108 protein-coding genes and 2 pseudogenes (2 of these 110 running past the window's edge) are annotated in these 111,837 nt (G+C 67.4%); 52 read left to right on the top strand and 58 right to left on the bottom strand.

Translation table 11 applies throughout. From position 1 onward, the window contains the following. Positions 1–473, bottom strand: the 5' portion of a protein-coding gene (locus tag ACQPYM_RS23925) for a TetR/AcrR family transcriptional regulator (RefSeq protein WP_433003813.1). The gene continues 109 nt to the left of window position 1, outside the view; only the first 473 of its 582 coding nucleotides appear in the window; its start codon is at positions 471–473; its stop codon lies off the left edge, out of view. Between the two features lie 81 nt (positions 474–554). Between ACQPYM_RS23925 and ACQPYM_RS23920 the strand changes: the two genes are divergently transcribed. Further along, entirely contained in the window at positions 555–1,316 is a 762-nt protein-coding gene (locus ACQPYM_RS23920; protein ID WP_433003810.1) for an SDR family NAD(P)-dependent oxidoreductase, read from the top strand. Positions 1,317–1,372: 56 nt separating this feature from the next. Here ACQPYM_RS23920 and ACQPYM_RS23915 read toward each other — a convergent pair whose 3' ends face one another. Then, entirely contained in the window at positions 1,373–1,894 is a 522-nt protein-coding gene (locus ACQPYM_RS23915; RefSeq protein ID WP_433003807.1) for a nuclear transport factor 2 family protein, read from the bottom strand. A 26-nt stretch (positions 1,895–1,920) separates the two neighbouring features. Between ACQPYM_RS23915 and ACQPYM_RS23910 the strand changes: the two are divergent. Beyond that, a pseudogene (locus ACQPYM_RS23910) lies at positions 1,921–2,139 on the top strand (helix-turn-helix domain-containing protein); the annotation flags it as partial. Here ACQPYM_RS23910 and ACQPYM_RS23905 read toward each other — a convergent pair. Next, entirely contained in the window at positions 2,124–2,333 is a 210-nt protein-coding gene (locus tag ACQPYM_RS23905) for a hypothetical protein (protein WP_433003804.1), read from the bottom strand. The pseudogene ACQPYM_RS23910 and the gene ACQPYM_RS23905 sit on opposite strands and share 16 nt — an antisense overlap. Positions 2,334–2,516: 183 nt before the next feature. Between ACQPYM_RS23905 and ACQPYM_RS23900 the strand changes: the two genes are divergently transcribed. Then, on the top strand, positions 2,517–2,930 hold the full coding sequence (locus tag ACQPYM_RS23900; RefSeq protein WP_433003801.1) for a LysR substrate-binding domain-containing protein: 414 nt from the start codon (positions 2,517–2,519) through the stop codon (positions 2,928–2,930). On the opposite strand, the gene ACQPYM_RS23895 is transcribed toward ACQPYM_RS23900, so the two are convergent. The 7 genes from ACQPYM_RS23895 to ACQPYM_RS23865 all read right to left on the bottom strand — a co-directional run bounded on the left by ACQPYM_RS23895 (position 2,915) and on the right by ACQPYM_RS23865 (position 12,652). Beyond that, a complete protein-coding gene (locus ACQPYM_RS23895; protein WP_433003798.1) occupies positions 2,915–3,796 on the bottom strand; it encodes an SDR family NAD(P)-dependent oxidoreductase in 882 nt (293 codons plus the stop codon). The two genes, ACQPYM_RS23900 and ACQPYM_RS23895, sit on opposite strands and share 16 nt — an antisense overlap. 106 nt (positions 3,797–3,902) lie before the next feature. Further along, positions 3,903–5,357, bottom strand: a complete 1,455-nt coding sequence (locus ACQPYM_RS23890) for a family 43 glycosylhydrolase (RefSeq protein WP_433003795.1) — start codon at positions 5,355–5,357, stop codon at positions 3,903–3,905. 8 nt (positions 5,358–5,365) lie between these two features. After that, positions 5,366–6,787, bottom strand: a complete 1,422-nt coding sequence (locus ACQPYM_RS23885) for a family 43 glycosylhydrolase (RefSeq protein WP_433003792.1) — start codon at positions 6,785–6,787, stop codon at positions 5,366–5,368. 11 nt (positions 6,788–6,798) lie between these two features. Further along, on the bottom strand, positions 6,799–8,151 hold the full coding sequence (locus ACQPYM_RS23880) for a glycoside hydrolase family 43 protein (RefSeq protein ID WP_433003790.1): 1,353 nt from the start codon (positions 8,149–8,151) through the stop codon (positions 6,799–6,801). A gap of 114 nt (positions 8,152–8,265) precedes the next feature. Then, positions 8,266–10,191 (bottom strand): S41 family peptidase, encoded by a 1,926-nt coding sequence (locus ACQPYM_RS23875; protein WP_433003787.1) that lies wholly within the window; start codon positions 10,189–10,191, stop codon positions 8,266–8,268. A gap of 31 nt (positions 10,192–10,222) precedes the next feature. After that, positions 10,223–11,047, bottom strand: a complete 825-nt coding sequence (locus ACQPYM_RS23870) for a hypothetical protein (RefSeq protein WP_433003784.1) — start codon at positions 11,045–11,047, stop codon at positions 10,223–10,225. A 66-nt stretch (positions 11,048–11,113) separates the two neighbouring features. Continuing rightward, positions 11,114–12,652 (bottom strand): amidohydrolase family protein, encoded by a 1,539-nt coding sequence (locus ACQPYM_RS23865; protein ID WP_433003782.1) that lies wholly within the window; start codon positions 12,650–12,652, stop codon positions 11,114–11,116. Positions 12,653–12,708: 56 nt separating this feature from the next. Here ACQPYM_RS23865 and ACQPYM_RS23860 point away from each other — a divergent pair, with 56 nt between their 5' ends. Together ACQPYM_RS23860 and ACQPYM_RS23855 are read left to right on the top strand one after the other, a co-directional pair. Next, positions 12,709–13,638: an ABC transporter ATP-binding protein gene (locus tag ACQPYM_RS23860; protein ID WP_433003779.1), complete on the top strand. Its 930-nt coding sequence runs from the start codon at positions 12,709–12,711 to the stop codon at positions 13,636–13,638. Next, entirely contained in the window at positions 13,635–14,432 is a 798-nt protein-coding gene (locus tag ACQPYM_RS23855) for a hypothetical protein (protein ID WP_433003776.1), read from the top strand. The genes ACQPYM_RS23860 and ACQPYM_RS23855 overlap by 4 nt, the downstream gene beginning before the upstream one ends. Here ACQPYM_RS23855 and ACQPYM_RS23850 read toward each other — a convergent pair. The 8 genes from ACQPYM_RS23850 to ACQPYM_RS23815 all read right to left on the bottom strand — a co-directional run bounded on the left by ACQPYM_RS23850 (position 14,429) and on the right by ACQPYM_RS23815 (position 18,750). Further along, complete coding sequence (locus ACQPYM_RS23850) at positions 14,429–14,770, bottom strand: hypothetical protein (RefSeq protein WP_433003773.1); 342 nt, start codon at positions 14,768–14,770, stop codon at positions 14,429–14,431. The two genes, ACQPYM_RS23855 and ACQPYM_RS23850, sit on opposite strands and share 4 nt — an antisense overlap. After that, positions 14,770–15,678 (bottom strand): RNA polymerase sigma-70 factor, encoded by a 909-nt coding sequence (locus tag ACQPYM_RS23845; RefSeq protein WP_433003770.1) that lies wholly within the window; start codon positions 15,676–15,678, stop codon positions 14,770–14,772. Before ACQPYM_RS23845 ends, ACQPYM_RS23850 begins: the two co-directional genes overlap by 1 nt. A gap of 15 nt (positions 15,679–15,693) precedes the next feature. Continuing rightward, positions 15,694–15,939 (bottom strand): hypothetical protein, encoded by a 246-nt coding sequence (locus tag ACQPYM_RS23840; RefSeq protein ID WP_433003767.1) that lies wholly within the window; start codon positions 15,937–15,939, stop codon positions 15,694–15,696. Next, positions 15,936–16,322: a hypothetical protein gene (locus ACQPYM_RS23835; protein WP_433003764.1), complete on the bottom strand. Its 387-nt coding sequence runs from the start codon at positions 16,320–16,322 to the stop codon at positions 15,936–15,938. The genes ACQPYM_RS23840 and ACQPYM_RS23835 overlap by 4 nt, the downstream gene beginning before the upstream one ends. A gap of 14 nt (positions 16,323–16,336) precedes the next feature. Next, positions 16,337–16,648: an NAD-dependent epimerase/dehydratase family protein gene (locus ACQPYM_RS23830; protein ID WP_433003761.1), complete on the bottom strand. Its 312-nt coding sequence runs from the start codon at positions 16,646–16,648 to the stop codon at positions 16,337–16,339. Between the two features lie 94 nt (positions 16,649–16,742). Next, complete coding sequence (locus ACQPYM_RS23825) at positions 16,743–16,901, bottom strand: hypothetical protein (RefSeq protein ID WP_433003758.1); 159 nt, start codon at positions 16,899–16,901, stop codon at positions 16,743–16,745. 278 nt (positions 16,902–17,179) lie between these two features. Beyond that, the gene (locus ACQPYM_RS23820) at positions 17,180–17,947 is read right to left on the bottom strand and encodes an SDR family oxidoreductase (RefSeq protein ID WP_433003755.1); all 768 of its coding nucleotides are present in this window, start codon (positions 17,945–17,947) and stop codon (positions 17,180–17,182) included. Further along, the gene (locus ACQPYM_RS23815; RefSeq protein ID WP_433003752.1) at positions 17,944–18,750 is read right to left on the bottom strand and encodes an alpha/beta fold hydrolase; all 807 of its coding nucleotides are present in this window, start codon (positions 18,748–18,750) and stop codon (positions 17,944–17,946) included. Before ACQPYM_RS23815 ends, ACQPYM_RS23820 begins: the two co-directional genes overlap by 4 nt. Positions 18,751–18,856: 106 nt before the next feature. Here ACQPYM_RS23815 and ACQPYM_RS23810 point away from each other — a divergent pair, with 106 nt between their 5' ends. Then, positions 18,857–20,182, top strand: a complete 1,326-nt coding sequence (locus ACQPYM_RS23810) for a PLP-dependent aminotransferase family protein (RefSeq protein WP_433003749.1) — start codon at positions 18,857–18,859, stop codon at positions 20,180–20,182. A 116-nt stretch (positions 20,183–20,298) separates the two neighbouring features. On the opposite strand, the gene ACQPYM_RS23805 is transcribed toward ACQPYM_RS23810, so the two are convergent. The 3 genes and pseudogenes from ACQPYM_RS23805 to ACQPYM_RS23795 all read right to left on the bottom strand — a co-directional run. Then, positions 20,299–21,234: a hypothetical protein gene (locus ACQPYM_RS23805; RefSeq protein WP_433023515.1), complete on the bottom strand. Its 936-nt coding sequence runs from the start codon at positions 21,232–21,234 to the stop codon at positions 20,299–20,301. 135 nt (positions 21,235–21,369) lie between these two features. Further along, entirely contained in the window at positions 21,370–21,483 is a 114-nt protein-coding gene (locus ACQPYM_RS23800) for a CGNR zinc finger domain-containing protein (protein ID WP_433023369.1), read from the bottom strand. A gap of 126 nt (positions 21,484–21,609) precedes the next feature. Then, positions 21,610–21,888 (bottom strand): annotated as a pseudogene (locus ACQPYM_RS23795) (ABATE domain-containing protein); the annotation flags it as partial. Positions 21,889–22,019: 131 nt separating this feature from the next. Between ACQPYM_RS23795 and ACQPYM_RS23790 the strand changes: the two are divergent. The 7 genes from ACQPYM_RS23790 to ACQPYM_RS23760 are packed head-to-tail and all read left to right on the top strand — an operon-like array spanning position 22,020 to position 26,431. After that, positions 22,020–22,499 carry a VOC family protein gene (locus ACQPYM_RS23790; protein ID WP_433003746.1) on the top strand — a complete coding sequence of 160 codons (480 nt, stop codon included), beginning with the start codon at positions 22,020–22,022 and terminating at the stop codon, positions 22,497–22,499. A gap of 13 nt (positions 22,500–22,512) precedes the next feature. Next, a complete protein-coding gene (locus ACQPYM_RS23785; protein ID WP_433003743.1) occupies positions 22,513–23,424 on the top strand; it encodes a pyridoxamine 5'-phosphate oxidase family protein in 912 nt (303 codons plus the stop codon). Next, positions 23,424–23,615: a ferredoxin gene (locus ACQPYM_RS23780; RefSeq protein ID WP_433003740.1), complete on the top strand. Its 192-nt coding sequence runs from the start codon at positions 23,424–23,426 to the stop codon at positions 23,613–23,615. The genes ACQPYM_RS23785 and ACQPYM_RS23780 overlap by 1 nt, the downstream gene beginning before the upstream one ends. Beyond that, complete coding sequence (locus ACQPYM_RS23775) at positions 23,615–24,790, top strand: NAD(P)/FAD-dependent oxidoreductase (RefSeq protein WP_433003737.1); 1,176 nt, start codon at positions 23,615–23,617, stop codon at positions 24,788–24,790. Before ACQPYM_RS23780 ends, ACQPYM_RS23775 begins: the two co-directional genes overlap by 1 nt. A 5-nt stretch (positions 24,791–24,795) precedes the next feature. Continuing rightward, complete coding sequence (locus tag ACQPYM_RS23770) at positions 24,796–25,380, top strand: TetR/AcrR family transcriptional regulator (protein ID WP_433003734.1); 585 nt, start codon at positions 24,796–24,798, stop codon at positions 25,378–25,380. 38 nt (positions 25,381–25,418) lie between these two features. Then, a complete protein-coding gene (locus ACQPYM_RS23765) occupies positions 25,419–25,964 on the top strand; it encodes a carboxymuconolactone decarboxylase family protein (protein ID WP_433003731.1) in 546 nt (181 codons plus the stop codon). After that, a complete protein-coding gene (locus tag ACQPYM_RS23760; protein ID WP_433003728.1) occupies positions 25,961–26,431 on the top strand; it encodes an HPP family protein in 471 nt (156 codons plus the stop codon). Before ACQPYM_RS23765 ends, ACQPYM_RS23760 begins: the two co-directional genes overlap by 4 nt. Positions 26,432–26,478: 47 nt before the next feature. Here ACQPYM_RS23760 and ACQPYM_RS23755 read toward each other — a convergent pair whose 3' ends face one another. Genes ACQPYM_RS23755 through ACQPYM_RS23745 form a run of 3 tightly spaced genes read right to left on the bottom strand, consistent with a single transcriptional unit; the run spans position 26,479 to position 28,618 of the window. Then, positions 26,479–27,672 carry an MFS transporter gene (locus tag ACQPYM_RS23755; protein ID WP_433003725.1) on the bottom strand — a complete coding sequence of 398 codons (1,194 nt, stop codon included), beginning with the start codon at positions 27,670–27,672 and terminating at the stop codon, positions 26,479–26,481. Continuing rightward, complete coding sequence (locus ACQPYM_RS23750; protein WP_433003722.1) at positions 27,669–28,199, bottom strand: FAD-dependent oxidoreductase; 531 nt, start codon at positions 28,197–28,199, stop codon at positions 27,669–27,671. Before ACQPYM_RS23750 ends, ACQPYM_RS23755 begins: the two co-directional genes overlap by 4 nt. Continuing rightward, positions 28,175–28,618 carry an FAD-dependent oxidoreductase gene (locus tag ACQPYM_RS23745; RefSeq protein ID WP_433003719.1) on the bottom strand — a complete coding sequence of 148 codons (444 nt, stop codon included), beginning with the start codon at positions 28,616–28,618 and terminating at the stop codon, positions 28,175–28,177. The genes ACQPYM_RS23750 and ACQPYM_RS23745 overlap by 25 nt, the downstream gene beginning before the upstream one ends. 93 nt (positions 28,619–28,711) lie before the next feature. Here ACQPYM_RS23745 and ACQPYM_RS23740 point away from each other — a divergent pair, with 93 nt between their 5' ends. The 3 genes from ACQPYM_RS23740 (at position 28,712) to ACQPYM_RS23730 (ending at position 31,256) form a co-directional block, all read left to right on the top strand. Beyond that, a complete protein-coding gene (locus ACQPYM_RS23740; RefSeq protein ID WP_433003716.1) occupies positions 28,712–29,326 on the top strand; it encodes a helix-turn-helix domain-containing protein in 615 nt (204 codons plus the stop codon). A gap of 210 nt (positions 29,327–29,536) precedes the next feature. Then, on the top strand, positions 29,537–30,043 hold the full coding sequence (locus ACQPYM_RS23735; RefSeq protein ID WP_433003714.1) for an RNA polymerase sigma factor: 507 nt from the start codon (positions 29,537–29,539) through the stop codon (positions 30,041–30,043). Further along, on the top strand, positions 30,036–31,256 hold the full coding sequence (locus tag ACQPYM_RS23730; protein ID WP_433003711.1) for a WD40/YVTN/BNR-like repeat-containing protein: 1,221 nt from the start codon (positions 30,036–30,038) through the stop codon (positions 31,254–31,256). The genes ACQPYM_RS23735 and ACQPYM_RS23730 overlap by 8 nt, the downstream gene beginning before the upstream one ends. A 27-nt stretch (positions 31,257–31,283) precedes the next feature. Here the strand turns inward: ACQPYM_RS23730 and ACQPYM_RS23725 are convergent, their stop codons facing one another. Then, positions 31,284–31,943: a hypothetical protein gene (locus ACQPYM_RS23725; RefSeq protein ID WP_433003708.1), complete on the bottom strand. Its 660-nt coding sequence runs from the start codon at positions 31,941–31,943 to the stop codon at positions 31,284–31,286. 137 nt (positions 31,944–32,080) lie between these two features. On the opposite strand from ACQPYM_RS23725, the gene ACQPYM_RS23720 reads away from it, so the two are divergent. Beyond that, complete coding sequence (locus ACQPYM_RS23720; RefSeq protein WP_433003706.1) at positions 32,081–34,144, top strand: sensor histidine kinase; 2,064 nt, start codon at positions 32,081–32,083, stop codon at positions 34,142–34,144. Further along, complete coding sequence (locus tag ACQPYM_RS23715) at positions 34,141–34,791, top strand: response regulator transcription factor (RefSeq protein WP_433003703.1); 651 nt, start codon at positions 34,141–34,143, stop codon at positions 34,789–34,791. The genes ACQPYM_RS23720 and ACQPYM_RS23715 overlap by 4 nt, the downstream gene beginning before the upstream one ends. Here ACQPYM_RS23715 and ACQPYM_RS23710 read toward each other — a convergent pair. The 3 genes from ACQPYM_RS23710 to ACQPYM_RS23700 all read right to left on the bottom strand — a co-directional run bounded on the left by ACQPYM_RS23710 (position 34,778) and on the right by ACQPYM_RS23700 (position 39,127). Beyond that, complete coding sequence (locus ACQPYM_RS23710) at positions 34,778–37,225, bottom strand: YfhO family protein (protein ID WP_433003700.1); 2,448 nt, start codon at positions 37,223–37,225, stop codon at positions 34,778–34,780. The genes ACQPYM_RS23715 and ACQPYM_RS23710 overlap by 14 nt on opposite strands. Next, complete coding sequence (locus ACQPYM_RS23705) at positions 37,222–38,184, bottom strand: glycosyltransferase family 2 protein (protein ID WP_433003697.1); 963 nt, start codon at positions 38,182–38,184, stop codon at positions 37,222–37,224. Before ACQPYM_RS23705 ends, ACQPYM_RS23710 begins: the two co-directional genes overlap by 4 nt. A 214-nt stretch (positions 38,185–38,398) precedes the next feature. Beyond that, positions 38,399–39,127: a hypothetical protein gene (locus ACQPYM_RS23700; protein WP_433003694.1), complete on the bottom strand. Its 729-nt coding sequence runs from the start codon at positions 39,125–39,127 to the stop codon at positions 38,399–38,401. Positions 39,128–39,263: 136 nt separating this feature from the next. Between ACQPYM_RS23700 and ACQPYM_RS23695 the strand changes: the two genes are divergently transcribed. The 5 genes from ACQPYM_RS23695 (at position 39,264) to fusA (ending at position 45,349) form a co-directional block, all read left to right on the top strand. Further along, positions 39,264–39,953, top strand: a complete 690-nt coding sequence (locus tag ACQPYM_RS23695; protein WP_433003691.1) for a hypothetical protein — start codon at positions 39,264–39,266, stop codon at positions 39,951–39,953. Between the two features lie 143 nt (positions 39,954–40,096). Next, complete coding sequence (locus ACQPYM_RS23690; protein WP_433003688.1) at positions 40,097–41,071, top strand: trypsin-like serine peptidase; 975 nt, start codon at positions 40,097–40,099, stop codon at positions 41,069–41,071. Between the two features lie 231 nt (positions 41,072–41,302). Continuing rightward, on the top strand, positions 41,303–41,812 hold the full coding sequence (locus ACQPYM_RS23685; protein WP_433003685.1) for a SigE family RNA polymerase sigma factor: 510 nt from the start codon (positions 41,303–41,305) through the stop codon (positions 41,810–41,812). An 11-nt stretch (positions 41,813–41,823) separates the two neighbouring features. Further along, entirely contained in the window at positions 41,824–42,837 is a 1,014-nt protein-coding gene (locus ACQPYM_RS23680; RefSeq protein WP_433003682.1) for a hypothetical protein, read from the top strand. Positions 42,838–43,285: 448 nt separating this feature from the next. Then, entirely contained in the window at positions 43,286–45,349 is a 2,064-nt protein-coding gene (gene fusA / locus ACQPYM_RS23675) for an elongation factor G (protein ID WP_433003679.1), read from the top strand. Between the two features lie 48 nt (positions 45,350–45,397). Here fusA and ACQPYM_RS23670 read toward each other — a convergent pair whose 3' ends face one another. Continuing rightward, entirely contained in the window at positions 45,398–46,183 is a 786-nt protein-coding gene (locus tag ACQPYM_RS23670; RefSeq protein ID WP_433003676.1) for a TIM barrel protein, read from the bottom strand. 222 nt (positions 46,184–46,405) lie between these two features. On the opposite strand from ACQPYM_RS23670, the gene ACQPYM_RS23665 reads away from it, so the two are divergent. Then, complete coding sequence (locus ACQPYM_RS23665) at positions 46,406–46,534, top strand: hypothetical protein (protein WP_433003673.1); 129 nt, start codon at positions 46,406–46,408, stop codon at positions 46,532–46,534. Here ACQPYM_RS23665 and ACQPYM_RS23660 read toward each other — a convergent pair. After that, entirely contained in the window at positions 46,485–47,294 is an 810-nt protein-coding gene (locus ACQPYM_RS23660) for a phosphatase PAP2 family protein (protein ID WP_433003670.1), read from the bottom strand. The genes ACQPYM_RS23665 and ACQPYM_RS23660 overlap by 50 nt on opposite strands. A 184-nt stretch (positions 47,295–47,478) precedes the next feature. On the opposite strand from ACQPYM_RS23660, the gene ACQPYM_RS23655 reads away from it, so the two are divergent. Together ACQPYM_RS23655 and ACQPYM_RS23650 are read left to right on the top strand one after the other, a co-directional pair. After that, positions 47,479–48,414 (top strand): lysylphosphatidylglycerol synthase domain-containing protein, encoded by a 936-nt coding sequence (locus tag ACQPYM_RS23655; RefSeq protein WP_433003667.1) that lies wholly within the window; start codon positions 47,479–47,481, stop codon positions 48,412–48,414. Continuing rightward, complete coding sequence (locus ACQPYM_RS23650) at positions 48,411–49,043, top strand: glycerophosphodiester phosphodiesterase (protein ID WP_433003664.1); 633 nt, start codon at positions 48,411–48,413, stop codon at positions 49,041–49,043. The genes ACQPYM_RS23655 and ACQPYM_RS23650 overlap by 4 nt, the downstream gene beginning before the upstream one ends. 10 nt (positions 49,044–49,053) lie before the next feature. Here ACQPYM_RS23650 and ACQPYM_RS23645 read toward each other — a convergent pair whose 3' ends face one another. Next, complete coding sequence (locus ACQPYM_RS23645) at positions 49,054–49,293, bottom strand: DUF6343 family protein (RefSeq protein ID WP_433003661.1); 240 nt, start codon at positions 49,291–49,293, stop codon at positions 49,054–49,056. 191 nt (positions 49,294–49,484) lie between these two features. Between ACQPYM_RS23645 and ACQPYM_RS23640 the strand changes: the two genes are divergently transcribed. Beyond that, positions 49,485–50,153 (top strand): protein-L-isoaspartate(D-aspartate) O-methyltransferase, encoded by a 669-nt coding sequence (locus ACQPYM_RS23640; RefSeq protein WP_433003658.1) that lies wholly within the window; start codon positions 49,485–49,487, stop codon positions 50,151–50,153. A 13-nt stretch (positions 50,154–50,166) separates the two neighbouring features. Here the strand turns inward: ACQPYM_RS23640 and ACQPYM_RS23635 are convergent, their stop codons facing one another. After that, complete coding sequence (locus ACQPYM_RS23635) at positions 50,167–51,252, bottom strand: LuxR C-terminal-related transcriptional regulator (RefSeq protein ID WP_433003655.1); 1,086 nt, start codon at positions 51,250–51,252, stop codon at positions 50,167–50,169. Positions 51,253–51,339: 87 nt separating this feature from the next. Between ACQPYM_RS23635 and ACQPYM_RS23630 the strand changes: the two genes are divergently transcribed. The 4 genes from ACQPYM_RS23630 to ACQPYM_RS23615 all read left to right on the top strand — a co-directional run bounded on the left by ACQPYM_RS23630 (position 51,340) and on the right by ACQPYM_RS23615 (position 54,484). After that, on the top strand, positions 51,340–52,710 hold the full coding sequence (locus ACQPYM_RS23630) for an FAD/NAD(P)-binding protein (RefSeq protein WP_433003652.1): 1,371 nt from the start codon (positions 51,340–51,342) through the stop codon (positions 52,708–52,710). A 45-nt stretch (positions 52,711–52,755) separates the two neighbouring features. Then, positions 52,756–53,406 (top strand): hypothetical protein, encoded by a 651-nt coding sequence (locus ACQPYM_RS23625; RefSeq protein ID WP_433003649.1) that lies wholly within the window; start codon positions 52,756–52,758, stop codon positions 53,404–53,406. After that, entirely contained in the window at positions 53,403–53,672 is a 270-nt protein-coding gene (locus ACQPYM_RS23620) for a hypothetical protein (protein ID WP_433003646.1), read from the top strand. The genes ACQPYM_RS23625 and ACQPYM_RS23620 overlap by 4 nt, the downstream gene beginning before the upstream one ends. Before the next feature lie 71 nt (positions 53,673–53,743). Further along, the gene (locus tag ACQPYM_RS23615) at positions 53,744–54,484 is read left to right on the top strand and encodes a hypothetical protein (protein WP_433003643.1); all 741 of its coding nucleotides are present in this window, start codon (positions 53,744–53,746) and stop codon (positions 54,482–54,484) included. Positions 54,485–54,564: 80 nt separating this feature from the next. Here ACQPYM_RS23615 and ACQPYM_RS23610 read toward each other — a convergent pair whose 3' ends face one another. The 3 genes from ACQPYM_RS23610 to ACQPYM_RS23600 are packed head-to-tail and all read right to left on the bottom strand — an operon-like array spanning position 54,565 to position 56,929. After that, the gene (locus ACQPYM_RS23610; protein ID WP_433003640.1) at positions 54,565–55,167 is read right to left on the bottom strand and encodes a hypothetical protein; all 603 of its coding nucleotides are present in this window, start codon (positions 55,165–55,167) and stop codon (positions 54,565–54,567) included. Further along, on the bottom strand, positions 55,164–55,970 hold the full coding sequence (locus tag ACQPYM_RS23605; RefSeq protein ID WP_433003637.1) for an ABC transporter permease: 807 nt from the start codon (positions 55,968–55,970) through the stop codon (positions 55,164–55,166). The genes ACQPYM_RS23610 and ACQPYM_RS23605 overlap by 4 nt, the downstream gene beginning before the upstream one ends. Further along, the gene (locus ACQPYM_RS23600) at positions 55,970–56,929 is read right to left on the bottom strand and encodes an ABC transporter ATP-binding protein (protein WP_433003634.1); all 960 of its coding nucleotides are present in this window, start codon (positions 56,927–56,929) and stop codon (positions 55,970–55,972) included. The genes ACQPYM_RS23605 and ACQPYM_RS23600 overlap by 1 nt, the downstream gene beginning before the upstream one ends. Positions 56,930–57,218: 289 nt before the next feature. On the opposite strand from ACQPYM_RS23600, the gene ACQPYM_RS23595 reads away from it, so the two are divergent. The 6 genes from ACQPYM_RS23595 (at position 57,219) to ACQPYM_RS23570 (ending at position 67,385) form a co-directional block, all read left to right on the top strand. After that, the gene (locus ACQPYM_RS23595) at positions 57,219–58,223 is read left to right on the top strand and encodes a hypothetical protein (RefSeq protein ID WP_433003631.1); all 1,005 of its coding nucleotides are present in this window, start codon (positions 57,219–57,221) and stop codon (positions 58,221–58,223) included. Positions 58,224–58,252: 29 nt separating this feature from the next. After that, the gene (locus ACQPYM_RS23590) at positions 58,253–58,933 is read left to right on the top strand and encodes a response regulator transcription factor (protein WP_433003628.1); all 681 of its coding nucleotides are present in this window, start codon (positions 58,253–58,255) and stop codon (positions 58,931–58,933) included. Then, positions 58,926–60,398: an ATP-binding protein gene (locus ACQPYM_RS23585; RefSeq protein ID WP_433003625.1), complete on the top strand. Its 1,473-nt coding sequence runs from the start codon at positions 58,926–58,928 to the stop codon at positions 60,396–60,398. Before ACQPYM_RS23590 ends, ACQPYM_RS23585 begins: the two co-directional genes overlap by 8 nt. A 182-nt stretch (positions 60,399–60,580) precedes the next feature. After that, positions 60,581–63,790: an efflux RND transporter permease subunit gene (locus ACQPYM_RS23580; RefSeq protein ID WP_433003622.1), complete on the top strand. Its 3,210-nt coding sequence runs from the start codon at positions 60,581–60,583 to the stop codon at positions 63,788–63,790. Beyond that, entirely contained in the window at positions 63,783–64,214 is a 432-nt protein-coding gene (locus ACQPYM_RS23575; RefSeq protein ID WP_433003619.1) for a hypothetical protein, read from the top strand. Before ACQPYM_RS23580 ends, ACQPYM_RS23575 begins: the two co-directional genes overlap by 8 nt. A 39-nt stretch (positions 64,215–64,253) precedes the next feature. Then, positions 64,254–67,385, top strand: a complete 3,132-nt coding sequence (locus ACQPYM_RS23570; RefSeq protein WP_433003616.1) for an efflux RND transporter permease subunit — start codon at positions 64,254–64,256, stop codon at positions 67,383–67,385. A gap of 295 nt (positions 67,386–67,680) precedes the next feature. On the opposite strand, the gene ACQPYM_RS23565 is transcribed toward ACQPYM_RS23570, so the two are convergent. Further along, entirely contained in the window at positions 67,681–68,406 is a 726-nt protein-coding gene (locus ACQPYM_RS23565; protein WP_433003613.1) for an AfsR/SARP family transcriptional regulator, read from the bottom strand. A 206-nt stretch (positions 68,407–68,612) separates the two neighbouring features. Here ACQPYM_RS23565 and lanKC point away from each other — a divergent pair, with 206 nt between their 5' ends. From lanKC to ACQPYM_RS23520, 9 genes are all read left to right on the top strand, one after another. After that, positions 68,613–71,231 carry a class III lanthionine synthetase LanKC gene (lanKC, locus tag ACQPYM_RS23560; RefSeq protein ID WP_433003610.1) on the top strand — a complete coding sequence of 873 codons (2,619 nt, stop codon included), beginning with the start codon at positions 68,613–68,615 and terminating at the stop codon, positions 71,229–71,231. Between the two features lie 6 nt (positions 71,232–71,237). Continuing rightward, positions 71,238–71,357 (top strand): SapB/AmfS family lanthipeptide, encoded by a 120-nt coding sequence (locus ACQPYM_RS23555; RefSeq protein ID WP_433003607.1) that lies wholly within the window; start codon positions 71,238–71,240, stop codon positions 71,355–71,357. A gap of 84 nt (positions 71,358–71,441) precedes the next feature. Continuing rightward, positions 71,442–73,088: an ABC transporter ATP-binding protein gene (locus ACQPYM_RS23550; RefSeq protein WP_433003604.1), complete on the top strand. Its 1,647-nt coding sequence runs from the start codon at positions 71,442–71,444 to the stop codon at positions 73,086–73,088. 71 nt (positions 73,089–73,159) lie between these two features. Then, the gene (locus ACQPYM_RS23545) at positions 73,160–74,833 is read left to right on the top strand and encodes an ATP-binding cassette domain-containing protein (RefSeq protein ID WP_433003601.1); all 1,674 of its coding nucleotides are present in this window, start codon (positions 73,160–73,162) and stop codon (positions 74,831–74,833) included. 4 nt (positions 74,834–74,837) lie between these two features. Next, the gene (locus ACQPYM_RS23540) at positions 74,838–75,350 is read left to right on the top strand and encodes a MauE/DoxX family redox-associated membrane protein (RefSeq protein WP_433003598.1); all 513 of its coding nucleotides are present in this window, start codon (positions 74,838–74,840) and stop codon (positions 75,348–75,350) included. After that, complete coding sequence (locus ACQPYM_RS23535) at positions 75,347–75,898, top strand: hypothetical protein (RefSeq protein ID WP_433003595.1); 552 nt, start codon at positions 75,347–75,349, stop codon at positions 75,896–75,898. The genes ACQPYM_RS23540 and ACQPYM_RS23535 overlap by 4 nt, the downstream gene beginning before the upstream one ends. 101 nt (positions 75,899–75,999) lie before the next feature. After that, the gene (locus ACQPYM_RS23530) at positions 76,000–77,574 is read left to right on the top strand and encodes a hypothetical protein (protein ID WP_433003592.1); all 1,575 of its coding nucleotides are present in this window, start codon (positions 76,000–76,002) and stop codon (positions 77,572–77,574) included. Between the two features lie 2 nt (positions 77,575–77,576). Next, complete coding sequence (locus ACQPYM_RS23525; RefSeq protein WP_433003589.1) at positions 77,577–78,296, top strand: CehA/McbA family metallohydrolase; 720 nt, start codon at positions 77,577–77,579, stop codon at positions 78,294–78,296. Further along, positions 78,296–78,709 carry a hypothetical protein gene (locus ACQPYM_RS23520; protein WP_433003586.1) on the top strand — a complete coding sequence of 138 codons (414 nt, stop codon included), beginning with the start codon at positions 78,296–78,298 and terminating at the stop codon, positions 78,707–78,709. Before ACQPYM_RS23525 ends, ACQPYM_RS23520 begins: the two co-directional genes overlap by 1 nt. 182 nt (positions 78,710–78,891) lie before the next feature. Here the strand turns inward: ACQPYM_RS23520 and ACQPYM_RS23515 are convergent, their stop codons facing one another. Further along, positions 78,892–79,749, bottom strand: a complete 858-nt coding sequence (locus ACQPYM_RS23515; protein WP_433003584.1) for an aminoglycoside phosphotransferase family protein — start codon at positions 79,747–79,749, stop codon at positions 78,892–78,894. Positions 79,750–79,900: 151 nt separating this feature from the next. On the opposite strand from ACQPYM_RS23515, the gene ACQPYM_RS23510 reads away from it, so the two are divergent. Both ACQPYM_RS23510 and ACQPYM_RS23505 read left to right on the top strand, forming a co-directional pair. Further along, positions 79,901–80,512 carry a hypothetical protein gene (locus tag ACQPYM_RS23510; protein ID WP_433003581.1) on the top strand — a complete coding sequence of 204 codons (612 nt, stop codon included), beginning with the start codon at positions 79,901–79,903 and terminating at the stop codon, positions 80,510–80,512. Beyond that, complete coding sequence (locus tag ACQPYM_RS23505) at positions 80,461–80,709, top strand: hypothetical protein (protein ID WP_433003579.1); 249 nt, start codon at positions 80,461–80,463, stop codon at positions 80,707–80,709. The genes ACQPYM_RS23510 and ACQPYM_RS23505 overlap by 52 nt, the downstream gene beginning before the upstream one ends. A gap of 83 nt (positions 80,710–80,792) precedes the next feature. On the opposite strand, the gene ACQPYM_RS23500 is transcribed toward ACQPYM_RS23505, so the two are convergent. The 12 genes from ACQPYM_RS23500 to ACQPYM_RS23445 all read right to left on the bottom strand — a co-directional run bounded on the left by ACQPYM_RS23500 (position 80,793) and on the right by ACQPYM_RS23445 (position 97,934). Further along, positions 80,793–82,049, bottom strand: coding sequence for a glucuronoxylanase (locus ACQPYM_RS23500; RefSeq protein ID WP_433003576.1), 1,257 nt, complete (start codon positions 82,047–82,049; stop codon positions 80,793–80,795). Positions 82,050–82,071: 22 nt separating this feature from the next. Next, a complete protein-coding gene (locus ACQPYM_RS23495; protein ID WP_433003573.1) occupies positions 82,072–82,944 on the bottom strand; it encodes a hypothetical protein in 873 nt (290 codons plus the stop codon). A gap of 68 nt (positions 82,945–83,012) precedes the next feature. Continuing rightward, positions 83,013–84,545 (bottom strand): family 43 glycosylhydrolase, encoded by a 1,533-nt coding sequence (locus ACQPYM_RS23490; protein WP_433003570.1) that lies wholly within the window; start codon positions 84,543–84,545, stop codon positions 83,013–83,015. 50 nt (positions 84,546–84,595) lie between these two features. Continuing rightward, complete coding sequence (locus tag ACQPYM_RS23485) at positions 84,596–86,530, bottom strand: Ig domain-containing protein (protein ID WP_433003567.1); 1,935 nt, start codon at positions 86,528–86,530, stop codon at positions 84,596–84,598. Positions 86,531–86,539: 9 nt separating this feature from the next. Beyond that, positions 86,540–87,367 carry a carbohydrate ABC transporter permease gene (locus ACQPYM_RS23480; protein ID WP_433003564.1) on the bottom strand — a complete coding sequence of 276 codons (828 nt, stop codon included), beginning with the start codon at positions 87,365–87,367 and terminating at the stop codon, positions 86,540–86,542. Continuing rightward, on the bottom strand, positions 87,364–88,263 hold the full coding sequence (locus tag ACQPYM_RS23475; RefSeq protein ID WP_433003561.1) for a carbohydrate ABC transporter permease: 900 nt from the start codon (positions 88,261–88,263) through the stop codon (positions 87,364–87,366). Before ACQPYM_RS23475 ends, ACQPYM_RS23480 begins: the two co-directional genes overlap by 4 nt. Before the next feature lie 4 nt (positions 88,264–88,267). Beyond that, positions 88,268–89,617, bottom strand: a complete 1,350-nt coding sequence (locus ACQPYM_RS23470; RefSeq protein ID WP_433003558.1) for an ABC transporter substrate-binding protein — start codon at positions 89,615–89,617, stop codon at positions 88,268–88,270. Next, entirely contained in the window at positions 89,614–92,913 is a 3,300-nt protein-coding gene (locus ACQPYM_RS23465; protein WP_433003555.1) for a discoidin domain-containing protein, read from the bottom strand. The genes ACQPYM_RS23470 and ACQPYM_RS23465 overlap by 4 nt, the downstream gene beginning before the upstream one ends. A gap of 8 nt (positions 92,914–92,921) precedes the next feature. After that, on the bottom strand, positions 92,922–93,722 hold the full coding sequence (locus tag ACQPYM_RS23460) for a carbohydrate ABC transporter permease (protein WP_433003552.1): 801 nt from the start codon (positions 93,720–93,722) through the stop codon (positions 92,922–92,924). Positions 93,723–93,734: 12 nt separating this feature from the next. Further along, positions 93,735–94,694, bottom strand: coding sequence for a carbohydrate ABC transporter permease (locus ACQPYM_RS23455; RefSeq protein WP_433003549.1), 960 nt, complete (start codon positions 94,692–94,694; stop codon positions 93,735–93,737). 34 nt (positions 94,695–94,728) lie between these two features. Then, positions 94,729–96,009 (bottom strand): ABC transporter substrate-binding protein, encoded by a 1,281-nt coding sequence (locus ACQPYM_RS23450; protein WP_433003546.1) that lies wholly within the window; start codon positions 96,007–96,009, stop codon positions 94,729–94,731. Next, a complete protein-coding gene (locus tag ACQPYM_RS23445) occupies positions 96,006–97,934 on the bottom strand; it encodes a glycoside hydrolase family 127 protein (RefSeq protein ID WP_433003543.1) in 1,929 nt (642 codons plus the stop codon). Before ACQPYM_RS23445 ends, ACQPYM_RS23450 begins: the two co-directional genes overlap by 4 nt. 36 nt (positions 97,935–97,970) lie before the next feature. Here ACQPYM_RS23445 and ACQPYM_RS23440 point away from each other — a divergent pair, with 36 nt between their 5' ends. Continuing rightward, positions 97,971–98,126, top strand: coding sequence for a hypothetical protein (locus ACQPYM_RS23440; protein ID WP_433003540.1), 156 nt, complete (start codon positions 97,971–97,973; stop codon positions 98,124–98,126). Further along, positions 98,123–99,124, top strand: a complete 1,002-nt coding sequence (locus ACQPYM_RS23435; protein ID WP_433003537.1) for a LacI family DNA-binding transcriptional regulator — start codon at positions 98,123–98,125, stop codon at positions 99,122–99,124. The genes ACQPYM_RS23440 and ACQPYM_RS23435 overlap by 4 nt, the downstream gene beginning before the upstream one ends. A 28-nt stretch (positions 99,125–99,152) precedes the next feature. Here the strand turns inward: ACQPYM_RS23435 and ACQPYM_RS23430 are convergent, their stop codons facing one another. The 6 genes from ACQPYM_RS23430 to ACQPYM_RS23405 are packed head-to-tail and all read right to left on the bottom strand — an operon-like array spanning position 99,153 to position 108,377. Further along, positions 99,153–101,495 (bottom strand): right-handed parallel beta-helix repeat-containing protein, encoded by a 2,343-nt coding sequence (locus tag ACQPYM_RS23430; protein WP_433003534.1) that lies wholly within the window; start codon positions 101,493–101,495, stop codon positions 99,153–99,155. Continuing rightward, on the bottom strand, positions 101,495–104,179 hold the full coding sequence (locus tag ACQPYM_RS23425) for an RICIN domain-containing protein (RefSeq protein ID WP_433003531.1): 2,685 nt from the start codon (positions 104,177–104,179) through the stop codon (positions 101,495–101,497). Before ACQPYM_RS23425 ends, ACQPYM_RS23430 begins: the two co-directional genes overlap by 1 nt. 29 nt (positions 104,180–104,208) lie before the next feature. Beyond that, positions 104,209–105,393: a mandelate racemase/muconate lactonizing enzyme family protein gene (locus tag ACQPYM_RS23420; RefSeq protein ID WP_433003528.1), complete on the bottom strand. Its 1,185-nt coding sequence runs from the start codon at positions 105,391–105,393 to the stop codon at positions 104,209–104,211. Position 105,394: 1 nt separating this feature from the next. Further along, the gene (locus tag ACQPYM_RS23415; protein WP_433003526.1) at positions 105,395–106,222 is read right to left on the bottom strand and encodes a carbohydrate ABC transporter permease; all 828 of its coding nucleotides are present in this window, start codon (positions 106,220–106,222) and stop codon (positions 105,395–105,397) included. Then, complete coding sequence (locus ACQPYM_RS23410; protein WP_433003523.1) at positions 106,222–107,103, bottom strand: carbohydrate ABC transporter permease; 882 nt, start codon at positions 107,101–107,103, stop codon at positions 106,222–106,224. Before ACQPYM_RS23410 ends, ACQPYM_RS23415 begins: the two co-directional genes overlap by 1 nt. Before the next feature lie 5 nt (positions 107,104–107,108). Continuing rightward, positions 107,109–108,377 (bottom strand): ABC transporter substrate-binding protein, encoded by a 1,269-nt coding sequence (locus tag ACQPYM_RS23405; protein ID WP_433003520.1) that lies wholly within the window; start codon positions 108,375–108,377, stop codon positions 107,109–107,111. Positions 108,378–108,529: 152 nt separating this feature from the next. Between ACQPYM_RS23405 and ACQPYM_RS23400 the strand changes: the two genes are divergently transcribed. Continuing rightward, positions 108,530–109,303, top strand: coding sequence for a FadR/GntR family transcriptional regulator (locus ACQPYM_RS23400; protein WP_433003517.1), 774 nt, complete (start codon positions 108,530–108,532; stop codon positions 109,301–109,303). On the opposite strand, the gene ACQPYM_RS23395 is transcribed toward ACQPYM_RS23400, so the two are convergent. Genes ACQPYM_RS23395 through ACQPYM_RS23385 form a run of 3 tightly spaced genes read right to left on the bottom strand, consistent with a single transcriptional unit; the run spans position 109,300 to position 111,583 of the window. Further along, positions 109,300–109,458 carry a hypothetical protein gene (locus ACQPYM_RS23395; protein WP_433003514.1) on the bottom strand — a complete coding sequence of 53 codons (159 nt, stop codon included), beginning with the start codon at positions 109,456–109,458 and terminating at the stop codon, positions 109,300–109,302. The genes ACQPYM_RS23400 and ACQPYM_RS23395 overlap by 4 nt on opposite strands. A 32-nt stretch (positions 109,459–109,490) precedes the next feature. Continuing rightward, positions 109,491–110,276: an SDR family oxidoreductase gene (locus ACQPYM_RS23390; RefSeq protein ID WP_433003510.1), complete on the bottom strand. Its 786-nt coding sequence runs from the start codon at positions 110,274–110,276 to the stop codon at positions 109,491–109,493. 29 nt (positions 110,277–110,305) lie between these two features. Further along, positions 110,306–111,583, bottom strand: a complete 1,278-nt coding sequence (locus ACQPYM_RS23385; protein ID WP_433003507.1) for an MFS transporter — start codon at positions 111,581–111,583, stop codon at positions 110,306–110,308. Between the two features lie 76 nt (positions 111,584–111,659). On the opposite strand from ACQPYM_RS23385, the gene ACQPYM_RS23380 reads away from it, so the two are divergent. Continuing rightward, positions 111,660–111,837: the beginning of a CGNR zinc finger domain-containing protein gene (locus ACQPYM_RS23380; RefSeq protein WP_433003504.1), read on the top strand. It continues 479 nt past the right edge of the window; 178 of the gene's 657 nt are visible here — the first part of the coding sequence; the start codon lies at positions 111,660–111,662; its stop codon lies beyond the right edge, outside the window.

Raw genomic sequence — 111,837 nt, 5'->3', positions numbered from 1 at the left:
AGGTGGTCGGCCAGGGCGGATGGGTCCGCCACGTCCAGGGCTGCGGTCAGGTTGGCGAACTGGGTGCGGACCCAGCGCTTCATGGTGACGGCTTCCTGGTGGCTGGGGAGGGTTTCGTCGGGGAACTCCGTGAGGACCATCAGGAAGGGGCAGCCGCGGCAGATGTCCGGCTGGAGCATGACGGTCTGGGCTTCGAAGAGCGCGAGGATCCGGGCTTGCGGGTCGTCGCCGGCGCTCTCGAGTGCGGTCCGGAACCAGTCGCGGTAGGCGACGTGGGCGCGTTCGACGTACGCGGCGATCAGGTCGTCCTTCGAGGCGAAGAGCCGGTACAGGGTGGTCGGGGCGATGCCGGCTTCCGCGGCGATCTTGTCGACGCCGACCGCGCGGATGCCCTGCCAGTAGAAGAGTTCGTGCGCGACCTCGAGCACGTGCTCGCGCGTCTCAGCGGAACTGCGCCGGTGTGAGCCTGCCATGAGACCAGTCTAGCGATGTTAGGAATCGTTCCCTATCATCGAGTTTGTTAGGGATCGTTCCATCTTCGAGAAGGACCAGATATGAGCTTGAACGGCAAGACGGCACTGGTGACGGGCGGCTCCCGCGGGATCGGCAGGGCGGCGGCTGTGCGACTGGCGGCCGAGGGTGCGCGGGTCGCAGTCCACTACGGCACGAACGAAGCGGCAGCGAAGGAGACCGTCGAAACCATCGTGGCCGCCGGCGGAGAGGCGTTCGCGGTTGGCGCCGAGCTCGGTGTGGACGGCGACGTCGACACCCTCTTCGAGGGACTGAGAGCGGGCCTAGGTGGCGCCGACCTGGACATCCTGGTCAACAACGCCGCCGTCATCGACTACGCCGACAACATCCACGACGTGACCCGGGAGTCCTATGACCGGGTCATGGCGATCAACGTGCGCGCGCCGTTGTTCATCACCCAGCGGGCATTGCCGCTGATGCCCGACGGCGGACGGATCGTGAACGTGTCCTCCGGCGTGACCTGGTTCGCGCAGCCGGAGATCGTGTACGCCATGACGAAGGGCGCCTTGAACGTGTTCACCCGCTCGCTGGCCAAGACGCTCGGCCCGCGACAGATCACGGTCAACACGGTGTCGCCGGGCATCACCGAGACCGACATGAACGGCTGGCTGCAGGACCCCGACTCGGCCGCAAAGGTCGCCGCGATCGCGGCCCTCGGACGCCACGGTCGGGCACCGGACATCGGCGACGTCATCGCCTTCTTCGCCTCGGACGACGCCCGCTGGATCACCGGCCAGGTCCTGGAAGTCAACGGCGGCCTCTGGCTCGGCCCGAACGACCGCTGAGCTTCACGGCAACGTGGGTGGCCTCCGGCGAGAGACCACCCACGGGCGGCTCGGAACTACTGGGCGAGGCGGGTGGGGATGGGCGCCAGGGGATAGGTGTTCCAGAAGTAGGCGTCGGCGGCGTGTTGGTCGCCGGGGTAGTTGATTGCCTCGGCGATGCGGCCTGACTTGATCCGGAACGCCAGTGCCCAGGTGAGGTCGAGGCCGGCCGGGGTGGTGCTCCAGCCGCGGTGCAGGTCGACCACCCAGTCTCCGTCGGCAGCCAGGAAGATGGGGTCGGCGCGGAAGCCTGCCTTGGCCAGTTGGGCGAAGAACGCCAGTACTTCGTCCGCGCCGCGCTTGGTGCCGGCCAGGGGGTGATGGCCGGGGATCGTCCAGCGGATGTCGGGAGCGAAGTACTTGGTGCGCATGGCTGCGAGATCGTTGGCGGCGTAGGCCTCGTAGTAGCCGCGGATCAACCGGACGTTGGGATGTTCGCGACCTTGGGAGCTCGCGGACGCCGTACCGGGGACAGCCAGGGCGGCGACCGTGGTGACGGCCGCTCCGCGCAGGAGGGCGTTGCGGGAGATCTCAGGCATCGGGAAGGCTCCTTGTATCACAGGGGATGGACAACTTCTTGCTCATCAGCAGACCGCGGCACCGCGGAGGGCGTCCAATACCTGTGGTCATGCCGTCAGGGCATGATGGGGTGATGGATGTGGACACCCGGCTGTTGCGGTACTTCGTTGCTGTCGCCGAGGAGCTCAGCTTCACTCGTGCGGCCGAGCGGTTGTTCGTCTCCCAGCCGACGCTGAGCAAGCAGATTCGTCAACTGGAGAACGAGTTGCGGACGCCGGTCTTCGTCCGGACCAAGCGCGAGGTGTCGCTGACGCCGGCCGGTCGTGCGTTGTTGCCGGTGGCCCGCGAAATGCTCGAGGTCTGGCAGGCAGGACTGCGGGACACCCGGACGGCGGCGTCCACCGCGGCCAAGGTGGTGCGGGTCGGCTTCCAGGCGACGGCGGCTGGACCACTGACCACCGTCGCGCGGACGGAGTTCGCACGCCTCCACCCTGACGTCGTGGTGGAACCCAAGCGGTTCGACTGGGGTGGCGAGGCAGCTGCCCTCCGGGAGGGCCTTGCCGACGTCGCGTTCGTCTGGTTGCCGGCCGACACCAGCGGGCTGGATCTCGAGGTGGTGCGAGTCGAACAGCGCATGGTGGGATGGCCGCGGCCCACCGCCTCGCCGCCCAGAGCACGGTCTCCATCATGGATCTCGCCCCCGAACCGATCATGTGGACGTCGCTCGCCCCGCGCCCCTGGGTCGACTGGTGGGCGGTCAATCCACGGCCGGACGGTTCCGAACCTGTCTGGGGACCGCAGAACGCGAACGTCGAGGAGATGCTGGAAGACGTCGCCTCCGGCCTCGGCATCTGCATCGCCCCACAGTCGATGGCCGTGTACTACGGACGGCCCGACCTCGTCTGGCGGCCGATCCCCGACATCGAGCCACTCCGCATCGCACTGGCCTGGCCGGAGACGTCCAGCAGCCCACTGGTGGCTGCCTACGTCGAAGTCGTCCGCCAGTTGGCCGAGGGGATGGCGGCGGATGGTGAGGAGGCTCAGCCGGTCAGGTAGCCACCCGACGCGTCGACGTCGGTACCGGTGACTGCGCTGGACCGGTCGGAGCTGAGCCACATGACCACGGTCGCCATCTCCTCCGGGCGAACGATCCGCTTGATCGGGTAGTCCTGGGCGATCTGCTCGTACGTCACACCGAAGGCTTCGGCGGCTCTGCGCAGCATCGGGGTGTCGACGGCACCGGGCGCGAAGGCGTTGATCCGGATGTTGTCGGCGGCGTACTCGAGCGCGGCGACCTTGGTCAGTGATGCGACCGCGTGCTTGCTCGAGTTGTACGGCGCGATGGTGGCGAAGCCGACCTCGGACGAGATCGACGCGGTGTTGACGATGACACCACCACCCTGCTTGAGCATCTGGGCGAGCTCGTACTTCATCCCGAGGAAGACACCGCCGGCGTTGGTGCGCCAGACCGACTCCATGTCGGCCATCGACTGCTCGTGCAGCCGGGCAGCCCGTGGGCTCTCGATCCCCGCGTTGTTCACCGCCACATCGATGCGTCCGTAGCGTTTCAGGCAGGCGTTGACCAGGTCCCGTACTTCGTTCTCGTTGCGGACGTCGGCTCGCCGGTAGGTCGCCTCGCCGCCGGTGGAACGAATGCTCGCTTCGACCTTGCGCCCCAGCTGAACCCGGCGGCCGCAGAAGAACACCCGGGCGCCGGCTGCTGCCATCGCCCGGGCGGTCGCTTCACCGATCCCCGAGGTCGCTCCGGTGATGAGGACGGTCTTACCTGCGAACTCCTTTGATTGGGGGTTCCGGGCGGCCGAGGCGGTCTGGGGTGCAGTGGGGAGAAGACCGGCTGCTATTCCTGACGCTCCGATCGCCAGCGCTTGCCGCCGGGAACGACGGGGGGCTTGTGAAGACACGATGATGTACCTCTCGGCTGAGACGGGCGAGCAAGATGCTCGATCGCCTCAACGAAATCAGCGGCACGATCCACCGTCCAATACCTCCCGTCATTCCAGTCAGGCATCAGCCGATCGGCTCGCCGGAGGGGGCAGCGAGTTGGGTGCCCAGGCGGACCGGCGTACCGAAGTTGGGGGTTCCGTCGGCGTTCCAGGTGAACTTCTGCGCGCGGGTGGAGCGGTTCATGTCGCAACCGCCCGAGGCACTGTCGTTGGCGTGGTAGACGATCCAGTCCTCGGTGCCGTCAGGCGACTTGAAGAAGCCGTTGTGGCCGGGGGCAAAGACTCCGTTGCCGTCGCTGCGCTGGAACACCGGGTTCGGCGACTTGGTCCAGTGCGACCGGTTGAGCGGGTCGGACCCGGTCAGGGTGAGCAGGCCGAGCTTGTAGTCCGGGCCCCAGCAGGCGCTGGCGGAGTACACGATCATCACGCGGCCGTTGCGGTACAGCGGTTCCGCGCCCTCGTTGACCGGCGCGGTCTGCCGTTCCCACGCCAGTGTGGGTTGCGAGATGGTACGTCGTGCGCCGCTGATCGTGTACGGGTTGGACAGCGGGGTGATGGTCAGACTCTGGGTCCCGTCGATCGCACTGCCCATCAGGTACAGCTTGCCGTTGTGTTGCAGGATGCTCGGGTCCAGCTCCCAGGTGCTACCCAGATCGGCCTTGAACGTGTACGGGCCCAATGGGTCGGTGCCGGCGCTTTCCAGCACGTGCAGGCGCTGAGTCGGGTTGTAGTCCGACACGTTCTGCCCGGCCACGTAGTACAGGTACCAGCGGCCGTTGAGCAGATGGAACTCCGGTGCCCACATGTTGCAGCAGCCGTTGGGCCGGCCGGACAGGTTGAACACCACGGTGTCCGCCGCGCTCGACAGGCCCGCCAGCGTGCGGGACCGGCGCATGGTGATCGTGGAGTTCCAGGTGGTCGTGGCCAGGTAGTAGTAGCCGTTGTAGTACTGAAGCCACGGGTCGGGCCCGTTGCGCTTGATCGGGTTGGTGAACATGCCAGGCGAGCTCACCTTGACCAGCTGCCACTGCTGGTTGGTCGCGCCGGTGTCGGGCCACTGGATGAGCTGCGCGCCGTCGGCGGTGGAGAAGTCCAGTACGTCGACGGCCTTGCCGCTGGCTCGGTTGACAAGGCGGACCCGGCCGCCGTCGGAATCGGCCAGCCGGAACTGCTGGCCGGTGCGGTTGGCATCGGTCGTTTGGACGAGCCCGGCCCGGTCTGCGGTGGACTGGAAGTCCAGCACTTTGCCACTGTGCCGGGACTTCAGGCGGTAGTAGCCGCCACCCGAGTCAACGAACTGCCACTGTTGCCAGGCGCCGTCGTTGCGCGACCACTGCACGATCGGAGCGCCGTCGTTCGTGGCCAGGTTGTACACGTCCAAGGCCTTGCCGCTGTTCTGGTTGACCAGGACATAGGAGGCGTTGGTGTCCACAGTGGCCGCAACCGCGGTCTGTGGAGCGGCCACCGCTGCGGCGACGAGCACCACAGCGGTGGTGAACAAGGCGGTTATACGCTTCATAGTGACTCTCATTCCAGTACGAACGTGGCGTCGGAGCGGCCCTGGGCATCGGCTATCGCTTGCAGGTAAAGCAATCCGTTGCTGTGCCGGAGGTAGCGGCCGGGGAAGTTCAGGGACTCGTACGACGCGGCCGAGCTCGCGGCGAGGCCGGCGCGTTGGGTGAAGCTGGCGTCGTTGCCGAACAGGGTGCTGCCGTCGCTGCGCTCGACCCAGCCTTCGTTGTTGCGGTGCCGCAGGTAGTAGCCGGGGAAGTTGGTCGACTCGAACGACACTGTCCCCGGCCCGGCCAGACCTGTCACCGGCTTGAACTGCGAATCGGCCAGCGGAGCCACGTTGGCTTCGAGCTTCGCGCGGTACTCCCAGTGCCGTACGAAGCGGTCAGAGTTGTACGACTTGAGCCGGACCGGCGTCGGGCCATCCGCTACCGGGATGCCGAAGTCCGGTGAGCCGTCGGCCTTGTAGTAGACCTTCTGCACCCGCGTACGCCGGTTCGGGTCGTTGAGCGGGTCGCCGACGATGTCGCGGTAGTTGCGGTCGTGGTAGACCATGATGTCGCTCTGGCCGTCCTCGGACACCGTGAACGAGTTGTGGCCCGGCCCGTACTGACTTGTCGCGGCGTTGCTGGCGAACACGGGGTTCGGGCTCTTGGTCCAGGATGCCGCGTTGAGCGGGTCCGCCGTGGCCGACGCGGTCAGCATGCCGAGGCAGTAGTTCGCGTCGGTGGCACTCGCGGAGTACGTCAGGAAGAGTTTTCCGTTGCGCTGCAGGACTGTGGGCCCTTCGGCGACCTTGTGCCCACGCGTCTCCCAGGCGAGCGTCGGCACCGTCAGCCGGGTCACCGAGCCGGTGATCGTCCACGGGTTCGCGCCAATCCGGGCGACGTACAGGTTGGAGCCGGTGGAGATCCCCGGTTCCTGCTGAGCCCAGGTCAGGTAGCGCACGCCGTTGGTGACGAACGTGGAGGCGTCCAGCGAGAACGTGTCCCACGGTGTGGTGATGCGGCCGCGTTCGGTCCAGGCTCCGGTCACCGGGTTGGCGCTCGAACTCTCCAGCACGTACATCCGGATCCGCCAGACGTCGTCGGCGCGACCGGCCGCGAAGTACACGTACCACTTGCCGTTGATGAAGTGGATCTCCGGCGCCCAGATGTGGGCGCCCATCTCACCGCTGGAGTGCTTGCGCCAGATCACCGTCTCCGCCGCCGTGGCCAGACCTTGGATCGTGGTCGCGCGGCGCAGGACGATCCGGTCGTACTCCGGGACGGTGGCCGTGAAGTAGTAGAAGCCGTCGGTGTGTTTGAAGATGTGCGGGTCGGCCCGTCGCTCCGCGATCGGGTTGGTGTTCCGCACCGCCGGTGTCGCGCTCGCCGGTGGGGCGGGCAGCACGGCAGCACAGGTGATCATCAGCAGTACCAGCAAACGACGGATCATCGACTGTCCTCTCAAGCTAGCGGCGTGGAAAGGGTGAACGACGCGTCCCGGGCGAACGCCGCGTCGGAGGTGCGCCAGTCGACCCGCACCTCGTAGTTGTAGTGGCGCAGGTACCGGCCGGGATGGGCATACGACTCGAACGACGTACCACCGGCCAGACCGGCCCGGCCGCAGAACGTGGCGTCGCGGGCGAACACCGAATCACCAGGGTTGGTGTCCAGCCGGACGCGGAAGGCGTAGTGCCGCAGGTAGCGGCCCGGGAAGTTCACCGAGCGGAACGAGTAGCAGTTGCTGTTCGCCAGTCCGGGCACGATGGTGAACGTCGCGTCCTGGCGAGTGGTGAGGCTGCTGGACGCACTGACCGGCTCGACGTAGGCCAGGTTGTCGCGGTGCCGGACGTAGCGGGTGGAATCGCTGACCGCGCGCAGGGACCGGTTGCCCGTCGGTACTACGGTGCTGTCGCCGGAGTCCTCTCGCAGTACGGTGAAATGCCGGGCGACGCCGGACAGGCCGGGCATCTCGACCTTGCCGCCGAAGGAGTTCAGGTTCGAGCTGTCGGCGTAGAAGTAGCGCTTCTGGCCGTACTGGTCGAAGTAGAGCCGCCAGCGGCCGTCGGGCAGCCGCACGACCGCGGGTCCTTCCAGCCCCGCACCCCAGCCCGCCCAGTTGCCGGTGCCAACAAACGTCCAGGGACCGTTCAACGACGTGGCAGTGGCGTGCTCGATGTACTTCGTCGTCTCGTTCTTGAGGAAGTTGTGGTAGGTACTGCCGATCTTGACCACGAAGCTGTCGATGAAGTTGGCCTGGATGCCGAGGGCAACGGGGCTGGCCCACGCGGACAGGTCGGAGTTGGTCGCGGTGATCCGGTACGGCCGGAACTGGCCCGCCGTTCCTGCCGTGGACGCGGAGAAGATCACGTGCACGCTGCCGTCGGAGTCCTTGAACCATTCCGGCGCCCAGGTGCTGCCGGTGGCTCCGTTGAGGCCGACCCGGACGTTGCGAAGGAACGTCCAGCTGACGTAGTCGGCGCTGCGGGCGAAGCCGATCGTGTCGCCGGTCCAGTTGGTCGTGTAGACGATGTAGTAGTAGCCGTCGGTATGCCTGATCACGCTGGGATCGCGGATCAGACCCGACGGCGGGGTGTACGCGTTCGCCCGGACCCGGGTGAAGTTGGTCGCGTTCGCCGAGTCGTAGACGTACATGTTCGACTCGCTGCTGTTGGTGAACGCCGTCATCAGGTAGTGCGGCGCGGGGCCGGCGGCCGCAGCGACCGGGGGAAAGACGAGGATGCTCGCCACGGCGGCCAGGACGGTCGCGACCGCGGTCAGCGCGAACCGGGCATGACGGGGTAGGGACGGGTGCATGGGACGGGATCCTTACGTTGGGGCGGCACGTAAAGCGGGGCAGTAAAGTTAGCGCTAACATTGTGTTGCACGAAGATGTCTTCTGGCAATGGCCCCGTTGTGACAGACGCTGAGTTACAGGCGTTGCTGGGTGGCCGCGACCAGGGTGCCGGCCGGGTCGTAGCCTTCGATCCGGATGAGGTTGCCGCCGGCGGCGGGGACGGTGAGCTGGGTGGTGCCGTCGTCGGTGGCGGTGGTCGCGACCGGCCGGCCGTTGACGTAGACGTCGATGCCGGCGACCGCTGCCGTGGTGATGGTGAGCTTGCGTTTCTTGGTGCCGGCCGCGGCCGCGGTGAAGCGCAGTACTCGCGGCTGTCCTTGGGCGAGCAGGGCGCCGGCGGCAGCCATGAGATCCGCGTTCTCCTCCAGGAGATCGCGCTTGGTCAGATCGTGCCGTGCGTCCGGTACTACGCCGAGGTCTTCCACCGGCTGGCCCATCCGGGTGCCGACCCGCAGGCAGCGGCGCAGCGCGACGCGCATCTGCACGCCTTTGGGGAGCGGCTTGAGTTCGCCGTCGGTCCACTCCGTGCGCAGCTCCTCGTGCGTGACAACGTTCGCTCCGCCCGCGCCGGTGTTGGCCTCGACGCCCAGTACCGGGCCGATCTGGTGGTCCTGGAAGCCCGCGGCGAAGATGTCGCAGGCGCTGTAGCACTGCGCATCGGTCACCAGCACGACCGGACCTTGGTAGAGCTGCCCGACACTGTTGACCACGTCGATCGGATAGAGCGGAAAGGCCGTCGAGTACGCCGATCCGGTGGTGACCGCTTCCTGCAGGGAGGCCTTCCATTCCTGGTAGTCGGCGACGGTCGTGGCGAGACCCGTAGTACCGGGGGTGCTCACGAACTGGAAGGGCTCCGGCGTGACCCGGTGCGGGCTGAAGAACTGGAGCAGGAACTCCGCCGCGATCACGTAGCCGCCACCGTTGCCGCGGACATCGAGTACCAGGCCTTCGGAGGGGAGGACGGACAGCAGCCGCGCGACCTCGTTGAGGAAGGCGTTGATGTCCTGGTCCTGCATGTGGAAGGTGAAGATCCGGAGATGTCCGAAGGTGCCGCTCGGGGTTTCGACGATCCGGGCCTTGAGCTCGTCGGGCCGGCTGCTCGGGACCGGCCCGGCCGCGAGCGGTTGCGCAGTACGGGATCTGGCGGCGCGGCCCTTGGGGCTGGTGGCGATGGGCGTTTCGGTCAGGGTGGCCGGCGCGAACAGCCGGCGTTTCATCCGCCGGGTCAGTTCGGTGCGAAGATCCATGCCGACCAGGTGATTCGCCGCGGTCGCGACGCCGGTCGGCAGTGACGGCAGGCTTCCAGGGGTGGTCACCTCGCCGGCGGACTCGAAGACCCGCCACGGCGTCCGGGTCTCGTGGGTGGTTCCGTCGACCTTGTAGGTGACGTCGACCCAGTCCTCGTCGGGAGGCAGCGACATGTTGATCGAGCGCAACGTCATGTTCTGCAGGCCTTGCGCGAGCTGGGCCGCCTTGTTGCTGCCGGCCTCACGGGCGGCGTTCGCCTCGACGGCAAGGTGGATCGGCGTACCGTTCCAGTGGGTGACTTCGACTCCTGGCTTGAGCTGTGGGTCACCGGTGATGTGGTCGAAGGTCTTGGTCACCAGGTAGGCCGTGCGGCCGTTGTCGACACAGCGCTCGAGGAAGATGCCGAGGAACGCGAATCCGGCGTACCGCGAGGGCAGGATGTAGTTGGTGTGCAGGTCGTGCAGGCCGAGGAAGATCCGCTGCAACTGCCCGTGGAACTCGGTTTCGGTGAGGTCGGCGAGCCGGTGCCGCAGGAGGCGGAGCGCCTGCAGCGGGTCGATCGCGTGCATGGCGCGCTTCAGCGGCAGGTGCGCGTAGACCTCGCCGATCAGGATCTCGGCCTGGCCCAGTACGACGCGGCGCTGCGCGTCGGTGAGCGGACCCTGCGCGATGTGACGACGGAACTGCGGCATGGTGCGGACGGTGCCAAGGTCATGGTCCGCTGTCAGGACGACGGTATCGGGGTGGGACATGGGTGACCCTTTCGTGAGTGGCCCGCGGGCTCTAGGACTTGGGTGCTTGCCAGATCATCGTGTGGTCGCGGTCGGCGGGGGAGCGCTCGATGGTGTTGTTGTGCCGGGGCGTGGCAGTGCGTCCCCAGCGGTCGTCGCCGATCCAGATCGGCTGGCCGTAGGGGAGGTCGGCGTGGGGGATCCGGGCGTAGTCGCTTTCGGTAATCTTGGGGCCGTAGTTGGGACCGGTCTGGTCACCGCCTGGATCCGGGGTGACAGCGGCGCGGACGGCGGGGATCGCGGCGGCCCACCGGGCGGCGAGATCAGCGGCGTCATGGGCGGACGGGTGAGGAATCCTGAAGGTCGGAACGTCGGGTGCGGTGTCCCACAGCTTGAGAGCGGCCTGGGCGTTGACGCCGAAGGCAACGATCGCTTCCAGCCTCGAGTCGGTGACGAGGTCGTAGAAGCGGTTGCGCCAGGCAAGTTGGTCCGGATCGGACAACAGCGGACGGGCTCGGCCGCCCTTACTGGGATGGACGGCGAAGGGGAACGCGTTGACCAGCGCGTAGCTGGTGGTCAATCCCAGCTTGGCCAGGAATCCCTGCACCCGCTGGCCGGCGTCGCCGACCAGGGTGCGGCCGACGAGACGCTCGGTGGGTCCTGGGTCGGAGGCGATCCCGAGCACCTTGGCGGCGCCGTTGAGGCGGCCGCGGTAGAAGACCGGACCCCAGTCGTACCAGAAGATGTCCCGGTCCTCGGGGGCGATCGGTGGCAGCGCGGCGAAGTGCCGGGCGATCGCGGTGGGCGGACCTTTGTCGAACTCGGTACTCGGTGGAGCGCCTGGGTCGAAGTCGAGCATCGTGGCCCCCTCGGTCACTGCGGTGGATGTCGAGCTGGGTGACCCACCAAGGGGGGCGGTCGAGCAGGTGGGTGGTTCGGGTGGTCAGGCGAAGATCGGGCCGACGGCGGGGTAGCGCGCGATCAGCTTGGCGCGCATCTCCTTGAGCCGGCGTGGCGGTCCGTCGGTACCGGCGTCCTCCGGGGAGCCGAAGCGGGTGTCGAGCAGCATCGGGCGTCCCCAGGCGGTGACCGGCTCGTAGGGGACCGGGGTGGAGATCTCGGCGATCCAGTCCGGCCGCCCGTAGATGATGTCCCCGCCGATCATCACCAGGTCCACCCAGGACGGGTACGCCGCGACCACGCTGTCGTACGGGTCGTCGAGGCGCTTCTGAATGATCGTCAGGTCGGCCGAGCGTCCTGCCTCGAGGGTTCCGAGTTTGTCCGCGAGCCCGGCGATCCTGGCGGCGTCGCTGGTGACCATCCGCACCAGGTCGTCAGGTTTCACCGTGACCCCGGGGGACTGCTGGAGGACCTGCCAGGCCACCTTCATCTCGTGCAGCAGACTCGGGCTGCCGGAGGGCATCCAGTCCGCGCCCAACGCGACCGGTACGCCGGCCGCCAGTACCGCGCCGAGGTCGGTCGTCTCGTTGTACAGGCGCAGATTGGACTGCGGCGACCACACCAGCTTCCCACCAGCGGCGGCGAGCTGCTCGAAATGCACCCGGGTCAGGGCGGTCCCGTGAATGACCACCGTCGCGGGCCCGAACAACGGGGCGGCGGTGAACTTGAGGAACTCGTTCACCGAGGTCTGGTTGGTCTTCTGCCCTTCGGCAAGGTGGACGTAGTGCGCCTTGACCGTGCCGGTGTCGAAGATGCCCTTGCGGATGCTTTCGATGTCAGCCTCGTCGAGACGGTCGAAATCCACCGTACTGCGAGCGATCTGGGTGCCGAAGACCCGCAGGTCGACGTTGCGCACCAGCGCCTCGGCCTTGTTCGGGTAGTCCTGCGAAGCACCCTGGATGGCGGTCACCCCACCGACCACCGCCCGGACCTCCGCATAGCGGGTCATCGCGGTCTTGACCGACATCGACTTCCCGCCGGCGGTCAGCGCGGCCCAGGGCTTCTTGATGAGCTGGTCGTACTCGTCGCTGTCCCGCCAGCTGCCGCGGTTGATGTAGACGTTCGGTGGCTCCCAGGCCGCGAACACGTTGTACTCCGGGTGTCCGTGCAGATCGATCAGCCCCGGCAGGATCACGCCGCCGGTGTTGATCGCGTGCTGGACGTCGCGCGGTTTGGTCGAGCGAACGGAAACGATCTTCCCGTTCTCCACCACCACCCAGCCACGGGCCAGCGATCCGTCGCTCTTCAGGACCGAACCGCCGAGAGCCGTTTGTTCGTTCGGTCTGAGTTCGGCCCCCTCGATGGCGCCGGGCAGCGCGGCATCCAAGGGATCCCGGATCCGCTGCCGGGTCGTTGGCCGGACAGGTCCTCGCACGGCGCGTGGCACCCCACGCCCGTACGCCTCGTCGAATGCGTCTCGCCCCGCCACAGCGTCCACCCCCCGGAAGATTCCCTTCAGCATGCTCCCGTGCCGGGCGGGGGGCAACCACCAAGCCTCGACCAGGTGGCTTGCGATCTGCACAGAACCTTCGCAAATCGTCCGCACAATCTGACCAGCCGGGCTCTTAGGGTCGCCGCATGATCCAGGTACGCGGGCTGACCAAGCGGTACGGCGAAGTACTGGCCGTCGACGAGTTGAGCTTCGAGGTGGAGCCGGGCAAGGTGACCGGGTTCCTCGGACCGAACGGGGCCGGGAAGTCGACGACGATGCGGATGATGCTCGGACTCGACCGGCCGACCGCGGGGGAGGTGCTGGTCAACGGGCGGCCGTTCTCGGCGTACGCCGAACCGCTCCGTGAGGTGGGGGCGCTCCTCGACCCGGGCTCGGTCCATCCCGGCCGTACCGGGCGCAGTCATCTCCGGGTCGCGGCGCAGACGATCGGTCTGCCGATGAGCCGGGTCGAGGAGGTGATCGAGCAGGTCGGTATCGAAGGGGCGGCGCGCCGGCGGATCAAGGGGTACTCGCTGGGCATGCGGCAGCGTCTCGGCATCGCGGCGGCGCTGCTGGGTGATCCCCGGGTGCTGCTCTTCGACGAACCGATCAACGGGCTGGATCTCGACGGTGTCCGCTGGATCCGCGAACTGCTCCGCCGCCTCGCCGACGAGGGCCGCACGGTGCTGGTGTCGAGCCACCTGATGAGCGAGATGCAGCAGACGGCGGACCGGCTGGTCGTCATCGGACGCGGTCGGTTGATCGCCGACGCGACCACTGAGGAGATCCTGCGCGGACTGGGACGGCGGCTGGTACGGGTACGCAGCCCGCAGTCCGGCAAGTTGCTCGAACGACTGCAGGAGCGCGGTGTCCAGGTTGAGCGTCGCGGTGACCAGGAGTTGGAGGTCGAAAATCTGGCCGCCGAAGAACTGGGCGAATTCGCTTGTCTGGAAGGCATTCCGCTCCACCACCTGTCCGATGCCGAGCAGTCGCTCGAGCAGGCATTCCTCGAACTCACGGACGACAGCGTGGAGTACCACGGTCGCCACGCCGAGGCCACGGAGGTAGCGTCATGACAACCTTGGAAGCTTCGACCAACCGCGTGTCGGCCGGGCAGATCTTTCTCCGCACCTGCAGAGCCGAGTGGACCCGCCTGTGGACGGTGAAGGCCACCTGGTGGTTCCTGGCCGCGGCGGCCGCGATCATGATCGGCTTCGGGGCCATCGCCGGTTTCGAAGCGGGCGGCGATCCCACCCCCACCCCGGATGCGTCAGCCTGGCAAGCCGCGCACTTCACCGGCTTCCCAGCCCAATTCGCGTTCCTCGCCCTGGTCCTCATCGCGGTGACCGCGGACTACGCGACCGGTGGAATCATCCCCACGCTGCAGTGGACGCCACGCCGTACGGTCCTCTTCTTCGCTCGCACCGTCGTCACAGTAGGAACCGTCACGCTGGCCGGCGTGCTGCTGGCGGTGGCGTCCGCTCTGGCGGCTTTCATCGCCGCAGGCCACGTGCTCACTCTGCCAGTGGACGACGGCGTCGACACCCTCGCAACCGTGGCCTTCGTCTTCGCAGCCGGAACGGGTCTGGCAGCAGGCCTGGGCTTCGTACTGCGCAACACGGCCGGCGGCCTGGTGGCGGTCTTCCTGCTGATCCTGTTGCTCCCGCTGATCCTGCCCCAGTTCGGCTACGACTGGTTGACGACCGTCGCCGACCTCCTCCCAGGCTCTCGCTCCATCTTCCTTCTGACCGGCGAACCCAACGACCGAGGATTCACCACCACGTCCTCCGTCATCACCATGCTGACCTGGGCGACTACTCTCCTCCTCGTCGGCTTCCTACGCCTCCACCGCACCGACGCCAACCGCTAGCCCTGCAGTTGTTGGTTCCAGGTGGCGAGTTTGGCTGGGTTGAGGATCAGCCAGAGATGGGTGACTCGGAGGTCGGTGCCGTCGGCGCAGAGCACGGCCTGGGTCAGGCCGGCACGGCGTACGACGATCGCTTGGTTGCTGTTGGCATCTTCCACGGACAGGTCGGCCCAGGGGGCGGTGCAATGCAGGGTCAGCAGCCGGGCGATCTCCGCGGCGTCGCGGACCGGATGGAGGGGAGCGGCTACGTGCCCACCGCCGTCGCAGACCAGTACTGCGTCCGGAGCGAGCAGAGGTTCCACCTGTCCGGACCGCAGGGCGGTGAGGAGCTGGTCGATCATCAGCTCACACCGGCGAGCTTGGTCGGGTTCATCTGCCAGTAGATCCGGTTGATGCCCTCGGGTGATCCGACCACGGTGACCGCGGCGAAGACCGCTCCGTCCATGCTGAGCAGGCCCATCGCCTCACCGTTGACGGTGGTGATCTCCACCTCGACACCAGCCCAGAAGCGGCTGGCGAAGGCCCGGTAGTACTTCGCGACCCGCTCCACACCATGCACGGGAATCCTGGATGCCCGGACGATCCCGCCGCCGTCGGAGTAGCTCGACACGTCCGCCGCGAACAGGTTCTCCAGTGCGGTCAGATCGCCAGACCGGGCCGCGCTGATGAAGGCGGTGAGCAGCTCGCGTTGCTCGGCCCCGCTGACCGGCGTACGACGATCGCCGGTGACCCGTTTGCGGGCGCGGCTGACGAGTTGCCGGACAGCGGGTTCGTTGAGTTGGAGGATCTCGGCGATCTGCGGGTACGGGTAGTCGAAGGCCTCTCGCAGTACGTACGCCGCCCGCTCGTTCGGCTTCAGCCGTTCCAGCAGGATCAGTACTGCGAACTCCAGCGCCTCGCCGCGTTCCGCTCCGAGGTACGGGTCGGCGCTGGTGTCGACCGGCTCGGGCAACCAGGGCCCGACGTACGTCTCCCGCCGGACCCGTGCCGACTGGACCGCGTTGATGGCCAGCCGGGTCGTGGTGGTCGCCAGGTACGCCGCTGGGTTCGTCACGGCACTCCGGTCGCAAGCCTGCCAGCGCAGCCACACCTCCTGCACCAGATCCTCGGCCTCGGTGGCACTGGACAGCATCCGATAGGCAATCCCGAACAAGCGCGGCCGCACCTCACCAAAGACCCGCGCAGCCTCATCGAGATCCGGGGTGGCCCCTGACTGGTCCACCTCGGCGCCGTCCGCCTGTTCGGGCATCGCCGTCTCCATCCCTTAGAAATCCTCCGAGTGAGGCGTTTCGCCTTCCAACGCCTCGACGGCGCCGAGCAGGCTTCGCAGTGCCACCTGGTCGCGCTCCACCTCGGCCGGGTCGACCAGCCACTCGCTGACCGGCAAGACGTGGTCCGGCTCGCTCGCAGCAATCATCGCCAGGTCGACCTCGACCTCGTGGTGCAACTCGTGCAGCATCTCCGGCCCGTGCATGCTCCCAGGGTGGGGCACGTCGCCCGGTGTACTCATCGGCGTTCGTCTCCCTTGGCCCAATCGGCGTACCGGATGTGCCCGAGCTGGGCCTCGCCCTCGGGGACCAAACTACCGTCGAGCAACTCCGAGCCGAAGTACGTGGCGTGCGGGTCGGCAACCACCTCGCGGGGGTCGCCGTGCAGCGCGAGCGCCTCGCGGATGAACTCGTCCATCTGGTACTGCTCCGGCCCGGCGATCTCGAGCCGGCCGTTCAGCGGCGTACCGACCGCCACCTTGGCCACCGCGTCGGCCACGTCGTCGCCGGCCATCGGCTGGAACCTGACCGGCGCGATCCGGACCTCGGAGCCGGTGGTCGCCGCGTCCGCGATCCCGATCGCGAACTCGAAGAACTGAGTCGCGTGCACCAGCGAGTACGGCACTCCCGACTTCTCGATCAGCTGCTCCTGGGCGATCTTGGCCGCGAAGTACCCGTTGTCGGGCAGCCGCTCGGTACCGACGATCGGGCGAGCACGTTCCCGGTCGAGGTGGTGAAGAACTCCATCACCGCCGCGGGCTCGAACGACGGCGAGTTCGACACGTCAACCACCACCTCAGCCCCGACCAGCACCTCAGCCAGCCCTTCGCCGGTCAACGTGTTCACCCCGGTATTCGGAGCCGCCGCAACCGCCTCATGCCCGTGCGCCGTGAACCGCCGAATCAACTTGGACCCGATCAGCCCGGTCCCACCAACAACCACGATCTTCATCCCAGCCTCCAATCCCACCCAGCGGCCCACCGCCACCCGGTCACCAGCAAAGACAGGACAGCCGCGCCCCCTGTGACAGTTTTCGGAAGTCTTTTCACTCCAGTCCTGTTACCCGACCCCTCGGGCGGGCGAATTCGACGAGGACGATGAGGCCTCCGTCGGGGTTGGGGGTGGTGGTGAGGGTTGCGTCGTGGGCGGTGGTGATCGCGGCAACGATGGCCAGGCCGAGGCCCAGGCCGTGCTGGTTCTGCATCCGGGTGGTGTCGAGGCGGCGGAAGGGTTGGAGGAGGCAGCAGCACGCAAGTGCACGTCAAACCTTCCAACCGGTACTACGCTGCCGGCCGAACCGTCGGCGCCGACAGCCCCGGCACCGCTGAACCTCAACTGCACCGGAACAGCCTGCCCAGCACCCCCACCCGCCCCCAAGCCCCCAACCCTCCCGAGCTAACCCCGCAACTCTGCCGAGTTAGCCCTCTCGACCGGCCGGGTGCGCCAACCTGGTGCACCCGGCCGCCGCCCTGACCGAGCTGCTCACTCGCGGTGGATCTGGAACGGCGCGAAGCTCTGCGCGACCGGCATCAGTTCGATGGCGTTCACGTTGACGTGCCGGGGCTGCGAGGTGGCCCAGTGAACGGTTTCGGCGATGTCTTCGGGAGTGAGTGGCTGCACGCCGTCGTAGACGTTCGCGGCCTTCTCCTGGTCACCTCCGAAGCGAACCACCGAGAACTCGGTGCCACCACACAGACCAGGCTCGACCGAGGTCACCCGGACGCCGGTGCCGTGCAGATCGCTGCGCAGGTTGAGGCTGAACTGGTGCACGAATGCCTTCGTCGCGCCGTACACGTTGCCGCCCGGGTACGGGTAGGTGCCGGCGACGGAGCCGAGGTTCACCACATGTCCGGTTCCTCGCTCCACCATCCCGGGCAGCAGGGCGCGCGTGCAGCGTACGAGTCCGGTGCAGTTGGTCGCGATCATCTGCTCCCACTGGTCGAGGTCGGCTTCCTGGGCCGGTCCCAGTCCGAGAGCAAGGCCGGCGTTGTTCACCAGTACGTCGACGGCGGCGAAGTCGGACGGCAGATTCGCCATGGTTTCCACCACGGCCGCGTCGTCGCGCACGTCGAGGGCGACCGGTAGTACGGCCGGTCCGAGCTGGGCGGCGAGGTCGTCCAGCTTCTCGATCCGGCGCGCGGCGGCGATGACGCGGTGCCCATCGGCGGCGAACCGGCGAGCGATGGCGGCTCCGAATCCGCTGCTGGCACCGGTGACGAAGACGGTCTTGCGCGGATCCGTGCTGCTCATCGCTGCTCCAGAGAAATCAGAAAGGCGTCCAGCGCCTCGTTGAACTCGTCTTCGCGCTCGAGGTTCGGCATGTGCGCAGCATCCTTGATGATGGCCAGCGTCGAGTCCGGGAGCGTTCTGTGCATCAGCTCGGCGTCCGCGATCGGGGTGAAGGCGTCGTCGCTGCCGACGACGACCAGCGCGGGAACGGTGCAGCGTTTCAGCGTCTCGAGGTAGTCCGGCCGATCGGCCCGACCGCGCATCGCGGCGGCCGCTCCGGCGGGCGACGTCTGCTGCATCATCAGCATGACCTTCTGAGCCACCTCGGGCAACCGCGCAATGTTGCTAGGCGCAACCATTTTGGTCAGCACCTCCTCGGCGTACGGGCCCATGCCCTCGGCCAGCAGCCGGTCGGCCAGCTGGCGCCGGATCGTGCGGCCGGCCGGCGTCTCGGCCTGCGCTGAGGTGTCGGCCAGGATCAGGCCGGTGATGCGCTCGGGAAAGAGCCGGTACGTCTCCATCACGATCTGGCCGCCCATCGACAGGCCGCCGAGCGCGAAGGTACCGAGGTTCAGGTGATCGGCGAGGCCGATCACGTCGCGGGCGAACGTCTCGAATGTCGTCGTCCCCGGAACCACCGAGCTGGCCCCGTAGCCGCGGAGGTCGGCGGCGACCACGCGACGGCCCGGCCGGCCGAATCGCTCGAGCTGGGGCTGCCACATGCTCCGGTCGAAGGGGTGTCCGTGCACCAGGACAAGCGCCTGGTCGCCATCACCCGCGTCCTCGTAGGCCACGGTGATGTCGCCGATCGATGCTGTCGGCATCGTTTGCTCCTTGCTTCTGAGGGGACCGGCCACCCACAATATGCACCGAGAAGCGTCGGATCAATGATAACTTTGACCTCGGTACAATCTGGTGCAAGGAGCTGGCATGACACAGGCGTATGGGGACATCGCGGACTCGGTCGCCGCGGACATCACCGCCGGGCGGCTGCGGCCGGGGCAACAGCTGCCGACCCAGCGCCGCTTCGCACGGGACCACGGGATCGCGGTCTCCACGGCCAGCCGGGTGTACAGCGAGCTCGTACGCCGAGGCCTGGTGGTCGGCGAGGTCGGCCGAGGGACCTTCGTGCGCACCGCCGAACCGGCGACCGATGCGCTTGCGGAGCCGGCGCGAGCCAACGTCGACCTGGAGCTCAACTTCCCGACCCTGCCCGGCCAGGCGGAGCTGCTGGCGCCAGGAATCGAAGCACTGCTCCGGCCGGACGCCCTCGCAACCTCGTTGCGTCCGGCAACAGTGAGGGGAACGAGTGAAGCGCGAGAGGCGACAGCGGCGCTGCTGGCCCGGCCGCACTGGGTGCCGGCCTCAGAGGACATCCTCTTCGCGGGGAATGGGCGCCAAGCGCTCGCAGCGGCCATCGCGGCGCTGGCAGGGCCGGGGGAGCGGCTCGGCGTCGAGGCCCTGACCTACCCGGTCATGAAGGGCATCGCCGGCCGGCTTGGCGTCACGCTGGTGCCGCTGGCGATGGATGCCCACGGGGTCGAGCCCGCCGCCGTACGGTCCGCGGGTGTTCGCGCCGTCTACCTGCAGCCCACCCTGCACAATCCACTGGGCATCACCATGCCCCAAGGCCGTCGCGCCGAGCTGGCCGCCCTACTCACTGAGCTGGACATCGTGGCGATCGAGGACATGGTCAACGGATTCCTCGATCCCACCGTGACTCCGATCGCCGCCATGGCGCCGGACCACACGGTCCTGATGGACAGCTTGACCAAACGACTGGCCCCCGGCCTGACCGCCGGCTTCCTGGTGGCGCCCCGTCGGCTCGCGAGTGGCTTGTCGTCAGCGTTGCGCTCCGGCGGCTGGACAGCTCCCGCCTTCGCGCTGGCGGCCGCCACGCGGTGGATCAACGGCGGCGCAGTGGCAACCATCGTGCAGGCGAAGGTGAACGACGCGCAGGTGCGACAGCGGCTCGCCGCCGACCGGCTTGCCGGCCTGACTGTGACGGCCAACCCGCGCGCCTACCATCTGTGGTGGTCGCTTCCGGCACCGTGGCGCGCCGAGACCTTCGTCAGCGCCGCCGCGAGGCGCGGCATCGCCGTCACACCGGCGGCAGCCTTCACCGTAGGCCCGGGCCAAGCGCCGAACGCGATCCGGCTGGCGCTCGCCTCGCCCCCGATCGAGATTCTCGATCAGGCCCTGCAAGCCCTGGTAGAGCTGGCCAAATCCAATCCGGACGAAACCGACCACGAGTAGCCCAGGATCGGTACGGCGTACTGACCGCGGGCGGTGTGCAGGTGGGGGCTCCGTGGCCCCCCGAACCGACCCGTGCCCCCACCACCGGTGAAGTGCGCCGGTGGTGGGGTGGGTGCCTACTCCCCGACGTGGGGGTCGTTGAGTGGGGCGAAGCGGAAGTAGGTGGGGTCGTTGAAGATGCCGGGGACCTTGCCGAGGCCTTGGATGACGGTGGCGGTGCCGTTGGCGTGGCCGACGGCGTACAGGTGGGCCGTCTGGGTGTCTTTGTCGATGCCGAGGAGCAGCGTGCCGTGGTTGCCGCACTTGCTGGCCTTCAGGAACTCGAAGTTCTGCCAGGTGCGGTCACGGACGCGCTTGACCACCGGATTCATCGGTGACGTCCTCGGGATGTGAATGGTGTAGAGCGCGCCGCGCTGGGTGTTCGCGAGGAACGTGTCGTAGAACGGGGCCTTGCTGATCAACGTCATCGCCTTCACCGGCGCGAAGCCCGGGGAAGCGCCGGTGACCTGCCAGGTCTCGGGGACGGACATCCATCTGAGCAGCACGCCGTCGCTGCGCAGCCCGTAGAGCGATCCGACCGGGGCGGAGAGTCCCTCTCGGTAGTAGGACCTGTCGAACGCGACGATGTCGCTGTAGTCGCCGGTGTAGGTCTCCCGGCGGATCGAGCCCGGGTCGAATTTGTTGCCCCCGACAAGCGTGTAGCCGGTGTAGCCCATGGTGGCGCCACTGATCGCAATGCCGGCAACGTAAACCCCTCTCGGATCCGGGGAGCTGAAAGTCGAAGTGCTGAGTCGTACCGGATCGGGGTACAGGCCGGGCGCCACCACATGGTCGTTCGTTCTCGTCGGTGGCGCGCCGGCGGTGATGCGTTGCGACCGGTGAGCACCTCCAGCCGTGACGGATCCCAGCTCCATCGTGCACCAGCCGGCGCTTGCGTCGCCGGTGGTTGTCGTTACCGCGTCCGCGGCGCCGGGAACCAAGCCGACGGCCAGCAGTGCGGCCGCGCTCAGTGCTACCGAGCCTCTCCGGACGTGCTTTTGCTTACCGCGCATGTCGCAACCTCTCGTGACCTTCCCCCCAGGTTGCGGGCACCATGCCAGCAGCAGATCGTCATCCAGCTTGATGCGCCTGACTCGACGAATGTTGCGCAGCGTTGGCCAGAGATGACAGGTCGAGAGCGGACTCGGTCAGTCGGCGTCCTTCGATCGGGCGTAGTGGCGCGCGGCCTTGGCGCGGTTGCCGCAGCCGGCCATCGAGCACCACCGTCGATTGGCCTTGCGGCTCGAGTCGTAGAAGTGCAGGACGCAGTCCGGATGCGCACAGGCGCGAATGCGGGTCGGGTCCTGCTCGAGGAGACTCAGGTAGTTGTCGGCGGCGATCCAGGCGAGTAGATCCGCCGGGTCGTCGACCTCGGGTCTGACTTCAGGACCGCTCGGGCCGAGTCGCCGTACGAGACGTCCTCGGTCGAGCAGCAGGTTCAGCTGTGCTTCGGCCGCAGCATCCGGTTGCCCAGCGACGTGAGCTTCGACGACGGCTCGCAAGGCCTCCCGTGCTTCAACGAGCCGGCGGCGCGCGGCCTCCGTCGTCGGGTAGTGCTGACCGTCGCCGAGGGCAGGGCTCGTCAGCCAGGTCTTGAAGCCGTCGATGGTCCCCAGTAGGTCGTGGCGCTCCCCGCCTTCCACCCAGACGGTGTTGAGCAGATCCATGCTCACCGGTTCACCGGTCAGGGGGCGCGGGTCCATGGCCCAGATTCTAACCCATGGACTGGGGTTGACAAGTTAGAGATGTTCTATCCAGTATTGAGCTCAATATCGGTTAGAACTTGGAGGAACTTCGCATGACTACGACCACCGCCGTACCGACCGCCGTACCGACCGCGCTGAAGACCGGGCACATCGGTCTGAACGTGACAGATCTGGACCGGTCGCTCGCGTTCTACCAGCGGGTGCTGGGCTTCGATGTTCAGGCTCAGGGGACCGAGGCGGACCGCCGTTGGGCGTTTCTGGGCCGGGACGGCAAGTTGCTGGTGACCTTGTGGCAGCAGGCCGACGGCGAGTTCGCCACTGGGCAAGCCGGCCTGCATCACCTGTCGTTCCAGGTGGAGACGATCGAGGAGGTGCAGGGCGTGCAGGCCGTTCTCGAAGAGCTCGGGGCCGGTTTCCTGTACGACGGTGTGGTGCCGCACGGTGAAGGAGTGTCCTCGGGCGGCATCTTCTTCACCGATCCCGATGGGATTCGGCTCGAGGTGTACGCGCCGAGCGGTGCGGACTCCGCCCCGGCGCCCTCCGGTGCGGCACCGACCTGCGGCTTCTTCTGAGCCGGACGACGAAATGACCATTCAGTACCACGCAGGGGAGCGGCGGGCGCAGGAGCTCGCCGGTCTCCGCGACCGGGCCGAGCACGCACGTCCCGCGATCGGCACGAGCATCCCGGCCGTCGCTGCACGATTCGTTGCCGAACAGCCGTTCCTCGTCCTCGGAGCGGCCGACGCCGAGGGGCTTATGTGGGCCTCACTGCTGGTCGGCGAGCCTGGTTTCGCGGTGGCTCCCGATGAGTACACGCTGGCGATCGCGGCTGTCCCGGCCGCGGGGGATCCGCTCCGATCGGTGCTGGCGCAATCCGCTTCCGTGGGGATGATCCTGATCGACCCCGCGACTCGCCGTCGGATGCGGGTCAATGGGGACGCCGAGCCGACCTCGACCGGCCAGCGCGTCGCAGTACGGCAGGTTTATGCCAATTGCCCGAAGTACATTCAGCAACGCCGAATCGAACGCACCGAGCCGGTTGGATCCGGATCGGTGCGGGTCTCGGAAGCGTTGGACGGCGCGCAGCAACGGTTGATCACGTCGGCGGACACGTTCTTCGTCGCGACCAGATCAGCGAGCGGCGAGGCGGACGCGTCGCATCGCGGTGGGAACAGCGGTTTCGTCGAGGTGCTGGATGACCGTTTGTTGCGCTGGCCGGACTATCTCGGCAACGCGATGATGATGACGCTCGGCAATCTGCAGGAGGACCCGTCGGCCGGTCTGCTGTTCATCGACTGGCAGAACGGTACGACGCTCCAGGTGTCCGGCCGGGCGAAGGTCGAGTGGCACGCCGACCCGGCGATGCCTGGAGCGCAACGTCAGGTGACCTTCGCCATCGACCGAGTGGTCCAGCTCGATCGTGGAAGTCCGCTGGCCTGGTCCGAGCCCGTGCTGTCCCGCTTCAATCCACCGCTGGTCGAAGGAACTCAGAACTGATGCGCATCGAGGTCGACCTGGTTACCTGTGAAAACCATGGTCAGTGTGTGTTCGCGGCGCCAGAAGTCTTCGCCTTCGACGACGACGAACAGCTGATGTACGAAACCCATCCCGCGACCGGGCTTGCCGAAGCGGTGCGCGCCGCCGCCGCGGCCTGCCCGGTTCGTGCCATCGCCCTTGTCGAGCACTGATGCGTCATGTTGTCGTCGTCGGTGCTTCTCTGGCGGGTCTTCGAACCTCCGAGGCGCTCCGCCGGCACGGGCATCGGGGCCGGATCACCATCGTCGGCGCCGAACCGCAACTGCCGTACGATCGTCCGCCGCTGTCCAAGGCCCTGCTCACCGGCCGAACCACCGCCGATCGCCTCCAGTTGCCACGAGCAACGGAACTGGAAGCTGACTTCGTCCTGGGTGTCCGGGCTGTGAGCCTTGACCGCGACGGGCGCGAGATCGGACTCGCGAACGGACGGAAGATCCCGTACGACGGTCTCGTGATCGCCACCGGTGCACGGGCCGCCGTCAATGGCGCCCGGGCGGGAACCGAGCCGCGGCCGTGGACCCTCCGCTCGCTCGCTGATGCGGTGGCTCTGCGGGACCGCCTCGTGCCGCGGCAGCGGATCAGAGTTGTCGGCGGCGGCTTTCTAGGCAACGAGATCGCGGCCGCCGCCCGCCAGCGCGGTTGCGAAGTCGAACTGGTGACGCGAGGAAAGCTGCCCCTGCTCGCAGCAGCCGGTGAGCCGGTCGCGACCTTGGTCGCCGAGCTACACCGCCGCGCCGGCGTCACCCTGCACATGAAGAATCCGCAAAGCCCCGCGGATGTCACCATCGCGGCCATCGGCGCAAAGCCGAACGTCGAATGGCTGTCCGGCGCGGGACTCCAACTGGACAACGGCCTGCTGTGCGATCGGTGCTTGCGCCCTATCACCCAGGACGGGGAGCCGGTCTCGAACATCGTTGCCGCAGGCGACGTAGTCCGCTGGCCCCACAGTCTGGCTGGAGGCAGCCCCATCACCGTAGGCCACTGGAGCAACGCAGTGGACCAAGCAGAAATCGCCGCCCGAAACCTGTTGTTCCCGGACCGGCCGCTCCCGTTCACCGCAGTACCGTCGTACTGGTCCGACCTGTACGACGCCCGCCTGCGAGCCATCGGGTTACCCCACCTCGGCTCACCCGTCGTTGAGGAACACGACCCCACCGCAATGCGCCTCGTCGTCACCTACTGGCAAGACTCCGAATTGGTCGGAGCAATCACTATCAATCGAACCAGTCGCCTCGCTCCCTACCGCACGGCACTCGCAAAGCACCACCAGGTTGGAGGGTCCGAGACAGATCTGTCTTGTGGGGGGACAGGTCTGTCTGTAAGGTGATGGGTGTGAGCGAGCTTGTGGGAGTGCCTGGGGATCAGTTGTCGCCGCGGCAGCGGTTGGTGGAGACGGCTTTTCGGTTGTTTTATGAGCACGGGATCAATGCGGTGGGCATTGACCGGGTGCTGGCCGAGGCCGGGGTGTCGAAGGCGACGCTGTATCGGCACTTCGCGACCAAGGATGGTCTGATCGTCGAGTTCGTGCGACTGCGGGACGCGCGGTACCGCGTCTGGTTGAGGGAGCGCGTCGACGCATTGGGGAGTGATCCTGAGAGTCGTATCCTGGCTGTCTTCGGGGCTATCAAGGAGCGCTGCCAAGCTGGTGACTTTCGCGGTTGCGCGTTCGGCAATACCGTCGCGGAGCTGGCGGATCCCGACCATCCGGCCCATCAGGCCGCGCGTGAGCACAAAGAGGCGATCCGTGCCTATCTGGCTGAGCTGCTGACGCAGGCCGGAGTACGGGAGCCGGAGCAACTGGCCGGCCGGTTCCTGCTGCTGATCGACGGAGCCGTCACGACCGCCGTACGCGATGGTTCCGCGGATGCCGCCGACGAGGCTCGCGCGATCGCTTCCACCTTGCTGCGGGCCGGCTGAACAGCAGCCGGTTCAACCGACTACCGAAGGTTTCGAACATGCCCAGAATCACCCAGGTGACCGACGAGACCGCGACGCCCCGGGCGGCCGAGTTGCTCGCCGACACCCGCCGCCAGCTCGGCCGGACGCCGAACCTGTACCGGACCCTGGTCAACTCGCCCGCCGCCTTGCGCGGCTACCTCGACTTCCGCGAGGCACTGACTGCGGGTGTTCTTCAGCCCGCCACCCGCGAGAAGCTCGCCCTGCTGGTTGCCCAACGCAACAACTGCGACTATTGCATCGCGGCTCACAACGCTCGCGGGAAGGCGCTCGGCCTGACTGCCGAGGAGCTACAGCGAGTACGGCGTGCCGACGATGCCGACCCTCACACGGCGGCGCTGCTGACCCTTGCCGCGCACCTCGTCGACCGGCGCGGCGCAGTCGATGACGCGGACCTGCAGGCGGCCCGCGCGGCCGGCGTCACCGATGAACAGATCGCCGAGACCGTCGCCCATGTAGCCCTGAACACGTACTCGAACATGGTCAACCACCTGGCCGAGCCCGACCTGGACTTCCCAGCGGCCGAGCCTTTGACCCGGGAATGAGTGACCCCGGTACTGCGCAGGACGCCCGAGGTGGATGGCGGCAGGACCTGGCCACTGCCGCCATCCTGCTGGCGCTGGCCGCGATCGGCCTGGCGACGAATCAACCAGTCCTGCTGGCTCCTTTTGCCGCGAGTGCCGTATCGATAGCCATGACGCCGCTGGCGGCGGGCGCAGCGCCGCGGACCGTGTTGCTGGCGTACCTGATTGCCGCGGCGTCCGGCGTAGTCGTCCTGGTGCCGAAATGGGACGCGGTCGAAGGGCATTGGCTGGCCGCGACTGCGGCAACTGTGCTGGCTCTGCGAGTGATGCGTTTGTCCAAGGCCGTTCATCTGCCCGCGACCGCGATGCCAGTGCTGATCGGTGCAAGCAGTGCGCCCGCCCTCACCATGATGCTGCCCGTTGCCTTAGGCACCGTTGTGCTCGTAGCCCTCTCCGGAGTTGCCAGAAGGCTCGCAGCCTCCAGTTGATATGAGCCGGCCCCGCCGCTCACTCGATGCTGGGGAGGAACGGCGGGTTAACGCCGTCGCTGGTTCAGGGTGCGCTCGGCGAGCACGACGGGGATGGTCAGTGCGGCCAACCCAGCGCCGATCCAGGACACGGCGGTGAGTGGTGTACCGGAGTTGAGAGCGACGCCGGCCAGAACCGGTACAAGACTGATGCCCAGTTGGAAAGCCGAGACGGTCGTGGCTCCCGCCAGCGTGGGTGCGTCGGAGGCGATAGTGAACACGCGACCGTAGATTGCTGGGTTCAGAACAAACCCTGCCACCCCCAGGAGCAGCACGAGCGGAACAACGGCCAGTGCGTGCTCGGCCGCGGTGGCGATCAGGACGGAGCAGATGACGATTCCCACCGCGCCGACCACGAGTGCGTAGTACGGGCGTTGGTCAGAGATGCGCCCACCCATCGCCAGGCCGGCGAAGGCGCCGACACCGAAGAGGACCAGGATCGGGCCGACCCAAACGTCTGCGATCCCAGTGACGCCGGTCAGCAATGCGGCGAGGTAATTGAAGGTGATCATGTACGCCGCTGTGCTGAGCAACGTCGCCGCGTAGACCAGCCATAGTTGCGGCCGCCGCATCGCGCCGAGCTCACGCCTGACGCTGGGGTCTTCCGTCGTTGCCGTCTTGGGCATCGCGACGACCACGGCGGCGGCCCCGGCGAGGGTGAGAGCGACGACCAGCCAGAATCCGCCTTCCCAGGCGGTGAGGTAGCCGATCAGCGTTCCGGCGGGTCCGCCGAAGATCATGGCCAGGCTGAGTCCGCTGACCACGACGCCCGAGGCGCGCGCCTTCCGGTCGGGCGTGACCAGGCTGACCGCGGTGACGGCCGCGACTGCCCAGAATCCGGCGTACGCGACACCTGCGACGAATCGGGTGATGAGCAAGGGGCCGTAGCTGTCGAGGATCAGGCCGACTGCGATGGATGCGGCGAACGCGACCTGGGTCAGCGCCAACGCCGTACGGCGCGGCCAGCGCAGGCCGATGACAGCGAGGGGTGGGCCGCCGATGACGACCCCGACCGCAAACGCCGAGATGAGTCCGCCCGCCGTCGCCAGACTGACGTCGAGATCGGCGGCGACCGCGGGCAGAACCCCGGCGAGGAGGAACTCGGCGCTGCCCATCGAGAACAAGCTGAACGCCAGCAGATACACCCCGAGGGGGAGTCGGCGACTGGCGACCGGGGTCTGGGATGTGACTTGGGAGGTCATTGGGCGGCCTCCGAATCTTTGCTCTGGGCAAGTGCTGCGGTCAGGTCGTTCTCGAGCAGCCAGGCCGTGATGGCGATAGCAGGCGCAGATCCTTCGCCCGCGGCGGTGATGACCTGGGCACGCGGATTCACCACGTTGCCGGCCGCCCAGACTCCCGGTACGCCGGTCGCTCCGCTGCCCGTGGTCGACACCAATCCCGTGGTCACATCGGTCTCGCAGCCGAGGGCCCGCAGTACTGCGTCGTTCGGCGAGGGCCTTGGCGCGATGAATACAGTCTCACAGGCGATGACGTTGCCGTCGGCAAGCTCCGCGCCGGTCAGCGACCCTTTGTCGTGGACGAGGCGAGCAACGGTGCCCTCGACAACGCGGACGCCGAATGCAGTCAGCCGAGCGGCCTCGATGTCCGTGATCGGCATCCCGTTGGGGCACAGTGTCACCCGGTCGCTGTAGCGGCGCAGCAAGGCCGCATGGTGCAAGGAGACAGCGGGCATCGCCCCGCCGATCACGAGGATGTCATCGCCGCGCACCTCGTACCCATGACAGTGCGGGCAATGGTGGACCGTGATCCCCACAGCTCGCGGACACCGGGAATCTCCGGCAGTTCATCGGTCAGCCCTGTCGCGACCAACACGGCCCGAGAGCGCACCAAGTTCCCGTCGACCAGAGTGAAGGCAAAGCTGCCCTCCGGGTCTCGTGTCGCTTCGATGACGCGGGCTTGCGTGAACTCGCCTCCATAGCGGTCGACCTCCTGCCGCCCAGTTGCCAGGAGCTCCGAGGGCACGGCACCGTCGCGGGAGACGAACCCGTGCAGGTGCGCCGCGGCCGCGTTCCTCGGTTTGCCGTCGTCGATCACCAAGACGTCTGCCTGAGCTCTGGTGAGGACGATTCCCGCCGTCAGGCCGGCCGCCCCGGCGCCGATGATCACTACGTCACGATGGTCTTTCATCGATTACCACCTCCGATCCCGAAGATGGCTCGCGGCATCCAGGTCCGGCAACTTTCGTTGCCGAAACTGGAACCGTTTGGTCTGATGTTTTGCATGGAGTCATTTCCCGCGATCGCTGCCACCCTCGAGCAGATCTCACCGCGCCTGCGCCGACTCCGCGAGAAGAAGAACATCTCGCTGGCGGAGCTGAGCGCAACGACCGGTATCTCCAAGAGCACCCTGTCGCGACTCGAGTCCGGCCAACGCAAGCCGAGCCTGGAGCTGCTCCTGCCGATCGCGGCCGCACTCGCCGTACCGCTGGACGAGATCGTCGCCGCGCCCCAGATCATCGATCCCCGGATGCCGCAGGAGCCGTCGCGTTCCAACGGCCGCGTCATCGTCCCGCTCTCCCGAAGCCAGGGTGAGCCGAAGGCGTTCAAGTTGATCATCCCTGCCACCGAGACTGAACCTGTCCCACGGACCCACGCCGGGTACGAGTGGCTCTACGTCTTGAGCGGCAGCCTTCGGCTGATCCTGGGCGACTACGACGTCATTCTCGGTCCGGGCGAGGTCGCCGAATTCGATACCCAGCACTCGCATTGGTTCGGTTCCAGCGGACGTGGCCCTGTCGAGGTACTCAGCCTGTTCGGCAAGCAGGGCGAGCGAATCCACGTCCGCGCCCGATCGAAGCAGGCCGCCCTCGATCAGCACGCGAAGCGCGACACCTGAGTGGACCACCCCCGGTCGATACTGGCGGCGTGACTCGGATGAGGCGTGTCACGCAACAGGGGTTCGGCGTACTGGTCACCGCAAAATCTGCGCAGGATGAATAGAACCTCCAGCCGGCGGACTTGTTGCCCTGGGCATGGGCGGAGATCTGATGCAACCGATTCCGTCCGCCGATTGTCGTGAGGGTGACAAGACGAACTCGGAGGGCTGATGGACGACGAGCGGCTGCGGGAGCTGTACGAGGGCTGTTACGGGCGCCTGATCGGGCAGATGTTCGCCGTCTGCGGTGATCTGGCCGAGGCGGAGGACGTTGTCCAGGAGGCCTTCGTGGTGGCGCTGACGAGACGGCGGCAGCTCGGGCAGGTGGACAACCCGGAGGCTTGGTTGCGCACGATCGCGCTGAACATCGCCCGGAACAGGTTCCGCCGGTCGGTACGGTTCCGGCAGTTGCTGCGGCTGCAGCCGCAACCGGTGAGCCTGCCCGACCTGTCGCCGGACCGGATCGCGCTGGTCGACGCTCTGCGGGAGTTGCCGCTGGAGCAGCGGGAGACGATCGCGCTTCGGTACGTCGCGGACCTGTCGATCCGGGAGATCGCCGAAACCCTCGGCGTCGCGGAGGGGACCGTGAAGGCCAGGCTGAGCCGGGGCCGGCAGCGGCTGGCTCCCCTCGTCCACGAGTTCGCCGACGAGCCGCAGACGGAGGAGCACCGTGTCTGAACTGAAGGATCTCGCCTGGCAGGCCCAAAGCCAGTCGCCGGCGCCAGAACTCGAAACCCTGGTCAAGCGCAGCCGTACCCGCCTCCGGCGCCGCCGCGCCCTGGCGATCGCGGCGAGCCTGGTAGCGATCGCCGTACCGGCCGTGGTGGTGATCAATCAAGCTACCGATGCCGCCCCCGACCCTGCCGCCACGGAAGTCCGGCCGCGGACCGGGCGGGAGCTCGCGCACTCCGCGGACGCGGAGCTGACCAAGTTCTACCCGCTTCCCGGCGGGAACTGGGTGGCCAGCTGGATCCGGTGTCGGCAACCGGCGCCGGACCAGCCGACGGTTTGCTGGTCCACCCTGGCCTCGAAGTCCGCGGCAGGGATCGAGTTCACCGAGCCGGTCGACGACTACCCCTACCTGGAGCTGTACGGCGACCTGGTCTACGGCTCCCGGAATGTCCAGTATGACCCGGCGAAACCTCGCCTGACCACGATCGAGAACGGCCGGCCGGTAGAGCGTCCGCTGACCGTTTCGGGAACCACCAGCACGATCGGGAACGGTCTCCTCCTCAGAACGAGCGGACCCCTACTCGTGGTCGACCAGCGCACTGGGCAGGGCCGGGTTCTGCAGTTGCCCGCTGATCTGCGGAACCCGCACCGCTTCTTCCGGGATCAGAGCGGACGCTGGTGGTTGGCCAAGAGCGGCCTGCTGGCGTGGACTGCGGACGGTGGCCGGACCTGGACCCGCCAGCCGACGTCGGGGAAGTATGTGGAGGTCGGTATCAGCCCGGACGGCCGGACGATCATGCTTCAGGAGCAGGTGAGCGAGGCCGAAGGGCCGGGGGAGTACCTGCGGTCCCGGGACGGTGGGCGGACCTGGACAACGATCCCGGATCCTGACAAGCGGGTCCTCGGGATTGAAGCAGTGTTCGACGACGGGACCGGGCTGGTCACCGACAAGACCCTCCGAGCCACGGTGATGACCTCGCTGCTACGGATCGCCCCGGACGGAACCATCGGTACCGAACTCCAGACCCCGTACTCCCTGAGCTCGATCGAAGCCCTCGGAGACCAGGTCATCGGCTTGGTCGAAGGCCCCGCGATCACCTCACCGAGCCCGGTCCCAACCACCACCCCAACCCCCCTGCCGCCACCCAAGCAGCCGGTCCACGAAGTTGCCATCAGCAACAACCGCGGAGCCGACTGGCAGGTGTTCGACCCACGGTGATGAAGCATGCGAAGGCTCGCCCGTAGGTCAGGATCGCCGTAGTAGTGCGATTGCGCCTACTGCGGCGGCCCAGGCGCCGATCAGGGAGCTGATGGGGAACAGGGGGTCGAAGAGGTCGGTGAAGGCGATGGTTGCTGTGGCGATGGCGAAGGCGAGGCCGCCGACTAGGCCTAGGACGAGGGTGATCCGGTTGCCGAGGGTGTGGGTCAGGCCGCCGGCTACGGCGAGGGTGGCGATTGCCAGGGCCCAGAGGGGGTTCACGATTGTTTCGTTCCAGGTGTGGAAGTCGATCAGCGTGGTCGAGTGTCCGTGTTCGATCGCCTCTGCTTCGGTTGCGGCGAAGAGGTGGACCAGCATCGCCACGGTGGCGAGCACCGAGATCGCCGCCACCACGCTCATCAGCCGGGCCATCCGGCCGGGTAGGTCACCGCGTCGGCGGATCACGATCAGCCCGGCCGTGATGAGCGCGATTGCGGCCAGGGAGAACAGATGGGACGGGTACCACAGCGGATCGACGAGCATGTCGTGGAGTTGCTCGAGCTTGGTGCCGCCCGTGCTGCTGTCCTTGGGATGAAGGGCGCCGCCGGCGAAGAACGCGAGGCCGCCGAGGAGAAGGAAGACGGCCGCGGTGCGGTCGAGGCGGTGGGAGCGGTGAGGAGTACTGGCGAGCGCGGTGGTTTTGGACATCGGAAGCTCCTGGGTCGGGCCGGTTGAACATCCTCACGGTCCCGCCATCCAAGGGCTGTCCGCAGGAGTGCAGCCCCTTCGCTCATCCAAGGGTTAACCCTGGTACGCCGCCGCGGGCGATCTGCGACGATGGCTGCATGTCTGGGCTGCGCTCGGCCCGTGCTGTCGAGCAGTATGACGAGAATCCGGCCCCCGCACGTGAGGCGCTGGTAGGTCTCGTGGGGCTCGGCACGGCGCTGCTCGTCGGGTACGGCCTGACGCTGGGGTTCCATCTCGACAACCTGCACAACGGCCTCCTCGCGGCGGCGTTCACGGCCGTTGGGCTCTACGTACTGCGAGTCCGCCCGGGCCATCGCGAGGCCCGGTTGTTCGTGGCCACCGGGATCGCGTCCGCGATCATGTTCTTCGGTCGCCAGTACGGTCTCCACGATGAGCCGCTTCCCGGTGCGGCGTGGCTCGGCTGGATCGGCGTCTGGCCGCTGCCGTTGGTGATCGCGTTGACCGGCGTCACGGTGATGGCCTTTCCCGACGGCCGGTTTCTCTCCCGCCGGTGGCGCATTGCGGCGCTCGCGATGCTCGTGGTCGCAGGGGCGCTCGCCGTGCCGTCAGCCCTGTGGCCGGTGGAGTACGACCGAGTGGGCATGGTCGCGCCTCACCCTTTCGACATTCCTGGCGGGGACGTCGCCGAGAGCCTGCTGACGCCGGCCCGCTCGGTGTCCTACGCGCTGTTCCAGTTGTTGTTCACAGTCGCTGTGGTGGCCCGGATGCTGCATGCCAAGGGCGACGAGGCGCGGCAGCTGCGGTGGTTCGTGTTCGCTGTCGGATTGGATCTCCTGGTTCTACTGGGCGGCGTCCTGGTCTTCAGCTCTCCTGTCCCCGGCCTGCTCGGTACGCCGCTCGTCGCCATCGCCGCGGGGGCGGCGATCCTGAAGTACCGCCTCTACGACATCGACCCCGTCATCAACAAAACCCTCGTTGTCGGCTTGATGGCCGCAGTCATCACCGCCGGCTACCTGGTCGTTGTGGTCGGCATCGGTGCCCTCGTCCCCTTCCCGGAGGGCGTGATGACGCTGGTAGCGACCGCCCTGGTGGCATGTGTGTTCGAGCCGGCGCGGCGACGCGTCCAGCGGCTCGCGGACCAACTGGTCTACGGTCACCGGGCGACGCCGTACGAGGCCTTGTCCAGTCTCTCGGCACAGCTGCTCACTCCCCGAGGCGAGCTGCTGGACGGCCTCGCGGCGACCGTCGCGAACGCGGTCGGCGCCACCGAGGTCGTCGTGTGGGTAGGGGACGACCGGGTACTGCGCGCAGTCGCGGCCTGGCCTGATCCGTGCGATCGCCCACCGACGTCGCTGGCCCAGCTGGGTGAGGAGCGCCAGATCGTCCGCCAGGTCGTGCACGATCGGGTACTCCGGGGCGCGGTGACGGTTCGCAAGCGTGCGGGGGAGCCGTTGACCGAGTCAGAGGAGCGGCTGCTCATCGATCTGGTCGCCCAGGCCGGTCTGGTGATCGACCATCAGGCGAAGGTGCAGCAGGTCGCCGACCAGGCCGCCGAGCTGCAGGCCGCGGCACGCCGGATCGTCACCGCACAGGACGCCGCTCGGCGCCGGATCGAGCGCAATCTCCACGACGGTGCCCAGCAGCGGCTCGTGACGCTTGGTCTCGAGCTCGGTGCGCTCGCGGGACGGGCCGCCGAGTCCGGCCACCCCGATCTCGCGGAGCGAGCGGAGTACGCACGTCAGCAGCTTCTCGACGCCACGGCAGCACTGCGCGAGCTGGCCCGCGGGCTGCACCCGTCGGTACTCACCCACGATGGGCTGGGGCCGGCGCTGGCCGATCTCGCCGACAGCTCTGCGATCCCCGTGCAGCTCCGCGTCGACGTCACCGGGCGGCAACCGGTCGAGGTGGAGGCGACGGCGTACTTCTTCGTCAGCGAGGCGATCACCAACGCCTGCAGGCATTCCGGCGCCGCTGTCGTGGAGGTTGTCGCACGGGACGACGGAGAGGGGCTGTGGATCCAGGTGTCCGACGACGGCGCCGGTGGCGCCGATGTCGCGGCCGGCAGCGGACTGCAGGGCCTCGCGGACAGGCTCGGTGCGCTCGGCGCGCGGCTGGAGATCGACAGCCCGTCTGGGGCAGGAACCCGCCTGCGGGCACTCATCCCGGTCGAGCGGCCGGCGCCGTCCTGGGAGGGTCCGTGAGAGTGGTGCTCGCCGACGACGCTGTCCTCTTCCGGGAGGGCATGGCGCGAATCCTGGCCGAGGCCGGATTCGAGGTCGTAGGTCAGGTGGGTGGGGGCGCGGAGCTTGTCGAGCTGGTCCGGCGCGACCCACCCGACGTGGCGGTGATCGACCTGCGGATGCCACCCGGCTACAGCGCAGAGGGGATCGACGCAGCCGCGGAGATCCGGAGGACTGTGCCCACCGTCGGGTTGATGCTGCTGTCGCAGTACGTCGAAGTCCATCACGCGTTGCGGTTGATGACCGACTTCGACGGAGGAGTCGGCTACCTGCTCAAGGACCGGGTCTCGGACCTCACGACGTTCAGCATCGACGTACAGCGGGTCGCCCGGGGCGAGGTGGTGATCGACGCCGAACTGGTCGGCAGGCTGGTCGGACGCCGCCGGCAACGTGATCCGCTGGCTGACCTCACCGACCGCGAGCGTCAGGTGCTGGACCTGATGGCGCAGGGCCTGTCCAACACCGCGCTGGCCGACAAGATGCACCTCAGGCTGAAGACCATCGAGGGACACGTCAGCAGCATCTTCACCAAGCTCGACCTCGCTCCTGGCGAACGTGATCACCACAGACGAGTCCTCGCGGTCCTGCGCTTCCTCAGGCAGGAGTGAGCCGGCGGCGTCTCCAGAAAGCTCCGACGAGGGCCAGGGCAAGTGTGACCAGTACGGCGCCGCCGCCGACTGACAGGCCGAGGTCGAGGCCTGGTGGGCGATAGGAGCAGCTGACTTTCCGGGTGGGGCCGGGGAGCTCCACCGCGAGGAGTCCGCCGTAGTTCGCCGATTCCTTCCACGGTCCGTCATCGGTGGAGCAGCGCCAGCCAGGTTGCTGAAGGGTGCCGATGACAACAATCCCGGTAGTGCCGGGGCGGAGCGTGGCGTAAACGGAATGCCCGCCGGCTTGTACTTTGGTCGCTCCGGTGGCGTTGAGTGTGGCGATGGCCTTGGCGAGCCGTGCTGGGTCGAGGCAGCCCAGTGCGCGCTTGCTGAAGTTGGAGCCAGGCGTGGCCTTGAGTTTGAGGTCGGCCGCGACCACACCGGACGCCGGGACCTGGCCGAGCTTGATCATTGCGCTGCTGGTGTTGATCCCCGGCCGACGTGCTGCCGTGAGCGGGAACCATTCGTCTCCGCCCTCCAACCGTGCTTCACCCCAGACCTTCGGCAGGTGCAGGTACACGATGGACCCCGGCTGACAGGTTGCGGTCAAGCGCAGCACATTGTCGTCGTCGGTCTTGGTTGCCTTGTACTTCGGTACGTCGTACACCGCTGCGCCGAGGAGCCGCTCCTGATTGGTGAAAGCCGAGCTGTCCTCGGGGGCGTCCGGGAGGACCTTGGGTCGGACCGTGACCAGGGGCGGTACCTCGGCGTGGGTGGCGGTGTTGTTGTCGGCGTCCAGTCTGCTCGCGATCGAGAAGATGGCATCGGTGACCGGATTGCTCATGCTGTAAGAGGCGCGGCCGTAGCTCGACCAGCCGAAGCCGAGCTCGGTGAGCGTCTGGCTGAGGGTTTGGGGGAGCAGGCTGCTGTAGTAGCCAGACCCTTGACCGCCGAGCAGGAGCGGATCGTTGGGAGTGGTGGGGGTGGCGGGATCGATGCGGGACTTGGGCCAGTTGTCCGTGGAGGTGATGGTGTCGCGAAAGGCTTGTTGCCGGGTGCCCCAAGGGGAGGTTGAGGCGATCAGCACTTTGTTGCGTTGGGCATCGACCACCACGGCGCTGTAGGTGAGTTCGGCACCGATGACCGCGATCAGACCGATTCCGGCCAGCAAGGTGGCTGCCCGGTGGCGAGGGAGATGGCGGATGGTGAGCATGGTGGCAATGACGGCCGCGGCGCACAGGGCCAGCACCAGTACGGAGTACTGATTGAGCAGCGGGCTGTCTCGGGTGGAGAGAGCGAGTGCGACGAGCAGGGCGCTGGCAGCGGAGAGGGCGATCCAACTGGGAGCACGCTCAGCGGCGGACAGCCAAGCGCAGATGACGAGGATGGCGCACAGGGTGAAGGCTTGGCGGTACTGCGAGCCGTTGGGGCTGTCGAAACCGTGCCAGAGGACGTGGGTAGGTTCCCAGAGGAACGACGCGCCGACCGCGACGGCCAGCACCGTCCAGACTGCGCGGGTGCGGGTGGTGACCGATCCGTTGAACGGAAGCGACAGGGCGAGTAGCAGGGCGGCGGTACCGACGTACAGGCTGGGCGAGCGACCGACGCCTTCCGAGAGGGGGAGGAGGCGGGCGAGGAGGTTCTCGACCGGAACGGGGGTGAAGACGCCCGGTGGTGACGGTGCGGCCAGGCCGTTGGCTTTGAGGATCGGCAGCAGAACCGGCGCCGAAGCTGCGACGCCCAGGATCACGGACAGGACGTGGCGCACGATGGCGCGGAAGCGATCCAGCCACGGCAGGTCGCTGGTGAGGACGCGGGCGAGCAGGATGAGTCCGCCGGCCAGGGTGGCCATGTAGGCGGTGTAGAAGTTCGAGATCCAGAAGACGGCGATGACGGCGACACTGAGGATGCGGTGCTGGCGGCGTAGCGACCATTCCGCGACCAGGCAGAACATGGGCAGTGCGATGAGGCCGTCGAGCCACATCGGCACGTACGCGCCGTCGTCTATAGCCCAGCCACACAGGGCGTACGACGCGCCGAGCAGGGCGGCCAGCCAGCGGGGGCCGGGGCGGATCCGGATCAGGTAGGCGGCCATCGCGGCTGCGGCGAGGGCCAGTTTGAGGATCGTGATGACGAATACCGCCAGGTCGATGCGCTCGCGGGGGAAGACCGCGACGAGCAGGGAGAGTGGACTGCCCAGGTCAACGCCGTAGTCGGCCCAGAAGCCGACACCGAAGGCGCTTTGCCAGTTGAAGAACATGTCGCCTTGCGCCTGGCCGTGCAGCACGTCCCAGAGATGGGCGAAGAACGGCAGGTACTGCGTGCCCAGGTCATTGGTGTTCCGCGAGGCCGATCCGAACGGGAACGTGCCCCGCACCATCCCCGCCACCGAGAACGCCGCTGCCGCCAACACGCCGGCCAACCAGAGCTCCAGCCCGCGACGCCCCTTCACAGCGAACGACCGGCAGCACTACCCGGTACGACGTGGGTCTGGCTGAGGTTGGTCTCCTTGATCAGGTAGTGCGGGCGGTGCTTGCTCTCGAAATAGATCCGGCCGATGTACTCACCGATGACCCCGAGCATCACCAGCTGTAACCCGCCCAGACCGGCGATCGCGGCGATCAAGGTGGCATAGCCCGGCATCTGCACGCCCTGAGTGGCAGCCACCACGACCACCCAGATCGCATAGGCAATCGCGACCAGGCTGAGCAACAGGCCGATGTAGATCGCCGCGCGCAGTGGCTTGTTGTTGAACGACAGCAAGCCGTCCAGCCCGTATTCGAACAGTTTGCGGAACGACCAGCTGCTCCGGCCGCCTTCGCGCTGCACGTTCTCGTACTCGAAGACGATCGACTCGAACCCGATCCAGGCGAACAACCCCTTGGAGAACCGGTTGTACTCCTGCAACTCCAGCAATGCCTCCAACGCCCGGCGCGAGATCAGCCGGAAGTCGCCGACCCCGTCCACCAGTTCCACGTCGGACCACTTGTTGATCAACCAGTAGTAGGCCCGCGCGGACAATGTCCGGGTCGCCGGATCGCCCACCCGGGTTCGCCGCGCGATCACCTGATCGAATCCGCGCGCCCGCAAGGCCAGCATTCGCCCGATCAACTCCGGCGGATGCTGCAGATCGGCGTCCATCAGGATCACCGCGTCGCCGGCGGCATGCCGCAGCCCGGCGAGCATCGCCGACTCCTTGCCGAAGTTGCGGCTGAACGACAGGTACCGCACCGACGGATCCCCGCCGGCGATCTCGACCAGCACCTCCAGGGTGCCGTCCGTGCTCCCGTCGTCGACGTAGATGATCTCGTACGACTCGCCGGTGGCCGCCAGCTCGTGACTGACCGCTGCGTGGAACCGGCCGATCACGTCGATTTCGTTGAAACAGGGAACCACCAGCGTCAACCGCATTGCACTCCTCGCGCACGTCTCCTGCAACCGGCCGGCAGCCGGCTGGGGAAAGAGTCCCCGGTAAGAGATGTGTCCAGAGGGGGTAAAAAGTTGCATCCGGTGCGGGATTCGCTGGAAATCGCGTCAGTTCGCCTGGCGAATTCCCGAATTCGGGATGGTGCGGCGACTGTGCGTCACCTCACCGCCCCTATCTGTTGGTCGTATTCAGACCGATTCAGCCCACTCGATCGGTCGCGGTGAAATACGCATGATCGACGACCTGCACCCGGCCGACGTAGTTGTCGACCACATCCATCTGTACGACGAGGCAATAGCTGCGGCCGGCCTGAGCGCGGGACGTGAACTGGGTGATGGTGGGCCCGATGATGGCGCGAGTCGCGCCGAGACAGCCGAAGGTCCGGCAGCCGGCGAGCAGGACCAGCCGGGCATCCGGGTTGTACGGATTCGCCGTGATGACGATGAGCCCGTAGTCGATCTTGGCGACGCCGTCGGCCGAACTGACCGGCGCGAAGACCTTGCCGTCCTTCACTCTGACCAGGTCGCGGTCCTGGAACTCGTAGGGGAGTTCCAGCCGTTCGAGCATCAGCCGGTGCACCTGGTTGTGGATCGGTCCGCCGATCAGGATCAGGTTCCCCTCGAGCGCCTCGTCGAGCGGGAAGTTGATCGAGGCCCGGACCCGGGTGACGTTGATGCGCAGTGAGTGCGCGAGATAGCCGGACAGCTCGGTGGCCGCGGCGAACTCGGCAGGATGGATGGTGGGCCGGTTCTTCTCGCTCAGCGGTCCGTCCGCGACCACGATCGAGAAGTCACTGCCGGCCGCCGCCCGCCACATCCGCACCGCCGGGCGGATGTCCCGCACGTACTTGTACAGGGCACGTAAGGTCCAACCCGCCACGAAGGCGATCACGGCCGCCAGCAAGTTGATGGCGAGATCTTCCGTCATGCGTTCTCCCGGATTCGTTGGAGATCCAGCATGGCGGAACGGAGCCGATCTCGGCGTACACGGGTGTGGCGACTCGCCCGTGGCGTCGGGTGTGGCGACTTGTCCGCGGGGTCGCTCGTGGGAGAGTTGCCGGACGATGACGATCTTCACGTTTCACCTCGCGGAACTCCGGCCGGCGACGACAGCGAGGGCGTTGTGGACGGCGCCTGCCATGCCTGGGTTGCGGTACGCCGAGTGTCTGGCGCTGATGCGTCTTGGTGCGCCGACCGTCTCGCCGTCCCGGATGCAGCTGCGTCGGATGGCGATGTTCGCGCGGTGGGAGGACGAGGCGGCGCTCGAGACGTTCTTGGCAGAGCACACCCTGGGCAGGGAGTTGGCGGGTGGCTGGCACGTGCGCATGCAGTTCCTGCGCCGCTGGTCGCGGCTTGCGGCGTTACCCGACCTCCCGGCGCGAGCAGGCGAGTGGGACGCTGACGAACCCGTCGTGGCGGTCACGCTGGCCCGGATGCGCCTCCTGGAGGTGCCGAGGTTCCTCAAGTGGGGCAAGCCCGTGGAACGGCTGGTGCGCGACCATCCGGGGACCACGCTGGCACTGGCCGCGATGCGTCCGCCCCGGACGATCTCCACCTTCTCGGTCTGGCGGTCCGTCCGGGAGATGGAAGAGATGGTGCACGGCCGCAGTACTGTCCCCGAACCCGACCGTCATGCCGTCGCCATGACGGAGCGCCGGCGCAGGGACTTCCACCACGAGTTCGCCACCCTGCGGTTTCGTCCGCTGTCGGAACACGGCTCCTGGCAAGGGCGGAGCGGAATCGTTCCTCGGTAGCTCCAACTGCTTCCACTTCGGCGGTTCGGCGTCTAGGGTTCTGCACCAGCAGTAGTTGACTGGTGACAGTACGCACCGGTTGTTCGAACCTGTTTCCGTGAGGACGGCCGGTCCGCCACCGGCCGGGAAAGAGTGGCTGCATCATGAAGCGATTCCGCCTTCGTACCGCCCTGCTCGCATCCACCTGTGCCGTAGGGCTCGCCGTACCCCTTGCCGGAGCGGCCACCGCCGCGCCGGCGCCCGGCCCCACCCATCGCGCTGCGGTGACGGCCGCCGAACAAGCCGCCGTCACCGGCTTCTGGACTCCCGAGCGGATGCGCTCGGCGGTCCCGATGGAGCAGTTGCTGAAGCCGAAACAACGCTCCGCCGGTGAGGTCGCGGCCGGCAAACCGACCACGCTCCAGCCCACCGGACCGGACTCGGTCATCGGCCCGATGGCCTTCCCGAACGGTGGGTCCGTCTGGACCGGCGGCGGCAAGATCGTGCCGACCGAGGGCCGGGTGTTCTTCACCTACCAGGGCCGGACCGCATCCTGCAGCGGTACCGCCGTCACCAGTACGAACAAGAGCACGGTGATCACCGCCGGGCACTGCGTGAAGCTCGACGGCGCGTTCCACACCAACTGGGCGTTCGTCCCGGCGTACAACAGTGGCAGTACGCCGCACGGTACGTGGACGGCGCGGAGGCTGCTCGCGACGCCGCAGTGGGTGGCCAGCGAGGACATCAACTACGACATCGGCGCAGCGGTCGTCAACCCGCTCAACGGCGCCAGCCTCACCGACGTGGTCGGTGGCCAAGGCATCGCGTTCAACCAGCCACGGGCCCAGCGCATGTACGCCTTCGGCTACCCCGCGGCCGCGCCGTACGACGGCTCGAAGCTGATCTACTGCAGCGGCAACACCTTCAACGCCTTCCTCTCCAACGGCATCGGCATGACCTGCAACATGACCGGCGGCTCGAGCGGCGGCGGCTGGTTCCAGCAGTTCAGCGAGACCACCGGCGCCGGCATCGTCAACTCGGTCAACAGCTACAAGATCAACTTCATCCCCACCTGGATGTTCGGCCCGTACTTCGGCGCCGACGCCCAAACCCTCTACAACACCGCCCAAACCGCCTAACCAATCCCCCAAAGGGTGGCTCCACCTCAGGTGGCGGAGCCACCCTTTGGCATGTGTACGACGCTGCTGGGGCCGGGAAGAAGGGCGCTTGGGGTGGGTTGGTGGCCCTCGCCGTCGAGGATGCTCGCCACAGGCGGCGCGTGGGGAGTGCACGACGGTGGGGAATTGGGATGCAACCTGGGTGGGCCGGTTTCCGTCTTGAGGGGGACTTGGAGAGCTGGAGGCGGAAATATGGCGGATCTGGACCGGGAATATGTGGAGTTCGTCGGGGCGGCGAGTGCGTCGCTGCGGCGGACGGCCTTCCTGGTTTGCGGGGATCGGCACAAGGCGGACGACATCGTCCAGGACACGCTGTGCAAGTTGTACGTGTCCTGGCCGAAGGTGCGCCGGGTCGAGAATCCGTTCTCGTACGTTCGCCGGATGGTCGTCAACGCGGCCTATGACCGGGGCCGGTTGCGCTCGCGGCGGGAAGTCACCGTCGCGGAGGTGCCGGATTCGGCGTACCGGCACGACTTCGCGAACGGGCATGCCGATCGCGACGAAGTACTGGCGGCACTACGCAGTCTGGGGCCGCGCCAACGGGCCTGCGTGGTGCTCCGGTACTACGAGGATCTGACCGTCGAGCAGACCGCGGAAATCCTCGGCTGCAGCGAAGGCACGGTGAAGAGCCAGGCGTCACGCGGCCTCGACACTCTCCGGCAGGCCATCGATAGGGCGCGGCGAACCAGCCGGGCGTTGTGAAGGAGGACGGGATGGAAGACGTACGCGATGTGGGCGCGGAACTGCACCGGCTGGCGGAGGCCGAGGCGCAGGATCCGTTCGACCCGGTGGAGCTGCTCCAGAAGGGCCGGCGCAGGAAACGGCGCCGCAAGATTCTCAGCGCGGGCGGTGCGGTGGCCGGTGTGGCCGCGGTCGCGCTCGCTGCCACCTTGCTGCCCAACCTCGGGCCGGCCGGGAACCAGGCGCAGGTGGCCGGTGGCGAGTCTCAGGAGTCGCTGTTCGAACCGGTGCCGGGTGTTCCCCGGGGCGAGGAAGGCGCTGACCAGCCGCTGACCAAAGCGGAAGCCATCCGGCGCTGCGCGCTGCGGTACCCAGAGGGCAAGCAGTTGCTCGTCGGCTCGGACACCAGGTCCGGGCGAACGCTGCTCTACGACGCCAAGGACAGGAACAAGCACTTCTGCAAGGTCCCCGGCGGTGACAAGCCGTCGGCGGCGCTGGTCGCTGTCGCGGCCAAGGATCCGTTGCCCGACACAACGGCCGGTCAGCTGCGCAACTGTTCGGTGCAGCTGTGGGTCGATCTGACCGGGTGGCGGGTGATGGCGTCCGAGCGCCACCAGTCCAAGCGTTTGGCGAGCGTGGCCCTGGTTGCGGTCTCGCCGTCCGGGCGGAAGGCGGTGGCCTGCACCATGTCGCCTCCTCCGGCGGGACAGTCAGAGCCGGGACTCGAGGGAGCCAACTCGCGCTTCTTCACCCTGGACTCGCTGGACAAGAACGACCCGATCCTCCCGCCGGTCAAGGGTTCCGAGCGCGCCGACTTGTTCGCCGCGACCGGTAGCAAGTCGACCCTCACCGGGTGGGGCCGCGTGGCGTCGAACGCCACCCTGGTCCGGCTGCAACTGGGCTCCGGCCCGGCCCACGAGGTCAAGGTCAAGGACGGCTGGTTCGCCATCGCCTGGGCGAAGCCGGCCGAGGCGGGCGGCGACTTCGGCGTCCTGAAGGCCTACGACAGGAACGGAAAGCTCGTCAGAGTCATCAGCCAAAGCTGAACGCAACCGCAACCCGAAGGCCGCGACCCTCCACCAGGAGAGCCGCGGCCTTCGGTGTTCCCGACCCACCGCCGTCGTTGCCATCGGCATCTTCGGTGCGTCGAGCGGCTGAAATCCGGTGGTCCGGCGCCGCCGGTCGCCTTACGCTGGGATCGAACGGAGCGTCGCCGTCCAGATCGCGGCCGGCGCATCGACGAGTGAGGGGAGCCCGGCCGTGCGTCACCGCAGCGCTGTGTGCGTTCCCCGGTCACGGTACGACGTGATCCTGGTGTCTTCGTGCGTCAGGTGCCGGCTGCGCGGCCGTCCCCTGTCCGTGACGAACTGACCCGCCCTGTCCTGCGGGCGGCTGCATTCTGAGCAGCCGCCGCCACAGGTGTACGGCCTCACAGGCCGCTCCGTCCGCGAATCGCGCTGTCCCGATCCGGATCACTCCGAAAGGCCATCGGCCATGCGTACCAACTTCGATCCCCGTCAACAGAACCGACCGCTGTCCGTCCTGCGCAATGTCGGCATCCTCGCCCACGTCGATGCGGGCAAGACCACCGTCACCGAACGGATCTTGTATCTCACCGGTACCACGCACAAGCGCGGTGAGGTCCACGACGGCACGACCGTCACCGACTTCGACTCGCAGGAACGCGATCGTGGCATCACCATCTTCGCCGCGGCCGTCAGTTGCGACTGGGACGGGCACTCGATCAACCTGATCGACACCCCGGGCCACGTCGACTTCTCCGACGAGGTGGAGCGGTCGCTGCGGGTGCTCGACGGTGCCGTCGCACTGTTCGACGCCGTGGCGGGAGTGGAACCGCAGAGCGAGTCGGTCTGGCGTCAGGCCGACCGGCACGGCGTACCGCGGATCGCGTTCGTCAACAAGCTGGACCGTCCCGGCGCCGACCTCGACGCTGCGGTGGCGTCGATCCGCGAACGGTTGCACGTGACCCCGCTGGTCGTCCAGTTGCCGATCGGGAAGGAGGCCGAGTTCAGCGGAGTGATCGATCTCGTCAGGATGCGGTCGTACCTCTGGAGCGGCGACACCTTTGCGGAGGGCCCGGTGCCCGATGCCCTGCTGGAACAGGCGAAACGAAGGCGCCGCTTGCTCGAGGAGACGGTCGCCGAGCTCCACCCGGTCGCGCTGGACGAGTTCTACGCGCGGTCAACGGTCTCTGCGGAAACGCTGGCTGCTGCACTGCGAGACCTGACCCGGTCCGGTGCCGGCGTGGTGGTGTTGTGCGGGTCGGCGTACCGGAACCGCGGGATCGAGCCGCTGCTGGACGCCGTCGTCGCCTATCTGCCGTCGCCCCAGGAGGTACCGGCGGTGCGCGGTCTGTCGGACGGCGTCGTACAGGAGCGGGAAGCCGACCCGGCGGCGCCGTTCGCGGCGCTCGTGTTCAAGGTCAACTCGACCGCCACCGGGCGGCTGACATACCTGCGGGTGTATTCGGGAACGATTCGGAAAGGAGAAACGGTGATGGACGCAGGCATCGGCCGCACTGAGCGGATCAGCCGGATCCTGCGGGTGCAGGCCGATGAGCACGCCGAGGTCCAGCAGGCTGTCGCCGGCGACATCGTCGCGGTCATCGGGCCGAAGTCCGCACGCAGCGGCGCCACCCTCTGTACGCCGGCCGCGCCGTTGGTTCTCGAACCGCCGGTCGTGGCTGACCCGGTCGTTGCCGTGGCGGTCGAGGCTCGCAGGAGCACCGACACCGACCGGCTCGCGTCGGCACTGACACGGCTGGTCGAGGAGGATCCCTCGCTGACGGTTCGGACCGATTCGGAGACCGGTCAGACGCTGTTGTCGGGGATGGGTGAGCTGCACCTCGAGGTCGCGGTGGAGAAGATACGCCGTACGCACGGGCTGGAAGTCGGGGTGGGTCGCCCACAGGTGACCTACCGCGAGACGGTCGCGCGCGGCGTTTCCGGGTTCGTTTACCGGCATGTCAAGCAGGACGGCGGGGCCGGTCAGTTCGCCCACATCACCCTCGACGTGGAACCGCTGGAGGCAGCTGATGACGACTTCGCGTTCCGGTCGGTCGTCGTTGGTGGGCGGGTGCCGCAGGAGTATGTCCGCGCAGTCGAGGCCGGCTGCCGGGATGCTCTGGCCGATGGGCCGCTAGGCGGGCACCCGGTGACCGGAGTACGGGTAACGCTCACGGATGGAGCAACGCATCCGAAGGACTCCTCCGAGATGGCGTTCCGTACTGCGGGCCGACTGGGACTCCGGGATGCGCTGCGTGCCAGTGCGATGGTGTTGCTGGAACCGGTCGCCGAGGTCACGGCGACGGTGCCTGAGGATGCCGTCGGCGGCGTACTGGGTGACCTGGCGGCTCGGCGCGGCCAGATCTCGGGTACGACGGCACGGCCGGGCACGATGGTGATCGTCGCCACCGTGCCACTGGCCGAGTTGTTCGGTTATGCCACGCAGTTGCGGAGCCGTACACAGGGCCGGGGGACCTTCACCAGCCGCACCACCGGGTACGTCCCAGCACCAAGCGCTGCCCCGTCCCGGTAGCTCGAAAGTGGCTCCATAGGCCCGCCCGCCTATGGAGCCACCGTGGCTTTACGCGAGCTTGTCGATGACGTGCCGGATGTGGTCGAGAGAGCTCGCCGTGCCGGTTGAGGCCGAGCATTCGAGGCCGATGCGTCCTCGATAGCCGAGGTCGTGCAGGACGCGGAGTTCGTTGCCCCAATCAACTGTTCCGGTACCCGGTTCGTGCCGGCCTGGTACGTCGGCGGTCTGGACATGGCCGACGAGGTCGATCCGGGCGGCGAGCACGGACTCGGGCCGCTCGTCCATGACGAAGGAGTGGTAGTGGTCGTAGAGCACGCGGACGTTGGGGGAGTCCACCTCTTCGACGATGTCGAGGCATTCGACCGTGGAGTCGAGGAAGGTGCCGACGTGGTCGACGCGGGAGTTGAGGTTCTCCAGCAGAAGCACGACCTCGGACCCCTCGAGCAGGCGCGCGGCTTCGCGGAGGGCCGCGACGATGGCCGAGCGCTGTTCCGATCGGGGAACCTCGGCTCGATGGTCTCCGGCGGTGATGACGAGAAAGGGGCAGTTCAGGAGTTGCGCCGTGGCCGCCGATTCGGTGACGGCGGCGAGAAAGGTGCTGTGCGTCGCCGGGTCGACCAGAACTCCCATCGGGTCGACGCACATCGTCTGCAACCTGACGCCGGTCTCTTCGAGAGCTTGGCCGAGGGCAGCAACGTCCTTCCCGCGCCAGCTCCAGATCTCGACGGCCGGCAGTCCCAGCGCGGCGGCGGCCCTCAGCCGGGCAGCGACATTCGCGTCGCCCTCGCCGTACTCGGTGAAGAGCAGCTCGATGTTGGCTGACAGTTCGTACATCGGCGTTCGTCCTCCTGGAGGCTCAGTTGTCGAGCTCAGTGATGCGCCAGCGTAATCCAGTGCCGACCTGATCTCGCCGGCCGGCGACCAAGGTGCAGGCCCGAGCTCTCCTTGAGTGGACTTCCAACGAGGAAGAATGAAGATGGCGGCTGATGCCTGGTCGCGAAAGGACGTGTCCGGTGGGAATTGTGTTGCCGGGGTGGGACCGGGTGGGGAGCGACGGTGCGCACACCGATCGAGGACGAGGCAATGGTCGACGTCCGCCGAGCAGCAGTCGGGCTGGGCACGATCGACGCCTACCTCAAGGACCTTGCCAAGGCCTTCGGCGAGCGGTGGCTCCCGCTCGGTTGAGTTGGTCAGGAGACCTGTGTCCGTTGGCGATGCGGTTGGCGATGGCCAGGCCGATCAGGGCGATCGTTCCGCCCGCGATGCCGTCGACGAGGTAGTGGTTGGCGGTCAGCACGATGGCGGCGAGCATCAGGACCGGCATGACGAGGCCGAAGAGGCGTGCCGCGGCGCTGCCGGCCAGGGACGCCCAGGCGATGCCGAGTAGGAGGTTCCAGCCGAAGTGGAGGCTGGGCACAGCGGCGTACTGGTTCACGAAGGCGGGCGGCTGGAGCACCCGGTACGCCGAACTGTTCTCGGTGACCGTGTCGACGAAGCCGAACTCCGGCAGGAATCGCGGCGGCGCGACCGGGAAGGCGGCGAAGATGACCAGGCCGATCGCTCCGGAGATGAGGATCGCGTTGCGGAATCTCGCGTACTCGTCGCGGTGCCGCAGCAGTAACCAGCCGAGCGTGATGACCACCACCGGCCAGTGGCCGTAGATGTAGATGACGTTCAGTGCCTCGACCAGCCAGGCGTGATCGGTGGTGGCGGCCTGGAGCTGTGGCTCGACGAAGATGCCGGCCCAGCGCTCGAAGCCGATCACGTGGTCCGCGTTGCGGAAGGCGATCGCGACCCGGCCGTCGATCAGGCCGCGGACCACGAAGTACAGGATCACGCCACTGGTGATCAGCCCGGCCTCTCGCGCGATGACGATGCGGCGAGTGCGGGTCGCCTCCCGGCGGGCGATGCCTCCCGCCGCTCTGGAGCTCGTTTGTTCCGCCATAGCTGCTTGCCCTCCCGATCAAGCTCTTCCCACCTGGGTACCCATCGGTGATGCGAGCGGATCTGTCTCGCCACGCGGAGGGCAGCCGCGCGGTCGGGACAACGCATTTAGACTTGCCGAGTCCACAGCGACCCCCACTGTGGAACGCAGCCTCTTCACTGGAGAGGCCCGACGGAGATCTGCTATGCCCCAAACCCCTCACTTTCCTGCCTCCCAGGCCGCCCGGCCGCGCTCTGCCCGCCTCCGCGCGGTGCGCGCGTTCGTGGCCCGCCCGGCGGTCCGAATCGGTGCTCTGCTCGGCGCCGTCGGCATCTCGGTGTGGAACGTCGACCGGATTCCGGACCTCAGCCTGCTGCCCGCCGTAGTCGGTCTGCTGCCGTTCGTGATCGGCAAGTACGTCGCTTGCCCGTTGCGCTGGCATGCGCTTTCCGCCAGCGGCCGGACCCGGCGGTGGCACCTTCGCGCGTACGCCGAGAGCGAGATCCTCGGCCTCATGTCACCCTGGCACGCGGGCGCCGACCTCTGGCGGATCCACCGCCTCGAGACGGTCGGGGTACGCCGGACGCCGGCTGTCGCGGAGGTCGCGCTCGACCGGTTCGTCGGAGCGGTCGGCCTGGTCGTCGCCGTCCTGCTGACCGGTGTGGCACTGCCGCCGATGGTGGCCGCGGTGGCGCTGGGCGGGGCGGCCGTTGTGGTTGCGGCGGCGGTGGTGGTCGGCCGGCGCAGGCCCGAACTGCTGGACCGTTGGCCGCGGCCGACACCGAAGGTGTTCGCACTCGGCGTACTGCTGTCAGTCGGCTACCAGATCACCATCGTCGGCTTCCTGGTCGGCGCGATCCACGCTGTCGGTGACTCTGTGTCCACGCTGCAGTTGCTCGCGGTCTTCGGCGCGAGTCAGATCGCCGGCGCTCTGCCAGGGATCCACGGCGCGAGCCCTCGGGAGGGTGCGCTGGTGGCAGGTCTCGCCGCGATCGGCGTCTCCTGGACCGCGGCCCTGGGTGCGGTCGCCCTGACCGCACTGCTCACGTGGGTTCCCGCCCTGCTTGGCGGCGGGACGTGCTTGGTACTGCGCTGGCGAGGTGGCCGAGGTTCTCCCGACGCGGTCAGCGCCGCGGCATGATCTCGATCGCCCACCGAGCAGGCAACGACCTGGAGCTGCTCCGTTCAGCGCTGGACGATGGCGTGGACCTGGTCGAGGCGGACATCCACCTCTTTCGCGGCCGCTTGGAGATTCGCCACCACAAGGCGATCGGCCGCTGGCTGCTGTGGGACGCCGGCCAACTGAGCCGGCGATCCGACACCGCAGTACCGGAGCTAGCTCAATTGATCGACGCCCTGGACGGCGACCACCGCCTGATGCTGGACCTCAAAGGTATCCACCCCTGGCTAGCACGCCGCGTGGCCCGGACCCTGCACGACCTGGCCCCCGAAACCCCCTTCACCATCTGCACCCAACACTGGTGGATGCTGCGCTCCTTCGAGCCGTATCCACACATCCGAGTCGTCTACTCCGCAGGCAGCACCCGCGGCCTACGCCGCCTCCTCCGGCGGCTGGGGACGTCATCGGCGTACGGCGTCTCAGTCCACCGACGACTACTCACCTCAACAACGGTGACCCGCCTACGCGAAGCCACCGAAGTAGTCATGACCTGGCCAGTCGACACCACGGAATGCCTGACCCACGCGCGCCGCCTCGGCGTCGGAGGCGTCATCAGCAAGAACACGACCATCCTGGAGAGCCTCGGCTAGCAACCGGCTGTCAGCGCCCGATGAGCTTGCTGAACCAGTTGCCACCCCGCATTCGGTTGATGATGATCGCGATGTCGACCAGTGCGATGACTGCGAACAGGGCGGCGATCAGCACCAGGACAAGCGGAACATCCAGGACCGCGAAACTAGCAGCTGCGCTTGCGCACACGACGAATCCGAAGACTGCCAGGACCAGCCGCAACTTCAGCGCACTGCGCGGCGCCTGTGGATCTCCGAGAGGTAACAACATTTCGACCTCCGATCGAACGTCACTTCGTCGGGTCAGTCGGCTTCTGACCGGTACCCACAACGCCGTGCGACGCAACCGGACCTGCGCTGACGGCGGGGCGTTCCTCGGCGCTTTGGTAGCCGCGTGGTCGGGTAACGGGCGGGCGAGGCCATCGCTTGTTCACGCTCTGGAGGTGGATGATGAAATCTGTGGTGACCGATCGAAGTGCTGAGCGTGATCGGCTGGTCCGGTTGATGGCGGCGCGCGGGGTGACCGATCGCCGGGTGCTGGCCGCGATGAACCAGATCCGGCGCGAGGCGTTCGTCCCGGCCCGCCTGGCCAAGTCCGCCTACCGCGATGCCGCCCTGCCGATCGAGGCGGGACAATCCATCTCCCAGCCGTACGTCGTTGCGCTGATGACGCAGGCTCTGGAGCTGAACCCGCCGGATCGCGTCCTGGAAGTCGGCACCGGGTCCGGCTACGCGGCGGCGATTCTGTCCCAGATCGTGAGCGAAGTGTTCACCATCGAGCGGCACGGCCAGCTGGCCGCCACCGCACGTGAGCGGCTCGCGTCGCACGGCATCCGCAACGTGATGGTGAAGCACGGCGACGGGCGCCACGGCTGGCCCGAGTATGCGCCGTACGACGCGATCGTGGTGACCGCTGCGGCCGAAGCCGTGCCGGCGAGTCTGCGGGTGCAGCTGACGATCGGTGGCCGCTTGGTCATACCGGTTGGTGCCCGTGACGCCATCCATGAGCTGTTGCGGATTCGCCGTACCGGCGCCGACGACTATGAAGAGGAGAGCCTCGAACAGGTCAGGTTCGTGCCACTGCTTCCCGGCCGCACCGAGCCCGCCGGCAAGAGAGCGACCGAAGGGTGACGTCGCCGTCGCGTCAGTCCCAGACCCGGATGCGGGTGGTCGGGTTCAGCGGCTGGTAGTGCTCGGCGTACAGCTTGGCGACGAGTTCGCCCCGGCTGGTGACGCCGGTCTTGGTGAAGATCGATTTCACGTGGTCACGGACGGTGTGCTGGGACAGGTACAGCTTGGTGGCGAGTTGGGCGGTGGACAGGCCGCGGCCGATCAGCTGGGTGATCTCCAGCTCGCGCTCCGTCAGGCCGTAGGCCGCGGTAATGAGCGACGCGACCTCGGAGGCCTTGGCGGGCTCGATGACGACGGCTGTCTGGTGCGGGGATCCGTCCGCGTCGCGGAGGCAGGAGGCGTGGAAGACGAGCCATCGGCCCGAGCGGTCCTTGGCTCGGATTCGCGCCTCTTCAGCCTGAGTCGCACTGGCTGCTGTGCTGTGGATCCAGGCAGGCACGGATACGCCGAACCGCGACGGCGCCGACGGTCCCGCGGGCATCCCGGCCAGGAAGTCTCGCGCCTCGTCGTTGATGGACAGCAACGCTCCGCCGCGGTCGAACAACAGCAACCCGGGACCACGGCCACCGTCGACAACCGGCTCAGGCGCGGGTTCGGCGTACGAGCGGAGGCGTCGGCCGAGGAAGGTGGTCAGCCCGCTGACCGCCGCCAACTCCCACTTGCTGAAGGGTGGCCGGCCCTTGGATCGGAACAGGCTGACCTGACCCCACCACTGGCCGTCGGCACGCAGTACGGCGCGCAGCTCGTCGTCCAGGCCGCGAGGCTGCAGGAACTCGCGATAGACCGCACTGTGCTCGGGGGAGTCGGCCGCGCCGTCTCGGAGGGCCGCCACCGGTACGGCAGCGCGCGCGAGGTCGCGGAACAGGTTGACCTTCTCCGAGAGCAATTCCGCGTTCCAGTACGTCGCGCAGCCGTCCTCGCCGAGGTTCTCCGCCCGCATCGGCGCCGTCGCCATCCCGGTCGCCGGATCGGTCGACTGCCAGACGGCTGCATCGAAGGGCACCGTACGGCGCAGCGCGGCCGAAGTCTCGCGGAACAGTGTCAGCGCGTCGGATGCCTTGGCCATCGCGGTCGTCTCGAGCCGGCGCGCAGTCGTCATGTCACGATCCTTGCTCGCGGAACGCCGCCGGACAATCCCGCGAACGGGGGATGGGACCGCTCGCCACGTCCACGCAGGCTCAGTGGCATGGACATCGGAATCATTGGAGCGGGTGCGGCGGGCGTCAGCCTGCTCGACGCCCTGGCCCAGCAGGTCGATCGGACGAAGGCCGGCAGCATTGCCGTGTTCGAGGGAGCGCCGTCGTTGTGGCGGGGGCGCGCCTACCAGCCGGATCTCGACGCCGTGCGGGTGAACGCGCCGCCGGTGTTGATGTCGGTCAGGCACCAGGATCCTCAGCACTACCAACGGTGGGTCGCCGGGCGGGACGAGTACCTGGACCCGTTGCTCGGAGCCCCTATCGTGCCGCGGGCGGTCTACGGCGACTACCTCGAAGCCACGGCTACGGCGGCGATCGAGCAGTTGCGGGAGCACGGCTGGCGGGTCGAGGTGGTCAGGGACTGGGCCACGGGCGTCTCTCCATTGCGCGCCGCCGGTGGAGCGACCTACCAGGCTGACCAGGTTGTGCTGTCTGTGGGTGGCGGGCGGCCGACCGATCACTACGGGCTGGCGGGCAGCCCGGGATTCGTCCAGGATCCCTATCCGCTGGAGACCACCCTGGCCGGGATCAGGACCGACAGTCATGTCGCGGTGATCGGCAGTGGGCTGACCGCGATTGACATCGTTGCCGGGCTCACCGCTGCTGGCCACACCGGGCCGATCACGTTGCTGTCGCGCCGCGGCGTACTGCCGGAGGTTCAGCAACGGCCGGTCAAGCTCGATTTTCGGCACCTCCGGCGGGAGACGTTGCCTTCCACCTTCCGGGAGCTGGTGTCGCTGCTGGAGGCGGAGCTTGCGGAGTGCGGGCAGAAGCTGACGCCGCTGGCGGACGAAGTACTGGCGCGGGAGGATCCGGTCGAGCGGTTGCGCCGGCAGTTGGACCAGGTCGACGGGCCGCATCTTGGCCGGCGGATGCTGACGGCGGCGATCCACATGCTCGGCTCGACTGCGTGGCAGCGGCTGTTGCCGGGGGATCGGGAGTTCCTGTACGCCGAGCACTTCCGCACGATCAACAGCCTGGCGTCGCCGATGGTTCCCCTGAACGCGCTGATCCTGCTGCGGGGGATCGACGCCGGGCAGGTCCGGCTCGCGGGCGGACTGCGCAGTATCGAACCGGCCGCTGGCGGATTCCGGATCGCCGGTTCGGAGGTACTACGAGCCGATGTCGTCGTCAACGCGGTCAATCCGCCGGTGCACGCGATCCCAACCGAAACGGAGAAGCTCGTCGGGTCGCTGGTGGCGACGGACACGGTCAGCCTGCCGCGCACAGGCGGCTTGTCGCCACGGTCCGCCCACATCCACCTGCTCGGCGGCATCTCGGCAGGCACCTCGTTCGTCGTACCCAGCCTGCTCTCCGTAGCAGCAGCCGCCGACGCAACCGCCGACCGACTACTGAAGTAGTTCGTAGCTGGGCACTGGTAGTGGGCGGCGAGGAGGTCGAGGTGGATGTCTGCGTCTGACTCGAGGACCGCCGGTCTGTACGGCCGGAGGTTGTGGTGCGCTGGGGTGTGGTGCCTGGCGGGCATCGGACTCGTGGCTGCGCTGGTGTTCGTCGACTGGGCGACGCTGCTCATCGCCTTCGTGGTGACGGTCGGTGTGATTGCGCCCATTCATCTCAGCATCGCGGCGGTGACCGAGGACCTCAGTTACGGCTTGCTGCGGATGGTTCTCCGTTGGTCCCTTCGGGCTGCCGCTGTCGTACTGGTGATCTGCGGCTTCGTGGCATCTATCGGCTGGGCCACCTTGCCCTTGCTGGGTGTCGTCGCTGTCAGCGCTTGGTTCGTCTTCCCCGGCTGGATGGGCGAAGCAGGTTCGCAGGCTTCGGCGGGGGAGCCGGGGATGCTGCCAGAACCGGCCAGTCTCAGCGATGAGGAGCTTTGCGGGGCCTGGCGGCGTAGTTTCGTAGTACTGGAGGCTTGCCGGACGCCGGAAGACCGGCAGGCTGTCGCCGAGCTGCGAAGCAGATACCTGGACGAGTTCGAGCGCCGTCGACCGGAAGCGTTTGCCGAATGGTTGAACGCTGGACCGAAGGCAGCAAAAGACGCAGCTGTGTACTTCGGCCGCGGCGAGCGTGGCGAAGGGAGGCAGTCGCCATGACCGACCATCACTCCACTCCCGGCCCATCAGTCCTGCAACGAATCTGGAGAGGCATGCTGGTCATCGACCGCGATGGCGCACTGATCGGATCGGTGGAGTCTGTGCGGCAGGACCACCCGTCAGCACCCGGATTCCTCACGGTCACCAGAGTCGGCCAGCCGGAGCACAGTCGATACGTCGCCGCGAACCAGATCGCCTACGCGGACGAGGGCGTCGTACGACTCTTCGCCAAAGCAGACGAACTCCTGCTCGAATTCCCACCCTGAGACAGTTTCACCTGCGGCCGGTCTTCGGGTTGTTCGAAGGCGGCTGGCGCGCGAAGAGGGACCATGGATTCATGGCGGCCAGGGATCTGGTGTTCGAGGTAGGGGATCGAGTTCGGGCCGGCGGTCAGTACATCGCCGGTCCGGACGGTGATTGGCTCGACCTGGCGCGTGTGCATGATCTGATCGCCAAGCCGCCGGGCTGGAAGTCAGATCGGTCGATCCGGCTGATCGGGGCCGACGTCGGGGCAATTCCCAACGCTGACGCACCGAGCCTGGTTCCGCCCTACGTCTGGGTGGTCGGCCCATGGCGCGACGGGAGCATCGAGGTCGAGGAACAGTCAACGAACATCCCTGTTCGGGAGCGGAGGGCGGATTGGACGGACCCACCGTGCCCGTCGCCACCCGGCGGCTGGCGGCACAAAGCGCTGGCCTTTGACCTGGACTACGGCGGCCTGGATTCGTCCGGCGTAGTGGTCACCCGGACGATCTTCCGTCCCTCCGCAGACCAGGAAGTCCTCGTCATCGCCGCCACCGACATCGACGCGGTGACCCAGCAAATGTCCCCACAACTGCCGAACCAGTTCTGCGTGGTGCCCAGCCGGTTCACGAGGGCTCAACTTGACGAGGTCCGCGACGTCTTGCTGGCGCACTGGCGAGAGTGGCGCCTGGAATCCTGCGGCAACGGCGTCGACCCGCAAGCTCAACCATTCGCCATGGCCCAACCATTCCGCGTCACCCCCGACCTGGCCGAATGGGCCGACACGCTGCCCGCAGGACTGCTCCGCCTCAACCCAGCGATCGAACCTGCCTGACCCCCTGTCCAGCAGGCGCCTTCCTCGGTGCCTGGATTCCGCTCCGGACAACTCTCGATCTGGTTCTGATCGCCAGCCTGTCAAGAGTCGTTGGGTTCTTCACCTTTCGGGTTCGTTGTGGTGGACAACGGGTGGTAGCGGCGGCGGCGGAGCAGCACCAGGGCCATCAGCACCGCGATCAGACCGGGGGCGCCGGCCGCGATCGGCAGCAGGCCGCTGGAGTTCATGGTGTCCTGCGCCGCGACGTCCAGCCGCAGTGACTTGCTGGCGACGACTTCGCCGGCGGTCTGGGCGAAGGTGATCGCCACGTAGACGACGAACCGCCCGCTGTTGACGGCCTGCATCTCCCACTCCAGCGGTTCCGCCTCGCCGGCACCGATCGGGTCGAGGTACTGCGTGCGTTCGCCGGACCAGTCCTCGGGATCGACGTAGACGCCGGGATCGACAGCGAGGACGTTGAGATGCGCGATCGCGCCGGTCACCTCGTCCGCACCGGAGTTGCCCACCGTGGAGGTGAACTTGAGGGTCTGGCCCAGTCCGACTGCGGCCTGGGTCTTGTCCAGCTCGACGGTCAGTGTGCCTGCTCCGGCAGTTGCCGGGTACGACGCTGCGGCGCCGGCCGGCGCCAGTCCGGTGACGGCGACCAACACGCCGGTTGCGACGACGGCGAAGTATCTCCTCATCCTCGGCTCCTGACGTCCAGCCTGAGCCGCCTCGAAACCACCAGCGCGAGCGCCAGCGTGAGGGCGGCGGCGATGGCCGGACCGACGAGCCAGTGGCCTTCCTGCGCGAAGGTCCGGGTGTTGATGATCGTCCGGCCGAGATACCGCAGGCCGGCGGTGAAGGGGTCCCCGCGCAGCAACAGGTCCCCGAACCAGCCTCGCTGCGCCGAGCTGGGCAGCTGGGTCGGTGCGAACAGCGCCAGCAGGGCGAAGACGCTGACCGACAGGCTGACCCGGTTGGACTCCGCGAACGTGCTGATCAGCAGGCCGAGCCCGATCATCGCCAGCGAGAGCAGCGATCCGACCAGGAATCCGTTCAGCAGCGCGGTCCGCACCACGCCGACGCCACGGCCGAGGTACCAGACGTACGGCACCGCCACGACGAAGGCGGCCAGCCACAGCGTGACCGCGGCAAGCCCTTTGCCGATGACCACTGCCGGGCGCGGGATCGGTGCGAGCAGAAGGGCTTCGAGGGTGCCCCGTTCGCGCTCACCGCTGATCGCGTCCGCGGCGGCGAGCAACGCGAGCAGCGCGCCGATCGCGACCGCCACCTGCAGCGTCAGACTGACGGCCTCGCGCTGCTCCAGAAAGTTGAGCGCCTCGTTGGTGGCCGTGAGATACGTCGTCACGCTCAGCACGACCGCGTAGGCCAGCAGCAGCGCAAGGCCCCGCCCACCGAGCCAGAGGTCGCGGATCTCGCGGTCGGCAACGATCAGCCAGGGCCTGCGCCCGGCGCGCGCCGGTGACTTGGCCATGGTGGTCATCAGTTCTTCTCCGTGACGGCCAGGAAGGCATCGCTGAGCCGCCCGCCTTCCAGGGTGAACCCGAGCACCGGTACTCCGGCCTCGAGCAGGCTCGCGATCGCTTGGGTGGCGACGGCCTCCAGTTCGAGCTCGGCCGGGATACTCAGTTCGAGTTCGCCGCGCCGCGCGCCGCCGTTCGCCACCGCGTGGACCTCCGTGCGGGCCAGCGCCGCGAGCGCCTGATCCACCAGCTCCGGTGGGATCTTCACCTGCCCATGGCGGGGCGCGGCTGCCTGCCGGACGACGTCGGCGACGGTGCCTTGGGCAACAATCTTGCCGCGGTTCAGGATGACCACCCGGTCACAGACCTGTTCGACGTCGGCCAGCACGTGCGTGCTGAGGATGACCGTGGCGCCACGATCCCCGGCGATCCGCCCGATCAGGTCGAGCACCTGGACCTGGCCCATCGGATCAAGGCCCAGCGTCGGCTCGTCGAGGAACACCACGGCAGGATCGTTGACCAGGGCACGGGCGATGCCGAGTCGTTGCCGCATGCCTCTGCTGTAGCTGGAGATCAGCGCGGGTCCGCGGTCCGCCAGGCCCACATCCGCGAGCAACCGGCGTGCCGTCGCCCGGGCGTCGGCACGGGTCCGCCCGAACAGCTCGGCGTGGTAACACAACCATTCCTCGCCCGACTGCCCCGCTGGATACCCGGCGCTCTCCGGCAGCACCCCGACCCGCCGGCGGATCTCGGCCGGCCTGGTGTGCGGTACCCCCGCAACGGTGAAGACTCCACTGTCGGGCAGCAGGATCGTGGTCAGCATCCGGATCGCGGTCGTCTTGCCGGCACCGTTGGGCCCGAGAAAGCCCAGCACCGTACCGGCCGCGACGTGCAGTTCCAGCGACTCCACGGCCACCAGCCGCCCGTACGACTTCCGCAAACCACTCGCTTCGAGTGCCATCTCACCGGGCATGCTCATCGCATCGCTCCGGTGCTGAAACCGCGTAACGCCCCCATGACGCCCCCTCGCCCAGACGCGCCGGGGGCCGTCGGAGGCAGCGCGACTACGCACCGCGATCCCCGTGCGCTTCTTCGGTCAGCGTGCGCCGTGAATTCCGGTTCGGCAAGAGGACGGGCCGAGATCGATCACCGAGCGAAACCTTCGGGCCACTTCTCAGGACGGGCCTGGCGCGCGACACTCGGCTCACGGGCGCCCGGTCGGGGGCACAGGCCGCCGGCCTGCGATCGGGCGCCGAGGGGGAGGGAAGATGTGCAGACTCCGCATCGCATATGCGTTCGCACTGACCGCGGGGCTCGCCGGTCCGCTGGCCTTGGTGGCTTGTTCGTCCGGCGACACGTCCGGGGGCCAGGCACCGGCCCAGACGACGGCTACAGCGACCAGCAGGCCGGACGCTAGCCCGAGCGCAACGCCGACCACCATGCCGTCGGCAACTACACCGCCGGCAAGCACGCCGACCGGCAGGACCAGCACGCCGGCCAAGCAACCGGAGACCGGCCCGGAGCCGGGGTACGACCAGACCGCGTTCGGGCGCTCCACAACAGTCACCAACAAGTGGTTCCCGCTGCGGCCGGGCATGCGGCTGAACTACCGCGGGCAGACGATCGAGGACGGCGAAGCCATCCCGCACACGGTCACGTCCATCGTCACGGACCTCACCAAGGTCATCGACGGCGTGCGCAATGTGGTGCTGTGGGAGCGGGACTACACCGCCGGCGTGCTGGACGAGGCCGAGCTGGCGTTCTTCGCCCAGGCCGACAACGGCGACGTCTGGCACTTCGGCCAGTACCCGGAGGTGTACGAGGAAGGCCAGCTGACCGAGGTGCCGGCCTGGATCCACGGGATCGACGGCGCCCGGGCCGGTCTCACCATCAAGGCGCAGCCACAGCTCGGCGGCCGCAGCTACGCGCAGGGCTGGGGTCCCGGTGTCGGCTGGTCGGACCGGGCCCGGGTGTTCAAGACGAACCAGAAGACCTGCGTCAAGGCCGGCTGCTTCCAGGGCGTGCTGATCACCGACGAGTTCAGTGCGGACGAACCCGGCGCGCACCAGCTGAAGTACTACGCGGCCGGCGTCGGCAACGTTCGGGTCGGGTACTACGGCAACGATCCGACCAAGGAAACGCTGGAACTGGTCAGCGTGCAGCGCCTGAACAAGGCCGCTCTCGCCCAGGTGAGGGCCGAGGTGCTGAAGCTGGAGAAGCGTGCCTACCAGTACAGCAAGGACGTCTACGGCCGGACCGCGCCGATGAAGTGACGCGCCGATGAACTGAGAGGGCAGGAGCTGTGCGGATTCTGGTGGTCGAGGACGAGCGCCGGCTGGCGCGCGCGATCGGCCACGGGCTGGCGGATCACGGGTTCGCCGTCGAGCTGGCGCACGACGGCGACACCGGTCTGTGGCTGGCCCGGGAGCAGGAGTTCGACGCGATCGTGCTCGACCTGATGCTGCCCGGGCTGTCCGGGTACGAGGTGTGCCGGCGATTGCGGGCCGACGGCAACTGGACGCCGATCCTGATTCTCACCGCCAAGGACAGCGACGACGCCGAAGCCCGCGGGCTTGATCTCGGTGCCGACGACTTCCTGCGCAAGCCGTTCTCGTATCTCGTCCTGATCGCCCGGCTGAACGCCCTGCTGCGCCGTGGCGCACCGGCTCGGCCGGCCAAGCTGATGGCCGGGGATCTGGAGCTTGATCCCGCGCGGCGCACGGTGCGTCGCGGCGCGGTCGAGATCGAGCTGACCCGCCGGGAGTTCTCGCTGCTCGAGTACCTGATGCGCAACGCCGGCCAAACCCGGTCGAAGGCCGAGATCCTCGATCACGTCTGGGGCGCCGACTTCGACCGGGAGCCGAATGTCGTCGAGGTGTACGTCGGCTATCTGCGCCGCAAGATCGACCAGCCGTTCGGCACGGCCACCATCGAGACGATCCGCGGCCACGGTTACCTGCTGGGCCCGGTGGGCGATGGCTGAGCCACTACGGCGGACCAAGCCGGTACGGCGATCGGTGTCCTGGTGGCGGCCGCATCCGTCGTTGCGGACCCGGATGGTGCTGATCGCGGCCGCGGCGACGGCCGTCGTCCTGGTGGTCGGCGGCCTGGCGCTCGCCTTCACGCTCCGGGCGGTGATGATCGACGAAGCGATGGACGCCAGCCGGCTCCGGGCCCGCGACCTCGGCGCGCTCGCCGCGGGAAATGCACTGCCGCGGGTCGCCCCCATCGGCCACGATGGCGACCTGGTACAGGTGGTCGGTGCCGGCGGCCAGATCCTCGTCTCCAGCGCGAACATCGCCGGCCGGCCCGCCCTCGACCTGCCCCGCCGGCCACCCGGCTCCACCGGGGTGATCAGCGTCGACAACCTGCCGGCGGCCGAGTCGGGCCCGTACCGCATCGTTGCCCACGGCATCGAGACTCCGTCCGGTCCGGCCACCGTCTACGTAGCGGTCTCGATCGAGGAGATCGAGGAGGTCGTCGTGCTGGTCGGCCAGGTCGGCCTGGCCGCGATCCCGGTCTTCGTCCTGCTGCTGTCGGTGGCGATGTGGACGGTACTCGGCCGGACTCTGGCACCGGTCGAGACGATCCGCCGGGAGGCCGACGAGATCACCGGCCGGCGGCTGGACCGACGGGTCTCCGAGCCACCGCAGTACGACGAGATCGGCCGGCTCGCGCGGACGGTCAACGCGATGCTCGCCCGCCTGCAGGACAGCGCGGAACGCCAGCGCCGGTTCATCGCCGACACCGCGCACGAGTTGCGCAGCCCGATCGCCAGCCTGAGGACGCAACTCGAGACCGCCCGGGCCAGCCATCTTCCGGTCGAGTGGGAAGACGTCAGCGCCGACCTGCTCGACGAAACCGTCCGGATGCAGCAACTCGTGGAGCAGTTGTTGCTGCTGGCCCGTGCCGACGCCGGCACCCTGGGCCGGACGCGGACGGCGGTCGACCTGGACGACGTCGTCGACACCGTCGTCGCGGGTGCTCGCGGGCGAATCGCCGCCGTCGGCGCAGAGCGGTCACCCGCGGGCGGTCCGATGCGGGTCGACGACCATGCGGTTGAGCCGGTCCAGGTGACCGGCGACGGACTCCTGCTGGAACAACTCGTCCGCAACCTCGTCGACAATGCGGTCGCGCATGCCACCCGGGAGGTTCGCGTCGGCCTCGCGGTCGAGGGCGACCAGGCGGTGCTGACCGTCGACGACGACGGGTCCGGCGTACCGGCCGGGCGGCGGCAGGAGATCTTCGAACGCTTCACCAGGCTCGACGGCGCCCGGGACCGCGATCACGGCGGCGCCGGTCTCGGCCTGGCCATCGTCGCCGACATCGTCAAGGCACACGCCGGGGCGGTCGAGGCCGTCTACTCACCCCTCGGTGGCGCCCGGTTCCAGGTCCGGCTTCCGGTAGCCGGTGCGCATTATGACCGAGGCTCGCTGAGCAAGTCCTGAGAACCGGCGCGTTGACGCGCGTACATCTCGGACCTACTCTCCGAAGAAGGGGCTCAACTAGGCGGTATCACCGCTACGTAGATTGAGGTAGGGGGCGCGGTCCGGGGGATTCCGGTGCACCGCAGAGTGCGCTGTGCACGTCTCTCGGTGCTGCCTCCCCACGGGGGAGGGGCGCGGCCATCATGCATTGGATCGTATCGTCAAGCCTGAAATTCCGGCGGCTGGTGGTCGCCGTAGCGGTCGGGGTGATGATCCTCGGCATCGTCCAGATCGGCCGGTCCAGCGTGGACGCGTTGCCCGAGTTCAAGCCGACGACGGTCGAGGTCCAGACCGAGGCGCTCGGGCTCTCGGCCGAAGAGATCGAGCAGATGGTCACCGTCCCGCTGGAGCAGGACCTGCTGGCCGGCGTCGCGTTCCTGGACAAGATCGAGTCGGTGTCGATGCCCGGTCTGTCCTCGGTCGTGATGACGTTCGAGCCGTGCACGGACCTGCTGGACGCGCGCCAGGTCGTGCAGGAACGGTTGTCCCAGGCAACTGCCGTGGCAGGGTTGCCGCAGGTGTCGAAGCTGCCGCAGATGATCCAGCCACTCTCGTCCACCAGCCGGCTGTCGATGATCAAGATCTCCTCGGACTCGCTGACCCCGATCGACCAGTCCGTGCTCGCCCGCTGGGTGATCACGCCACGGCTGATGTCGGTGCCCGGCGTCGCGAACGTCACCGTCTGGGGTTACCGTGACCGGCAGCTGCAGGTCCTCGTGGATCCCCAGCAGCTGCAGCAGAACAAGACGACGCTGGCCGACGTGATCGAGACCAGCGGTAACGCGCTCGAGGTGTCACCGCTGTCCTTCCTGGAGGCGTCCACGCCCGGCACCGGTGGGTTCATCGACACGGTGAACCAGCGGCTCGACATCTTCCACCAGCAGACGATCACGACCGCCGGCGAGCTGGCCCAGGTCCCGCTCGAGAATTCCGCCGGCCGGCCGACCTCGAAGACCCTGGGCGACGTGGCCCAGGTGGTCGAGAACCACCAGCCACTGATCGGCGACGCCATCTGCCCGGGCGGCGAGGCGTGCCAGCTGCTCGTGGTGGAGAAGTTCCCCGGCGCCGACACCGTGCGGGTGACCAAGGACGTCGAGGCCGCGCTGGAAGCGATGCGGCCCGGACTCGGCGGCCTGCGGATCGACTCGTCGCTGTACCGGCCGGCGTCCTTCATCGAGTCGTCCTTCAATGATCTCCAGTGGACGTTGCTGGTCGGCGGAGTCCTTCTCCTGCTGCTGATCGTCCTGCTCTTCTGGGACTGGCGCCGTGCGCTGCTCGCCCTCGTGGCGATCCCGGTACCGCTGGCCGTGGCGGCCGTGGTGCTGTATCTGCGGGACGTCCCGATCAACTTCATGGTCGTCGCCGGGCTCGTGCTCGGCCTCACCGCGATCGTCCACGACGCGATCACCGACGCGCACGGCCTCGGTGCCCGGCTTCGTGCGCGCCGCGATCAGGACGGCGCAGCAAGGACGCTCGCGGTCGTGAGTGAGTCGGCCGCGGCGCGCGGCGGGGTCCTCTACGCGGTCCTCATCGTCGTCGCGGCGACGGTGCCGTTCTTCTTCCTGACCGGCGAAGGCGGCGCGTTCCTGCCGCCGATGGTGCTCTCGTACCTGCTCGCCGTCGGGGCGTCGATGCTGGTCGCGCTGACCCTCACACCTGTGATCGCCCTGATGGTCATGCCCGGCAGCAAGCACCGGCAGCCGCGGATTTCCCGTCAGCTGGGCAGCGGCTACGACCGCAGGGCTCCCGGCCTGGTCACCCGCACCCGGACCGGCCTGATCGTTGCCGGCGTCCTCGCCTTGGTCGGCCTGATCGCGTTGCCCTTCCTGAACGCGTCGCTGCGGCCGTCGCTCAAGGAGCGCGACGTCCTGGTCCATGTCGAGGCACCGCCCGGTACATCGCTGCCGAAGATGACCGAGATCACCCGACAGGCGGTCCAGCAACTCGGCGCCGTGCCAGGTGTCGTCAACGTCGGAGGCCAGGTCGGCCGGGCGATCGCCTCGGACCAGATCGTCAACGTCAACTCGGGCGAGATCTGGGTCAAGGTCGGCCCGGATGCCGACTACGACGAGACCCTGAGCTCGATCCGCAGCTCGGTCCGCGGCCTGACCGGGGTGACGACCGACGTCCTCACCTACTCCGACGAACGCGTCACCGACGTCCTCGGCCAGTCCAGCGAGGACCTGGTGGTCCGGCTCTACGGCGACGATCCCGCCCAGCTGAGCAGCAAGGCCGACGAGATCAGCAAGCTGATGACCGGCATCGACGGGGTAGCCACGGTCAATGTCGACCGTGCGCTCGAAGAGCCCACCGCACAGATCCAGGTCGACCTCGCCAAGGCCCAGACAGCCGGCATCAAACCCGGTGACGTACGCCGGGCGGCGACCGCGTTGATGGGCGGCCTGACGGTCGGCAACCTCTTCGAGCAGCAGAAGGTGTTCGACGTCGTGGTCTGGGGCAAGCCGGAGATCCGGCGGAACGTGGACGACATCGAGAAGCTGCTGATCGACACGCCGTTCGGCACTCACGTCCGGCTCGGTGACGTGGCGAACGTCGAGATCGTGCCGAACCCGACGGTGATCAAGCATGCATCCGTCGCGCCGTACCTCGACGTGATCGCCGACGTGGCCGGGCGCGACGTCGCTGACGTCGCCGGCGACGTCAGCAGCCGGCTCGCGCAGGTACAGTTCCCGCTGGAGTACCACGCCGAACTGCTCGGCGGGTATGAGGAACAGCGGGCCGACCGGGCGCAGATGGTCGCGTTGGCGATCGCCGCGGCCATCGCCGTGTTCCTGCTGCTGCAGGCGGCAGTCGGGAGTTGGCGGCTCGCGCTGATCGCGTTCGTGGCACTGCCGCTGGCCCTGGTTGGTGGCGTCGTCGCGGTCATCGTGACCGGCCGGACGCTCAGCCTCGGCTCGGTGGCCGGACTGGTCGGCGTGCTCGGAATCGCCGCCCGGACGGTCATCCTGCTGATCCGGCGGTACCAGCGGCTGCAGCGGGACGAGGGGATGCGGTTCGGAGCCGGCCTCGTCGTGGCCGGCACCCGCCAGGCGATGGCGCCGGCCCTGATGTCGATGCTGGCGGCAATGATCCTGCTCGCGCCGATCGTCGTCATCGGCGGTGGACCGGGCTTCGAGATCCTGCACGCGATGGCGGTCGTGCTGGTCGGCGGCCTGCTGACGACAGCGGCGGTCACCCTGTACGTCGTACCGGTCGCCTATCTGCGGTTCGGGTCGATCGCCGAGCAGGACATGTGGGCCGACGAACCGGTGCCACCGGTCCCCGAGGAGACTCCGGTCCCGGCCCCGCAAAAAGCAGGAGCAGGGGCGGGACGGGGGCCGGACGATGCGTAGGAAGCGCCGCGCGGCCGCGGGACTGATGACCGTCCTGCTCGTCTCCTCCTCCTGCGGCGGGACGGTCACGGACAAGTACACCGTCAGCCACGAGCCCGCCCATATCGAGGAAGTGGCAGGCAGCGACCATCCGCGGATCATCCTGGAGCCGGAGGCGCTGAAGCGGATCGCCCTCCAGACCGCACCGGTCACGAAGTCGTCCGGCCTGCTGGTTGTCCCGTCCGCCGCGGTGTTCGTGGACCCGAAGGGGAAGTGGTGGGTCTACACGAACCCCGAGACAGGTGTCTTCATCCGCCACGAGATCAAGATCCAGCGGCAGGCCGGCGACCTCGCCTACCTGCTGAGCGGTCCGCCCGCCGGTACCAAGGTGGCCACCGTCGGCGTGCCTTCGCTGTACGGCGTCGAAGAAGAGATCGGTCACTGACCGCCGACCAGGCGACAGAGAAAGGGGGGCGGTGCAGTGATGCGTTTGATCGTTGCGTCGAGTTTGAAGTTCCGGTTCCTCGTGGTCGCCCTGACCGCGTTCCTGATGTTCTTCGGGGTCCAGCAGCTCGGTAAGTCGGCCGTCGACGTCTTCCCCGAGTTCGCGCCACCGAAGGTCGAGGTGCACACCATCGCGATCGGGCTGGGACCGACCGAGGTGGAAGAGCTCATCACGGTTCCGATGGAGCAGTCGCTGACCGCGATTCCCGGCGTCAAGACCGTCCGGTCCCGGTCGGTCGAACAGCTGTCGCAGGTCGTGCTGCTCTTCGACGAAGGTACGGATCTGCTGACCGCGCGCCAGAACGTCGCGGAGCGGATCGCGGCGATCACGCCGAAGCTGCCGACCTGGGCGGCGCCGCCGGTCATGCTCCAGCCGCTGTCGGCGACCAGCCGGGTGCTGAAGATCGGCCTGTCCACGACGGATCCGAAACTGGACATGATGGATCTGTCGATGACGGCCTACTGGAAGATCCGGGCCCGGCTGCTCCAGGTGCCCGGCGTCGCCAACGTGCCGATCTGGGGCGAACGGCTGGAGATGCTCCAGGTGCAGGCCGACCCCGACCGGATGGCCAAGCAGAAGGTCACTCTGGACCGGGTGATGACGACGACCGCGAACGCGCTGGACGCCGGCCTGCAGCAGTACTCCGACGGCAACTTCATCGGGCGCGGGGGTTTCGTCGACACCGCGACCGGACGGATCGGGATCCGCCACCAGACGCCGATCGTGTCCCACCCGGACCTGGCCAACCTGCCGATCCAGACCCTCGACGGCCGGCAGATCAAGCTCAGCGACGTGGCGAACCTGGTCCGGGATCACCAGCCGCTGATCGGTGACGCGGTGATCAACGAGGGCGACGGCCTGATGATGATCGTCGAGAAGTTGCCGTGGGCCAACACCCTGGACGTCACCAGGGGAGTCGAGCAGGCACTCGCGGAGATGCGTCCCGGCCTGCAGGGGATCGCCGTCGACTCCGCGATCTTCCGGCCGGCGACCTTCATCGAGGACGCGATCGACAACCTGACCCGGTCGCTGATCCTCGGCGCGCTGCTGATGATCGCGATGCTCGCCCTGTTCCTGTACTCCTGGCGAACGGCGGTCATCAGCGTCGTGGCGATCCCGTTGTCGCTGCTCGCCGCGTTGCTGGTGCTCACCCTGCACGGTGCGACGATCAACACGATGGTGCTGGCCGGCTTCGTGATAGCCCTCGGCGACATCGTCGACGACGCCATCATCGGGATCGAGAACATCGTCCGCCGGTTACGTCAGCATCGCGCGGACGGCAGCACCAAGTCGACCGCCAAGATCATCCTGGAGGCGTCGATGGAGGTCCGGGGCGCGATCGTCTACGCGACCCTGATCGAGATCGTCGCGATCGCGCCGATCTTCCTGCTCGCGGGGCTGTCCGGGGCCTTCTTCCGCCCGCTGGCGGTGGCGTACGCCCTCGCCCTGGGCGCGTCGATGCTGGTCGCGCTGACGGTCACGCCCGCGCTGGCGCTGATCTTCTTCCGCAGCCCGAAGTCGCTGGCCCACCGCGAGTCGCCACTCGTCCCGCCGATGAAGCGTGGCTACGAATGGGTTCTCACCCGGATGGTGAAGCGCCCGCGCCGCGGGTACGTCGCGGTCGCGCTCGCCACGGCCCTCGGGCTCGTGGTGGTGCCGCTGCTCGGTCAGTCGCTGCTGCCGAACTTCAAGGAACGCGACTTCCTGATGCACTGGCTCGGCAAGCCCGACATCTCCCTGCAGGAACAGGTCCGGACGACGAAACAGGTGAACGCCGAACTGCTGACGATCCCTGGCGTGCGCAACGCGGGATCGCACATCGGGAACGCGTTCTTCGGCGACGAACCGCACGGCGTGTACTTCGGGGAGAACTGGATCAGCGTCGACAAGTCGGTCGACTACGACGAGACGGTGAACAGTGTCCGGCAGACCGTCGACGGCTATCCCGGGGTGTTCCGCGACGTGCTGACCTATCTGAAGGAACGGATCCGCGAGGTGCTGACCGGGACCAGCGACCCGATCACGATCCGGATCTTCGGGCCGGATCTGGAGCAGCTCCGGGCGAAGGCCGAGGAGATCAACAAGATCGTCGGCACGGTCCCGGGGGTCGGCGATCACAGTGCCGACTTCCAGGACGCCATTCCGCAGATCCGGGTCGAGGTCGATCTCGAGTCCGCGAAGAAGTACGGCCTCAAACCCGGTGACGTCCGGCGCGCGGCGGCCTGGTTGATGGCCGGCGAGGAGGCCGGCGACCTCTACGCCGGCGGCAAGGCGTACGACGTCCAGATCTGGACCCCACCGGAGAAGCGGCGCAGTGTCACCGACCTGCAGAACCTGCTGATCGACAAGCCCGGCGGCGGCCACGTGCGGCTGAGGGAGGTCGCCGACATCAGCATCGTGTCGGTGCCGAACGTGGTCCAGCACGAGGATCTGTTCCGCAACATCGACGTCGGCGCCGAACTCGACGGGACCCGTGACCTGGGATCCGTGGTCCGCGACATCGAGAACCGGCTCGAACAGGTGGAGATGCCGCTGGAGTTCCGCACCGAGATGCTCGGCGAGTACACCGAGCGTCAGGCGGCTCAGCAACGCCTGCTGATCTTCGCGATCGCGGCCGCCGTCGGGATCCTGCTGCTGTTGCAGGCGTCGTACCGGAGCTGGCGGCTGGCGATCCTGACGTTCGTGACGTTGCCGATCGCGTTGGTCGGCGGGCTGATCGCGGCGTACCTGGGGTCGAAGGTGATCACGCTCGGTTCCCTGGTCGGTTTCCTGACCGTGTTCGGGATCGTGGCGCGGAACGGGATCATGCTGATCAGTCACTGCAAGCATCTGGAGGAGGAAGAGGGCGTGCCGTTCGGGCCCGAGCTGGTGATCCAGGGCGCCAAGGAACGGCTGGTGCCGATCATGATGACGGTACTGACCACCGGGCTCGCGCTGATCCCGCTGCTGGTGACCGGGTCGATCCCGGGCCAGGAGATCGAGCACCCGATGGCGGTGGTCATCATCGGCGGCCTGATCACGGCCACGCTGCTCAACCTGCTGGTCGTCCCGGGGTTCTACCTCAGGTTTGCGAAGAGGTGCCGCGAGCGCCTGGAGGCGACGGCTGCCTGAGCCACGAGTAGAGCACGGCCCAGTCGGCTTCCTCAGCCCGCCGGCGAGCGCGAGCGGCACCAGCCTCCGCGATCCCGCCGGCGACGCTGACGGCGACCAGCACAAGAACATCCACAGCGAGGATCCACCGCAGCAAATTCATCGGTCACAACCTCGGCTCGGGGAGGCAACGAGCAGTCGCCTCCCATGATGCCCGCCCCCACCTGAGAGACCGCTGAGTAGCACCACGCAGCCATCCGATAGAGCGGCGGAGGAGCGAGTGCGGCGGGCGCGTGGGGGCTGGCTGGCCAGCTGGTCAGAGGGCGTCGTTGGTGAGCATGGCTTGGTGGAGGTCGCGGAGTTCGGGGCCTGGGTTGATTCCTACCTCGGTGGCGAGGATGTGGTCGACTTCGCGGTACGTCGCGAGGGCGTCGGCGCGGCGGCCGGAGCGGAAGAGGGCTACGGCTAGTTGGGTCCAGAGCTTTTCGCGGAGCGGGTGGCGGGCGACCAGGGCGCGGAGGTCCGGTACGAGTTCGGCGTGGCGGCCGAGCTCGAGGTCGGCGTCGATGCGGCGTTCCTCGGCGAGCAGGCGGCGTTCCACCAGCGGAGTGACGTCTTCGTTGTGCAGCACCGGCGAGTCGATGTCGGCGAACGGTTCACCACGCCACAAGTCTGTTGCCGAGTGCAACAGTTTGGCCCGCTGGCACAGCTCGGTCGAGGTGTCGGCTTCGCGGACGAGTTGCTCGAAATGCAGCAGGTCCAGCTGATCCGGACCGGCCTCGATCAGGTAGCCGCCCGGACAGGTGCGGATCTGCTGGTCGCCGATGGTCCGGCGGAGCCGGGTCACGTAGGTGTGGATGACGTGCCGTGGGTTGCGTGGTGGCTGGTCGACCCAGAGCCGGCGACCGAGGTCGCTGAACGAGGCTGCCTTGTTCGGCCTGACCAGCAGGCTGGCGAGCAGGACGCGCAGTTTGGGAGTTTCCAGCCGGACCGGCCGTCCCTCCCGAACAATCGTCAGCGGCCCCAGAATCCCGAACTGCACACAACGCACGGTGTCTCCCCCCAGGTGAGATCAGCTGTGTTCTTCCATCACGATACGTGCACATCCGGTCACCACAAGGCCTTTTCCGTCCTGGCCGAAGTGTATTGGTCCACTCCGCTGGGTGACAGTCAGCTGAAAGCCACCCGAAGGCCACGGCTGGTTCAGTAGTCACCAGAAAGCACACGTCAGCGATCTGGGGAGCAGCCGTGGACTCACGCTACGAGGCCTACTGCATGGCCGATCCGGTCTTCTACGACTCACCGGCCGCCGCCTCCACCGTGGTGAACCCGACCAGTCACGGCGAGTTCGACCAGACCACCGGCACTGTCCCGCAGGGCTGGGAACGCGGCGAGCTGGGCGAGTGGATCTTCCTCCGCCCACCGATCTCCGACCTACCCACCCAGGGCTGGAAGGTGCACGTCTCCGCGACGGCCGGCAACGCGCAGGACGTGCTCGACGTGGTCACCCGCTACTGCTCGGAACACGCCGTACCGTTCAAGTTCCTGGCCAGTCGCCGGGTCCTGATGTCCCGCAACAGCAAGTACGCCGACCGCGGCGGCAGCGGCAAGTTCATCACGATCTACCCGACCGAGGACGTCAGCCTGGACGAGATCCTGCGAGAACTCGGCGAGCTGCTGGACGGCCAGCCAGGCCCGTACATCCTGAGCGATCTGCGTTGGCGCAACGGCCCTCTCTACGTCCGGTACGGCGGATTCCGCCAGCGGATGTGCAAAGCCGAGAACGGCGATCTGGTCCCCGGGATCGAGACGCCTGACGGTGTGCTCGTGCCCGACGTACGGGGTCCGTCGTACGCGACGCCGCCCTGGGTGCCGACACCACCGATCCTCGAGGAAGCCCTTGCTGCTCGGGCCGGCGACGGCTCCGAGGAGTTCCCCTACAAGATCGTCGAGGCGCTGCACTTCTCGAACGGCGGTGGCGTCTACCGCGCCGAGGACCCGCGCACCGGCAGGACCGTGCTGGTGAAGGAAGCTCGCCCGATGGCCGGCCTCGATCGTGAGGGCGCGGACTCCGTCAGCCGGTTGCGGCGGGAGCGCGACATCCTGCGTCAGTTGGCGGGTGTCGAGGTGGTTCCGCAGTTGCTGGACTACTTCACCTGCTGGGAGCACGAGTTCCTCGTCCGTGAGCACGCCGAGGGCGAGATCCTCAACCGCCACATGGTGCGCCGGCATCCGCTGTTGCGGCCGGACGCGACCGATGAGGCGGTGGCGACGTACGCCGACTGGGCGCTCGGGGTGCTGCGCCGGGTGGAGGCCGGTGTGGACGCGATGCACGAGCGGGGGGTGGTGTTCCGTGATCTGCACCCGGGCAACATCATCGTCGGCATCGACGGCGAGGTCCGGTTCATCGACTTCGAGGTCGCCGCGCCGGTCGAGCAGGCGACCCGTACGACACTCGGCGCGGCGGGCTACACGGCACCGCCCGACTACACCGGCTTCGCGATCGACCGCTACGCGCTGGGCTGTCTGCGGATTGCGCTGTTCACGTCGCTCGCGCCAGTGATCCCGTGGGACCCGGGCAAGATCGACCAGTTCGTCGACGTCGCCACCGATCGCTTCCCGCTGCCGGACGACCATCGCGCGAAGGTCTGGCGCGACCTCGGCCCGCGTCCGCTCCGGGTACGACCCGGAGCGACGGTTCCGGAAAAGCTCGGCCCCGGTCTGAACAAGCCGATCTGGCCGAGCAATGCGGTCCCGGAGTGGGCCTCCCTGCGGGAATCGATGACAGCGGCGATTCTCGCCACCGCGACGCCGCAACGCTCCGACCGGTTGTTCCCGGGTGACATCAACCAGTTCGGGCCCGGCGGGGGAGTCAACCTCGCGTACGGCGCGGCCGGCGTACTGTGGGCGCTCGCCGAAACCGGTACGACGCCGCCGGCCGAACACGTCGACTGGCTAGTCGAAGCGACCCGGAAGGCCGATCGCACCCCGCCGGGTTTCTACCAGGGGCTCGGTGGCATCGCGTTCGCCCTGGACCGGCTCGGCCGGCCGGACGAGGCCCGCGAGGTGCTCGACCGGGCTCGCGCGCTTCCGCTCGACGGCGTCGGTACCAGTCTGGCGGAAGGCCTTCCCGGGCTGGGACTCGCAGTCCTGCACTTCGCCCAGCAGACCGGAGATCGGGCACTGCTGGCCGAAGCCGGTGACCTCGCCGCGCGGATCGTCGGTGAGCTGCGGGACACTCCGGACGGCGCGATCCGGCCCGGTTTGCTGAAGGGTGCGTCCGGCTCGGCGCTGTTCATGATCCGCTTGGCCGAGGCGACCGGCGACCAGGAGCTGCTCGACCAGGCCGAGAAGGCCCTGCGTCGTGATCTCGACGGTTGCGTCTGGACCGAGGATCGAACCGTGCAGGCCAACGAGGGTTGGCGGATCGTGCCCTATCTGGCGACCGGGAGCACCGGGGTGGGGCTGGTCCTGCACGAGTTCCTGCGCCATCGTCCGGCCGAAGATCTGCGCGAGTACGCGACTGGTATCCGGCGGGCGGCCGAGCCGGAGTTCGTCGTACAGGCAGGGTTGCTGAACGGTCGCGCCGGACTGGTGTCGTACCTGCTGCACACCGACGACGGCTCGCCGGCCGTCGCGGCGACGATCGAACGGCACCTGCGCGCCCTCGGCTGGCACGCCGCGCCGCTGGACGGTCGGGTCGCCTTCATCGGGGATCAGTTGATGCGCATGTCGATGGACCTCGGCACCGGCTCGGCCGGTGTGCTGGTGGTCCTCGCGTCCGCGCTCGCCGATCGCCGTCCCGTTCTTCCCTTTGCCGGATCCCAAAGGGGAACGTCCGCAATCCGACGATCACAGGGGAGGTGAATGAACATGTCCCAGATTCTCGACCTTCAGAAGATGGAGATCGACCGCGCACCTGGTGCGGTCGTAGAGAGCAACTGGAGCTGGTGGGAGTGCTGCAGCACCGGTAGCTTCTTCGACTGCTGCTGAAGCTGATCGGTGTGCATCTGAAGCCGTCCGGGGTGGTTGCCCGCAACCGCCCCGGACGGCCGCCGATCGTGGGGAGGAGCGTTGGTGACTGTTGGTGCGTTGCTGGTGCGAACGGCTCGGCAGGCGCCCGGCTGGTTCGCAGTACTGGTGGTGACGGCAGCAACCGGTACTGCTGCTGCGCTGCTCGTCCCACAGATGCTCGCGGCGACAATCGATGAGCTCGGCTCCGGAATCCTTGTGTTGGTAGGGCTGTTGGCCGTGGCTGTTGCCTCGGCGACCTTGGGTGAGATTGCTGAGGGGTACTGCGTTTCCGCTGGAACAGCTGACCTCCGAAGCAGGGTTGCGGATGCGGTTGTGCGTTCGGGACTCTCGGGTCAGCGGCGCTTCTCGGCCGGTGACCTAGCGGGGCGGACTGTCGGCGTCGCTCCACAGGTTGGGCGAATCGCGCCGCTGGCTGTGCAGGTGGTCACCAATCTGGTTCTGTCTGTCGGCGGTCTGGTCTTGCTCTGGCGAATCGACTGGCGCCTGGTGCTGACGCTGGCTGCCGCGGCTCCTCTCGGCGTTGTGCTGCTGCGCATGTTCGCCGGGCAGGCTGCGGTGTCGGTGCAGCGGTATCAGGAGCAGCAGAGCGAGATCGCTACGCGGCTTGCCGATGCGCTTGGTGGGGTGCGGACGATCCGGGCGGCTGGGACGGTGGCGCTGGAGACAGAGCGGGTGCTGGCGCCGCTGCCGGCGTTGGCGGCTGCTGGGCAGGCGCTGTGGTCTCGGTACGGCGGTTTGGCTGGGCGTACGACGCTTCTGGCGCCGCTGACCACCGTCGTGGTGCTAGCGGTCGCAGGCCTTGGGCTGCATGCCGGGCGGCTGTCATCTGGTGAGTTCCTTGCGGCTGCCGGGTATACGCCGATGGCGTTGGGGTTACTGAGCCAGATCCCTTTGCTGATGAGTCTTGTCCGGGCGCGGGTGAGTGCACGGAGGCTGGTGGAGGTGCTCGCTGTGCCAGTACGGGCCGATGGTTTTCGCGACCTCCCGGCTGGTAGTGGCCGGTTGGAGCTGCGCGGCGTTGTGGTTGACGGCGTACTGGATCGTGTTGATCTGGTGGTGCCAGGTGCGTCGGTCGTTGCGGTCGTCGGTGCAGCCGGTGCGGGGAAGACAGTGCTGGCGGAGGTTGCCGGTGGGCTGATCGCTCCGGATGAGGGCGTCGTACTGCTGGATGGGGTTCCGCTGGACGAGTTGACGCCGGAGGTGTTGCGGCGGGAGGTTGCTTACGCGTTCGAGCGGCCGGCGCTGCTCGGGCGCACGGTCGGCGACGTGATCGCGTACGGCGGAACCGCGGGTCCGGAGCAGGTCGCGGATGCGGCGGTCGCGGCGCAGGCGGACGCGTTCGTACGACGGTTGCCCGAGGGCTATGCGACCCCGATGAGCGAGGTGCCGCTGTCGGGTGGGGAAGCGCAGCGGTTGGGATTGGCGCGAGCCTTCGTGCGAGATGCCCGGTTGCTGATCCTGGACGATGCGACCTCCAGCCTGGACTCGGTCACTGAAGCCCAGGTCAATCAGGCCTTGTTGCGGCCGAACTCCCGGACCCGCTTGATGATTGCCCATCGGGCCATCACCGCTCGTCGCGCCGACCTGGTGGTCTGGCTGTACGCCGGCCGCGTCCGCGCTGTCGGTCACCACGACGAGTTGTGGGCGGACGATGCCTATCGGGCCGTCTTCACCCCGGGGCCGCAGTGATGCCACGAGCTCGGGTTGTTGTTGACGGGTGGGCGGAGTTTGCGCGGAGTGTTGCTCGGGAGCCTCGGCGGTTGGCGCGGCTTGGGGTGGTTGCGCTGGTGGCGGCGGTGCCGGGGGTGGTCTCGGGACGTCTGGTGGCGCTGGCCGTGGATCGGGGCTTTCTGGGCGGCGGTGTGGCGATCGGCTTGGCTTGGTTGGGGGCGTGGGCCGTCGCGGTGATGCTGGGGTCGTTCGGCGCGCGCCGGGTGCCGGTGCGCTTGGGCGCGATCGTCGAACCCCTGCGAGACGAGCTGGTGACCAAGGTTGTGCGAGGAACGCTGGCGCAGGCCGCAGCCGGTGGACGCGGGGCGGACGCGGGGACCGTTGCTCGATTGGCCAAGCAGGTGGAGGTGGTGCGGGACAGTGCGGCTGGGTTGCTGCTTGGGGTGCAGCAGGTGGGGTTCGGAGTACTGGCGGCTGTGGGTGGGTTGTTCTGGTTGGCTCCGGTTGCTGCGGTGATCGTGGTGACGCCGGTGTTGTTGGCGTTCCTCGTGCTGGGGCGGTTGCTGGTCGGCTTGGTCGGGCGGCAGCAGGACGTGTTGGTTGCGGAGGAGCGGCTGGCGGCGTCGGTCAGTGAGACTGCGGGGGCGGTGCGCGACGTGGTGGCCTGTGGTGCTGAGGAGCGGGCGCTTGGCGAGATCGGCGACGTCATCGAAGCGCAGGCGGCGGCATCCCGAGCGCTTGCCCGGGCGAGCGCCTTGCGATCCGCGGTGGCCGCGATCGGTGGATACCTCCCGCTCGTCGTGTTAGTTGCCCTAGGCCCCTGGTTGATCCGCTCCGGCCGGTTGTCGATGGGCGAGCTGCTCGGCGCCGTCACCTACATCACCACCGGCCTCCAGCCCGCGCTCCGCGCCGCCGTCCAGTCGTTCGGAGGCTCCGGAATCCTCCTGGCCGTCACCCTCCACCGCCTCACCTCAGCCAGCCAGCTCCCACCCGAGACCAACGCCAGCCAACTCTCATCTGAGCAACTGGTGACTAGCAGCATGGCTCTCGATCTCAGGGTGCGCGGTCTTACCTTCGCCTACGGGCCTCACGCTGCCCCCGTCGTCGACGGCTTCGAGCTCGATCTCAACTACGGTGACCATCTCGCCATCGTCGGCCCGAGCGGCATCGGAAAGTCGACCCTGGCCGGTCTGCTCGTCGGCCTGACCCAACCGCAGCGCGGCACCATTCACCTCGGCGCCACCCCGCTCGCCGCGATCCCGCCGGCACAGGTACGGCGTACCTTCGCGTTCGTCCCCCAGGAGTCGTATGTCTTCACCGGCACCCTGCGCGAGAACCTCACCTACCTCCACCGGCACGCCACAGACGCCGACCTCGACAAGGCGGTCGACGCCATCGGCCTGCGCTCCGTCGTCGACCGCCTCGGCGGGTACGACGGCATCGCCGGACGTGACCTCAGTACCGGCGAACGTCAGCAGATCGCGCTGGCCCGGTGCTGGCTCTCGCCGGCCGAGGTCGTCGTCCTCGACGAAGCGACCTGCCACCTCCACCCGGCCGGGGAAGCCCAAGCCGAGAACGCGTTCCGGCACCGCCCCGGCACCGTGGTGGTCATCGCCCACCGCCTGAGCTCCGCGCTGAGAGCCGACCGCGTCCTCCTGCTGGACGGCACGACCCCGATGCTCGGCACGCACCAAGAGCTGATCACCCGATCCCGCCCGTACGCCGAACTCGTCGGCTACTGGGACGCCCCCGAACCGAGGTGACCTGATGGAATCCACCGGCCTGACCTTCCGCATCCTGCTCGGCGTGGTGTTCGCCGTCTCGCTGGCCGGCAAGCTCCGCGGAACCGGCGACTTCGTCGAGGCCACCCGCCGTCTCGTCCCTGTCCGCTTCGCCCGCTGGGATCGCCCACTGTCCGCTGCGGTTGCCGCGGTGGAGCTCGCGGTCATCGCACTGCTCGTGTTCCAGCCCACGGCCAGCTTCGTGCTCGCTTTCGGCCTCCTCGCGGCCTTCACCGTCGCGCTCGCCGCCGCGCTCCGGCGTGGCGAGACCGCACCCTGCCACTGCTTCGGACCAGGAGGTACGCCGCTCGGCCGCCGGCACCTCGGCCGCAACGCCGTCCTGCTCTCGATCGCGGCCCTCGGGCTCGCGTTCCCCGCCACGTCCCCGCCAATTGCCGAATTGTTGCCCGCCGCAACCATCGCGATCGCCGCCGCGCTGCTGGTGATCAGATTCGACGACCTGGTGGAGCTGTACCAACCACTGGGAGCCAACCGATGACTGTCGTCCTGACTGCCGTTTCCCTCGTCAACCTGCTCTTGCTGCTCGGCGTCATCCGCCGCGTCAACGACCTGGCCCGCCGGCCGAGCGCCCCGGCGCCGGGCTCGGCCCTGGCGCCGGGCTCGGCCCTCGCCTCGGCTCCGGCTTCGGTGGAGGCGCCGATGCTTCCCGCTGGGCATCGGCCGCCGGACTTCCGGGCGACCACGCTCGACGGCGCCGAGGTCTCCGGCCAGGAGTTGGTGCTCGTCGGCTTTCTGTCGCAGGGCTGCCGTCAGTGCCAGCAGGCAATGCCGAAGTTTCTGAAGGCTGCGCAGACCTCACCCGGCGGCCGGACCCGGGTCCTCGCCGTCGTCGTCGGCGATGCCTCGGCCGCTCAGCCCGAGGATTCCGCGAAGGCCCACCTCGCGAAGCTGAGCGAGGTGGCCCAGGTCGTCATCGAGCCGCGCAATGGCCCGGTGTCGGCCGCCTTCAAGGTCGGAGGCTTCCCGACGTTCTACCGCCTCAACTCCGGAGCAATCGCCGCCCACGGCGACAAAGCCCTCACCTGAGCCGGGCAGGGCCGCGTACCTCTGGGGTCGGCGGCGAAAATCGTGGGCCGGGTGTGGCTGGGGCTATTAGGCTCGGGGGTGGTCCACGATGAGGAGGTCTCGTGTTTCAGCCACTGCTGGCGTCCGCGACGAGAGCCGTTGAGAAACTTCGTGACATCGGTGAGCCGCTGCCCGACGATCTGACCAGCCAGCTGGCAAAGCTGGCCGATGACAGTCAGACCGACGCGGTCAGGGTCGCCAAGGTTGAGGAACTTCTACGCCCCTATGTCCTCGCCGATGTGCAGATCGATGAGCAGGGGCTGACTGCGGGTACGCCGGGTGCTGCGGAGCCACGACTCGTTCAGCACGGGTGGCGGAGCTTCCTGGTCCGGGTGGCGAACCCGCATCGGCTGCTAGGTGATTTGTCGGCGCCGTCGAATCATGTGCTCGGGCTGATCGACCACCACAGCCACGCGGCGCGAATCACGCTGCACGACACGTTGACCGTAGTACCGCGGATCGAGCGCAGTTGGCTGCAGGTGAAGCTCGCCGGCCCGACCGACGTGTCCGGCCTGGACGTCGAGTACAAGGTCATCAGCCTGTACAGCCGCGATGGCGGCAGCCGCAGCGGTGAGCTGACGTTCGTGCTGGCGGTGGAGGAGGAGACGGAGAGCCTGACCCGGCCCCCGGTCGCGAAGGCCGGCCAGCGGATGGGATTCGCGAGCCGTCAGTACGCCGCGACGTACGACTTCGATTGCCTGCCCGCTCGCGACATCCGGTTCGACGTACGGGAGCCGGACGGCAGCAGTACCGTAGCTGCGCTGACCGTCCGGGACTCCCAGCGGCGGGCGTACCCGTCGAAGGCGATGCGGCTGGCGCCGGACATGTTCTTCCACGAACACGTCTACCGGGCGACCGGCGAGTTCATCACGCTCCCGGCCGGTCAGTACGAGATCTCGGCCCGTCGCGGACCGGAGTACCGGGAGGTCCGCCTCGAGGTCGAGCTGTCGGCCGGCAGCGATGCGGTCACGATCGAGCTGGATCGCTGGGCCGATCCGGCCGCGCGTGGCTACTACTCGGGCGACCCGCACATCCACGCCGGCGGCTGCTCGCACTACAGCGTGCCGTCGGAGGGTGTGACGCCCGAGACGATGATCCGGCACGTTCGCGGCGAAGGGCTCTGGCTGGGCAGCGTGCTCACCTGGGGACCGTGTTACTACCACCAGAAGCAGTTCTTCAGTGGCGTGTCCATCAGCCCACGCGCCGAGCTGGAGTACCCCGCCATGCAGCAGGCCCAAGGCATGACGTGGGATCCGCAGGACACCGACCGCGACAGCCAGAGCCTGCTGCGGTACGACCTCGAGGTGTCGGGTTTCCCGTCCAGCCACTCCGGTCACGTCATCCTGCTCGGCCTCACCGACCAGGACTACCCCGGCACCCAGCTGATCGAGGACTGGCCGTCGTGGAACCTGCCGGTCATGCGCTGGGGCCACGCGCAGAACGCCCTGGTCGGGTACGCGCACTGCGGTGCCGCCTGGCGGTCGGAACCGAGGAGCTGCCGAACTACGTCATCCCGGGATTCCAGTCGATCGGTTCCAACGAGATCATCGTCGATGTTCCGCTCGGCGCCGCCGACTTCCAGTGCGGTGCCGAGTTCGCTCCCGCGGCCGAGCTCAACATCTGGTACCACCTGCTGAACGTGGGCTACCGCACTCTGATGCTCGGCGAGACCGACTATCCCTGCATCTACGACGACGGTCCGGGAGTCGGGCGCACCTACGTCCGGCTGCCTGAGGCACCGCAAGGTGAGCAGGCCTTGGAGGCGTGGCTCGGTGGGCTGAAGGAGGGCCCGTCGTACTTCGGCGACGGTCGCAGCCACGTCTACGACTTCGCCGTCGACGCCGACACGGCCCGGGAGCACGCAGCCGACGCTCCGGGACCGGTCCGGGTGACCGCGACGGTCGCGGCCTGGTTACCCGAACAGCCACCAGCGCCGCCAGCGGCAGGCCGGCCGGTGTACTCCGCACCTGTCGGCTGGCATCTCGAACGGTCGCGTGTCGGCCAGTCCCGCAAGGTGCTTGTCGAGGTCCTGGTCAACGGCGTACCGGTCGGTGCGCAGGAGTTGCTTGCTGACGGCAACGAGCACGCGATCGAGTTCGACGTGGACCTGGAGCGTTCGTCCTGGATCGCGCTGCGGATCCTGCGCAGCGTCCACACCCAGCCGATCTTCGTCGAGATCGCCGGCCGCCCGATCCGGGCGTCGCGGCGCAGCGCGCAATGGTTGCACGACTCGGTCGACGCGCTGTGGAAGGCGAAGGCCGGCTTCATCCGCGAGACCGAACGACCGGCGGCGCGGGAAGCGTACGACGCTGCACAAGCCACCTATCTGGTCCGGCGCGACGAATGCGAGGTGGACTGATGGTTCACGGCGAACCAGCGGGCTGTTGCGCGCCGGTCGACACCACCGCACCGCTCTCGGTCACGATCAACCCGGAGGCAAGGGTGAACGTCGCCCGGACCGGGAGCCGCGTGCGGAGCTTGGCCATCGGCGAGTGGCACACGATCGACTTCCCGATCGTCAACACCGGCTACGTGACAGGCCAGCTGGTGATCGAGGCCGACCCGGTGTCCGATGTCGACCTGGACCTTCCGGCACACGAGCTGACCGGCGAACCACGCCAGGAGGGTGCCGTCCGGGTCCGCTTCGACGTACCGACGATCGTGGATGTCACCCTGACCTTCCGCGCCCTCAGCGCCCTAGGAGGCCTCGCCACCCACAGCTCCCTGCACCTCATCCTCCGGTCGCATGTTGCTCGCCTCCCAATTGTGTAGGGCCTATGGGCGTTGGTAGGGGAGGGGCTGGAGGGTGGGCCAGCGGGTGCGCATGACGTCGCCCAAGGCTGCGCTGAGCCGGCCGAGATGTGAACTGGCCCATCCGGCACCAGAGCGGCCCAGAGCAGGAGCGACGTAGGAGCGAGTGCGGCGAACGCGTGGGGGCCGGTGTTCTTTTGCGATCAGGTGGGGGAGGGGACTCGCATTAGGTCGTGTAGCCAGTGGTCGAGGCGGTCCAGCTCTGTGGGTGATCCGAACATGGGCTTCTTTCCCGGTGGTGGGAGGAAGCCGACGGCGTCCATCACCAGCCAGTACTTCTCGATCGTCCGTCCGGTCAGTGCGGCGTAGCGTTGCAGGAAAGTTCGGGCGGGGTCGGGGCCGAATGCCAGGGCGAGGTTCGTTGCGGCGTGGCCGGCGTCCAGCCAGGCGGGGCCTGTTGAGGTTTCTACCCAGTCGACAACGCCGGTGATTTCGCTACCGTTCCACAGGAGGTTTCGGTGGCTGTAGTCGCGGTGCAGGAACGTCGGTTGGTACGACGGCCGCTCTTCTGCGAGTACGTCGAATGCGCGCTGCCAGGAACCAGCGTGTTTCGTCCAGGCGGGCAAGATCCACTTTGCTTCCCACGCCCACGATTGGTATGCGCGGAAGGGTTTCGCCGGCTTGACCTCGTGGATGGCGGCCAGGAGCGTTGCCATCGCAGTCATATCGACCTCGCCGACCTCAGCCGCGGGGTTGCCTGGCAGGCGCGACATCAGGTGGGCAGCGACCCCGGTATGCCGCCCTTCCGCGTCCAACCCCAGGCTCACGGGTGCCGGTACAGGCGTGTCTTCGAGTTCCTGCAGGGCGGATGCTTCTCGTTCGGTGAGAGCTGACCCGTGTGCTTTCCAGGGTTCGTTGGTCATCAGCCGGAGTACAGACCGTCGCCCTGTCGCGTCGGTCAGAGCGAGCATGGTGGAGGTCAGACCTCCCGAGAGCTCGGAGGCGTCAATGATCCGCGCCCCCAGCACAAACTCGCTCCACACCAGTCCATCGGTACGCATGCACCGCAATCTAGTGCCCGCCCACGGTCAGGTGTCCGTTATCGGTCATACGGTGTGCAGTCGAGTGGCTACTTACCGTTGACTTCGGTGGAGGGTCGAGGTCAGACTCTGCGGGACGGAAAGCGTTTCCCCCGCCCCCTTGGAGAATGCCATGACGTTCGATCGACGGAGGTTTCTGCTCGCCACCGGTGCTGCGATTGCTGGTGCCGGAGTTGTTGGCACCAGGCCCGCGCACGCCCGTGCCCAGGCGTGGGAAACGGTGATCGGCACGAACACGTTCGCCGGTTATTCGGCCCTCGAGTCCACCTGGAACTACCGGTATCCGTGGGGATCCGACCACAACGGCACCGCGCGGATGTACGCGAGCGCGAGCGATCACAACCACGTCTACCTTCAGTCGGGTGGCGTCCTGGTGCTCAAGGCGTCGCGGATCAACTGGAACGAAGGCAACAGCAGCAAGGACCCGTACCTGCCGATCCGCTACCACTCCGGCGCGATCCACTCGAAGCTGCGGGTGACGGTCAACGACCAGTTTCCGGAGTGGGAGGTCAAGGGAGACTTCCAGGCGCCGTCCGCCCGCGGTACCTGGCCCGCGTTCTGGCTGACCGGCGCTAACAGCTGGCCGCCCGAGAGCGACATCCTGGAGTACAAGGGCGATGCCGCAACTGGTTCAACACGTACGACGGCGGCTGGGACAACACCATCGTCCCGGTGTCGAATCCCGGCGGCTGGCACACGTACCGCGCGTGGATCACCAAGGTGAACGCGGCCGACGTCGACATCCACTACTACCTGGACGGCCAGTGGGTCGGCCGGCACCGCGGCTCGAACTTCGTCGGCAAGCCCATGAACATCATCATCAACCTCCAGATGGAAGGTGCCTCCGGCAGTTCAGGGCCGACCGGAGACACCTACTACCGCGCCCGCAACATCTACGTAGGCCGCACCAACACCGCCTGACCGCTGATGCGTAGTACGCGAACGGCGTGCGGTGAGAGCGCTAGCCGAGCGGTACGGCGGGCGCTCTCACCGCGAGCTGCTGATCAACCCGCGACGAAGGTTTTGATGCTGTACGCCGGTAGCTGGGTGTCGAAGGAGCCGTTCGCCATGGTGACGGTCGAGTCCGCGGCCAGCGTCCGGTTCGCGGTCGTCACCCAGGTCGAGACCGTCGCGGCCGTGGTGGCCCGGATGGTGAAGGGCTGGGTCACCGCCGACGAGTTCTTGTTGACGGCGACGATGACGATCCGGGATCCGTTCTTGAACGCGGTGATGAAGACGTTCGCCGCCGGCTTCGCGGTCGCGGTGATCCGGAAATATCCAGGCCGGACCCACTTCGAGAAGTGGGCCATGTTGGCACCGCGTTTGCTGATCCGCCCGTCCTCGCGCATCGGGCCGTACGAGCGGCGGATGTACCACCACACGTACGTCTGGAACCGGCCGTCCACCAACGCGCGGTGCATGTGTTCACCCACGTCGAGTGCCTGCGGCCAGAGGTCGCCCGAGTCACTGCTGTTCGGGTGATAGACCTCCGTCATCCACAGCTCCTTGCCGGCGCCCTTCTCGCGGAAGAGTGGGTAGGGGAGGTCAGCGGACCTGGTGCCGTAGAGGTGAGCGCCGAGGATGTCCACGTTCGCCAGCGCCGCGGGATCCTGCAGGATGGGGTCGGAGGCGTTCTTGCGGTACTGGAACGACTCGGGCGCGATCACCCTGGTGTTGATCGCACCGGCGTTCTCCCGGAGGAACCTGACCATTTCGGCCGGCGTCCACGCCGTCCAGTCGTGCGCGTAGTCCGGCTCGTTCTGCACCGAGATCCCGTACAGGGTCGTTCCGTTGGTGCGCATGAAGGTGGCGAAGTCGTTCAGGTGCTGGGCATACGCGCCGTACGCGTTGTAGCGGAGCCGCTTTCCGCCGGAGAAGGTCTCGGTCATCGATGCCGGCGGGTTCCACGGCGAGGCGAAAACCTTGGCTCCGAGTTCGCTGGCACGCCGGGCGGTGGCGACCTGGCGACTCCAGTCATCGCGGTTCTCGGGGACAGGGATGCGCAGTACGGTGAAGCCCAGCTGCCCCGCGCCGTTGCCGAAGGCCGTCTCCCGCTGCTCGGCGGTGAGGTCAGGGATCCAGCCGGGGTGGTTCATCCCGCCGAAGCCCTGGATCTTCTGCTGCACGATCGACGGTTCGACGACCACCCGGGTCGCCGCGGCAGCAGGAGGTGCTGTCACCGCCAGCACCGGTAACGAGGCGCCGGCGGCCAGCAGCGACCGGCGACGCAACAAAGGCGAGTTCGAGTCTTTGGGGTCCATGAATTCTCCAGTCCCTTAGTTCTCAGTAGCCGTAGCGGTTCTTGAGGTGGCGCCACCAGTCTCGGAACATCCAGGCGTCGAATTCGGTGATGTGTGCGGCGCTCCCGGCCTTCATCAGGAAGCAGCATTGGCCGGTGGGAGTCCAGTCATAGAAGTCGTCGAGTCCGAAACTGTGTCCCATTTCGTGCAGGAGAATGTGGATGTTGTCCGAGTTGAGGTTGTTGACGTAGTACTCACTGCCGATGCGTTGGCCCCAGTCGCCGCCGGCGCCGCCGTTCATTCCCGCGGTGAGCCACAAGGACATGTCGTAGTGGCGGGCGACCCCACCCGGACATTGGGGATACTGGCCGTTCTGGTTGAAGAAGCGGCCGCAGGCGGGTGCGCATTGCGGCGCGCCCTCGCGGATGTCGTTCACGTAGATGTCGACCGAGTTGTCGTTCCACTGCAACGTCGACCGGTTGCGGACAGCCCAGCCGACCACCTTGACCGGCACTTGCTGGTAGGGCCACTTGTTGTGCCCGGCCATCAGATCCATCCACTTCGTGAACTGCCTCGCCAAGGTGGCGTGCACGCGGTCCCGCAGTGCGGCGGTCACCGGTGCGTTGGAGTCCCAGCGGACGCAGTAGTTGATGTAGCCACGGTTGGCCATGATCTGATCCCAGCCGTAGTTGCGAAAGCCGTAGAGGTTGCCGTAGGTGGCCTCCTGATGCCGCCACACCTCGTCGAGCGGCCGCACCAGGTGAGCAGGCGGACTCCAAGTGGGCGGAGCAGCCGTCGGCGAATGGGCAGCCTCGACCGCCGCGGCGGCCTGGAACGGTACCAGCAGTGAAGCCAGTAGGCCGAGGAGAACGAGGATTCGGCCGGTGGTCCGGCGACGCCTTGGGAACCTTTGCATGATTACTCCTTCATGGGGCGATGGAGGGCGTTCGTGCTACCAGAGAAGAGTCAGTGCTGCGGAAAATGTCAGGAGGCAGGCTCGCCCGAAGGTGCCGGGAGTACCGTGCCGGCCGCGACCGGTCTGCCGAGGTTCGGTGTGCCGTCCGCGTTCCAGGTGAACTTCTGTGCCCGGGTGCTGCGGTTGATATCGCAGCCTCCGCCGGTGGAGGTATTGGCGTGATAGGTCATCCAGTCCTCGGTACCGTCGGGCGACTTGAAGAAATTGCCATGACCAGGGCCGTAGACACCCGCGGCATCGTTGCGGGAGAAGATCGGGGTGGACTTCTTGACCCACGACGAGGAGTTGAGCGGATCGCCGCCGTTGTAGGTGAGCAGGCCGAGCTTGTACTCCGGGGTCGAGCAGTGGCTGGCCGAGAAGACGACGAAGGTTTGCCCGTTGCGCTTCAGCACCACGGCCCCTTCGTTGACCGCGCCGCCCACGGTCTCCCAACTGTGTGTCGGCGTGGACAGGATGCGACGGGTACCGCTGGCCGTCCACGGGTTGCTCAACGGCCGGATGAAGTTCGGCTGTGAGCCGTTGTAGAACGTCCCCAGCAGGTAGAGCCGACCGTTGAGCTCGAGGATGGTGCCGTCGAGTTCCCAGGTGTTGTTGGCGACCGGATCCAGCAGGGAGGCCTTGAAGGTGTACGGGCCCATCGGATCGGTGCCCGCGCTCTCCAGGACGTGAATCCGCTGGGTTGGCAGGAAGTCCTGCACGTTCTGGCCGGCGGTGAAGTAGAGGTACCACCGCGGGCCGTTGGGTCCATTGAGCAGATGGAGCTCGGGCGCCCACATGTTGCAGCACGCGGTGGGATGACCGCTCAGGTTGTACACGACCGTGTCCGGCGCGGTGGCGATTCCCGCCAGCGTGCGCGAGCGGCGCATCGTGATGGTCGAGTTCCACGTGGTCGTGACGAGGTAGTAGTACCCGTTGTGGAAGGTCAGGTGCGGGTCGGGACCCCTTGGCCTGATGGGGTTGGTGTAGGTGTTCGCGCTGCCGCCGTCGGCGATGTGGCCGGGGAGCCGCCACACGCGGACGCCTGCCGTACTGCACGGCGCCTGCACCAACTCGGTGCTGTTGGCGGTAGCGCCACTGAGTGGGGCGACGCACTTTCCGGAGTGGACCGCCACGATGTTGAACGTCTTGTCGGTTCCGCTGATGGTCACCGGTTGCAGGCGGAAGTTCTGGTTGCTGCCGTTGTGGCAGGTCCATTGGAGAATTCTCGCGTCGTCCGTGGTGGCTGCGCCTTGCACGTCGAGGCAGCTACCGCCGGTCAAGGTACGGATCTGGTACTGGCCGGCCGCGCCGGCGACCGGTGTGAAAGTGAAGCTCTGGTTGGCCGCGCCGCTGCAGGACCAGAGGATCAGCCGGGTGCCGTTGTCCGGGTTGCTGTTCGGGATGTCAGCACAGTTGCTGCCAGCAACGTTCACGGCGGTGCTGGTGAAAGTAGCCGCAGTCGCCTGGGCCGACGACGATCCACCGTGGAGCACGGGCATCATCGCGGCCGCGAATACCACGGCGAGCATCCGCTTGGTTCGACGCAACACACCTTTTGTCATGGTCGTAGCTCCTCTTCGGCGGGCCTGGCCGGGTTTGAGTTCACGTCGCCTCATAAGCGCCACACCTTGACTTCGAGCAGGCCGACCGAGCTGGTTCCGGTGCTCTGCAGTACTGCTCTGAGCCGGGTGGTGTTCACGCTGGTGAAGGTGACGGTGTTGTACTGATTGGCTGTTGCTGGATAGCCGCTCGCGCCGGGTACGTCGACGTACGCGGTGCCGTTCCAGTACTGGAGTTTCCACGACGATGGCAGGTCGACACCTTGACCGTCGTCGAAGAAGTAGACCTGTGCGCGGCTGACGTCCTGGGCGGCAGGCCAGGTAAGTTCGGCCCATTGCTGACCGGTCTCCGGCCAGGTGCCCCAGCGGTTGCCTTGGTTGGGCGAGCCGATGTTGGAGCTTGCCGGCTCGTCGCCGTTGTTGATTGCAGCGCAGCTTTCCCAGGACGAGGTGTACGAACACGATGCCGTTGCCGTCAAGGCAAGGTTGCTGCCGCCACCTCCACTGCCGACGGTGAGTTGGAAGGTCCGCGTCACCGGCGCGGTCTGCGGGTCGTAGTCGCGCAACTCGACGGTGAACGAGTAGCTGCCGGCTGTGTTCGGCGTACCGCTGATCGCGCCGGTGAACCGGTCGAGGCTCAGTCCTGGCGGCAGCGAGCCGTTGGTGACGCGCCAGTCGTAGAACGGAACGCCGCCCTTGGCCTTCAAGGTCTGCTGGTAGGCCTGGCCCGGGGTGGCCGCCGGCAGGTTCGTGGTGATGATCTCGGGCTTCAGGAAAGGGGTCAGGTTGCGGTTCAGCGTCCAGCCGGCGTTCTCCGCGATCAGCAGGGCGAGCTTGGTCAGCATCCACCGGCGGGTCGGGAAGTAGTGGCTCCATCCGCCGCTCTGCCCGCTGAGCCGGTCCCAGTACGGTTCCGTGCCCGGAACGTGATAGCTGCTGTCCAGCGGCACCACGCGGCCCTGGTAGTTGGTCACCTCGGGGTCGTTGGCTCCGCCGTTGCCGACGTAGTTGCGCATTCCGTCCCACTGGCTGCTGAAGGCGACGCCGTGACCGAACTCGTGCATCATCAGGCCGTGGACGTCCAGGACGGAACCGCCGATGTCGGTCTTGTACCAGTCCTCGTCCGCCAGTGAGGTGAAGAGAGTTTTGCTGGCCTCGTCGTACTCTAGGATGGTCGCGATGGACCGGTGGATCGGTCCGGGCACTCGGACCCCGTTGCGGGTGTGGTAGCGGCCGTTGGTGGACGGGAAGCCGGTGGAGTACGGTCGCTGGATTCCCCGGAAGTGCACGTACATGCCGTTGTACGCCGCGTTGTTGGTGGCGGTGACGCCGTTCTGCCAGTCGTTGCCCGGTAGGTGGATCGGGTCGGCGCCGGCCGGCACGGTGTCGAACGGCTGGAGGTCGAAGAAGCGGAACCAGTCCTTGACCGCCTCCTCGGAGGCCTGCCGCACTCCCGCGTTGCCGAAGTATCCGGTGATGTTGTCGTGGCGGTAGTCGAAGGCGATCGGGATGCTCGGCTCGAGCGCGGCCTTCTGGTCCTGCTGCACGCGGATGGGCATGCTCTGCGTGTGGGTGGCGCCGTTGTCGGCCCGGGTGGTCAACCGCAGGGTGTGCAGTTCGTCGGTACCGGCGCCGCGCTTGGAGTGGATCGCCAGTTTGAAGGTCTTGCGTTCCGACGAGTTGGCGAAGGTCAGGCGTTTGGTGGCGCCGCTGGCCGTCAGCTCGCTGGGCAGATCCATCATCAGGCGAGAGGTGCCCTCCGCCTTGAGGTCGATGGTGACGGGATACGCGACGTCGGGCGGCGGGGCCACGGTCAGCTGGATGTACGGGTTGGCCAGGTAGCCCTCCCAGTCGACCAGCTTGACGCCGTAGTCGTTGATGACCCGGCCGAACCGGTCGATGACCTGCACGGTGGGTGCGGCGTGCGCGCTGACGGAGAGAAAGGGAGCCAGGATGACGAGGACCAGGGCGGTGATGACTCGTTTCATGGTGCGACCTCAGTTCTTGATGCCGGTGAGTGTGACTCCTTCGATGAAGTAGCGCTGCAGGAAGAAGAACAGCGCGACGATCGGGGTGATGACAGCGGCCGACGCGGCCATCAGGTATCCCCACTGCGTGATGTAGATGCTCTGGAAGGAGGCGAGACCGAGGGAAAGCGTGTACTTCTCCTCGTCGTTGAGATACAGCAGCGGCCCGAGGAAGTCGTTCCAGGTGCCGATGAAGGTGAAGATGGTGACGACGATGAGGGCGGGTTTGGACAGCGGCAGGATGATCGTCCAGAACACCCGCCAGGGGGAGGCGCCGTCGGTGTAGGCCGCCTCGTCGAGTTCGAACGGAATGGTCAGGAAGAACTGCCGTAACAGGAAGACGTTGAACACTCCGCCGCCCGCGCCGGCGAACCAGCTGGGCACGGTCAGCGGCGCGATGGTGTTCAGCGCGCCGAGTTCCTGCCACATCACGAAGGTCGGGATCAGGGTGACCGCGTAGGGCAGCATGACGCTGCTGAGCAGGACCGCGAAGACGACGTTGCGACCGCGCCAGCGCAGCCGGGAGAAGCTGAACGCGGCGATCGAACAGGTGAGCACGGTGCCGAGGACACTGATCACGGCGATGACGACGGTGTTGACGAAGTAGCGTCCGAAGGGCTGGGCCGTGAGTGCCTCGGTGAAGTTGGACCACTGGAACGGATCGGGGATCCATTCCGGCGGCGCGATGAACATCTGGCTGTCCTGCATCAACGCGCTGCGGACCAGCCACACGAAAGGCAGCAGGGTCGGCACCGCGCCGGCGGCCAGCGCCAGATAGAGCAGTGGCCGGCCCTTCATCGGGCGTCCGCCATCTCGTAGTACACCCAGCGGCGAGCGTTGCGGAACAGCAGGAAGGTGACGAACACGATGATCATGAACAGCACCCAGGCAAGGGCACTCGCGTATCCCATCTCGCCCTCGGAGAAGGCCTTGCGGAACAGGTAGTAGACGTAGAACAGCGTTGCGTTGTTGGGGCCTCCCTCCGTCATCACATAGGCCTGGTTGAAGACCTGGAACGTGCCGATGACGCCGACCACGAGGTTGTAGAAGATCGTCGGTGTGAGCATCGGCAGGGTGATGTGCCAGAACCGCCGCAACGGACCGGCTCCGTCCACGGACACCGCTTCGTACAGATGTCGCGGAACGCCCTGCAACCCGGCCAGGAAGATGACCATCGTGTTGCCGAAGCCCCAGGTGCTCATCACGATCAGCGAGGGAATGGCGGTGTTCTCCGCGTAGATCCACATCCCGGTCGGCAGCCCGCCCTGGCGCAGCAGCGAGTTGAGCAGCCCGAAGTCGGGGTTGAAGATCCAGATCCACAGCACCACGTTGGCGATCGCCGGTACCAGCGTCGGCAGGTAGAAGATCGTCCGCCAGACCGGCAGCCCGCGGACCCGCTGATTGAGCAGCATCGCCACCGCGAGGGCGACGATCAGCATCAGCGGGACCGCGCCGAGCGTGTAGTAGGTCGTCACGCTCAACGACTTCCAGAACAGCTCGTCGTCCAGCAGTGCCCGGTAGTTGCCCGCGCCGGCGAAGGACGGCGTGCCGCCGATCTGCCAGTCGGTCAGGCTGAAGCCGAGCGAAGCGATCATCGGGCCGGCCGTGAAGATCAGGAAGCCGAGGACCGCCGGCACAGCCAGGAGCACGCCCCATCGCTGCTCCACCCGCTGCTGACCCGACCCGCGGCGCATGGCGTCACAACTCCTGGTTGTGGTGCCAGCCCTGCATCAGCCGGGTGATCTTCGGGGTGACCGCCTTGAGAACCTCGCCGGCGCGCCGCTTCCCGGTCTCGATCTCCTGGAGTGCCGGGGTCAGTGCGTCACTGGCGATCGCCGACAGGTTCTTCAGCCGCACCCGCAGGTCCGGAACGCTGTGGTCGCGGGCATAGTCGACGACGGCGGTGCGGAACTCTGGCTGGTGGACGTCGTTCTTGGTCCAGGAGTCGATCGCCGCCTGGTCCTCGTAGTACTTGCGCTCCTGCGGCATCCAGAGGCCCTGCTGATAGAGGTCCACGTACTGCGGATCGATGTGGAAGGCGAACAGCTCGATCGCTTCCTCCACGTGTTTGCTGCCCGCGAAGACCGCCGAGGCGCCCGCGACCTGGCTGGTCGTGTAGGGCTTGTCGTACTTGGGCAGCACGCCGATGCCGTAGTCCACCTTGGCCTGGTGCATGTCGAGCAGGCTCCAGTGACCATCGACGACCATCGCCACGCGTTTGGTCTTGATCAGCACATTCGTCCCGGGCACGTCGTCGCCGGTCGCCGCCAACTGGCCCGGCCCGGGCGCCACCCGGTGCTTGTAGATGAGGTCCTGCAAGTTCTGGAAGACCTCGACCGCTTCCGGTGTGTCCAGCAGGCACCTCGTGCCTTTCGCGTCGGCGAAGTCCGCGCCGTTGCTGCGCAGGAATCCGTACCAGGCTGCGGCGTAGGTGATGCTGGTGGAGATGCCGAACTGCCTGACCCGCTTGGGATCAAAGCCGGACTCGTCCGGATGCTTGCCGTTCTGGTCGACGGTGAGCTTGTACGCGTTGCTCACCAGGTCGTCCCAGCTCCAGGCCTTGGCGGCCTCGGCCGGCGGCGGCTCGATACCGGCCTCCGCGATTGCGGACTTGCTGTACCACAACAGCTCGATCTCGTTGGCCGTCGCTACGCCGTGCAGCTTGTCCCGACCGTGCCACAGATAGGCGTCCGGCAGATAGCCCTTGAGTTGCGGGTACTTCTCCAGGTACGGGTAGAGATTGACCAGCTTTCCCTGCCCGGCCAGGCGGAACGACATCGCCATCGGTACGTAACCGACATCGGGTACGGCGCCGCTCGCGACCAGCGTCTGGAGTTTGACGTCGTACTCGTCGGCGGTGAAGCGGGGCTCGACCTTGACGCCCGGGTTCTTCTGCTCGAAGGCCGTCAGCATCTTCTCGACGGCCTTCTGCTCGAAGGTCGAGCCCCAGTACATGAACTCGAGGTGGGCCTCGCTGCCCGGTGATTCGCTGTCGCAGGCGGCCAGCGCAGCAAGACCACCGAGAGCGAGGAACTGGCGTCTTCTCATGACTTGAAGGCTTTGATTTCGAGGAGGCCGACGGAGTTCGTGCCGTTGCTTTGCAGGACTGCTCTGAGTCGCGTGGTGTTGACGCCGGTGAAGGTGACGGTGTTGTACTGGTTGGGCGTTACCGGATAGCCGCTTGCTCCGGGGACGTCGGCGTAGGTCGTGCCGTTCCAGTACTGGAGCTTCCAGGTCGAAGGCAGGTCGATGCCTTGACCGTCGTCGAAGAAGTACACCTGTGCGCGGCTGATGTCCTGGGCCGCGGGCCAGGTGAGTTCGGCCCATTGCTGACCGGTCTCCGGCCAGGTGCCCCAGCGGTTGCCTTGGTTGGGGGCGCCGATGTTGGAGCTTGCCGGCTCGTCGCCGTTGTTGATCGCGGCGCAGCTTTCCCACGCCGACGTGTACGAGCAGGACGCCGTCGCCGACAAGGCAACGTTGGACGGCGGCTGTACGCCGCCGCGGTTGAACACCTTCAGCTCGGTGAGGCCGACCTTGGCTCCGCCGGCGTTGGTTGCCAGCATCCGCACCCGTTGCGCCGTCACCGCGGTGAACTGCACCTTGTTGAGGTTGCCCTGTGGCTCGGCAGGCGACTTGACCTGGTTGGTGACCGTCACCCAGGCCGAGCCGTCCCAGTACTGGATCTGGTACGACGACGGTGCTCGATAGGTACCGTTCTGCGGCCTGCTGTCCCGGAAGTGCAGCCACACCTCGTTGAACGTTCTCGCCGTACCGAAGTTGATCTCGTACCAGTCCTGGCTGTTCGGCGATCCACCGGCACCCCAGAACGGCTCGTTGATGGGGAAGCCGTCGCGCGCGGCCGCGATGCTGGTGCCCGAGCCAGTGTGCGACGCCGAGGCGGTGCCCGTCGGCGCGAGGTTGGTCAGCTCCGCCGTCAGGTCGACGCCGGCTTTGGCCAGCATGTCCACCATCCGCGGCTCGGTGTGCCGTACCTGCAGTGGTGCCTGCATCGTCGGCGCGGCACTGTTGTAGAGCACCTGGGCGCTGGTACTCACCGCGCCGGTGGCCGGGTTGTAGGTCAGCGGCGCCAGTTGGTTGATGGTCGCCCGGCGTACGCCGTTAACGAAGATCGAGTACCCCTCGGGGACACCGGGATAGCGAACGACGCCGTCAGCGGGGTCGTCCCAGACGATGCTCAGGTCGCTGTTGCGGTACCGCAGGTTGTTGACGGCGAAGTGCGACCAGCCGATGTTGATCGGGGACAGCTCGACCTGGGCGTCGTTGCGCGGTCGCAGGCCGGCCACATCCTCCACGATGGTGAAGTTGGACGAGCCGAGAATGTTGTGGTGGATCCAGGACCGGTAGGTGATCGACGAGCCGTTCCAGTCGGCCCAGAACTCGTTCGCGTCCGGCCATTGCGCGTTGCCGTCGATGTACTGCGCCCAGGCGTTCCAGTACAACAACTTCTTGTACCACTCGGTGTTGATCCACTGGTTCGGATAGTTGCGCAGTACCGACGACAGGAGCCGGAACTGGACCGTGGAGTTGATGGTCGAGAAGTTGTTGCTCCCCGTACCGGAGGCGGCCTTGTCACGCTGGTTGGCGGTGTAGAACGGGAAGATCGGGTACTCCGCGGCGTCGGCGTACAGCCGGAGCGCCTCCTTGTACTGCGCCGTGTTCGGGATGGCGCCGACCGCGAACGGGTAGTAGTTGTTGATCTCCTTCCAGGGGTTGAAGGCTCCGTCGGGGTAGCGATGCTCGAGCAGCCGCCGGCTCGGGTTCCACAGCACGTTGGTCAGCGAGGTGCCGATCTGATCGGCCAGGGTGTTCATCTCGCCGGCCTTGGCCGTGTTGCCGAGCGCCGAGTACGCCTGGGCTGCCGCCCGGGCACCGCTGTACTGGTACGCACCCTCGGCCCGGTCCATCCGGCCCGGACGCCAGTGGAAGGAGACGGCGTCGGCGTCGTTGCCGGTCATCGCGCCCCAGTCGTACTCGAGAATCTTGTTGTTGTTGCTGTCGAAGGACGACAACTGACCCTTGATGTCCCGCTCGGCGTAGTGCGCCAGGTTGCCGGCGATGCCAGGTTGCCCACCATGGATCTGGTAGCTCTTCCAGGCCGCCTCGGCGACGTACTGCGTGTAGCTGTTGGACCAGTTCTCCGGATCTCCGGGGTTGTCCATGAACCGGCCGTTGCGCGACACCTGGCCCACCGACAGCCACGGGCCGTAGGACCAGGTCGGGTTGCGCAGGTACTTGAGGTCGTCGATGTGCATCGGCTGGGTCAGCACGATGGCGTTGTTGTAGCCCAGCACACCTTCCATCGACGTCGGGAACTGGAAGGTCTGTCCCGGGATGTCGGCGTCCAGGTGGTTGTAGCGCATCAACCACCAGCGGTAGTAGATGTTCTTCTTGATCGCCGCCACCGGGACATCCATGTAAGGCACGTTGTCGGCCCACCACTTGTTGTACTCGCGGACGTGGGTGCTGAACGCGGCGGACGGCGTCTGGCCGCGGTACGCGGTGTACTCGCTTTGCGACTCGGGGATCTCCTTGGTGATGAAGCCCAGTTGCACCTTGACCGTCACCGACTGGCCGGCAGCCAGCGTGACCGAGCGGTTCAGTCCTCCGCTCGACACGGCGAAGCCGTCGCCGGACAGTCGCGGAGAGAGCGTGGTCAGGCCGTTGTAGGCGTTGACCTGGCCGGTGAGCTCGCTTCCGCTGCCCGAGGTGGCGTAGGGGGAGGTCGCCCGCAGGTCGAGCGTGGCCGAGCCGCTGCCGCCGTTGGTCAGGGTCACGTTGGTGACCGCGACGTTGTTGTGGGTGATGAACTTCGAGACGTTCGCCCGCAGCGATCCGTTGGTGTGCACGCTCTTCCAGTGGCTGGGGGCCTGCCAGCGTTGGCTCGGCTGCTCGGTCCAGGTGCCACCGGAGATCGAGATGGCATACGCGTTCTGGTCGTTGATGCTCTCCCAGTACGCCACGTGGCCGCCGAAGCCGATCACCGACGGCGTGTGCGTCTTCATGAACAGCGCGCGGCCGCGGGTCATCAGCCACGTGCCCGCCGGGTCGTTGCCCGGCCGCGCGAGGAGCCGGTCCATCCAGAAGTCGGTGCCGGAGCTCTCGGCGTCGTAGATGGACCGCATCATGTTGCCGGTGCTGTAGCCGACCGGTGGCTGCGGAATCGCCGGTCCGCCGAAACTCGGGTAGCCGATGTGCTCGGCGGCGGCCTGCAGGTCGGCTGACGTTTTGGCGGCGGCAGTACCGGAGACAGCAGCGCCGGTGACCAGGACAGCCGAGAGACCGAGCGCCACCGCGCAGCGGAGACGGCCTGTTGAGTGTCTCATGTGGTGCCTCACCCCTTCAGTGCTCCGGAGCTGAAACCCCGGACATAGTTGCGTTGCATGACGGCGAACAGCACGAGGCAGGGGACGGCCATGAAGACGACGCCGGCTTCCAGCGCGGCGTAGTCGATGGAACCGTGACTGGCGGTTCGCAGGTTCACCACGGCCAGGACCGTGGTGAACTTGTCGGTCGAGTTGAGCAGGATCAGCGGGGCGAAGAACTCGCCCCACGAGACCAGGAAGGCGAACAGCCCGACGGTGACCACGCCTGGGCGCACCGCGGGCAGCATGATCCAGATCAGGGTCCGGATGGTCCCGCAGCCGTCGATCTGCGCGGACTCCTCCAGCTCCCGTGGTACCGCCTCGAACGAGTTGCGCATCATGAACACGCTGAACGGCAACTGGAACATGATCAGCACCAGGCTCAGACCCAGCAAGGAGTTCTCCAGGCCCAGCCAGCCGAGCAACACGTAGAGACCGATCAAGATGGTTGCGTAGGGCACCATCAGGATCGCCAAGGTCAGCAGGAACAGCAGATCGCGTCCCGGGAACCGGAACCGGCCGAACGCATAGCCACCCAGGGTGGAGACGAACAGTGTGCCGCCGACCGTGAGCGCACTGACTGTCACGCTGTTGAGTACGTGCTGCGGACGGACCCCGTTGTCGGAGGTGAACAGCCGCGTGTAGTTCACCAACCCGAAGCCGCTGCCGGTGCGGAGCGAGGCCCAGCCGCTCCACACCAGCGGCGACAGGAACAGGATCGCCAGCGCGGCGGCCGTGATACCGAAGCCCCATTCCCGCTTCATGCTCATCGGCCTGCCTCCTCAGTGGGTACGGCGGCGCAGGACGCCGAGCTGGATGACGTTGACCGCGACCAGGACCACGAGGAGCGCCACCGAGATGGCGGCCGCGGAGCCGAGATCCAGCCGGATGAACGCCTCCCGATAGATGGCCATCACCAGCGAGGTGGTGCTGTTGTCCGGCCCGCCCCGGGTGAGAATCCAGAACTGGTCGAACGCCAGTAGGGAACCGGTGGTCATCACGGTCAGCACCAGTGCGATGGTGGGACGCATCAGCGGCAGCGTGATGAGGCTGAAGGTCTGCCACCTGTTGGCGCCATCGATGCGAGCGGCTTCGTACAGCTCGAGCGGGATCGCCTGCAGTCCGGTCAGCAGGATCAGCATGTTGAATCCGGCGAACCGCCACAACACCAGCACAACGGCAGACGTCAGCGCCGAGGTTGGGCTACCTGAGGTCCAGGAGATGTAGCCGTCGACGACGCCGAGCCAGCGCAGCAGCTGATTCACCAGGCCGATCTCGTCGCTGAGCAGGCCGAGAAACAGCAGGGAGGCACTGGCGAAGCCGACTGCCATCGGCAGCATGATCGCCGTACGCAGGAGACCGACTCCGCGCCGCCGGCGCTGCACGAGCAGAGCGAGTCCGAACGAGACGGTGAACAAGAGCACCGTCAGGACGAGGGTGTACTTCAGGGTGAACCACGCCGCCTGGCTGACCAGGGCGTTGTCGCTGATCCGCGCATAGTTGTCCGGCGCGTTGAACGTCGGCGTACCGAGCAGCGGCCAGCGGTGCAGGGACATCCAGCCGATCAGCACCAGCGGGGTGAGGAAGAGCAGTACGACGATGACCGCGGTCGGACTGGCATAGGCGGCGCCGGCCCAACTCCGGCGCCGCCTTGCTCGGCCGGGCGATCGATTTGTCTGGCGCTGCGAGTTGAGGTGATGCGGTGGGGTCAGGACGCGCCGGGGCGGGCTCGTTACCGACATCCTCACTGCCTCCTTGCCGGTTCTGGGGTGGCTGTCAGCCCTGCTGAAGCGACTTGGTGATGGCGCTGTTGCCGCTGCGCAAGCTGGTGCCGGCGTCGCCGAACAGCGCGCCGCGCACCGTTTGCAGCCAGGGGCTCTGGGGGTCGTTGAAGGAGGCGTTGAAGTTCTTGGCATAGGGCGTTCTGCCCTTGGCCACCAGGCTGTTGATGGTTACCAGGCGCGGTGCTTCCTTCGAGTACTTGTTGGCAGCCAGATCGGTGCGGACCGGCACGCCCTTGTTCTTGGCGACGACCTCGCCCTGCGCGTCGTCCGAGAGGGTCCAGGCCAGGAAGTCCCAGGCCTGTGCCTGCTTGCCGCTGGTCGCGCCGATGCCGATCGAGTCGCCTCCGATGAAGGTGGACTCGCCGCCGTCGATACCGGGAATCGGGGCGACGCCCATCTTGACGCCCTTCTCCTCGATCAGTCCGAGCCAGACGGACGGACCGGGCGCGATGCCGACCTTCCCGCTCTGCAGAGCGCCGAGCCAGGTCGGGCCGGCTTCGTCCCTGGACGCCGGCGCGGCCACGCCCTCCTCGTACAGTTTCCGGTACAGGGCGAAGACGTCCGTCATCTGCTGGGAGTCGACCGTCGCCTTGGTGCCTTCGGCATCCAGTACGTCGCCACCGGCGGCCCAGACCGACGGCCAGAAGGTGAACTCGACGCAGCCGCCGCAGTTGCCGCCGAAGTACGTCCCGTTGACACCGCCACCCAGCGCGTCGATCTTGCGGGCGTGCTCGGCAAACTCGGACAGGGTCTTGGGCGGCTTGTCAGGATCCAGTCCCGCCTTCTTGTACAGGTCGATGTTGTAGAGCATCACCGACAGGTCGACGGTGTGGGGGACGGCGTAGCTCTTGTCTTCCCAAGTGCCCGCGCGGACATGGCCGGGGGAGACCTTCTCCTGGTATCCGCTGGACTTGAACCGGTCGGTGACGTCGGCCCACAGACCTTGTGAGGCGTACTGCGGTGCGAACACGACGTCGGCAGCGAACAGGTCCGGCAGTGCCTTCGCGCCGGCGGCCGAGGCGAGCTTCGCCGGGTACTCCTCGTTCGGGTAGGCGGTGACCTGGACCTTGTTCTGGTGGGTCGCGTTGTACGCGTCGGCGAACGCCTTGGACACCGACTCGGTCGCCGCTCGGGTCCACAACGTCAGCGTGGTCCCGTCGTCGACACCCGCGGTGCCCGCTACTTCGGAAGGGTCGTCCGACCCGCCGCAGCCGGCGGTGGAGGCCACCAACAGCCAGCCTGCCGCCGCGACTGCCCATGCTTTGGGTATCACTGCTCGACTCCTTGATCCATCGGCGGTCGGGTTTCCTGTGCAGGCAGCCAGACCCGCATGATCGAAGGCCCGCTTCGGGCCCAACGGTGGTATGGCGTCAGCGGGATGCGGATCGGTGCCCTCGCTGGTGCCGGGGTGGCAACGGGGTAAGGCCATGGCTCGTCCGTCGGGTTCATCGCGGAGCCGGAGACGCTCAAGCCGCCCGCCACCCCTGGTTCGGTCGCCGGATCGACCGTGACGGTGTTCAGGTCCAGCTCGCCACCCGGCGACTCCGCGCAGAGCACCAAGGGGCCGAGCTCCACCGCGACACACCCCCGGATCGCGTCGATCCGCGGGTCGGGATAGGTGAAGCGCGGTTTCATCGGCAGCTCGAGGGTGATCAGATCGCCGGTGGCGAACTCGCGATACAGACTGGCGGACGGAGAGGGCTCGCCGTTGACGGTGACGTTGACCAGCGGTGCCCAGCTAGGCCGGCGCAACTTCAGCCGCCAGGGCCCGGGCGCCGTCTTGGTGACCCGGATCTGGACCACGCCGTCATCGGGATAGTTGGTGCTCATCCGGACAGCCACGCGGCGCCCGTCCGCAAGCCGGGTGTCGATATCGGCGCCGGCGTACTGATGGATACGTAGGCCGGCGTCGTCGACGGTGGCAACCCAGCTGTTCAGGCCGGCCAGCAGGCGCGCAATGTTGGGCAGGCAGCAGGACACCTCTCGCCATGCCGCCCGTTGTCCGCCTCCGACGGTCAGCTCCTCGGACTCGGTCGGCGCCGTCCGGGGCAGCGTGCGCTGATGCAACGTGTTGGCGTAGAAGAACGACTGACCGTCGTCGGAGATCGCCGTGGCCACGACGTTGAAGAGGACCCGCTCGATCACCTCGGCGTAGCGGTCCTCGCCGGTGGCCAACAGCAATCGCCAAGCCAGCATCGCCGCTGCCACGCCGGCGCACGTCTCCGAATAGGCTCGATCGGCAGGCAGTACGAAGTCGTCGCCGAACGACTCGTCGGCATGATGCGAGCCCATTCCACCGGTGAGGTAGGTGCGGCTGGCGAGCGTTCGGTCGAACTGGCCGGCCACGGTCTGCAACAGTTCCGCGTCACCGGTCTCGACCGCGACGTCCACGGCTCCACAGGCCAAGTACAGAGCGCGTACCGCGTGGCCGCGGAAGACGGTCGCCTCCCGTACCGGGATGTCGTCGCTGAAGTAGGCCGAGCCGAAGTGGTCCAGTGGCAGCGAACGCCGTCCACGCCGCTCGAGGAAGAGCGCCGCCTGATCCAGATAGCGTTGGGAGCCAGTGACGCGCGCCAGCTCCACCAGCGCGAGCTCGATCTCGGGGTGGCCGCAGATCCCGGGGTTTCCCCGCGGACCGAAAGCCTCGCAGATGTGGTCGGCCGCGGACCGGGCGGCCGGCAACAGCGCGGCGGCCTGCCCGGTCCGAGCGCCGGCAACGGCTGCCTGGATCAGGAAACCCATGCAGTAGAGCTCATGTCCCCACGCCAGATCGCTGTAGCGGGGACGCTGCCGAGGACCACCGAAGGCCGTGTGCAGGTAGCCGTCGCGGTCCTGTGCTCCCGCGACGGTCTTCGCCAGGAGGTCGATCTCTCGGGCCAGGTCTTCGCCTCGGGTCCGGCCGGCTTCCCAGCTCATCGCCTCGATCAGCTTGTACACCTCGGAGTCGGAGAACTCGCGACCCCGCCGGTCCACTCCGCGGCGGTCCTCGGCAGCCTGGCTGAAGTTGTCGATCCAGCCCAGTTTGCGCATCCAGCGCAGCGCGTGCGGAAGAGTCGCGGTGCGGTTGACCTGCTGGCGCCGCGCCCAGAAGCCTTCGGTGAGGCGCACTTCCCCCGACCCGAGCGGCCGGAGGACGCCGTTCGAGGGAACGACCGGCGCACCGGCCGTCGAGTCCGGCGTCTGCGTCGTCGCGGTCATCCAACACCTCCTGGCGGACTGGTGAAAGCAACGGTGATGACCGAAAACGTTTTCGGCAAGAGGTGCGCGGTGGTGAATGACGAAAACAGCGCCTGGTGGCGCAACGTCTTGACAGATGCGCCTGATGCGTCGACTCTGCCGAAAGGGAAACTGAAAGGAAGCCTGTGGGGAGACACCGATCGCAGGCGGTGACACTGACCCATGTCGCTCGCCTGGCGGGGGTTTCGGTAGCAACTGCGTCCAAAGCACTCAACGGCAAGAAGGAGGTTGCCCCCGGCACCCGTCTGCGGGTCATGCAGGCCGCCAACCAACTGTCGTTCCTGCCCAACGTGCTGGCTCGCAGCCTGATCTCCGGGCGCACCGGCACCATCGGCCTGCTCACCGACGAACTCGCCGGCCGCTTCTCCATGCCGATCCTGCTGGGCGCCGAGAACGCGCTTGCCAGCGAGCAGCTGTCGGTGCTGCTCTGCGACGCGCGCGGAGACGCGATCCGTCGCCAGCACTACATCCGCACCCTGCTGTCCCGGCAGGTCGACGGATTCATCATCGTTGGCGACAGCAACGACCTCCGGCCGTCCCTCACCCGGGACATCCCCGTGCCTGTTGTCTACGTCTACGGCCAGTCGACCGCCCCGGAGGACTTGTCCGTCCTCGCTGACGACGAGGGCGGTGGACGGCTCGCGATGGAGCATCTGGTCGCCTTACGTCGCCGGCACATCGCCCACATCACCGGCCCACACACGTATCGAGCGGCCCGTGATCGGGTTGTCGGACTGGAGGCAGTGCTGGCCGAAGCCGGGCTGCGGCTCGTCGGTGAACCGCAGTACGGCGAGTGGTCCCAGCGCTGGGGATGGCACGCCACCAGCATGCTCATCACCGCCCATCCGGAGATCGATGCGATCTTCTGCGGCAACGACCAGATCGCGGTCGGTGCCGCCCAACTCCTGCGGGAGCAGGGCCGGCGGATCCCGGATGACGTCGCCATCGTCGGGTACGACAACTGGGAGGCTCTCGCGGCTGACTGCCGCCCGCCGCTGACCACGGTGGACCTCAACCTCGAGCAACTGGGCGCGACCGCTGTCACGCACCTGTTCGCCGCCCTCGACGGCGGCACAGCCAGCGGAATCATCCGCCAGCCATGCCGCCTCGTAGTCCGCGACTCCACCGGCCCACTGCCGAACGGAAACTAGAGCCGTTCAGCCCGGGGCGCGGTAGCTGCTATTTGGGGATGCCGGTGACGTTGAACTCCTGGACGCCGACCCGTCCGCCGGCGTTGGTGTTCTGCAGGTACAGCCGAAGGTTGGTGGTGGCGAGCTGCGTGGGCGGCTGGTAGACGACCGGGGCGGTCGTGCGGATGGGCTGGTAGGGCATGATGTCGATCCAGGCGTTCTGGCTGGCGCTCCAGCGCTGCACCTTCCAGCGCGTGACCATCGTGGTGTCGCGGTTGTCCTGCTGGATGGTGAAGGTGAAGGCATGGTGGTCGGCCCCGAGGTCGAACTGCGCCCACGCCTCGCTCTGCGGGGCGCTGGCCTCGCCGGTGAGCGTGGTGTCGTCGTACAGCTTGTTCAGCCCGACATCCCAGGCGCTGCGGTTGACGGACAGGCTGGAGGCGTTGGCCAGGTTGGTTGCCGGCACCTTCGACCGCAGGTGCTCGTAGGCGGGTTGCAGGCCGGCGCCGTCCATGATCGCGCGCGCCTCCGCCGGCCACGCACCATTGCTGATCACGTGCGGCCCACCGTCGCCGTCGAAGATGACGCCGCGGGTGTCGTTGTTCGACTTGTCGGTGTAGTTGTGCGATGCGAAGACCGACAGGGGAGTGCGGTGTCGGTTCGACCAGTGGAAGCTGCTGCTTTCTGAGACGTTGTAGTCCCAGCGCGTCTGGTAGCTCTGGTTGTCGCTGTAGTAGTTCGTCGTCGACGTGTGGTTGTGCACGTAGTTGTGGCTGATGACGGTGCCCGGCCAGGCGCCGAAGGTGTACACGGCGGCGTTGTCGTAGATGTTCCAGGACTGCTTGGCGGTGGCCAGGTGCACCTCGTTGTGGCTGAACGTCGTCTTCCCGACGCCGTCCACTCCGTCGACCAGGCCGAACTCGTCCGACTTGCGTTGGTGGAACCCCGTGTAGGCGGTGTCGTAGACCAGGTTGTGCGTGATGTTCGCGTTGTAGGTGTTCATCAGGCTGATACCGGTCGCCGAGAAGTAGTCGTCGCCGATGTCGGCCACGATGTTGTTGCTGATGACAATGTTCTTGGTGCGTGCCGCGCTGCCCGCCCGCACGTCCATCCACCGGCCCGCGATGATGCCGGCCGCGGTGAGGTTGTGGAAGACGTTGCCGGTGATGGTGGTGTTCTCGGCACCGGTCAGGAGTTGCAGACCGCCGTTGCCCATCTTGCGAACGGTGTTGTTCGTGAAGGTGATGCCGTCGGTGTTGGTCAGTTTGATCTGGCCGGGCACCTCGCCCCCGTAGCCGTCGTACTGCGGATCCTTGAACGGGTCGGCCGCGTAGAGCGCCTCGGCCTGCGTGCCGCCGATGAACCGGTCGCGCGGCAGCAGCCAGTTGCCGTGCTCGAAGGTGACGCCGTCAAACATGATGGCGCGCGCCTTCGCGGTCGCGCTGCGGCCGGTGACGTTCACGAGCGACTCGACCACCGGGACGTACGCGCCGGCGGCGTTCACATCCTCCCCGGGCCTGGGGTAGTAGTAGATCTTGTTGGTCGCCCGGTTGAGGTACCACTCGCCCGGCGAATCCAGCTCCTCGAACGCGTTCAGGAAGAAGTAGGTGTGGTTGTGGCTGAGCGAGACGCCGGAGTCGCGGTTCAGCCGGACCTGGAAGTGCGGCTGCGCGAGCTGGACGCGCTTGTTGGCACCGCTGGTGGTGATACCGGCGATCGGGAAATAGTCGACCTTGAAGCCGAGCGCGACGTGGAACAGCCGAACGTCGGTGACATTGGTGTACGCCGGCACACTGCCCGCGGGAAACTCGATGCCGTCGTACGAGCGGCTGGGGCGGTCCGGGTGCGCCGGGGGATTGGGGATCGCGGGATCGTCCCAGAACGCGCTGCCGGCGACCCCCTCGCTCATCGCCAACTGGGCGCGCCTACCGCCGACGTACAGCTGCCGGAAGTAGTCGGCGTAGCCGGCGGACTCGGGGACGCTGGCGACGTAGTACGGGGCGCCGCTGACCCGCGTCCACCCGGTGACGGCCTTGCCGCCGTCGATGATGGGAGTCTCGCCGGGATAGGCCCGGTAGATGACCTTGAAGCCGTTCGAGCCGGAGTCCGCGTCGGTCAGGTTGAACGGCGCGGTTCGGACATGCCGCCCGCCGCGGAGGTGAACGACGATATCGCCGGTCATGCCTTTGTTCAGCTGCTTCTCCCGGATGTGACCCCGTACTTTCTCCAGCGTGGCCCACGGCGAGGCGGCGGTGGTGCCGGCGTTGCCGTTGCTTCCCGTCGGCGATACGTAAAACGTGTGCTGGACGGCTGCTTGCGCATCGTCGACCGGCACGAAGCCGGTCAGTACGGCCGCCGCTGCGGCAACGGCCGCCACGATCTTGGTGCTCATCACTGGACCGTCCAGACCTGGTTGAGTTGGTTGAGTGCGGCCCACTGGGCGACTGACGCTCCGTTGCCGGTCGCGGCGCCGTAGATCTCCATGACCTGTTTGGTCTCGAAATTGCGGATGAGGTATCCGCCGCTGGTCAGTTCGAAGTACCACAGTTGGTTGTTGCGGCCGTTGGAGGTCCGCTGGACCAGCTTCGTTCCCTTCCAGTGGGAGCCGTTGTCGACCTCGATGACCTTGCCGCTGTTGCGGTTGACGACCTTGTGCAGGTTGCCGCTGACCCGCACGATCGACCACTGCTGGTTCAGCCCGTTGTTGCCGGCCCACTGGACCACGTCCGCGCCGTCGCTGGTGGAGTTGCCGTACACGTCGGCCACCAGCCCGCTGTTCACATTCCTCAGCGTGTGGTAGGCCGACGGGTCGAAGCTCGGCGTGACCGAATCCCGCAGTGCGCCGCCGGCCCGCTGCAGGCTGAGTTCCGTGAGGTAAAAATATGCGCCATCGGTCTTGGCGACCCGCACGTACCGGAACTTCTGCCGTACGTCGACCTTGCCGGTCAGGATGGCGCCGTACGGCAGGGTCGCGGAGTCCTGCCGCGCGAGCACGGTGTAGCGGGCAAAGGTGGGGTCGTTGGAGCCTCTGACCTCGAAGCCGCTGCGGGTCTGTGGCTGGTCGATGTCCTGGCGGGTGGTGAGCGAGAACTGGCTCAGCGCGGACGGCGTACCGAGGTCGACCTGCCACCACGGCGAGGTGTCGGTTCCTGCCGGCGACCAGCCTGTTGCTGCGTTGTTGTCGTTCGCCTTGGCGCTCGCGAAGCCCGCGCTGTAGTTCGAGGAGGCGGTGGTCCTCCTGGCGTAGGCCAGGTTGATCTTTGCCGGCAGACCCTGGTAGCCCGGCTCCAGGCCCGACGCCTGCATGATCGCCGTCCCGGTCGTCGCGTTGCCGACCTTGACGACGTTGGGACCGTTGGCGTTGTGGTTGATGAAGTTGTCGGTGTTCGACAGCACGTTGTTCCGCAGCGTCAGGTTGCTCGTGCCCTCGTCGAGGTAGACCCCGCCGACGGGTGAGCCGCAGGCCGTCGGCGTCCGGATGACGTCGTGGATGTAGTTCGCCTCGAACACCGTGCCCGGGCTGTTGGACAGGTGGTAGATGCCGGCGCCGTCACAGAGCTGGTTGACCACGTTGGCGATCCGGTTGTGGCTCACCGAGTTGTTTCCCGACGCGTTGGCCGCGGCTTGCCACCCCCAGCCGAGCGCGATGCCGGTCCAGGCCGCGTCGGAGATGTCGTTGTGATCGATCGTCACGGAGTTGACGAAGCCGGCGTTGATCCCCGCTGTGCCGAGATAGTCCTGCGCGACCCGGTTGATCAGGTTGTTGGTGACCGCGGTCCTGGTGACGACCTCGCGTGGATCTTCACCCGCGGGCGAGGCCGGCGGGTTGTACACCGTGTGGTACTCCACGGCTGGATCGGAGAACTTGCCCACCATGATCCCGTTGCCCGCGATGTCGTGAACCACATTGCCGGTGACGGCACTGTCGTGGACACCGTGGTGCAGGTCCAGAGCGGTGGCGCCCATCTGAGTGAAGGTGTTACCGGTGAAGGACACGGCGTCGGCGAGTGCGACATAGACGCCGGCCGGTGGGCGGTCGACGTACTGGTTGTTGCTGGTGTCGGCCGAGAGGTTGTAGTGACCGCCCTGGGCGTTGAGAAGGCCGTTCTTGGTCGCCTCCATCCAGGTGGTCTGGGCGAAGGTGATACCGGAGAACCTCAGGTTGTGGACCGGATCGTCGAGGCTGGTCCCCTTGATGGTGAACAGGGTTTCCAGGGTCGGCACCTGTACGATCGCCGTCGACATGTCCTCCCCGTCGCGGGGCAGGTAGTACACGGTCTGCTCGGCGGTGTCCACGAAGTACTCGCCGGGTTCGGTGAGGAACTCGCGGGCGTTCTCGAAGTGCAGCATCGACCCGTTCGACAGCAGCGGGTAGGGGCGTTTGAACAGGATGCCCGCCTCGCGGTCCTGGAGGGACAGGCTCGCCATGCCGTCCGCGGTGGTGTAGGACTTCAGCCGCAGGAAGCTTTCCGCCCACTGCAGCTGCAGCACCATCTCGACCTGGGTGAAGTTCGACCAGTCGGCGACCTGCGGGCTGAGTACCCGCAGCACCTGGTTCGCCTTGTCGGCGGACTGGAGCTGGAAGTTGGATCCGAGGTCGGGATAGCGAGCCCGAGTACCGCGGCTGCCGTTGATGTACATCTGCCGGAAGTTCAAGGCTCCGACCGGCGCCTTGTACTGACCGTTGCCGACCGCGGTCCAGCCGGTGATGGTCTTGCCACTGGTCACGACCGGTGTCTCGTTGCCGTAAGCCTGGTAGATCACCGAGTGGCCGTTGCGGCCCGAATCCGCGGTCGTGAAATCGACCGGACTCGCCAACGGGTACGTGCCCCCGCGGAGGTTCACCACGATGTCGCGGGACATGGTGGAGCTCACTGCCCGGACCGCGGTCTGGGCCCGCTGGATCGTCTTGAAGGCGGCCGTTTTGGTCTTCCCCGAGAAGCTGTCGCTGCCGCGGTCCGGGTCGACATAGAACTTGGTCACGGCTGCGAGGGCCGGCTGCGCCGGCAGGACCGCAACGGCAACCACGGCAAGGATCAACACCTGCAGGGCCGCGCTGATGGGTGTGCGTCTCATCCCACTGGTCTCCATTCTGATTCTCGAACTCACGGGGCGGGGTGTTCGGTCAGGTGCTGTTCCTCGCCTGCGTCGACCGGGAGCAGGCGGAGTCCGGCGCGTTCGGGCCGGATGTGGGAACCGGCGGACAGCTGATCGGGGAACCGGTGGCCGGATGCGTGGATCGCTTCCTCGTCGAGGCGGATGCCGAGACCATGGCGGTCGCCGAGGACGAACGCGCCGTCCTCGACCTGGAGGTCGACTGAGACGCCCACCGGTGGCTGGAGGTCCTGGAGTTCGCTGAGGAGATGGTTGGGCACTGAGGTCGCGGCGTGCAGCAGGCCGACGGGTGTGGTGCCGATCGGACTGATGGGCAGGTCGTGAGCGTGCGCGAGGGCGGAGACCCGCAGGAAATGCGTGATGCCCCAGCCCGCGGCCGTCTGGACGATGTCGAGCGCCCCGGCCGCGATCAGCGGACGGAACTGTTCGAGCCCGCTGAGGTTCTCGCCGCTGGCGACCGAGGCGCGGACTCCGCGGCCGACGGTGGCGTGCCCTTCGGCGTCCCAGCGCCGGACCGGCTCCTCGATCCAGGTGAGGTCGAGGGTTCGCTCGATTTCGCCGACGTGCCGGACGGCCTGCTTGCGCGTCCAGCTCTCGTTGACATCCAGCATGAGACCCGGCCGGCGCCCGTGGCCGGCGTCGGTGAGGACGCCATGGACCAGGCCGAGGCGATGCCGGTCGCGCTCGATGTCGAGGCCGCCTTTGAGTTTCGCCGCGCGCAGTCCGTGGTCGGCGTAGGTCTGGTACAGCGCGACGAGTTCGTCGTCGTCGAGGGCGATGTCCAGCCCCGAGGCGTAGGCGGGCACGCGGCGGTCGCGTCCACCGAGCAGGCGCCACAGTGGTTCCCCGGCTGCCTGTGCCTTGATGTCCCACAGCGCGGTGTCGAGCGCACCGATGGTGCCGAACACCGCTCCGGTGTGGCCCGCCTTGAACGTCCGGCGCAGCATCCGGTCGTAGAGTGCGGTGACGCTGCGCGGGTCCTCGCCCTCGAGGGCGGCGAAGATGTTCTCGATCATCACGTGCGATCCGAGCCCGACGCCGGAGATGCCTTCGTCGGTGTCGACGACGACGATCGGAACCCGGCCGAGGCCATCGGTGTACACGCCGTTGGCGTCGCCGATCGGCCGGCCCCAGTGCTGGACCGTGGTGAGGGTCCGGTATCCAGTGATGCGCATGTCAGCCCTTCGTCGACCCGGCGGTGACACCGTCGGCGATCTGGCGTTGCAGGAAGAGATAGACGACGAGAACGGGCACCGCGGCGATCAGTACGCCGGACGCGAACGTCGGGATGTCGTCGGAGTACTGCCCGCGCAACGAAGTGACTCCGACCATCAGCGTGCGGTGCTCCGCGGACGGCATCATCAGCAGCGAGATGAGGACGTCGTTCCAGCAGAACAGAGCGTTGAGTACGCCGACCGACAGCAGCGCCGGAGCGCCCAGCGGGAGCATGATCCGCCGGTAGACCCCGTACACGGAGTTCCCGTCGATGCGTGCGGCGTCGATGATCTCCTGCGGCACAGTCGAGTAGTAGCTGGCCAGGAGGAAGATCGTGAACGGCAGGAACTGCGCCACGTACACGAGGACCAGCCCGGGGTACGTGTCGATCAGGCCGGTGCCGGCCATGATCCGCGCCAGCGGAACCATGATCACCTGGAAGGGGATGAACAGTGCCGCGAGAATCCCCACGAAGAGCCAGGACGAGCCGCGGAAGCGCAGCCGGCCGAGCGCGAAGCCCGCCATCGACCCGAGCAGCAGGAGCAGCGCGACCGAGCAGGCCACGACGATCACCGAGTTCAGGAAGTACCGGGACATCCCGACGCTGGTCCAGGCCTTGACGATGTTTGCCCAGTGCAACGAGTCGGCCGGGGCGAACCGGTCGAGGACGTACTCCCGGCGGGTCTTCATCGCGACGTTGGCGGTGAACACCAGCGGGTAGACCGTGGCCAGCGCGAGGGCGGCCAGCGGGATCGCGACCACCCATTTCGTCAACCGGGTGCCGGACATCAGGCCTCCTTGGTGGCGCGTCGCAGCAGGCCGATCTGGGCCAGTCCGACCACCAGCATGATCAGGAACAGCGCGGTGGACGCCGCGGAGGCGAGCGCGGGCTGGTTCATCTGTCCCTGCTGGATCCAGATGTAGTACTCGGGCAGGTAGGTGGAGCCCGCCGGCCCGCCGCTGGTCATCACGTACAGCAGGCCGAACATCGAGGTGAGCATGCCGATCATCGTGGTGACGAAGACGAACTGGATCGTGCGGGACAGGCTGGGAACGATCACGTGCAGGATGGTCTGCGGGAGGGCGGCGCCGTCCATCCTGGCGGCGTCCAGCAGGGACGCGTCGAGGGTGGAGAAGCCGGCCAGGAAGACGACCATCGCCATCCCGAAGGTCGCCCAGACGTGCACCCCGACGACCGCGAAGATCGCCACGCCGGGATCGCCGAGCCAGTCCACCGGTCCGAGACCCAACTCACCGAGGAGCGTGTTGAGCGGACCGTCGTAGGCGAGCAACAGGTTGAAGATCGCTCCGACGATCACCGGGGACAGCACCGCGGGGAAGAAATAGACACCGCGATAGAGCCGGTGTCCTGGCACCCGCAGATAGATGAAGGTGGCGATCAGGCCAGGGATCGCCACCGCCAACGGGAGCAGCAGCACGAGCAGGCCGACGTTGCGGAGCGCGGTACGGAAGAGTGGATCGCCGAACAGAGTCAGGTAGTTGTCGAAGCCGACCGCGGTGCCGTTGCGGTTGCCGTCACCGGTGAAGGAGAAGTTGATTCCGAGCAGCAGCGGCCACAGCCGTAGTACGACGATGATCAGCAGAGCCGGTGCCAGCAGGACGAACGGCGCGAGGCGCTCGGCCCGCGACCCGCCGCGGTGTCCAGCCACTCCGATCAGCCCGTCTTGTCGGAGGCGGCCAACTGCTGCACCACTTGGTCCACGGTGATCGAGCCGCTGAGCAACTGCTGGGAGAGGCGCCCCATCAGCTCGATCGTCTTGGACGACAGCGCGACGTGCAGTGCGGGCTTGCCGGTCTTGACCCCGGAGACGATCTTCTCGACGGCCGGGCCGCCCTGGGTGACGTCGATCGTGGTGTCGGAGGCGATCGCGCCGCCGTCCTGGTAAAAGGCCTTCAGTGCGTCGGTCGAGGTCAGCGATCGCACCAGGTCCGCGGCCAGCTTCGGGTCCTTGGTCCATTTCGCGACGCCGTACCCGATGCCACCGTCGTACGGGAGGCTCGGAGTCGCCGCGGGATCGACCAGGGGCGCGCCCATGACGCCGACCTTGTCCGCACCGATGAACTCGGCGAAGTCCTTCCAGTGCCCGATGTCGGACATCAGGCCGATGACATGGGCCGCCTTGCCGGACTGGAAGAGCGCGAACGCGTCGTTGAACATCGCGGTGGAGTTGGCGCCGCTGTTGTTCAGACCGGCGTCGTCGGCCTGCTTCCACAGCTCGAAGATCCGTTTCACATTCGGTGCGGACCAGTTCCGCTTGCCGGCGATCCAGTCGTCGTACTCCTGCGGTGTCAGGGTTGCCGATCCCAGCGCCGACAGGAAGAACTGGATGCCGATGCCTTCCTTGTTGCCCAGTGCGAAGCATTTCGCGCCGGTCTTCGCGGTGATGACGCCACAGTTCTTGACGAACTCGTCCCAGGTTCTGGCGGGAGCGTCCGGGTTCAGCCCGGCCTTCTCGTAGAGCGCCTTGTTGTAGTAGACGGGATGCCCTTGCAGCGTGACCGGTGCCGCGTAGACCTTCCCGGCCTTGGTGAACGCGTCCCAGCCGGCCAGTCGCTGCTTGTCCTCGGCGAGGTAGGAATCGAGTGGGGCCAGCGCGTCAGATCGGTCGCGGAGCTGACCGCCTCCGTTGAAGAGGATGACGTCAGGCCCTTTGCCGGACTGGATCGCCGCCCCGAGCAATGTGTAGTACTGGTCGAACGGCTGGGCCACGAACTCAACGGTGACGCCGGGGTGGTTCTTGGCGAAGTCGGCCTTGGCCTTCGCCACATAGCCGGCGGCCTTCGCGTCGCCGGACTTCCAGTCCCACACGACGAGCTTGTCGCCGGTACCGGTGGACGAGCCCGGTCCGGCGGCGGTACCGCAACCGGCGGTCAACACCAGGCCCACGACCAGGGCGGCGGACCAGAGTCTGCGCTGCTTCATTGCGTGCTCACTTCTTCAGACGAGTGACGGGCGACGGAAAGCCCGGCGAAGTGGCGCAAACATAATTCGTATGACGTATGACGTCAACGGGTCGTTGCAGTACACTCGTTCCGACGCTCACCCATGCCGACGTGAGTGCCACCGGAGGAGAGATGACGGCTTCAGGCCAGCAACGGACCGCGAGCGGGTCCGTCGCCCCGGCATGGGTTCGCCGGCCGGCGAGCCTCGCGAGTGCGGTCACCGCCGAACTCGTGCAACGCATCGTGGGCGGGGTTCACCCCTCCGGGACGTCGCTGCCGCCCGAGCCCGCGCTGTGCGAGGCCTTCGCAGTCAGCCGAACCGTCATCCGCGAGGCTGTGAAGGTCCTGCAGGAAAAGGGTCTGGTTCAGGTACGCCAGGGCGCGGGCACGGTGGTCACCCCGCCGGCGATGTGGAACATCCTCGACGAACTCGTCCTTGGGTCGGTCATCGCCGAGGACGACAGCCTGACCGTTCTCGACGACCTGGTGGTCACCCGCAGGCTGCTCGAATCGGACATGGCTCTGGTCGCCGCAAAGACTGCCGACCAAGACACGGTCGACCGGCTACGGGAGCTCGTGGACCTGATGGACGAGCAAGTGGACGACGCTGTCGCGTATCGCGAACTGGACCAGGCCTTCCACGACACGATCATGCAGGCGTCCGGCAACCGCATCGCCCGTGGGGTCGTGCGCGCGCTGGAGAGTCAGGTCGGCAACACGGCCCGCTACGTGGGCAAGAACGAACGCGCCCTCTGCGTAGCCTCGAACAAGGGACACCGCCGCGTCCAGGAGCGGATCGCGGCCCACGACCCGACCGGCGCCGCAGAGGCCATGTCCGCCCACATCACCGAGGCCTGGCTCGTACGCCGCACCGGATCCACAGCCCCCAGCCGCCTCGACCGCTAGCCATCGTCGTACCGGCGTGCCTGTCTGTGGCCGGGCTCGTGGATCCGGGCCAGGCCACGCGGCTGTTGCGCCACCTGCCCGGTGTCTCGCAACAGCCCCTCGGCGACGTCCTCGACCGGAATGTAGTACGCCGGATAGCCCGGCCACTCCCACAAGTAGAGCGCGTTGGCTCCGGTGGCCGCGGTTGTTAGGGGCGGCGCCAGTCGTTGGTGGGGAGGTGGCTGCCGGCCATGGGGCCCATGTTGAGCATGCCGCCGTCGGCGACGATGCTGGCGCCGGTGACGTACGAGGCGGCGGGGGAGGCGAGGAAGGCGATCACGGCGGCGATCTCGCGGGCGTCGCCGGGCCTGCCGAGCGGTACGCCGGGGCGGTCCTTGCCGTGCGGGTCCTCGTCCTCCTGGCCGGTCATCGGGGTGGCGATCTCGCCGGGGGCTACCGCGTTGGCGGTGATGCCGTGTTCGCCGAGTTCGAGGGCCAACGTCTTGATCAGCAGGCCCAGGCCACCCTTGGCCGCGTCGTACGGCGCGGCGCCGACGCGCGGCTGGTGCTCGTGCACGCTGGTCACCGCGATCAGCCGGCCACCTCGGCCTTGCTGGATCATTCTGCGAGCGGCTCGTTGCAGGCACAGGAAGGCGCCGTCGAGGTCGACGGAGATCACCTTGCGCCAGTCGTCGAAGCTCAGGTCGACGGCGAGTTCGCTGGTACCAGTGCCGCTGTTCGCGACGAGAACCTCGACGCCGCCGAGGGTCTCCGCCAGGTCATCGATGACGTCCGCCGCGGCCGGCAGATCGAGAAGGTCGAGCTGCCGGACCTCCGCCCTCCGGCCATGGCCACGAACCTCCTTGGCCGTCTGCTCGGCACCCTCGGCATCGCTGTGCCACGTCACGCCGACGTCGAACCCGTCCTGGGCCAGAGCAACCGCCGTCGCCTTGCCGATTCCACTGTCCGATCCGGTCACAATCGCTGTAGGCATGGCCCGCCGGTACCCCGCGACCGGACGCCCTAACTACCCGATGCGGTCGCCGAGTGGGGTCGCCCTGGCTCATCGCGGACCGCTGCTGCGGCGACTGTGGTTGCGGCGATGGCGATAGCGGGGAGCAGGAGGGCCGTCGGCAGGCTGGTGGCGTGGGTGAGGAGGCCGATCAGGGCAGGGCCGGTGAACGAGCCGAGATAGCCGAGCGCGGAAACGCGGGCAACGGCCACGGGCACGGGGATACGCCCACCGGACCCGGCGGCGGCGATGCTGATCGGCAGGAGGTTCGCGAGGCCGAGTCCGAGAAGGGCGAGCCCCGCCACGGCGCTCCACGGCGTACCGACCAAGAGGCCGGCGCCGAGACCTCCACCGGCAAGGAGTGCGCTGAGACGAAACACCCGGACCGGTCCGGCGCGATCGATGATCCGATCGCCGAGCGCTCGTCCGAGGGTGACCGTGGCCTGGAAGACGGCGAGTCCGATAGCCGCGACGGCGGCCGTGGTGTGGTGGGTGTCGCGGAGCAGGACAGCGCTCCAATCCAGGGCGCTGCTCTCGGCGAGCGTGAAGACGAATGCCAATGCCCCCAGCAAGACCAGCCGGCGAGACCACCCGGACAGCAGACCAGGGCGCAGCTCACCGGCGGACGCAGGCGCATGCAACTTGCCCGGAGGAAGAAGCCTCCTGCTCGCGAGGATCCCCAGAACCGCGGCGACGATCGCAACTGCTGTGAAGTGGACGCCAACGCCCGTATCCAGGAAGGCAGCGCCAGCCGCGAGGGCACCACCGGCGACCCCGCCGAGGCTATGCATGGCGTGTAGCCCGGACAGCACAGGACGGCCGTACGCGTGTTGCAAGCCAACGCCCTGGTCGTTGATCGCCACGTCCACAACGCTGTTGGCGATCGCCGACACGGCCAGTGCGATGGTCAGCGTCACCAGCCCCGGCGCATGGGCGATGGGAACCAGCATGCCGGCGAACACCGGTAGCGACACCGTGAGCGCTCGGCGACTACCGACCCGCGTGACGACCGCGGCACCAAGCTGCAGGCCCATGATCGCGCCGGCGTTCAGGCCGACGAAGGCGACCGCCAGTTGCGCGTCCGACAAACCCAGTTCTGCCTTACGCGCCGGGATCCGTGCGGCCCAGGTGGCAAAGACCACTCCGGTCAGCAGGAACAGTGCCGCAGTACCGGCTCGAGCGCGTCTGAGCCGGTCCGCTGGCAGTACCGGCGAACGCCCCGGCGATGTGCCAGTCTGGGAATCGTGACGTCGTCGTCGGGGTTCGGGCGGATCGCTGTGACCATTCATCGGTGCCTCCGCGGGGATGGCGGATCGACAATCCCTCCCTACCTGACTACCATCAAAATGGCTATAGAAGGTAGTCATGGACGAGCTGGCTGACCGCTACCCGGCGCTGAACGGCGGCGCGCTCTGCCTCGACTTCGCCAACACGCTCGAGCCGAAAGCCGACCAGGGCCAGGACCGGGATCATCTCGGTACTGACCGGCGCCAAGCTGACTACGCCGGCCTGCTGGCCTGGCTCGAGTACGCCCAAGTCATCG

It is taken from the genome of Kribbella sp. CA-294648 (assembly GCF_050943845.1).
Taxonomy (GTDB): Bacteria; Actinomycetota; Actinomycetes; order Propionibacteriales; family Kribbellaceae; genus Kribbella.
The sequence above is the reverse complement of the archived record's forward strand: the minus strand, read 5'-3'. Positions and strand labels throughout refer to the sequence as shown.

Coding starts and splice junctions, on each gene's coding strand:
- ACQPYM_RS23920 (WP_433003810.1), top strand. CDS start 555: ATGAGCTTGAACGGCAAGACGGCACTGGTGACGGGCGGCTCCCGCGGG.
- ACQPYM_RS23915 (WP_433003807.1), bottom strand. CDS start 1,894: ATGCCTGAGATCTCCCGCAACGCCCTCCTGCGCGGAGCGGCCGTCACC.
- ACQPYM_RS23900 (WP_433003801.1), top strand. CDS start 2,517: ATGGCCGCGGCCCACCGCCTCGCCGCCCAGAGCACGGTCTCCATCATG.
- ACQPYM_RS23890 (WP_433003795.1), bottom strand. CDS start 5,357: ATGAAGCGTATAACCGCCTTGTTCACCACCGCTGTGGTGCTCGTCGCC.
- ACQPYM_RS23885 (WP_433003792.1), bottom strand. CDS start 6,787: ATGATCCGTCGTTTGCTGGTACTGCTGATGATCACCTGTGCTGCCGTG.
- ACQPYM_RS23880 (WP_433003790.1), bottom strand. CDS start 8,151: ATGCACCCGTCCCTACCCCGTCATGCCCGGTTCGCGCTGACCGCGGTC.
- ACQPYM_RS23875 (WP_433003787.1), bottom strand. CDS start 10,191: ATGTCCCACCCCGATACCGTCGTCCTGACAGCGGACCATGACCTTGGC.
- ACQPYM_RS23860 (WP_433003779.1), top strand. CDS start 12,709: ATGATCCAGGTACGCGGGCTGACCAAGCGGTACGGCGAAGTACTGGCC.
- ACQPYM_RS23855 (WP_433003776.1), top strand. CDS start 13,635: ATGACAACCTTGGAAGCTTCGACCAACCGCGTGTCGGCCGGGCAGATC.
- ACQPYM_RS23850 (WP_433003773.1), bottom strand. CDS start 14,770: ATGATCGACCAGCTCCTCACCGCCCTGCGGTCCGGACAGGTGGAACCT.
- ACQPYM_RS23845 (WP_433003770.1), bottom strand. CDS start 15,678: ATGCCCGAACAGGCGGACGGCGCCGAGGTGGACCAGTCAGGGGCCACC.
- ACQPYM_RS23840 (WP_433003767.1), bottom strand. CDS start 15,939: ATGAGTACACCGGGCGACGTGCCCCACCCTGGGAGCATGCACGGGCCG.
- ACQPYM_RS23830 (WP_433003761.1), bottom strand. CDS start 16,648: ATGAAGATCGTGGTTGTTGGTGGGACCGGGCTGATCGGGTCCAAGTTG.
- ACQPYM_RS23825 (WP_433003758.1), bottom strand. CDS start 16,901: ATGCAGAACCAGCACGGCCTGGGCCTCGGCCTGGCCATCGTTGCCGCG.
- ACQPYM_RS23820 (WP_433003755.1), bottom strand. CDS start 17,947: ATGAGCAGCACGGATCCGCGCAAGACCGTCTTCGTCACCGGTGCCAGC.
- ACQPYM_RS23815 (WP_433003752.1), bottom strand. CDS start 18,750: ATGCCGACAGCATCGATCGGCGACATCACCGTGGCCTACGAGGACGCG.
- ACQPYM_RS23810 (WP_433003749.1), top strand. CDS start 18,857: ATGACACAGGCGTATGGGGACATCGCGGACTCGGTCGCCGCGGACATC.
- ACQPYM_RS23805 (WP_433023515.1), bottom strand. CDS start 21,234: ATGCGCGGTAAGCAAAAGCACGTCCGGAGAGGCTCGGTAGCACTGAGC.
- ACQPYM_RS23790 (WP_433003746.1), top strand. CDS start 22,020: ATGACTACGACCACCGCCGTACCGACCGCCGTACCGACCGCGCTGAAG.
- ACQPYM_RS23785 (WP_433003743.1), top strand. CDS start 22,513: ATGACCATTCAGTACCACGCAGGGGAGCGGCGGGCGCAGGAGCTCGCC.
- ACQPYM_RS23780 (WP_433003740.1), top strand. CDS start 23,424: ATGCGCATCGAGGTCGACCTGGTTACCTGTGAAAACCATGGTCAGTGT.
- ACQPYM_RS23775 (WP_433003737.1), top strand. CDS start 23,615: ATGCGTCATGTTGTCGTCGTCGGTGCTTCTCTGGCGGGTCTTCGAACC.
- ACQPYM_RS23765 (WP_433003731.1), top strand. CDS start 25,419: ATGCCCAGAATCACCCAGGTGACCGACGAGACCGCGACGCCCCGGGCG.
- ACQPYM_RS23760 (WP_433003728.1), top strand. CDS start 25,961: ATGAGTGACCCCGGTACTGCGCAGGACGCCCGAGGTGGATGGCGGCAG.
- ACQPYM_RS23755 (WP_433003725.1), bottom strand. CDS start 27,672: ATGACCTCCCAAGTCACATCCCAGACCCCGGTCGCCAGTCGCCGACTC.
- ACQPYM_RS23745 (WP_433003719.1), bottom strand. CDS start 28,618: ATGAAAGACCATCGTGACGTAGTGATCATCGGCGCCGGGGCGGCCGGC.
- ACQPYM_RS23740 (WP_433003716.1), top strand. CDS start 28,712: ATGGAGTCATTTCCCGCGATCGCTGCCACCCTCGAGCAGATCTCACCG.
- ACQPYM_RS23735 (WP_433003714.1), top strand. CDS start 29,537: ATGGACGACGAGCGGCTGCGGGAGCTGTACGAGGGCTGTTACGGGCGC.
- ACQPYM_RS23725 (WP_433003708.1), bottom strand. CDS start 31,943: ATGTCCAAAACCACCGCGCTCGCCAGTACTCCTCACCGCTCCCACCGC.
- ACQPYM_RS23720 (WP_433003706.1), top strand. CDS start 32,081: ATGTCTGGGCTGCGCTCGGCCCGTGCTGTCGAGCAGTATGACGAGAAT.
- ACQPYM_RS23705 (WP_433003697.1), bottom strand. CDS start 38,184: ATGCGGTTGACGCTGGTGGTTCCCTGTTTCAACGAAATCGACGTGATC.
- ACQPYM_RS23700 (WP_433003694.1), bottom strand. CDS start 39,127: ATGACGGAAGATCTCGCCATCAACTTGCTGGCGGCCGTGATCGCCTTC.
- ACQPYM_RS23695 (WP_433003691.1), top strand. CDS start 39,264: ATGACGATCTTCACGTTTCACCTCGCGGAACTCCGGCCGGCGACGACA.
- ACQPYM_RS23690 (WP_433003688.1), top strand. CDS start 40,097: ATGAAGCGATTCCGCCTTCGTACCGCCCTGCTCGCATCCACCTGTGCC.
- ACQPYM_RS23685 (WP_433003685.1), top strand. CDS start 41,303: ATGGCGGATCTGGACCGGGAATATGTGGAGTTCGTCGGGGCGGCGAGT.
- ACQPYM_RS23680 (WP_433003682.1), top strand. CDS start 41,824: ATGGAAGACGTACGCGATGTGGGCGCGGAACTGCACCGGCTGGCGGAG.
- fusA (WP_433003679.1), top strand. CDS start 43,286: ATGCGTACCAACTTCGATCCCCGTCAACAGAACCGACCGCTGTCCGTC.
- ACQPYM_RS23670 (WP_433003676.1), bottom strand. CDS start 46,183: ATGTACGAACTGTCAGCCAACATCGAGCTGCTCTTCACCGAGTACGGC.
- ACQPYM_RS23660 (WP_433003670.1), bottom strand. CDS start 47,294: ATGGCGGAACAAACGAGCTCCAGAGCGGCGGGAGGCATCGCCCGCCGG.
- ACQPYM_RS23655 (WP_433003667.1), top strand. CDS start 47,479: ATGCCCCAAACCCCTCACTTTCCTGCCTCCCAGGCCGCCCGGCCGCGC.
- ACQPYM_RS23650 (WP_433003664.1), top strand. CDS start 48,411: ATGATCTCGATCGCCCACCGAGCAGGCAACGACCTGGAGCTGCTCCGT.
- ACQPYM_RS23645 (WP_433003661.1), bottom strand. CDS start 49,293: ATGTTGTTACCTCTCGGAGATCCACAGGCGCCGCGCAGTGCGCTGAAG.
- ACQPYM_RS23635 (WP_433003655.1), bottom strand. CDS start 51,252: ATGACGACTGCGCGCCGGCTCGAGACGACCGCGATGGCCAAGGCATCC.
- ACQPYM_RS23630 (WP_433003652.1), top strand. CDS start 51,340: ATGGACATCGGAATCATTGGAGCGGGTGCGGCGGGCGTCAGCCTGCTC.
- ACQPYM_RS23625 (WP_433003649.1), top strand. CDS start 52,756: ATGTCTGCGTCTGACTCGAGGACCGCCGGTCTGTACGGCCGGAGGTTG.
- ACQPYM_RS23620 (WP_433003646.1), top strand. CDS start 53,403: ATGACCGACCATCACTCCACTCCCGGCCCATCAGTCCTGCAACGAATC.
- ACQPYM_RS23615 (WP_433003643.1), top strand. CDS start 53,744: ATGGCGGCCAGGGATCTGGTGTTCGAGGTAGGGGATCGAGTTCGGGCC.
- ACQPYM_RS23610 (WP_433003640.1), bottom strand. CDS start 55,167: ATGAGGAGATACTTCGCCGTCGTCGCAACCGGCGTGTTGGTCGCCGTC.
- ACQPYM_RS23605 (WP_433003637.1), bottom strand. CDS start 55,970: ATGACCACCATGGCCAAGTCACCGGCGCGCGCCGGGCGCAGGCCCTGG.
- ACQPYM_RS23600 (WP_433003634.1), bottom strand. CDS start 56,929: ATGAGCATGCCCGGTGAGATGGCACTCGAAGCGAGTGGTTTGCGGAAG.
- ACQPYM_RS23595 (WP_433003631.1), top strand. CDS start 57,219: ATGTGCAGACTCCGCATCGCATATGCGTTCGCACTGACCGCGGGGCTC.
- ACQPYM_RS23585 (WP_433003625.1), top strand. CDS start 58,926: ATGGCTGAGCCACTACGGCGGACCAAGCCGGTACGGCGATCGGTGTCC.
- ACQPYM_RS23580 (WP_433003622.1), top strand. CDS start 60,581: ATGCATTGGATCGTATCGTCAAGCCTGAAATTCCGGCGGCTGGTGGTC.
- ACQPYM_RS23575 (WP_433003619.1), top strand. CDS start 63,783: ATGCGTAGGAAGCGCCGCGCGGCCGCGGGACTGATGACCGTCCTGCTC.
- ACQPYM_RS23570 (WP_433003616.1), top strand. CDS start 64,254: ATGCGTTTGATCGTTGCGTCGAGTTTGAAGTTCCGGTTCCTCGTGGTC.
- ACQPYM_RS23555 (WP_433003607.1), top strand. CDS start 71,238: ATGTCCCAGATTCTCGACCTTCAGAAGATGGAGATCGACCGCGCACCT.
- ACQPYM_RS23540 (WP_433003598.1), top strand. CDS start 74,838: ATGGAATCCACCGGCCTGACCTTCCGCATCCTGCTCGGCGTGGTGTTC.
- ACQPYM_RS23535 (WP_433003595.1), top strand. CDS start 75,347: ATGACTGTCGTCCTGACTGCCGTTTCCCTCGTCAACCTGCTCTTGCTG.
- ACQPYM_RS23520 (WP_433003586.1), top strand. CDS start 78,296: ATGGTTCACGGCGAACCAGCGGGCTGTTGCGCGCCGGTCGACACCACC.
- ACQPYM_RS23515 (WP_433003584.1), bottom strand. CDS start 79,749: ATGCGTACCGATGGACTGGTGTGGAGCGAGTTTGTGCTGGGGGCGCGG.
- ACQPYM_RS23510 (WP_433003581.1), top strand. CDS start 79,901: ATGACGTTCGATCGACGGAGGTTTCTGCTCGCCACCGGTGCTGCGATT.
- ACQPYM_RS23500 (WP_433003576.1), bottom strand. CDS start 82,049: ATGGACCCCAAAGACTCGAACTCGCCTTTGTTGCGTCGCCGGTCGCTG.
- ACQPYM_RS23495 (WP_433003573.1), bottom strand. CDS start 82,944: ATGCAAAGGTTCCCAAGGCGTCGCCGGACCACCGGCCGAATCCTCGTT.
- ACQPYM_RS23490 (WP_433003570.1), bottom strand. CDS start 84,545: ATGACAAAAGGTGTGTTGCGTCGAACCAAGCGGATGCTCGCCGTGGTA.
- ACQPYM_RS23485 (WP_433003567.1), bottom strand. CDS start 86,530: ATGAAACGAGTCATCACCGCCCTGGTCCTCGTCATCCTGGCTCCCTTT.
- ACQPYM_RS23480 (WP_433003564.1), bottom strand. CDS start 87,367: ATGAAGGGCCGGCCACTGCTCTATCTGGCGCTGGCCGCCGGCGCGGTG.
- ACQPYM_RS23475 (WP_433003561.1), bottom strand. CDS start 88,263: ATGCGCCGCGGGTCGGGTCAGCAGCGGGTGGAGCAGCGATGGGGCGTG.
- ACQPYM_RS23470 (WP_433003558.1), bottom strand. CDS start 89,617: ATGAGAAGACGCCAGTTCCTCGCTCTCGGTGGTCTTGCTGCGCTGGCC.
- ACQPYM_RS23465 (WP_433003555.1), bottom strand. CDS start 92,913: ATGAGACACTCAACAGGCCGTCTCCGCTGCGCGGTGGCGCTCGGTCTC.
- ACQPYM_RS23460 (WP_433003552.1), bottom strand. CDS start 93,722: ATGAGCATGAAGCGGGAATGGGGCTTCGGTATCACGGCCGCCGCGCTG.
- ACQPYM_RS23455 (WP_433003549.1), bottom strand. CDS start 94,694: ATGTCGGTAACGAGCCCGCCCCGGCGCGTCCTGACCCCACCGCATCAC.
- ACQPYM_RS23445 (WP_433003543.1), bottom strand. CDS start 97,934: ATGACCGCGACGACGCAGACGCCGGACTCGACGGCCGGTGCGCCGGTC.
- ACQPYM_RS23440 (WP_433003540.1), top strand. CDS start 97,971: ATGACCGAAAACGTTTTCGGCAAGAGGTGCGCGGTGGTGAATGACGAA.
- ACQPYM_RS23430 (WP_433003534.1), bottom strand. CDS start 101,495: ATGAGCACCAAGATCGTGGCGGCCGTTGCCGCAGCGGCGGCCGTACTG.
- ACQPYM_RS23425 (WP_433003531.1), bottom strand. CDS start 104,179: ATGAGACGCACACCCATCAGCGCGGCCCTGCAGGTGTTGATCCTTGCC.
- ACQPYM_RS23420 (WP_433003528.1), bottom strand. CDS start 105,393: ATGCGCATCACTGGATACCGGACCCTCACCACGGTCCAGCACTGGGGC.
- ACQPYM_RS23415 (WP_433003526.1), bottom strand. CDS start 106,222: ATGTCCGGCACCCGGTTGACGAAATGGGTGGTCGCGATCCCGCTGGCC.
- ACQPYM_RS23405 (WP_433003520.1), bottom strand. CDS start 108,377: ATGAAGCAGCGCAGACTCTGGTCCGCCGCCCTGGTCGTGGGCCTGGTG.
- ACQPYM_RS23400 (WP_433003517.1), top strand. CDS start 108,530: ATGACGGCTTCAGGCCAGCAACGGACCGCGAGCGGGTCCGTCGCCCCG.
- ACQPYM_RS23390 (WP_433003510.1), bottom strand. CDS start 110,276: ATGCCTACAGCGATTGTGACCGGATCGGACAGTGGAATCGGCAAGGCG.
- ACQPYM_RS23385 (WP_433003507.1), bottom strand. CDS start 111,583: ATGAATGGTCACAGCGATCCGCCCGAACCCCGACGACGACGTCACGAT.